This is a genomic window from Rhizobium leguminosarum (assembly GCF_004123835.1).
In the GTDB taxonomy this organism is placed as follows: domain Bacteria; phylum Pseudomonadota; class Alphaproteobacteria; order Rhizobiales; family Rhizobiaceae; genus Rhizobium; species Rhizobium leguminosarum_M.
Genome location: NZ_MZMU01000018.1, coordinates 343,109 through 447,310, shown reverse-complemented (window position 1 = coordinate 447,310; position 104,202 = coordinate 343,109). Strand labels below are relative to the sequence as shown.

Here is a 104,202-nt window from a genome sequence, read left to right as displayed (position 1 = left end):
ATATAGGTTTACGAGATGCAATTCAAATAGTTAGTCCCTAAAGGCATGCCACGCGCTCAAACGGGTGATTTGTCAGAGCTCGAAAAGATCTGATAGTAGCGCCGGCGGTTCGACTCCTTTCAAGGCGTGACAGTCGCGTCAGGCGCGGCATGACCACCCATGAGGCCGACATGAAAGCCCGGACGGTGGCGTTGATCGCTGCGGCGTCGCGGCCGGGAAGGCCGGCTGTTTCCGCTCGAACGCCCACGAGGACCAGCGAGCTGACGGACTGAAAGAACGGGATGACGAACGCCGTAGCGACGATGAACACCGGCACCGAGGGGAAGAGGAAGATAGCGCCATGGCGATCATGATCCTGCGCCGGTCGCCGATCAGGTCGGAGAGAATGCCGAGCGAGACGCTGATGGTGACCGCCGACACCGATGTCACGAAGACGAGAACCGAATAGGCCTGATCGCTCATGCCGAGTCCGCGGATTGCCGTTATGGACAGATAGGGCAGGGTCGAGCCATAGGCGGAACCCTGGACGAAGATCATGAAGGCCAGGAGCAGCAATTGCGGCCGGGCACTGATCTGGCGAAGGGAATGAAACATCGGAAATGCAATCTCAAAGCGGACCTCCGCCGCATCGCCGACGGAAGGGAATCGGCGCGATCTGCCGAGTAGGTTGCAATTCGGCAGTTATCCGCATTCCACTCAGGGTTACAAGTGAATTGAGTAAAAGCACTGCCTCGGCTATCCAGTTCGGATGGCACCGAAAAAGAAAAGTCAAAATGCCGCCTCGGAGCACCCGTTGTCGCTTCTCAAACAACTTGCGTCTAAGCCAGAAAAGCTGTTTTCAGGAGCATTTCGTCAGCAATATGGGGCCTTGTGCTTTCGCTACAACGACGATCGAGCGGTCGAGATCCTATTGGTAACATCCCGCGACACCGGACGCTGGATCATCCCGAAGGGATGGCCCATGAAGGGGAAAAAGCCCCATGAGGCCGCAGCCGTCGAGGCCTGGGAAGAAGCGGGTGTGCGCGGACGCGGACGAAAAAGGGCAGTCGGCAGATACACATATCTCAAATTGCTCGATGATGGGGATGTCGCTCCATGCATCGTTGATGTTTTTGAGATTGAGATTTCGAAGGTGAGCGGCAAATTCAAGGAGCGAGGTGAACGAACATTGGCATGGGTCATTCCGGGCGAGGCAGCAAGGCGCGTTCGTGAGATCGAGTTGAAGTCGCTTCTTGTGGAATTCAAACCGGTTGGAAAACAATGACATCTGATTTTAGCATACCGACCGGGCGCCGAATGAGGCCGTTCTCCGAGGCCGAAAACGCGGAGTTTCGCTCGGTCCGGTTTGTCCTTACCGATATGGATGAAACGCTGACACATCACGGAAGACTATCCGCCGCGCTCTGGCGGTCGGGACATTTTCTAGACCTTCGTAGTGATACGTCGGAAGTTAAAAGCCGGGATTTTCATCAAGTCGAGTCCAGAAAAATGGAGGATCGCGGTTCGAACCCCATCAAGACCGGCAATGCTCAACGACTGATCGCATAAAGTACCCTACTGTTCTGCACACTCGTCATCAGCGATTTTGCGCAGGAGGTACAACAAAGCGATGCGTTCTGCCGGATTGAGGCGTGAAACAGTCTCTTCGCTGATGAGATGTGCCCGGGGGTACATCTCCTCGAGCAGGGCCTCGCCCTTGGGCAGCAGCGAGATCACCACCTTGCGGCCGTCGGCCTCGTCTTTGGAAAGATCGATCAGTCCGCGGGCCTTCAGCCGCTCGACAATGCCACGGATGGTCGCCTGGTCGACGGAGGTCGCCTTGACGAGTTCGACCTGCGAACTCGGACCGAGGTCATGCAGCGCGCACAGCGTCACGAACTGCACCGATGTCAGGTCTGGATCGCTGGCATTGGTCTGGAAAATCGACAGATGACGCTGATAGGCCTTGCGCAGCAGATGTCCGACTTGCTCCGTGACATGGTAGCCATTCTGAGGCGCAGGGGCTTCAGGCAACTGTTCGGTATCTTTTGCGGTCATCGTCGGCGTGGTCCATCGGTTCGGCGTCTTTGGCGGGAATGCAGGACACACCACAGCAGGTTGCGCCGGTCAAGGCGTGTCGAGCCGCATCCGCTCCGCGCGATTTCACGCGGAGCGGCTTGGTAATCTCAGTTATTTGAAGTTGTGCTTCATTTCCTTAACGGCGATGTCGCCATCAAGAACCATCAGTTCATCGTCGAGGAACAGCGAGCAACCGCGCATCGGGATATCCAGATGGCAGGCGGTATCGTTCGGGCCGCCGAGCTCGTTGTTGGGGCCAGTGGAGAACATCACGTTGCCGTAGAAGGAGCGTGCTTCCATGCCCATGCCGCCCGGGAATTCGCCGGGCACCATTCGATGCCACTTGGCGTTCTGATTAAGGCCCCAGCCGACATGGCTCATGCCCATGCCACGCGGGTCGTTGAAACCTGCCATGTAGGATTTGACCAGCTCGGCATCGAGACCGCCGCGAATGTCGGTGATCCAACCGTTCTCGATCGTATAGATGATCGGGTCGCGCACGTAGATGTTCTGCGGCAGCAGAATATCGCCCGGAGCAACGACGATTGTACCGTCGACGCCATCGTCGTCACCGCCGGTAAAGACAAACCCGGACGGCCAATGATCCCAACGGCCCGGCTCGTCCGTGCACGCATATTCCGTAACGGCGGGATAGGTGTTGAGCTTGTAGGTGACATCTGTGCCTTGCGGAGAGGTGATCCGCATCACCTTCGCTTTGGACAGCAGGTCTCCGGCAAATTCGACGCGCTCGCGCAGTTCCTTTGTCGGCAGCATGCGTGCGAGAATCTCCGGCGGTTCGACGGCAGTCAGGATGCGCGTGCCGGCCGCCTGGATCGCCATCTGTTCCGGGCTGAAGAGCAGGAAGATGCAATCAATCAGCATGTCGGCGGCCTTCAGGGCCTCTACCGCTTCCGGCATGGCAGCCAGGCCTGTCTGGCCGACCGCCCATGCACCTGCCGGCGGCACCGGCGGCAAACGCATGTGATACATCTTGGCGCCAAGACGCATGCCCGCCGCCATGAAGGCGTCGGCGTAATCGAGGCGCTCGTTGCCCTGAGTAAGGACGATGAGTTTTTCGCCCTCGTGGACGCCCGACATCTTCAACTGATGCAGGCAAATTTCCGTGAAGCTGAATTGATCCATGCTCGTTCCCTTATCTTTGCTTGAATGCTTGGGTGTTTCGTCCAGTTACGGACAGTTGGACTTGACCTTGGCGATTTCGGCGATCGCCTCCTCCCTCGAAACGACATCGCCATATTTGCTGTCGATATCGAAAAGATTGGCATTGTGCGGATCCGGGTGCCGGTCGCCGACGCATTCGCGCACGACGATGCCACGGAATCCATGCTGGACCGCGTCGACGGCTGTGGCGCGGATGCAGCCGCTGGTCGAGCAGCCGGCCATGATCACGGTGTCGATGCCCTGCGCATGCAACTGCGAGGCAAGGCTGGTGCCGAAGAAAGCGCTGGCATACTGCTTGACGATAACGAGCTCGCCCTTGGCAGGCTCGACGCCGGCGCAGAACTCGGCCAGCACATTGCCTTCGACCATTCCCTTCATGACGGGTGATTTCTTCACCCACATGCCGCCGTCAGCGCAGTTTTCCGCAAGATAGAGGATGCGCGTATGGATGACCGGGATGCCGGCGTCGCGGGCGGCCTGGATGAGCGCCGGCGTCTGCGCGACCGCGTCAACCACGCCCGGGGCGTAGAGAGGCGCGCCCTCCGTGGTGTACCCCTTCAGGAAATCGATGACGAGCAGGGCAGGGCGCTGGCCGAAGCCGATGCGGTTGCCCCAGACGCCCTGATAATTGCTTTCCGCGCTCTGCATGATCGGTCTCTCTTCAGTATGCGCCGGACAGAAGTGCGCCGGCGCCCGGCACGACTGCTTCCAGACCGAGCTTCTTGAGCATGCAGTAAGTTGTCGCCACAGCGGCGGTCAGAACCGGCTTGCCGGTCATGGCCTCGACCTTGGCAATCACCGGCAGCGACGGCATCTGCACGCAGGCCGACAGCACGATGACATCGACGTTCGACAGATCAAGCGTCTGGACAATGGCCGGGAGATTTTCCGGGTCGTGGCGGGCGACATCGAGATTGTCGGGAATTTCAAGGGCCCGGCAATCCATGACCTCGAAGCCCTCTTCCCGGATGTAATTCACCACGAGTTCGGTCAGCGGTTTCATATAAGGTGCGACGACGGCGATCTTCTTTGCCTTCATCACCTTCAGGCCCTCGATTAACGCGCCGGCGCTGGTAACGACGGGAATGTTCGTGTCGTTTTCCTGAGTGCGGCCGGTGAGGCGCTTTTCCGACTGGCGGTGATAGCCGAGGCCCATCGCCATGATCGCAACCAGGCAGGCGTAGCCGAGAACATCGACGCGGGCGTCGGAAAGCTCGACGGCGCAACGGTCGGATTCGGCGTCCATCGCTGCCAATTCTTCCTTGACCACTTTCTTCATCCGCATGCGGCTGGAGTGGAAGGTGAAGCGCTCGGGGCGGATGGACTGGCGCGCCGTCAACATGGCGGGAATTTCAGTCTCCATCGTCGTGTTGGAGCTCGGAACGATCTGGCCGATACGGTAATATTTCTGCACGGATGGAATCCTCTGCGTTGCAAAAGCGGGTGCCAAACAAACGGCGGCGGATCGTCGACCCGTCGCCGTTTCAATAACGGGAGAGAAAATCTCCAAGCGCGGCAAAGAAGCCGTCGAAATCATCCCATGGGATCATGTGCCCGGCATCGGGCACGCGCACGATTTCCACCGCTGGATAAAGTGCCTGGATTTCGTCTTCGTCCACCGGCTCAATGACGCCGCCGCGACCGGCAACCATAAGCATGGCTGGCTGGTTGAGCTTCGGGAGATCGGAGAAGATGTCGTCCTTGTGGAAGTCCTCGAAGGCGGTGACGATGGCGGGCTCGTAGCAGGTGTGCAGCCATTCGGCGCGCAGCTTCAGCTGTTCGTCGGTCCATGTCGGGCAAAACGCCTTCATGCGTTCCGCATCGATGCCCTTCAGCGCCAGGCGGATGCTGTCGACATACCAGGGCAGCTTGCTCGGGTAGGCGCGACGTCCGGGGCCAGACACAGGCGGATCGATCAGCGCAAGCCGCGAGAACGCCTTCGGTGCCGAAACGGCGGCCCGGATTGCAATGCGTGCACCCATCGAGTGGCCAAGCAGTGCCGGAGCGGAAAGTCCGAGCGCTGAGGCGAAGCCGACGACGTCAGCGGCCATTGTGTCGAGCCCGTATTCGAGATCTGGACCGGTCGAAGACAGCCCCCGGCCGCGCACGTCGATCACGTAGACGTCGTAGCGTTCGGCGAGCCGCTCGGCGACAAACCCCCAGGTGATCGCCGGGCTGGTTATGCCGGGGATCAGGATGACGGCAGGGCCTTTTCCGCCGTAGCGCAGATAGTGTTGCCGAATGCCGTTGGCGAAGACGTTCGCCCCGTACAACGCGCCGCCGCTCATGCTGCGGTCTCGCTCTTCAGCGGCTCGGCATAGATGTCGTAGCCATAGACCCACGCGGGATCCTCCTGCTTGAGCAGGAAGGTGTTGGCGTTCGAAACGCTCTGGACACGCGTCGCGCGGTCGCGGCGGTTAGTCTCATACAGTCCGAAAGCGGTGCGGAAATCGTTGATGCCGGTTTCCTGCAGGCAACGGGTCAGCATGGCGGCGTCTTCGATCGCCATCGCGGCACCCTGCGCCATGTGCGGCTTCATCGGATGGCAGGCATCGCCGAGCAGCACTAGGCGGCCCTTGCTCCAAAGCGGGAGCGGGTTGCGGTTGAACAGCGGCCACTTCGTCACCCCATCGGTCCTTTCGATCAGCGCCTGGATGATCGGATGATAGCCCTCGAACGCAGCCGCCATCTCGTCGCGGCTGCTGTCGACGAAGGCCGAATCGAATTCCCAGGCCGGATGCGGAACGCCGGTGACATAGTAATATTCGTCGCGGCTGGCCGTCGTGTAGTAGACCATCATGTGACGGTCCGGACCCCACCACTTGACGCAATCCTCGAAGGTCAGGTCGTATTTCTTCAGCTTGTCGGACGAGATCAGGGCGCGATGGCCGACCCAGCCGCTGTAATTCGGCTTTTCTTCGCCGAGCAGCGTTTCGCGAACGCGCGAATTGATGCCGTCGGCGCCGATCACGATATCGGCGCGCACCGAGGTTCCATCTTCGAATTCGATCAGTACGTCGGTGCCGCTGTCGTCGAGGCGAGCCAGCTTCTTGCCGAAATGCAAGGTGCCCGGCTGCAGCGCATCGCACTGAATGGCCTGCAGGTCGCCACGGTGAACGGTGCAATAGGTCTGGCCGTAGCCCTCGAGCGGAACCCGCGCGGTGTATTCGCCGGTAATGCCGTCGCGGCTGAACCAATGGCTCGGCGTGCTGCTGATGCTGATGACCTTCTTGTCGACGCCGATGCGCTCGAAAATCTTCAGGACGTTCGGCCCCATATGGATGCCGGCGCCCAGGCGCGAGAAGCTCGGCGCTTGTTCATAGACGTTGACGTCAAAACCCGCGTGCTGGAGTAGCGCACCCGCGACGGCGCCGCCGAGGCCGGCGCCGATAATCGCGATCTTTTCTTTTCGGTTAGACATAGCGACCCTTCTTAGCTGTCTTTCGACGCATTGTTCCCACGATTGGAGGCTAGGCAAAAGTCTAGCGCATACACTCTAAATAGCAATAGCGAGGCTTTGATTTTCATCCAAATTAAGCAGAAATTCGCCTAGCAATTGAATATACTAGCAAAATCGCAATGGCAAAATCCGGCTTGTCATTCGTCACTATAAAGCGTATACGCTTCTTAATAAAATAAAAGGGGCAATAGATGCGAAGAGTCGGTGACTGTCGCATCGTTATGGTTTGTGGGCGTCCGCGCGATGTCTGCTGCGTAGCGGTTCGGCCAATGGAAAAAGGCGTGGTCTGTGTTTCGTTCTCCGGTGCGGAGGGCCTGCTTTGACACTGCCAGTTTGCTTCAGTTTGAATGTGAACGACGCCGTCGAGAGCGTCGAAGCAAGCCCGGAAACACCACTTCTTTATATCCTCAGAAACGATCTCTCCCTGAATGGTCCGAAATACGGTTGCGGGCTCGGCGAATGCGGTGCCTGCGCTGTACTTGTCGATGGTCGCGCCGTTCGCTCGTGCACGGTGCCGCTCGGTGCGGTCGGCAAGCGCCGTGTCACCACACTCGAGGGTCTCGGCACGCCCGAGCATCTGCATCCGGTCCAGGCGGCCTTTATCGACGAGGCCGCGGCTCAATGCGGATATTGCCTGAACGGCATGATCATCGCCACCGCAGCCCTGCTCAATCGCAACACCGATCCCGACGAGGACACGATTCGCGAGGCGCTGCGCCATCACCTCTGCCGTTGCGGAACGCATATGGAAATACTCGCCGCGGCCAGGCGGGCCGTCGCCTATGCCAAGGTCGAGCGAGCGCGCCGATCCATGCCGGACGGTGTCTCGCCAAAAGCCGCGAAGGAGGTCTCCCCGTGACCGATCACCGCCAAATGCCGAAATCGGCCTATATGTCGGCCGCCGACACGCTGCTGATCGTCAACGATGCACTGCTCGGCGATGCGGCCGAACTCTATATCGCGGTGGGCGCCGATAGCCGAGTGACCGCGTTCAACGGCCACGTCGATCTCGGGACAGGCATCCGAACTTCCCTGGCGCAAATCGTCGCCGAGGAACTCAGCGTGCCGTTCGAGCATGTGGACATGGTGCTTGGCACCACCTCCGCCGCACCCGACCAGGGCGCGACCATCGCCAGCGAAACGATCCAGATCACCGCGGTGCCGCTGCGGCAGGCCGCCGCCACCGCCCGCCATCATCTGCTGGCCAAGGCAGCCGAGAAGGTCGGCGTGCCGCTTGATCGGCTGAGGCTGGAAGACGGCATTATCCGTGCCGACGGCGGCGAGAACTGGCGGTTGAGCTTCGGCGATATCGTCGCCGGCAGCCATGCCAGGCTGTCGATCGACAAGAACGCGGCCCTGAAACCGGCCTCGGACTACAAGCTGGTCGGCTCGTCGCGTCCGCGCGTCGATATTCCCGAGAAGGCGACGGGGCGCTGGACCTACGTGCATGATGTCCGCGTGCCGGGCATGCTGCATGGCCGCGTCGTGCGGCCGCCCTATGCCGGTTTCGATCACGGCGACCATGTCGGAAACAGCCTGATTTCGATCGACGAGGCATCGGTCGCGCATATTCGCGGGCTTGTCGGCATCGTCGCCATCGGCGATTTCGTCGGCGTGGTCGCGACCCGCGAGGAAATCGCCATCGAGGCGGCGAAGAGCCTGAAGGTCGTGTGGCGCGCGCCGCCCGAGTGGCCGGATCTCAACGCGCCAGAAAAGGCGCTGCGCGCCAATCCGTCGACCGCGCGCAAGCTTGCCGATCTCGGCAATGTCGATATGGCCCTGGCCGGCAGCGCCCAGCCGATGAACCGCACCTATGTCTGGCCCTACCAGATGCACGGCTCGATCGGTCCGTCCTGCGCGGTGGCCGATTACAACGAAGGTGGGCTGACGGTCTGGTCGGGAACGCAGAACCCGTTCCCGATGCGGCGCGATCTGGCGCTGCTTCTCGACATGCCGGAAGAGCTGATCCGGGTCGAGCGGCTGGAAGCCGCCGGCTGCTATGGCCGCAATTGCGCCGATGACGTCACTGCGGATGCGGCCCTGCTGTCGCGCGCCGTCAAGGCGCCCGTCCGTGTCCAGCTGACGCGCGAACAGGAGCATGCCTGGGAGCCGAAGGGCGCCGCCCAGATCATGGACGTGCGCGGCGGTCTCGATCTGGAAGGCGGTCCGTCCGCCTATGATTTCGAAACCCGCTATCCCTCCAATCTGGCGCCGACCCTTCCCTTGATCCTCACCGGCAAGGTGCCGCCAGTCTCCGACGTCGTGCAGATGGGCGATCGCACCGCCATCCCGCCCTATGCCTACGGGAACCTTCGCGTCACCGTGCACGACATGCCGCCGATCGCGCGCGCCTCTTGGTTCCGCGGCGTGTCGGCGATGCCCAACACGTTTGCGCACGAATGCTATGTCGATGAACTGGCAGCCGCGGCCGGCGTCGATCCAGTCGAGTACAGGCTTCGCTACCTCCACGATCCGCGCGCCGTCGATCTAGTGCGTGCGCTGGCCGAACGGGCAAACTGGGTACCGCATACGACATGGGGCACGCTCGGCGGCGAGGGCGACCTGCTCTATGGGCGAGGGTTCGCCTATGCCGTCTACATCCATGGGCCGTTTCCGGGCAAAGCCGCCGCCTGGGCCGCCTGGGTCGCCGATGTCGCGGTCAATAAGAAGACTGGCGAGATCGCGGTCACCAAGGTGACGTGCGCGCAGGATTCCGGGATGATGATCAATCCGGATGGTGTCCGCCACCAGATCCACGGCAATATCATTCAATCCACCAGCCGGGTGCTGAAGGAAAAGGTCGAATTCTCGTCGACCGCCGTGCAGTCGAAGGAGTGGGGTGGCTATCCGCTGATCACCTTTCCCGAGGTGCCTGATATCGACGTGTTAATGGTGCCGCGGCAGGACGAACCCCCGCTCGGCGTCGGAGAGTCCGCCTCCGTTCCCAGCGCCTCGGCCATTGCCAACGCCGTCTACGATGCTACCGGTATTCGCTTCCGCGAGCTGCCGCTGACGCCGGAACTGGTGCTGGCCGCGCTGAACGGCAAGACGGACGAAACGCCGGCCGCCCCGGTCGCGAAGAAGCGGAACTGGTGGAACATCGGTCTGTCCGCCGTCGGTGCGGTCGCGGCTCTGTCCGGCATCGTCACGATGGCCTCGCCATGGCGCCCGGTGATCGGCACCATCCAGCGCCCGGACGCGAACGTCTACAGCGCCGCCACCATCGAGCGCGGCCGGCTGGCGGCTGCGGCCGGCGCCTGCAATGTCTGCCATGTCGGCAATGACGGCACACCCTTCGCCGGCGGACGGCGCTTCGACACGCCGTTCGGCGCCGTCTATGCCACCAACATCACCCCGGACGCGCAAAGCGGCATCGGCGCCTGGTCCTACCCGGCCTTCGAGCGGGCCATGCGCGAGGGCGTGAGCCGTGATGGCCATCACCTCTATCCCGCCCATCCCTACACCTCGTTTGCGGGCGCCGAGGATGCCGATCTTCAGGCGCTCTACGCCTACATGATGACGCAGGCGCCGGTCGCCGAAAAGGCGCCGGAGACAAAGCTCAAGTTTCCCTACAGCATCCGCGCGATGATGGCGGGCTGGAACGCGCTGTTCCTGAAAACGGAGCCGTTCAAATATGTCGAGACCCGCGATGCGCCGTGGAACAGGGGCGCCTATCTCGTCGAGACCCTGGGTCACTGTTCGGCCTGCCACACGGACCGCAATGTGCTCGGCGCGGAAAAGAGCGGCAGCGCCCGGCTTTCCGGCGGCTTTGCCGACGGCTGGGAGGCGCCGGCCCTGAATGCGTTCGCCAGGGGTCCGGTCGGCTGGACGGCCGATGCCTTCTACGACTACCTGCGCACCGGACACTCGCGCGATCATGGCAGTGCCGCCGGTCCGATGGCGCATGTCGTCGAGGTGATGCAGCCGCTGCCGGATAGCGATATCCGCGCCATGGCGACCTATCTCGCAAGCCTCAACGAGGCGCCCGCCGGGACCAAGGCACAGAGCGAGGCGGCCGTTGCCGCGAGTGAAGCGGCCAAGGCTTCTGCCGCGCGGATTTCGCCGAAGGGCGAGCGTATTTTCAATGGTGCCTGCGCGACTTGTCATACCGGCAATTCGATTTTGTCGTCGCTGGCCCTCAACAGCAACCTGCATGCCGCGACGCCTGATAATCTCATCCAGGCGATCCTGAACGGTGTCGAGGCGCCGGCGATCCTTGCGCAGACCACCGGCCGGGAAGCCCCCGAGGTGATGTCGATGCCCGCGTTCCGCCAGACACTGAACGAGAACCAGATCAAAGACCTCGCCGATTATCTGAGAGCGCGTTTCGCCCCCGACAAGCCGGCCTGGACGGAAACGACGAAAGCCATGCAACGGGTGACGGCAGCAAGCCACTAGGGAGCAGACGATTTGGACCAGATCCGAACCGGACAGGATATCGACCCCCGCGACTTGTTCGAGAACCCGACAGCCGCGTTTCGCCCGTCGGCTTACTGGTTCTGGCATTCGATCCCGACGCAGGAGGTTTGCCACGCTCAGCTCGGCGATTTCAAGCTGAAGGGGATCGGCACGATCCTGATCCAGGCCCGGCTTGCGATGTCGCGCGATGACTACCTGTCGCCGGCCTATCTCGAAGCCTATCGAGTCGCGGCCGGGATCGCCGGCAAGCTTGGGCTGAAGCTTGGGATCTACGACGATTACAACTGGATCAGCGGTCATGCCGGCGGCCGAACTGTCGCGGGCCGCGACGACTTGCGCGAGCGTCACCTGTTTTGGTCGTCATCAGGGCATGGGCGAGGGCAGATCAGCGGCATCCACCCGCCGTTCACCCGGACAATGGGCGCCGATATCGTCGAGTGGCAGTATGAGGGATGCGTGGTCGAATGGTGTGAGTGGACGGTCGAAGCGGCGTTGCTGCATTCGTCGGCCGGCATCGTCGGCCTCGATCAGATTGTCGATGTGACGGCGCGGACATCCATCGTCGACAGCGACGGTGTGTCCTGCACCTACGCGTTCGACGGCGCGGCCGGGGACGGCCAGATGCTGACGGTGTTCGTCAGCGCCCGGTCGACCACTTCGCGGCTGATCAATTACCTGCTGCCGGAGGCCGCGGAGCGGTTCATCGAGGTCGGGCTTGATCCGCTGGTCGAGGCGCTTGGCGATCTCGTGCCCGATCCCGTCGGCTTCGTGTTCTACGACCAACCGGCAGCGGGTTTTTACAAGTGGGATCAGATCTCGGGTTGCCTCGGCAACAGCCTGCTGTTCGCGCCAAGCCTGCCGGACGCCGTTTCGGGCGGCACGGGGGGACCTTTCGCCAAAACGCTGCTGGCATTGCTGCGTGATGTCGGGCCAGGGACCTTGCGGTTACGGGCGCGGTTCTATGCCGTCTATTCGGCGCTGATGAACGAGGCCTTTTCCGGCACTTTGCGCAGATGGGCCGAGGGCAGGGGGATTGTCCTCACCGGGCACGAGATCCTGCCGCATATCAGTTCGTGGTCGTTGAACGGCGGCTTCACCAGCATCGACCCCAGGGTGGCGCTTGCGGTGGATTTCTTCGGCATCGACGCTTTGAGGCATGAAACGGCAGTCGATTCCAACAACTTCGTTGCTCAGCTTGCGCCGAAGCTAGGCGATTCCGTTGCCCGATCGAATGGCCGCAGCCGCTGCGTCGTCGAAACATATGCCAGTGCCGAGCGAACGCCGGTGCGCGCTGCGGGGCAATGGGAGTTGACGCTGGAGACGGTCAGGGCGCAGGCAATCCGGCTCTATTGCCTCGGCACCCGGCAGTTTCTGTGGCACGGCGTATACCAAACTGACGGTCATGACGACGATCCAACGCCCTTTGCCAATCCGCGTTTCGATTTTGGGCCGGGCATCAATTTCGAGCCGTGGTGGAGCTATCATGATCTGTTCGCGCAGGAGACCGCGCGCATTTCTGCCTTCATCGAACTGGCCACCCCACGCACGCCGGTTGCGATCCTCTATCCGCTTCATACCGCCTTTGCAGAAGGCCCACGCCACAACCATGCCACCCACATCGGTGCATGGTGCGGAGGGCTTCTGGCTGAAGGCTGCGACTTCATGTTCGTCAGCGAAGCCGATCTCGCGACGGCAAGGATCGAGAACGGCCGCCTGCTGGCATCCGGGCTCTCCTTCGATGCTGTTGTCCTACCATCGGTCACGGTGTTCGAGACGGCAAAAACGTTGCGCGCGCTAGACGCCTTCAAGGCTGCTGGCGGAGTTGTCTGGTCGTCAGGAGATCGCTTGTCTACCATTTGCGATGGCGGCGATCCGCTGAGCCCGATAGCTTCCACGCACATCGATCACATGCCTGAGAGGCGAGATATCACTGCGCTCCTGTCGTTGCTGCCGTTATCAGGTCCGGCGGTGGTTTGCCATTCGCCGGATCGTCCTTGGCAATGGGTCGGGCATGAAGCCGATTGCTGGTGGCGGATTGTTCTCTTCAACGATGGCGCAACGCCGCTGGTGAGCGAGATTTCCTTCGGTGACGGCGTCGACTCCGAGATCTGGTCCGCCACGACCGGCAAGGTGGAGGAGGCCGCTGCCTTCAGCCGCCTGACGGTCAGGCTCGACCCGCAGGAAGTGCGCTGCATGCGGCTGCGCGAGACGGCGCAGGGGATAGCAAGAGAGGGCCGTCTCACGGCCCAGCCGCCGCTCGATGCCGCGCGCGCCGTATCGCTTGTCGTCGGCTGGAGTTTCGCGCCAGGCGCCGATGCGGCATTCGTGCCGATCTCGGTCGAGTGCGGATGGGAGACGCAGGGATTTGCCGATTTCTCAGGCACGGGTATCTACCGGCTGGCGCTTGAGATCGGCGACGAGGCGGAGTGGTTTCTCGAATTGCCAGAGGTCGCGACCGTGGTTGTCGCCCACCTCGATGGCCGGCAGATCGATCGGCGGGGCTGGCGGCCCTACCGTTTTGCTTTGGGGCGGCTGATCCCCGGTGTCCATTCGCTGGAACTTCGCGTCGCGAACACGGCGGCAAATCGCTACTACAACAATACACCCTATCTCGGCGAGAACCTCGACAAGAGCGGGTTGACCGCAGCTCCGACACTCATCCCGCTTAAAACCTGACCGGAAGCCCAGAATCATGCCACAACATTCGACAATTCCCCTGATGCGCGCCTGGAACAGCTGGTTCAGTCGGCCGGCCGAAATGGTCTTCCTGCCGCTCGGCGTGCGGATCACGCCGGTGCTGTACTCGACCCGCAGCAAGACGACTTCCGCGATCGAGCCGCGGCGCGACGCGGTTCGCCTTGGCCGTCACGCCATCGACGGCTCGCTGATCGAGCTGGAGACCGATCACAGCGGTACGACGGTCGCCTTTTCGACGACGAAGACCGATCCCTTCGCCATACGCGGCAGCTGGAACGGCAAGGTGTCGGCCGAGTGGGGGCTGCGCTTCTGGTTGACGCTGGCAATCTCGTCCGATGGCGGCGAAGTGGCGGTCCATGATATGGGCCGCAACATCACGCTGCTGAGGGTCGGCACGCGATTCGTGGCGGTCGCGACAGCCGAGGCGCCGGTGCACGTGACCGGTCACGACACGATCGACGCGCTGCGGGCGGATTTCGAGGAAAACGGTTACTTCTACACCGCCACCCGCAAGAACGAGGCACCGGTGATCGCCTTGCGTTTCAATCTCGAGATGATGCGCAAGGGGGCCTATGCTGCAGGCGTCGCAGACAGCGCGGAGCTTGCGATTGCCAAGGCGCAGGCCTGCCTTGCCGCCGGAGCATCCGCCGATATCGCTGGTGCGCAGACCGGCGTGTTCGATGGCGCACTCGACGCCGTCCGCGATGTGGTCGCATGGAACACCATTTGGGACGAAACCAACGCGCGTCCGTACACGGCGGTGACGCGGATTTGGAACCTCGGGAAATTTGCCGTCTGGTTCAACGACCAGATTTTTGCGGCGCTTCTCGCCGGAGTTTTCGACGCCGACCTGGCGCGCGAAAACATGGCAACGGCAATGGCGGGTGCGACGCCGCAGGGCAACATCGCTTGCATTGTCACCTCCAACGATGCATGGGTCGATCGCAGCCAACTGCCGTTTGGCGCGCTCGTTGTCTGGCAGCTCTACCAGCGCACCGGCGAACGTTCGATGATCCAAGCAAGCTACGATGCGCTGGTGCGCAATCGGCGTTGGTGGCAGGAAAATCGCGATCCCGACCGCTTCGGCCTGCTCTCGTGCGGAACATCGGATGTTGGCGAAGGCCTCTATAAGGGCACAGCCTTTGGCGCGCGCAATGAAACCGGCATGGACAACTCCGCGACCCATGACGAAGCGGTCTACGATCCCATCACCCGCACGCTGTCGACCTTCGATCTGGGTCTGAACTGCGCTGCGGCTCTCGACGCCGAAATGCTGTCGAAAATGGCAGCCGTGCTCGGCAAGCATGACGATGCGCACGAATTCGCCGCCCTTGCCGAGCGTAGCCGTACGCTCATCTCGCAAACGTTATGGGACGAAAGCCGTGGCATCTTCGCCAATCGGCAGCGCCGCGGTGGCTTCGTGCGGTCGCTATCCCCGACCAGCTTCTATCCGCTGCTTTGCGGTGCGGCGACGCCCGCGCAGGCGGCTCTGCTGCTCCATCATCTTGGCGACGAGAGCACCTTCGGCGGCGACTACGTGCTTCCGAATGCAACACGCGACGATCCTGCCTTCGCCGATAATATCTACTGGCGCGGACGCATCTGGCCGAACGTGAACTACATGGTCTGGCTCGGCCTGCGGCGCTACGGCTTTGTTGCCGAAGCCAGCAAGCTCGCCAGCCAGAGCTACGATCTGTTCATGAAGAACTGGCGCGACGATCGCATCGCCTCTGAAAACTACAATGCAGTGACCGGTGAGGCGATGGATCAGGGCGATACCGATCCGTTCTACATCTGGGCCGCGATGCTGCCGCTGATGGCTACCGGCGAGATTGTCGACTTTGATCCTTGGACCGGCTGGACGGTGCGCAACACCGGCCAGGATTTGGTGCTCGGGCCAGTGGTCTCGCCGTCTGGAGCGCTCGGGCTGACCGTCAAGTCCGGTATCCTAGTGATGACATTGAACGGTCACGCAGCGCTGAAGACAGATCTGCACACGACGCTGTCGCGCATCGTCTTCGCCAACGGGCGGGTGGCCTGCACGATTGCACCCGTCTCCGAGGCTGGTTACATCGAGTTGCCAGGCTTGGCATTGGGCGATGTTCTTGCCGCCCGTATCAACGGGCAGGACATCAACTATTTGTCGGGCGACGACGGAATACGCGTCATGATTGCTGGACACGCTGAGGATCGCTGGCTGGACGTCTATTTTTCATCGCCACGTGCTCACTAAAGCAAGGCAGTGCTTGACAGGCCTCGATTCCTCACTAATAGTTTGTATACAAATAAAAACAAAAGACTGATGCTAAAGTCAGAGGGTTGAACGAACAGTCTGCAGGAGATCCGCGGATTCATGCCGCCGCTCATTGAAGTGATGCGCTCTGCTTAGGGGTATGCCGCCGCGTCGCAGCGCGCACTTCACCTTGCTCAGAGGTCAGCATCCACGGACAGTGCTTATCTGCTTTTAGTATGCATACAAACGATAAACGCGCTTAGGCACGTTGTTTGTTGTTAAGCTAGCCGATCCGTTGAGGTCGATGACCACGGGTCACGATGGTCCATAACTGTGTATCTTCAAGAGGGGTCCCACAATGACTGAACTCACCAGACGCAACACAATGAAGTTGATGTCCGCAGCACTGATTGCTGGCGTCAGCATCTCCACCTTGCCGCGCAAAGCCTTTTCGGCCGGATCCATCACGGTCCTCAACTGGCAGGGCTACGGCACCGACGAAGCCTGGTCGCTGAAGGCTTTCACCGAAAAGACGGGCATCACAGTCGTTCACGACTACTACAGCTCGGAATCGGAAATGCTGACCAAGATGCGCACCAATCCGGGTGCTTATGATCTTGTTATCCTCAACGCTGCGCGTTGCGCCCAGGCGGTTGCCGAAGACCTGCTGCAGCCGATCGATTTCAGCAAGGTTCCAAACGCGTCAACAGTCGACGAGACCCTGCGCGCCAACCCGAACTTCAGCAAGGACGGCAAGGGCTATGCCGTTCCGTGGGTCTGGGGCATGACCTCGCTTGCCATCCGCGAGGGCATGACGGTTCCCGACAGCTACGCTGCCCTCGCCGATCCGGCCTATAAGGGCCGCGTTGCCATGGACGACGACGCCATCATCAACGTCGGTGTCGGCGCACTAATGAGCGGGCAGGACATCAACGATCCCAAGGATCTGGCTGCTGTTACGGCCGCGCTGAAGTCGATCAAGCCGAACGTCAAGTTGCTGTGGTCGACAGAAGACCAGTGGAACAAGTCGTTTGCCGCCAAGGAGTTCGACCTGTCGCTGTTCTGGTCGGGCGGTTCGGTTCGCTCCAAGCGCGTTTCCAAACTTCCGGTTCAGTTCGTAGTGCCTAAGGAAGGCGGCGTCGGTTGGGTCGATGGTCTCGGTGTTCCGACATCGGCTCCGAATCCAGAAGGTGCTCTTGCCTTCGTCAACTGGATGATCGATCCGACATTCTATGTCGAATGGGCAACCAAGATCGGGGCGCCCGCCTCGTCGAATTCGGCAGCCCTTTCAGCACTCCCCGCCGACGATCTCACCCGCCTGGTACACAAGACCGAATATTTGAAGACGACGTCCTTTGTCTCGGGCATTCCCGACGACCGGCGCGAAGCCTTCAACAATGTCTGGCAGGAAGTGAAAGCCTTCTATGCAGAATGATCGTCTGATATCAGCGTCAGAGCGCGGACCTTCGGGCCCGCGCAGCCGGCGCCCGCTCCCGCCATGGGTTTCGACGACGGCGCTGCTGCTGCCGACCTATGGGTGGCTGACACTTGCCGTCTTTCTGCCGCTGCTGACCATGTTCGTGTTCAGCTTCATGTCGGCGACACCGATGGGCAAGGCCCCGATCGTCTTTACGCTGAAGCAGTACCGCGCGTTCATCGATCAACCCTATCTGGTCGGGATCGGTATCACGTCGCTGCTGATCGGCTTCTGGACCACGCTGTTCTGCGCGGTGCTTGGTTTCCTGGCGGCCGTGGCACTGGTCCGCTCGACCTTCGGCAAGACGCGCGAGATGTTGTTGATCCTCATTCTCCTGCCATTCTGGACCAACGGTCTCGTGCGAGTATTTTCGTGGACCATGGTGCTGCGCGAAAACGGCTTTCTCGACAGTCTGCTGCATATGATTGCTCCGGACGCAGGTTCCATCGGCTTTCTCTACACGCGCTATGCCGTGGTGGTTGGTCTTGTTCACGGCTACCTGCCGTACATGATCCTGACCTGCTACATCGCGCTGGTGGCCATCGACGACGCGATCATTGAGGCTGCTTCAAGCCTCGGCGCGCGCTGGTGGACCATCCTGTTCAAGATTTTAGTGCCGCTTGCGGCTCCCGGGCTGATCTCCGGCGCCGTTTTGATCTTCATTCCAGTCATCGGTTCATTCATGGAACCGCGCATTTTGGGCGGTCGTGTCGGCGTGACCATGGGAACGGTGATCGAGGATCAGTTCACCCAGGCCTTCAACTGGCCTTTGGGCGCATCGTTGTCCTTTACGCTGCTGGCTGTCGTGCTCGCAATTTTCGCAACCTTCTCCGGTGTCCTGCGCCGCGGGACGGTCGCTTGAGGAAGGGATCATGAAAACGCTCGGTCCAATCTATCTCATCGCCATCCTCATCTTCCTCTACACGCCCATTCTCGTGATGATGGCGATGGGGTTCAACGCTTCGCCACTTTACGAGCTGCCATTCCATTTCTCGCTGCAATGGTACGACGCGCTCTGGGACAACAGCATCCTTCTGACGGCGGGTCTTAACAGCCTGGTGATCGCGAGTATCACCGCGGTTCTGGCGACGGCTTTGGGGACCATGGCGTCCGTCGCGCTGTCGCGCCGGACCTTTCGCGGCAGAAGTCTCCTGCAACTCATGCTGCTGCCGCCGATTGCCATTCCCTGGCTGATCACCGGCACAGCGATGCTGATCTTCTTCTATTGGACCGGTATCGGGCGCGGTATGCATGCCCTGTTGATCGGCCACGTCGCGCTTGCCATCCCCTACGTTGTTCTGGTCGTCGGCACGGGCTTCAAGACAATCCGCGCCGACCTCGAAGAAGCCGCGATGAGCCTTGGTTCGACACCGGTTCACGCCTTCTTCTCGGTGACGCTACCTCTGCTTTATCCGAGCATCCTTGGCGCCGCGCTCTTCGCCTTCGCCGTGTCGCTCGACCAGTTCGTGATTTCCTACTTCCTCGCAACGCCCGGCTACACCACGCTGCCGGTGCAGATCTACTCCTCGATCCGCAAGGGCTTTACCCCTGAAATCAATGCGATCTCGACGGTGCTTCTGCTCGGCTCGATGACGATCATCCTGATTTTTGCGCGCTTCGCCAAGCCCGGAGACACAAGTGACAAACGTTAAAGTCAATTCCGTCGCAAAGACCTACGGCACCACGCCGGTCCTGTCCGATATCACCACCGAGTTCCCCGAAGGCTCCTTCACCAGCCTTCTCGGCCCATCCGGTTCCGGCAAGACCACGCTGCTGCGCATCATCGCGGGCTTCATCAAGCCCGACCAGGGCGTCGTCACGATCGGCAACAACGATGTCACCGACATCCCGGTCTGGGGTCGTAACATCGGCATGATGTTCCAGTCCTACGCGCTGTTCCCGCACATGACGATTGCCCAAAACGTCGCCTTCGGTCTCGAACGCCGGGGCATCAAGGGCGCCGCCGCCCGCAAGGAAGTCGATCGCGCTCTCGAGATGGTGCATCTGCCTGGCTTTGCCGATCGCATGCCCAAGCAGCTGTCGGGTGGTCAGCAGCAGCGCGTCGCGCTGGCCCGCGCCATGGTCATCAAGCCGAGCGTGCTGCTCCTCGACGAGCCGCTGTCGGCGCTCGATCGCCGCCTTCGCCAGGAAATGCAGGTCGAACTGTTGCGCATCCAGCGCGAAAGCGGCCTGACGACGATCTTCGTCACCCACGACCAGGAGGAGGCGTTGACGCTGTCTGACAAGGTGGCGATCCTCGACAAGGGCCGTATTGTTCAGATCGGCGAGCCGGAAACCGTCTACGAACGGCCGCTGACGCGCTTTGCCGCCGAATTCCTCGGCGATTCCAACTTCCTCACCGGGACGGTGGAGAACGGCGCCGTGCGTCTCGCCGATGGAACGATGGTCAGGACCACAGGCACGTTGCCATCAAGCGGCTCGAACGTCACGCTCGCGGTGCGCCCGGAGAAGATGTCGATCGCATCGGGTCCGACGGATGGCAACAGCCTGACGGCGCGCATCACCACCGTCATCTACGCAGGCCCCGTGCTGTCCTATCTGTTGGAGACGGCAGACGGTCTGCCGCTGAAGCTGTTTGCACAAAACCGCGATGGCAAGGTCCTGAGCGATGGCGACACCATCACCCTAACTTGGGCCGCGGAACACACCGTCCCGGTGGCCGACTGATGATGGCACCCGCGCCACTCTCCAGGAATGCGCTGCATGTCGTCATCGACATGCAGCGCCTCTTCGCCGAGGAAACGGCGTGGCATACGCCAGCAATTGCCGGCATTCTTCCCAATGTGGTGGCGCTCAGCAAAGCGCAGCCCGCTGAGACTGTCTTTGCTCGCTTCATGGTGCCCCAAAGTGCCGAAAATGCCACGGGTCGCTGGAAGACCTACTATCGTCGCTGGTCATCGGTGACGCTGGATGAGCTCGATGTCGCCATGCTGGATCTGGTGGCGCCGCTTTCGGCGATCGCCGGTCCAGGGTCTATCGTGGACAAGGAGACCTACTCGGTCTTTGGCTCGCCCGGTTTTTTAGAGCGGCTGCAAGGATCGGCAACGGACACGCTGATTTTCTCGGGCGTCGAGACCGACGTCTGCGTCTACGCCAGCGTTCTCGATGCGGTCGACGCCGGCTACCGGGTCATTCTGGCCGAGGATGCGGTGGCAAGCGGCGATATGAAGGCACATGCCATGGTCATCGAGATCCTGGCGCCAAGGCTTTCGGAGCAGATTGAAATCCTAACGACAGAAGCCATTCTAAATTTACGACGAGAGTGAATTCGGCAGCGCCATTGCCGGTCATCACGAGGAACAGGCAGATTTGAGAGATCCGATGGACGTTCCGTTCAAAGAAAAAGACGGCCGACAAAAGACCGCAGCGACCGAGGCGCAGGGCCAGCAGGCACAGTATACGCTTGGCGAGCAGATCGGCTTCTACCTGCGCCAGGCCAACCAGCGGCACGTGGCGATCTTTGCGAGCCTGATGGCGGAAAAGCTGACCACCACCCAGTGGGCGGCGCTCGTCAGGCTGAAGGACCTGCAGCCCTGCTCGCAGGGCAACCTCGGCCGCGAGACCGCCATGGATATGGCGACCATCAAGGGCGTCGTCGACCGTCTGGTAAAACGTGGGCTGGTGCACACCGCACCCGACGCCACCGACGCGCGCCGGCTGGTGCTGACGCTGACGCCGGAAGGCGAGGCGACAGTGGCCCGCAACCTGTCGGTCGCACTGCAGATCTCGCAGGAAACGCTGAGCACTCTGACGCTTGCCGAGCGGATGATGCTGATGGAGCTCCTGCAGAAGATCTGTTGAGAAGAGACCACGCCTGTTTCTACAAATCGAGAGAATACCATGTTTCAGCCCAGCGAAGACGAAATCAAGTCGCTTGTCGGCCAGATGACGGTTGCCGAAAAGGTCGATCTTCTGAGCGGACGCGGGCTGTGGAAGACCGCATCGATCGAACGGCTCGGTATTCCATCGATTGTCATGACCGATGGTGCCCATGGCGTTCGCTACTCCACAACCCAGATCGACGCCGGCGACAACGACGAAGACAGCCTCCAGGCGTTTCTGGCGGTTGTCGGCCAACAGGCCGATGCATCTGGCGGCATGTTCGGCACGACACGTCCTGCAACCTGCTTTCCAAACGGCAATCTGCTTGGCTGTTCCTGGGACGTCGATCTGGCCTACCGCATGGGTGAAGCGCTGGCGGCGGAATGCCAGGATTTTGGCGTTCATCTCCTGCTTGGGCCAGGCATTAATATCCGACGCACGCCGCTTGCCGGCCGCGCCTATGAATACTACTCCGAGGACCCCCTCATCAACGGGGACATTGCCGCAGCCGTCATCTCGGGCCTACAGGACAATGGCGTCGGCGCCTCGTTGAAGCATTTTGCTTGCAACAATTCCGAGATTGAACGGACAACGACCAGCTCCGATGTCGACGAACGGGCTCTTCGCGAAATCTATCTGGCGGGCTTCGAACGGGTGATCGGAAAGAGCGCGCCGTGGACGGTGATGAGCGCTTATAACCGGCTGAACGGCATCCAGGCAGCAGAAAATCACTGGTTGCTCGGCACCGTGTTGCGCGAGGAATGGGGCTATGACGGGCTTGTCGTCTCCGATTGGCACGCGATTAAGGACCGTAGTGCGGCGATCGCTGCCGGGACTGATCTCGACATGCCGGAAAGCCGGCCACGCAAGGCCCGCCTGCGAGCGGCGATCGAGGCTGGTGATGTGGCGCCCGAGGTGATCGATGCCGCCTGCGCTAGGGTTCTGGCGTTCGTGCGCAAATGCAAGACGCAGGAGCGGCGCGACACGGTCGCCGATCTCGACCGGCACCACGCTCTGTCGCGCGAGATTGCAGCGGAATCGATAGTCTTGCTGCGCAACGAAGGCCGGACATTGCCGCTTGATCCGAATAGCACCGGCCGACTCCTCGTCGTTGGTGACGGCGCTACCATCCCCGTGATCCAAGGTTCCGGTTCGGCCACGACCAATCCCTATCGCGTCGACAGCCCCTTCGTTCAGATTGCCGCGCGGGCAGGGGCTGACTTCGAGGTGCAGCATCTGCCATTCTCCTCTGCCGCAGAGGTCAATATGCAGGCGTTGATCGAGGCGACCGTCGAGGCGGCGTCTTCTGCCGATTTCACAGTGGTGTTTGCGGAAAACGAGAAGAGCCGGCACGGCGAGGGCAACGACCGCGACACACTGAAGCTGGCCGCCAGCCACGACGCCCTCCTTCATGCGCTGGCTGCATCCGGTTGCAAGGTTATCGTGGTGCTCTCGATGCCGGATACCGTCGAAATGCCGTGGCTCGAGGATGTCGATGCCGTGCTCGCCGCGTTCTACGCCGGGCAGGGCGGCGGCGAAGCGATTGCCCGCGTTCTGTTTGGCGAGCAGAACCCCTGCGGCAAACTCTCTGCCAGCATGCCCGTGCGGATGCATGACATTCCCGGCTGGCACACCTATCCCGGTGAGCATGGGCGCCATCTATATAGCGAGGGTGTTTTCGTCGGCTATCGCTTCTACGATCTCAAGGCAATCGTTCCGGCGTTTCCCTTCGGGCACGGTCTCAGCTACACGACCTTCAGCTATGAGAATCTCTGGATTGACATACAGGAAGTCGCTCCGGGCGTGGCCTGTACCGCGAGCGTTACTATCCGCAACACCGGGTCTGTCGCGGCCAAAGAGATCGTTCAGCTCTACGTTCGTCCGGTAAAACCCGGCTTAAAACGGCCGATCCGGGAACTCAAAGCCTTCTGCAAACTGTATCTGGAGCCCGGCGAGGCGAACATGGTGCCCCTTACCCTCGTTGAGCGGGACTTCCAGTACTTCGACGCCGTCCGCTCCGCATGGGTGCTGGATGCGGAGGCTTTCGTCATAGAAGTGGGTGCATCATCACGTGATATCCTTCTGGAGGCCATTTTACCATGCCGGCCGGAACGTCCAGCACTGCCCGTGCTTTTGCCCAACTCTCCAGCGGCGCTGGTATTTGCCCATCCGAAGGCCGAGGCCGCTCTGGTTGACTTCTTTGTCGCCACGCTTTCGATCTCCAGTGCGGAAGCCACGGCGCTTCTCGCGAAGACAAAGGGCTCCTTCCTCGGCTTGTATGACACCCTGAGCTGGTACGTCGGCGATAGCGTCAGGGAGACGGATATCGCCCGGGTCTTCGCAAGCTTGAACGACACTTACGTGGAAGATTCGCTCGAATGACAACTGCATCACATCCAAACGATCCGCTATTGACGGCCGAGACATGGATAGATGAAAGTCGCGCCGTTGCCATCGCAACGGTCATCGAAACCTGGGGCTCGGCTCCACGTCCGGCTGGCAGCCATCTGGTCGTCGACGCAGACGGCAATTTCGAAGGCTCGGTTTCCGGCGGCTGTGTCGAAGGTGCGGTCGTCACGGCCGCGCTCGATGTGATTGCCGGTGGCACGGCACAGATGCTAGAGTTCGGCGTCACGGACGAGACCGCCTGGCGCCTTGGACTGTCCTGTGGCGGGCGTATCCGCGTTTATGTCGAAAGGCTCGACTGATGCAGCTTGCGAGCCTGCAACGCCTAAACGCTGCGCGCCGCAAACGGATCGCTGCGATTCTGCTGGCTGATCTTGACAGTCATACCGAACACATCGTTCTAGAGGGTGATCCGCTTGACGGGCCGATCGCAGATTTGATCGAAGACGCCTTTCGCTCCGGCCGCTCGATGGCGTTCGATGCAACCGAGGGCAGAGGGTTCCTGAACGTCTATTTACCTGCGCCGCGTATCGCCATTATCGGTGCCGTGCACATTGGCCAGTATCTGACGCAGATGGCAGGGCTTGCCGGTTTCGATGTGCGCATCATCGATCCGCGCACGGCCTTTGCGACTAGCGAACGCTTCCCTGGTGTGCCGCTCTCCACCGACTGGCCTGCCGATGCTTTTCTGCTCGATCCGCTCGACCGTTACACGGCCTTGGTTGCACTCACCCATGATCCGAGGATCGATGATCTTCCGCTAGCCGCGGCGTTGCGGACGGGCTGCTTCTACATCGGTGCGCTGGGTAGCAGAAAGACGCATGCTGCGAGGACCGACAGGCTTGCGTTGGAAGGTTTCACCCCCGATGCGCTTTCAGCCATTCATGCTCCGATCGGGCTCGATATCGGGGCTTCCAATCCGGCCGAGATCGCCGTGGCGATATTGGGCGAGGTCATTCAAGCACTTCGGTCGCGCCCTCTTTCGTTATCTGGGGATGGAGGACCATGAAATCCGGTCAGTTATCCATCGACGACGCTAACGGGCGTGTGCTTGCTCATCCGCTGAGGTTGCCCGAAGGCACTTTTTCGAAAGGCCATGTTCTGAAAGACTGCGACCTCGCGCGGCTGAAGCAGGCTGAGCTTCGCCACGTGACGGATGCGCGCATGAACACGGATGATGTGGGAGAAGACCAGGCCGCCTGGATGCTGGGACAATCCATCGCGACTGAAGATATAAAGCCAATAGTGGCGATCGTACTTCTGGCTGCCGGTATGGCGACGCGCATGGGCCCGAACGGCGGCCACAAACTGCTGGCCGAGTTTGACGGGATGCCGCTCGTCCGCCGTTCGGCGTTGGCTGCGAGCAATAGTCATGCCGAATCCGTCATTGTGGTCGTCGGCCATCGCCAGGACGACATCCGCAAGGCACTCTCCGATCTGCAATTGAACATCGTCGCAAATCGGGATTACGCGTCCGGGATGGCAAGCTCCCTGGTGATAGGCTTTGCCTCTGCCGAGGCGAATGGTGCCGACGGTGTCCTCGTCATGCTCGCGGACATGCCGGGTGTGACCAGCAGCGATCTCAACCGGTTGATTACGGCCTTTCAAGATGGCAAGGGTGCATCGATCGTTCGTGCCGTCTCGCAGGGCAAGCGCGGAAATCCCGTTATCCTGCCGCGGTCGCTGAACAATGCGGTTCTGCGGCTGAAGGGCGACATCGGCGCCCGCTATTTGATCAAAGCCTCCGGGCTGCCGGTGATTGAGGTCGAGATTGGCGACGCGGCGCAGATCGACGTCGACACGCCGGAGGCCATCATCGCGGCCGGGGGCATTCCTGCGGAAAGCTGACGCGACTCCATTTCGCATATATTCTCATCAGATCGTCGACGTATTCAAGGACGACCGCGAGCGCATCACATCCGAAAGCGACCGAGCCGGCTCGGCGCTTCGCATCCACGACCTTTTTCAGCAAAATCCGTTTATGACGGCCAATCAACTCGTTCAACAGACAGGCCTTTCCGCGCCCACCGTCAATGCGGCACTCACGGACCTGGAGCGTTTCGGCGTAGTTGAGGAGCGGCACGTATAAGGTACAAAAAACAGATCGGATGGCGCGGACATCCGGCCCCAGCCGCTTGGAGCGTGGCGTGGTCGTCGATCCTCAGAAGTAATAGCCGTCGAGTACGCCAAGTAGAGAGCCTCCTATCAGGGAAAATATCAGCGGCAAGATGATAAACAGGAACATCACGAGGAGCATAAAGCGCATCAGGCACCCGGCCGCTGCTGCCCTTGCAGTTGGCGCTTCGGGAACAGGATAGGTTGACCTTCGAGTGATACGACCGGCGCGGGAGAGGGCTCGAAGCATCTCCAGCATCTTTGCCGTGCGGATGTCGCCCGCTGAGGCGCCGTCGGTCTCCGGCTCAGGGCGGGCAGACCTCCGTCGCTCTTTCCGGCCCCATGGCCCGGGACTCGTATCCAGCGGTGGTGGTGGTTCCGCGCGGGGCGCTGCTTTGGGAAAAGGCACCGGTGGACGTGGGCGAACGGGAGGTGGGACCGACGGTGCCGCCGGACTCGGATCGCCAAACTTTGCGCCGCATTGCGGACATGCGGGTGCATCCAACCAATGCCCCGGATTATGGTTCGTACAGTAGAAGCGGACTTGTGCCTCGTGGCAGGCCTCGCACTCACCGGAAGTCGCTGTGGAGGTGCCGCAGCTTGGACAACGCAAGATGACGCCTGTCATGGTTGAGGCTCCTGGCTCGGGTGATTGTCGATGCTGTCGGCAGCCGGCGGAGGATAACAGGCACGGATCATTTCCGCGGGAATGTGCAACCGATACACGCTCGGCAGGGCTCCTTCGACATATTGCGCCATGGTGGGAACCCGCTCGTAGGGCCCGAATGCCTCGCGGCTCAACCGACGCGAAAGTGCGACGGTCGTGAGCAGCGGATTAGCCCCATAGGCGGGGAAGCTCGCATATCTCTCGTCCACGTGATCGTGGCCGCGTACCATGTGTGTGATGGGCCGTCCGAGACCAGCACTCAAAGAGCAAAAAGCAGCGAAGTCCTCGTAGCCGAACTGGCTCCCGCGGGAGAAACGGTTTGGCAGCTTCCTGCGGGCTTTCGGATGGGCCCTTGTCCACACAAAATCAGACAGGCACATCGGGTTGTTCCATTCCCCCGATTCAGCGAGGGCGGGATGCAAGTCAACCAGCGGAAAGCCTCCGTGGGCGGCAAGCAATCCGTCGGGAAAGAAGAGTGCGCGCGGAGCGTTCGTAAACAGGCGCACGGCAAGCTTACCGGCCCGCTCGATCCATTCGTGGGTGAGGTTAGCGTTGAGGAAGTCGGCAAAGTCCGATGGCGTCACGCTCGAGGCAAATCGTACGCCATCGTAAGACAGTGCTTCGTCGTGATTGCCGGCGATGACGCACACGCGGTCCGGCGCGTCTACGATCAGTTCAAATACGCGGAGAAGGATTTCGAGGCTAAAACCCTCGTCATCGAACAGATCGCCAAGAAACAGGATCCGAGGTGGGCCTTCTCCGGGCTGCAGGTCCGGCTGTCGCATTGCCACAAGTGCAGCCTCGAGCGCCAGAAGGTCACCATGCAAGTCGCCGATGATCCACAACGGGATTTCGGTATCGAAGTCAGAAATCTTTATGACCTTGTCGGTGGGATCGGTGCGGAATTTGTCGAACAGCATGCCTGGCCCGTCGGCCCGGTCAAGCAGATCCTCCATTCTTTCCACTGTCGACCGAATTTCGGAGCGGATGGAAGACGGGCTGGCGCGATTGAGGACAGCTTCCCAATCAAGGTCGTTCACATCCACGATTTCTAATGGAGCAAAGGCCGTCACCTTCGAAAGAGCCTGATCAGACGGTAGGCTTTCCGTCCCGGACGCAGGCTCTCCGTCCAATGGCGCGGCAACCGCCGGTGTAGGTTCGGAGCCCACAGCTGGTACATCTGCAGCGCGACTGGAAGGACCCGGCGCCCCTAGTTCATCTTTGGGCACATCTGTCATCACCGGATGCGCCTCTGCTATCGCCGGCTGCTCGCAGGGAGGATAGGGCTCGGGCACTTCACGTCCGCCGGCCGAGTTCATTTGTTGAGCGCCCGCACCGTAAGGGGCATCTTGACGATGCCTTTGGCCTGGCGGCCTACCGCAATTCGATCACCCTGCCTGAGCGGACGAGGAGCTGTCAGGGTCAGGCCGTTCACGAGTGTTTCGTTGGTCGCACCAGCCACGGGAGATACTACCCATTGCGGTGCGGGATTTCGTTCCAGGACACATTGGCGATTATCCCAGAACTCGCTTTCCGGCCCGAACTGCCGCAACAGGGGTTTTCCAAGTTCCGTCATCACCCCGATCTGGAGCGAACGTCCGTCCGCACCAAGCAGCTCGATCCTCTCGGAAATGATCAACTCTGCGGAAGCTGGAGGAGCGATGCCTTCTGTTGTCGATGGAGCAGCTTTCTGTTCGGAGACGGCAGAGCCTGCGCCCCGTCCACTCAAAATGGCCCGAACGTCCGCAGCCGTGGGTCTCGCCGCGGGATCTGGAGACAGGCATCGGTGGAGGACGGTACTGACCTCGGCATTGCTCGCCGGTGCCGGCATCAACCCGGCAAGTGCCGGAGGTTTGGCGGCATAGCTCTGCACAAGCTTTGCATAATCAGCCTGGTCCTCGGTCCAGTATGGATGATGGCCGGCGAGAAGTTCGTAAAGCATTAGGCCGCAGGTGAAAATATCCGAAGCCAGTCCCGGAATAGCGCCGCGCGTCATATGTTCGGGGGACCGATAGTTGTCAGTGCCAACATATCCCTGATGCCCGTGCCAGGGCGCGCGGCGGTCAGCCAACAGGGAGAAGTCCATATCGATCAGCTTAAGCTGGTAGCCGGAGCTGATCGACGGGTCAGTGATCAAATATGCGTTCGCCGGCTTGAGATCTGCGTGAACGACCTTGGATTCGTGCAGTGCCGCGATACCGGTCATGAACACCTTTGACCACGTGAGGTGACGTGCCCAAACCGTGGCATCACGAGTCGCGGCCAGCTTGGTGCGACGATGCTGCTCCCGCTCCTCATCGAGCATTTGCTGCAAGTCGGCACCATTCTCGACGAACTCGAATGCCTGAAAGTAGCAGGGCCCGCCCCAGATCTCTTCGAATGCATCGACTTGGCGCACCGCAAATTGAGCAGCGCGGCCATTCCGGACGCGTGCTCCGAGCTCGTTCTGATAAGCAATGAAAGCCCCATACCAGACAACAGTCGGAGCAGGGGACTTGTATTGCTTGAGAAAAACCTTCTCACCGGTAGAAGTCTCAGCTCCATAGGAAATGGCCATCATTCCCGGTCCGAAGACTTTCGTGACGCGATACTGCCGGATCCGGTCGCCGATTTTCAGCTTCTTGGCCATGGCTTTCGGGTAAGTCGGGCTAAAGCGCTACGGTCGCTGCCGACCGGGATACACTGGCGGCCAGCTGCTTCAGGGTGTTACGGAAGTTAACCGGGTCGGAGGTAAATTTCTGCAGCGCCTCCTGCGGGTTCAGCCCTTCGTATTCCACCACTTCCCATTCCGACTTGTCGATCTGGCTCAGCCTATCGTAGCCCTCGAAATTCGGGGCAAAGAGGCTGAGAATAATTCGGTTGGCCATGATAAGGTTAGCTACGTCCTGCAACGAGCCGCCCTTTGCCTCCGCAATGCTCATGGTCTCCTTGAATGAAGCATCGGTGAAGACGATGACAACACGCGCCGCATCGCTTCTATAGCGCCATTTCGCCGGATCCTCTGTCTGCGAACCCTTCGGCACAGCATCCATAGAGGCAAGCTTATAAAGGGCATCGAGAAGCGACTCCGGCTCGTCCCCACCGCCGTTTGCCTGTAGCGTGCCAAGCTGCGCCTTGAGCGCGCTGGCATCGCGGACGAAGTCATTGTCGACGATCCATGGCAGGCCTTCGGCTTGGGCGGCCTCAATGTCACGGTAGCCGACAACCTTGCCGCGCCAATCTTTGACAGGGGCAGCGTTGTTCGGGTCACCGTGGCTTAAGGAGTCAATAAAGGCTTCGATATTTCTCCGCAGCGCGTCGATGCAGGGGTCCATGCTGCCGCTAACGTCGACGAGGAAGACAATATCGGCCACGCCTTTGGTTTTTGGACGCTCCTGCAGGGTCTGGCCGTCGGCTGATAGCGCTGGCGCGCTGTCTACCGACGCTTCTACCGCCGGCTCATCCGGTGTGGACGAGATCGGCCCGGTTGAGTTTGGTGTCGCGGCGGGAGCCGGGCTCCCCGGGGTAGGAGGCGTCTGCTGGTCCGGTTGCTCCGTATCACTCATCGGTCAGCTCCCATGGTTCGGTATCGTTACGCGGCAGATCTGCCAGCGCCGTTACGACAACACGGCGGCGACATGAAAGTTCCTGCTGTCGTCGGATCGGAGAACAATCGGTCTCGGCGGTGTTATCTAAGGTCGAATTTTTTCAAAGATCGAAAGGAGGTCTGGCTGCAGTTATCGGGGATAGGGAACCGATCTCTCGCTTCGCTATGCGACCTGAATGGTCGCAGCGGATATTTCCGCCCCCCCTTCACCCGGTATTGTTGCAAAAGTTCCGGCACCGGTGGGCGGTCGTCTTCAGATCAAGGCTTCCTTCCTCGAAGACGATCGTGCGTTCAGGACGGTGAAAATCCAGAAGTTCAACGTCAAAGGGCAATGCAAAGGAATACTTTGGCTGTTGGCCTAGTGAAGTGAACACGCTCTTGAAATTTATGACGGACATCAAACGTATACACGTTAAAGGAGCATCGAACACGCCGCTACGGCGTGCTTGCTTATGCGCTGGCCGTTTGCCTGGTCATCGCGCTTTGTTCGTCTCGAGCCTGATCGGTCTCCCTATCGGCATCCCGTCGCGCTGGCCTTCATGGTATCGATGTTGCTGTTAATGACGGGCCTTTCGTGCTTCGTCATTGAGGTTCGACTGGCGCTCCGTTTGCTAGACAGCCGGGAGAAGAGCGCTGATACCGGTTACTGAGAATTCACACATACTCACCTTAATTTATCAGATCCAGCGAAGGTGTTTTTGGCAGCGCCAGTCCAACTAACAAGTTGTTGTTGGTGGTTCTGGCGAACCATTCCTGCATGACTTGCCACAACCAGAAGTGCGATAGCCTCCTTGTATGCGATGGCATGCGGCGTGACAGCCCCGGGGCACTTCGCGGACTGCTCATAAAGACTGGAAAGATCGCACCCGTGTCACTTCTTGATCGAACTTTCAATATCCGCCTCGCCTCACGCGATCGAGAAGGCGACGCCGTTCCGCCTGCGGCAGCTTCGGTAGGCTTTGGCCGTACGCACAATCTCCGATACAACTGACTGGAGTTTACGTGCCGCGAGACGCGATGCAATTCCAGCCTGCGTAGATGCCGGTCGGGATCAGGCAGCGCTTGCTCTTGAACGCGTCCCAGGCATTTCGACTCGCCGTGGAACATATGCGCGGCCCGACCGTTGCTCCGTTCGGTTTGAAGGGTTGTCTGAGATGCCAAATGAGCGTGCCAACCATGATGATGAGCTTCGCGACATTATCGATCACAAACTGACCGCACTCATCCGGGAAATGGAGGATGCGGATTGGAGCGCCAAGGACGTTGCTTGTGCGATCAACGATGTCCTCAAAAGCAAGTGGCTTGATCGGATAACGGCGCTACAAGACGCACGCGAAGCGGTTCCAAAAGGCTTCCTTTCAGACGGGAACGAAGGCTAGCGGTCGGTTTCCACGGCGTGAAAAAGGGATAAACTTTTATGGCTGCGACATTCCAGGTCATTGCCATCAGTTCGCTCGATCCGGATGGTAGCGACACCCGTAACGAGCCGATGCTCTTTACCCCGATGCGCTGAAGACTGCACGGCAACTGAAATCTGAAGGCAAAGCGTTTCGAGTGATCGCTGAAGGTGACCATACGGAACAACAGCTGCGGTCGTTCCTGGAGCTCGGCGCGCTCGTGTAGTTCCCAATGGGGCTCGGTGCTCGAACGGACTTTGGACACGTTCCTCGGTTGGCCCAGCTAGCTTTAGGAAACGATCGCAAGATATTGGTGGTCAAGGACGATTTGATGGACGATCTTCTTCAGGTCTGAAAGCTGGTTTTTTTGTCATTCGTTCGATCTGAAAAGCAGAAATGGGCCACGGCTCATGGCGTCGATAATTGCATCGAGCTCACCGATGATATCAGTCATCGTTGAACCGGTCGCACCGTAGCCCTTGCCCTCGATCACGATGACGGCCGGTTTCTATCGGGTACAGCGACATCGCGGTTCGCCGTATTGTTATCGGCATCGGTGAAGCGCAGCGCGTTTGGTAGGTGTCTCCAAAACCTCTTTGACCATCGCCTCTGCGCAGTCCCAAGAGCATGCTATTCCCGCATGCTTTTCGCGAAGCGCGCCGTTACGACTTCACTAAATGGCTGATCGGTATATCCGCTATCGAGGGGATGCGCGCTTCCTCTTGATAATCCCGCTCGATCATGACCCGCATGTATAGGTGGCGATCAACTGCACCATCAGACCAAGGTCCTAGCGTTGGAACGCCGTTCGCAGTGGGGCATTTGTACTATCAGATTCATTGGCAGGAGGAATCGATGCCGACAGAAATCTGGCAAAAACCTATCGAGATCGCCGTCGCGGGCGGCGATCACTTCAAAAGCATCCAAAACAGCCGCGAGGCCCTTGAGACCCTCATGACCTGCTGGCCCGAAAAAGGCGGGAGGTCGTTCGCCATTGCAAAACGCGCCTGCATGAAGTCGCTCAGCGGAGAAGCGGATGATGCCGCGGCACCGCGTGCCTTTCAGGAAGCGGCGATTGAAGCTGGTATCCTCCGCCCTTAGAAATCGCGCAACAATTGCGCTCACGAGTTGGCTAAGGCAATTGATTTTGATCTCGAACGTCCGACAAGAGCGCTGAACTTGGACAAAAGGTTCGTCTTGCGATAACGCGTCGCCCTGTCGGAACGAAGGAGGAGCTTAAGCCCAGATATCCACTGTTAGAGTACCAAAGCGGGCGGGATGCGGATCGTCGTCCCGCCGTCACCTAATTGCGCCCAAACTGAAAAGCCTGCGCCGGTGCGCGGACAGCCCAGAATCATGTTTAGCCTCAGTGGCTATTCTTATCGCTTTGCTCACCAGCCTTCACGTGCTGCTCATGCGAACCGCCTTGGGTGCCACGTGAATTGTCCTCGCCGCCCGTCGACGTCGATGACACAGATTTCGCGCCCTGGTTATTATGGCTTTGCTGACCGCTGCTATGGTGGAACAAACAGCAGCCCTGGAAGTTTGCAGCCGAACTGAAGGGAGTGATTTCGCTGGTCGGCTTCGTCAAGGGGACACTTCCCAGCCTCGAGACCCACCTTGGCCATGTCAACATGCTGATCGCCGAACAGTAAACCGGGGCAACATGTGTGACGTTGCAGGTAAAGTTGACGGCGGGACGGAGGGAATCGATTGGCGGAGCGCAATGCCGAAGAAATCGCAGCCCGCCGAGCACGCCGCGCTGAACGCCGGCAACGGCAGCGCGATGCCAATGTCGATCGGTCCGCCAAAATGCATCAGGCCCGGATTGGCGATTCGCAGGCCAACAACCCGACCGAGGATCGGCTGGCTGGCCGCATCCATATCGGGTGTTCGGGCTGGTATTATTGGCATTGGAAGGGGAAGTTCTATCCTGCGGATATTCCGTCGAACCAATATTTCCGGATCTATCAGGATCACTTCGAAACGGTAGAGCTCAACGCTCCATTTTATTCGTGGCCGACGATCGGAGCGGTGAAGACCTGGATCCGCCAGGCAGACCCAGGCTTCGTCTATACGATCAAGGTCTGCGAGCTGATAACCCATATCAAGCGGTTCGAGGACACGAAAAGTCTGATCGAGGATTTCGGCTATATCGCCGACCTACTCGGCCCGCAGATGGGCTGCTTTCTCTTCCAGCTGCCGCCGAGCGTGCGCTACACTTCGGAAATGCTGCAATCCATTTTATCGCAGCTCGACCCGCGCCACAGGAACGTTGTCGAATTTCGCCACAAGAGTTGGTGGACTGACGAGGTCTTCGATGCCTTTACAGCCGCTGGGGCGATCTTCTGCTCTTGCAGCGGCCCCCGGTTGCCGGATGAGCTTGTTCGGACTACCGATGACATTTACGTTCGGTTCCACGGGACTAAGCAATGGTATCGCCACGATTACAGCGATGCGGAACTGCTCGTGTGGGTCGAGCGCATTAGGCAAAGCTCGGCGAAGACCGTGTGGGTCTACTTCAACAACGATCGCGACGGACATTCGATCAAGAATGCCAGCCGGTTGTCGGAGCTAATGAAAATACCAGCCAGGTAGGGCGCCACCGCCGGGACCAGGCGGTTTGCTTGCCCGCACCGGCTTCTAATCGACCACAGGCAAGGGAACAGACTACTGAGAGTCGGGCTTGGTCACCTGGAACAAGGAGTATTCGACACGACATGATCGATATCGCACGATCATTTGCGCGAACAGGCAGGTGAGGCAAGGAGGGACCGCGGCCGGGCAGGGTGAGGTGAGGGGCAGCGCGGCGCCGCCTCATGCGGAACAGCTTGCCGGGGGCAGTCGGTCCCGGGTTCCGCTCGTTCCGAGCGGCACTTTGCTAACCCTCCTGCGGCTGCCCTTTTAACCGGTCAAGCCGTGCGCGAACTGGCGCCGGCGCGGACGCGCCTTCGCCTGGTATGCTCATAGTTCGAAGAGGCTTGCCCTCGGCCCGAAGGAAGAATCTGCGCGGTTCATGAAGGGACTCTCCTAATTGGACTTGGCGTTCGAAAAAGCCGATCTCAAGTTCTTCGCCCCATCATCCGCTAATTGACGTTGTCGATCATAACCGCGAGAGGCAAGCTTTCGCGTAACGGGCTCATCCGGCGGTGGAAAAGCCTATGGACCGCTGGCGCTTGATCCGAACAATGCGTGGGCATGGGCCAGATTTGGCTGGGTTGCAAGCTACAAAGGTGAGCCTGATCGCGCCAGGGAGCGGTTCGAGCGGACGTTGACGGTCAGTCCGGCTGACCCGCTTGCGTTCAACATGAGAATGGGGTTCGCCCTGTCATTGGCCATGGCAGGCTCGCTTTTCCGACGCCGTTGCCATTGCCAGGGAGGTAGTCAACAAACATCCAGAAGTGACGTGGCCATATCGAATGATGACTGCTTGGCCGGCAATGAGTGGTGATCTGACGACGGCTCGATAGGCCGCAAAGAAGCTGCTGGCATCCGAGCCGGACTTCACGATCCAGCGTTATCTGGCGCGGCCCGTATTTCAAGGTGTACCACAATGGGCAGATCGGACGGCTGAGGGATTGCGGCAAGCAGGATTGCCCAAACACTGACTGCGGTTCAGGGGCAAGATCGAACCGCCCATTGCAAGCTCACGCAGACGCTACGCACTGGGTTCACCTCGAGGCGCCTGGCTCAGCGCGAGGATGAGGACGATGTCTGCGCCGAGTCGGTTCTTCCTACCGGATCTGTGAAATCGTTTTGCATGTCTAACCTGCCATCCGTGCCGGCTATTGCTGCAGCTCCAAATCATGGATGGCCCGCCTTGTTCCCAGTGGTCGTCGGGGCTTCTATCGCGCAGAGGTGTTTGCCGTTTCACTTCCCGTTCTCTATTTTTGGCCGTGGCTGAGGAAATGCACCGCATCCTCGCCGCCGAGGGTATTGAGGTTTTGCCCGGCGCTCAGCCCGCGCAGGTGCAGGGCCTGTCCGGCGACGCAGTCACGGTCACGATGCGTACGGCTGCCGGCGATCGGAATATCGAAGGTTGATGGCGGTCGGCCGGGTGGCCAACACCGCCGGGATTGGATTGGAGAAACCGGCGTGGAGTTCGACGCGCGCGGGTTCATCCGCGTTAACGAGCGGTTGGAGACCACAGCAGCTAGCCGCCAGACGCAGAAATCACCCTATGCGCAGCTCCAAACCAGTAGCCAATAATTCAGATTTTATTAAACATGTAAGCGGATCCTAAAACGAGGGCAACACTCCCCTGTCGAGCCGCGTTAGGCGATCACATACATTGGGAATTGAACTCATGGCCGTTATCCTCGTCGTCGAAGACGAGCCGTTAATCCGCTTCCTCCTGTTAGACGAACTCGTGGATGCGGGTCATACAGTCATCGAAGCCGCCAGCGCTTTGGAAGCGGTCGCAGCGCTTGGGAGATGCGATCATTTGGACGGCATGATTACCGATGTCGACATTTCCGGGGGCTTGAGTGGACTTGACCTGATGCGGTTGGTGACATCCACGAGACCCGCGACGAGCGTATGGGTCGTATCGGGCCGCGACGTCCGCTCACAGATCGATCCCGGTGTCTTTTTCTTGCCCAAGCCATACGACTACCGCGAGTTGGTTTATCTTGTCTCCGAACGCGCTCACGCAAAACACATGCTCGCGACAGACCAGCAGCGAACCGGCTGAAAGTCTTGAAGGGAGTTCCTTGGGCCACGCTACGGACTACTTCTAACTGTGCTAGAGCCGTCTCCAGGCCGGCTTCCTCGTAGGGTTTACCGAGAAGTACAGCGTCAAAGACCAGCTCGTAGCGGTCGACCTGCGGAATGCCGCATCCGCACGCTGAACGTTTCAAACATATCACAAAGCGGCCTATCGCCGTGGTGAACTGGACCAACGAGGAAGGGGCCCGTTTTTCGCCGCCGATGTTTGGACGTTCATCTAAACGATTGGTTTTACTGCAGATCAGCTCCGGCGAAGATCGATGCGGCTCGTGACCACCGCCTTGCCAGTCTTTGGATCGGTATCGACTGTCGTAAGACGCATGCCCGAGGCCCCGACCTTCTCGATCGTCATCTGTGCTTTCCGATCGCCGTTAACTTCCTTCGCCCAGGTGATTCCGAGGTTGATGGTGTCGCCAGCGCGTTGTCCGCCGAGGCCAGCGGTCCCCGTGCCCGCGCCGACATAGGATCCAGAGTACCTATTGCCGGTCGCCTTGAGGTCCGCGCTGATCACGCGGGAGAAGATGGCGAGGCTGGTGCACTTTCCGTCCAGCGACAGAGACGCGGCAGTCGTATCCGACGTGAAGCGACAGGTCACGTTGATGGTTGGCGCATTAACGCGCACCTTGACGGTGCCTTTTCCATTCCAGCTTCCAGCAAGTGATTTGAGGAACGGGGCCTCGTCGGCGTGAGCAATGCTGCCCGAAAAGAGGGCGAGCGAAGCGATCGCAATCGATAGGGACTGCGCGATATACGGGTTCATGTTGTCGTCTTTCAGACCGCGCGCCGCCGTCTGGCGGCGTGGCAGATCGATGAGGAAGCTATACTGGTGAACAACGGCGCTGCGGCTTTGTTCCATGCGCGTGCAATCGTTCTGCAGCACGGACTGTGGCGCATGCGTTAAAGCAAGGGGCTTTTGACGCCGCGCGTATCATACCGATCAAAGTCTTCGGCTATCTCATTCGCATTCTGTGCGCCAAGCTGGACGAATTCCTTGCCGTCGGTCGCCGCCTGCGGCACGCCCACTACCGAGCCATGCTAGAGATGTTTGGAACCGGCCCTAATTTTTTGCTGCGGTCGGGGTCGCCGCCTTTGGAGGATAGGATGTTCGTGAAGTTGACCGACGGCACGATAACGCGCTGGATCAATATGGACGCCGTGATCCAGATGCGACCCGATGAAGACAAACATCAGACGGAACTATTCTTGCTCGGAGAACACGCTGGGCCGGTTTTTGTCGATGAGTCCCCCGAAGAAATTCGATCCCTGATGGACATCGAACTCGAACGGCTATCCCAAGCGGCAAACTGGAGCTCCGGGGGACTGGGGGGACCGAATGGCCGCAGACGATGAGCCGTTTACCGTTGGTGGCCGCTGGTCAACATCTATCGGACGAACTCTGAAGAGATCGGCAAGAAGCTACTCAAGGAAGATTCACTAATACATGGAGCCCGAAGCATCAGAACGACTGGTGCTATTGAGCATACTTCCTTTTCCCAGGTGCCCCATGTCTGACCCTGAGGATGGATCGTCGCTTGGCGTCGATAATACTTTCACCGCGCACTGGAACTATTGTCACACAAAATAGGTTACTTGGCCCGGAGCGGATCGCGTAGAGGAGTCTCCTGTCTCCAGGCACACCCCTGCAATCTTCGCGATCCGCCCTCTCCCGCCTTTTAGGAATATCTAGTTTGTTCAGAAGCGTACAGGAACGTTTCCGACGATCTACGGTTAGGCCACAAGGATCGCACAGGCGCCCCATACTGGGGTTGTCCGCTTCCCTTCCTTCCTGTGCGGTCCGTCCTTTCCAAAAACTCGCCCCTTTTCGGCGGGGCTCCTTTTTGATCCCGCGCCCAGCGATCAGTTGATCTTAAGCCAATGCCGCAGGATTGAGACAACCCCGCTGATCTTACTTCACGCGGCAGTCAAAGGCGCCGGTTGACCCGCAATCCGGCAAGCGGGCCTAGGTCGTCACCCCCTGCATTCGTTATGCTATTTGGTTTGGCCTCGCGGGCCATCTGATTTGGTATCTTGTTTGGCTTCGGATATTTCGCTTCGATCTTTTCGACGGCGTCTTCGCCGTCCCGAACCGAAATTTCATCCTCCGCCAGGCGATCGTCGTCGATGACAACGGTTTGGAGGAAACCCTGCCTGCTTTACGCAGCTCGATGGCTACCCATCTCCTCTCGGCGGCATACTGCTTATCATCGGCACTGATGAGAATGGCGAGATCGTCAATGTGGCGAATGTAATCGACGAGGTTGCCGGACGGCTCACCATCGTCAGGCCGGTGTTTCATCCGGTCTTCGAAGCTTTGAACGGTCCCCGCATCTTTGGCACACGCTTGAGCGCTATGGAGGTGCGCCTCGAGCATCGGCGGCCAACCGTTATCGATGAGGCGACCCACTGAGTTCATCGCATAATTCAGCTGGGGGCTTTCTGTTTGCGACCCTTGCCGCGGATCCAGCACGATACCTGGCTTCGACGGTGGTTGCCGAGCGGATGGCAATCACCCTCGTCATGACCTGCGGGGCTTCATCAATGCCTTCTGTGCGACCGGTTGCGGGTGTCCCGGCTCCGTCAGGGGAGGGTAGGCATATCGCCTGCGGAGACACGCCAAATCCACGGCGTCATCTCCGGGCGGCCTTCGATCATCTCCGCCAGCGCAGCCTCGTACTCGTCATCAGCGCCTGTCGGCACGATAAACATCGCGACCGGCGCAGGTCGTTGTTCAGGCAGTGTCACGGATACGATCGGCTGCTCTCGCGACAGATTGAAACGCAGGCCTTTGACGCTCTTGCGTCTCAAACCTGACAGACTCTCCAGGAGGCGCTGCTCATGAACGCTTTCGAACGGAATCCAGTTCTCATTGACGACCATCATCGCAATTTCCTCGATCGCGGCGATTCCCGCCCGGGAAATTCCAAATGTCGCAATCAGGATCAAATGGAGTTCATCGTTCGACCGCCACAACTCGAGTTCCGTCTCATATCTGGCGCTCAGTCGCTTCCACGCCCCTTGCTCGACCACAAAAGGGAAGGGCAGGTGGCGGACGATAATTTTCTGCCCATCTCGCGTGGGAGCGAACTCTTTGACCTCAGCCACGGCGATCATCAGCCGCCGCGGTCCTGAAGCGGATGCCTGGGCGCCGGCGAGTGCTGCAACCCGGCGGGATGCTATTTTCTCCCGGTCTTCCTGATAAAACACCTCCGGCACGAACAAGATGTCATAGAGTAGGTTGCCGCGGACCGTCATCTGCCGCGCGGCATTGAGCAGGCCGCTGCGAACCCGGCCCCATCCGCGCTTTCCCGCCCATAACGACGTCCATTCCGTCAGTTCCCCGACATCCCACAGATAATGAAGCATCGCCTTCAGCGACAGCTTCTTCGGTTCGCTGCGGACGCTCTCGGAGGATTCCGTCGGCGATGCCGCCACCGTTCGATTGCTCCGTTTCGATAGCGAAAAGTCAAGTTTCAAGACTGCCGAGCCCGTGGCAGCATCGATCCGAATGGCGTTTCCAATGAGAGGGCCGAGGCCCGACAACTCGTAGGGCGGCTCGTAGGACGGGCAGAACGCGTGATGATCACGTCCGGAAAGCGGCATTCGCTTGACCAGAAATTGACCGTCGACCCGAGCGATGTACATCGGAACCGGTGGTTCCTTGCACCGACAAAGTGGCCTGAGCTTCTGTTCATAAGCACATTCGAGCTGCGACTGAAACTCTGGAGAGGTCTCGTCCAACGGCTCTTTGCCGATCAAAAATTGTCGCACATCGTCCCTCGCTTCGGTCACCGAAGGCTGATCAAGCCGGATAGGACGTAGCACAAACTCGCTGGATAATACTAGCGTAAATTAAGCAGTATAATAGGCTGGCTGCGGCGCTTCGCATCGGCAGGAAGCGAATGGGCTTCCGTTTCTGCCTACTGAAACCTGGAACTATCCGACATGATAATTGGAGGTCAGGAACCTGTCGGTTGGAGGAGGAATCGGCGGTAGGCTTGGCGGAAGAGCGAGAGAGCGGCCGGGAAGGCTTGGCCTGACAGCGCGTGGAGAGCGCCTGGGCAGGTCAGTTCGTTCTCACTCTTGCTAGGATTTTCTGTGATGTTATCCGCCTCCGAGCTGGCGGACCGTCTCGCGCGCGATGCCGAGGCGGTCTGCCGCCACTACCTCTCCGCCGGCCGTCGGGCCGGCAATTACTGGATTGTTGGCGATGTCGCCAACAGTAAGGGCCGGTCGCTCTACGTACATCTCTCCGGCCCGCGTGTGGGTAGATGGACGGACGCTGCTACCGGCCAGTATGGCGACCTGCTCGATCTCGTGCGGGAAACCTGCGGGCTGGTCGACTTCCGCGACGTTGCCGATGAAGCATGGCATTTCCTGAGCCTTCCCCAATGCGAACCGGCGTCGTCCCGCAGGGGCGGCGCCCCCGACTATCCGCCGGTCGAGAAATCGGCGGCGGAACGCGCGAGACGCCTGTTCGCCATGACGCAGCCGTTGGCTGGCACCCTTGCAGATGCCTATCTGCGCCAGCGGAGCATCCTTCGGGCATCGACGCATGCGGTGCTCGGCTTCCATCCGTCCTGCTACTATCGGGATCTGGGGACCTGCCGAACGACCAGCTATCCAGCCCTGATCGCGGCCGTCACCGATCCTCATGGGCAGATCACAGGCGTGCACCGCACTTGGCTGGATCCTGGCGGCGAGGGAAAGGCCAAGGTCGAGGACCCCCGCCGCGCGCTTGGGGGTCTTCTCGGCAACGCCGTGCGCCTTCATTTTCCGATCAACGGACCCGTGCCGATCATGGTGGCAGGCGAAGGCCTCGAAACCATACTTTCGCTATCTCACGTGATGCCCGGCTTGCCTATGGCGGCCGCACTCACCGCCAACCACCTCGCGGCTTTCTCACCGCCGGCCGGGTGTCTGCGCCTCTACATCGCCGGCGACGCCGATGCCGCCGGTCGGCACGGGATCGAGAGGTTGAGCCGACGTGCGCAGGCGCTCGGGATCCTGCCGCTGGTGCTTGCCCCGGAGCTCGGCGACTTCAACGAGGATCTGCGCTGGCTCGGCCCGGACCGGCTGACGGCCAACCTGCGGGCGCAGCTCGTTCCGGAGGATGCTATGGCCCATCTGCCCATGTGAGGCTGGCAGAGACAGTGGGCAGTGGTGGCGTTCGTCACAACTGGCAAGGTCGTTCCATGAGGCACTTCCTCCAGGTGGGCGCGCGCCCGCGGGCCTGCGGAGAGGCGACCCTTACCACGCGGCGGCCGGGCCTTCAGCGGGTCAGTCAGGTTTCTTCCCCGCGCCGGCGGAGCCGGCGCTCCTCGCGGGTCAAGAAACCTTCTTGTCCCCGCCCGGCGCTACGCTGGGCCGCAGCACTTCGTGCCGCGGTTCCGGCCCGTCTCCGCGTGAACAGGTTCGCCGTCAGGCCGCGAGAGGCGCGGCCCAACCGACGGAGACCATCATGAGCTTGCCCCTTCCCATCAACGACGCCTTCGAGCCCCATCACGCCTCGTCCCCGACCGACCGCTTCATCTACGAAATGCAGATCTACGGCCATCGCCCTTTCCAGGACGAGCCAGATCCGCGGCCGCTCCCGGAGGAGCCGGTCGTTCAGTCGGCGCTGACCGCGATCTTCGACGCCCTGTTCGAGATGCTCGGCGATACGCGGCTGGAGCCCGATCTCGAAGACCTGCTCTGGTCGACGGTCAACCTCTTCCACCGGGCCGGCGAGCGCATCCAGCGCGAGCTTCAGCGGAACGAGGATGCGCAACGTACCGGACAGCGAGAGCAGGACGGCTCGGAGGTCAAGAGCGTCGAGCTTGAGCGGCTGATCGCCGAAGGCACCACTTTTCTAGAACGCCGCAACGCCTTCGAGTTCATGCGCGACTATGCGGCCGACCTTTTCGAGGCGCAGATCGGATCGGCCTGGCGGCCGCGCAGCGGCTCCAAGGTCAGCCATGCCAACATGACCGCAGCGATGATTGACTCCAGAGACTTCCTTTCCGCCCGCCGCCGCGCCGAGACCGAGGTGCTAATCCCGGCAGGGACCAAGATCGCCTTCTCCGGCGGCATGGACTACAACGATCACCAACTCATCTGGGCGAAGCTCGACCAGGCACACCTGAAGCATCCAGATATGATCCTGCTCCACGGCGGCTCGCCGAAAGGCGCCGAGCGCGTCGCCGCTTGCTGGGCCGAGGCCCGTAAGGTGACGCAGATCACCTTCAAGCCGAACTGGACGAAGCACGCCAAGGCCGCTCCCTTCCGCCGCAACGACGAGATGCTCTCGGTCATGCCGACCGGCGTCATCGTGTTTCCCGGCTCCGGCATCACAGGTAATCTCGCCGATAAGGCACGCCGACTCGGCATCCCGGTTTGGCAGGCGGCGGAGGACGGCGCGTGAGCGCCGTTTTCTCCGTGCGGGGAAAAGCCCGATGGCAATGAGATCGCGTCGCAGGTTACGGCGACGCAATCCGGGTTCGTTCATGTCGTTGGTGGGTGCAACCGCGTATCGAGGGCAAACGCCTCCTGGAACTTCAGCGCATAGGCGCCCGTCGCGCTTCTAGCCAGAAAAATTAGGTTCCAGCTATGCGGCGAGACCGCGCTCGGAATTGCGATGAACCGGTGACGTCGCAGCAGATCATCTCCGAAGGCTTGTTGTCCCGCGCCCGGAATGCCGGGGCGCAGCCAGTTGGGATTGGGCACGCTTCCCGGATCGACAACATGGACATCGCCAGTATCGGCAATGACAGCTGCCGTCATCATATGCGCCACGGTATCGAGCGCCCGGAACCCCTTGTGGACTGCAACTTCAAGGATCGCCGTCGCGGGATCGAGCGAGCAGTAGACCGCACGAACCCCCTTGCTGTTCCAACGGCCGCCAACCCGATAGGCGCCTTCCCCGCTATCCCATGTCGGCGCATGAACAGCCTGATCGAGCCGCCACGCGACCAACTCGGTCCCGCCGAGCGCGATTGGCAAAAGGGTCATGCATAGACGCCGTATTCCAGGCGGTCGAGATGATCCTCGACAAGCTCGACGCCGGCGGGCGTCCCCAGAAGATCGATCGGGCGGCGCTGGTCAAGCCCGATCGCAGGACGCTCCAGCCATTGTTCGGCTTCTGCCTGCGATCCGAAGATATCCGTTGCCTTTGCGAGGATCTCGGCGAATTTCCACGCGCGGCCGCTCTGTTCCTGGCTGAGCGGCTTGGAAGGCGTGTCCTTCCGCCGCTGCCAGGTGCGCAAGCTCATGCCCACGGCCTTTTCGAGGGACTCATTCTTGCCGATAACGACGAGCGTGCCGACAAGATGATCCAACGCGGAAGCAGGCAGGCCGTGCAGAAGAAGCTCATGGGCGTCGAGAGCATTGGTCAGTCGACGCGACAGAATGCGCGAGCCGCCGAGCAATGCTTCGATTTTTTGCAGTTCACCCCCGACTGCTGCTGAAGAAGGTGCTTTTGTTGCGACGGCCATGATCTTTCTCCTGCGTCATCTGTCGTTCACTATATGTCATGCGTCGCGATCAACTTCAAGGATCGAGTGGCGCATTCGACGTATTCGCCGGCGAGCCAGCTCCACGAAGCCCGCGGAGCAGTCTTCGCGCCTGGAAGCGTGACCGATCCCTTGCGCGGCGACTGCCGCGCTGTTCCGACCGTTTGCGTGGAAGGGCGCGGCTGTTTTCGCGAGTGACATTCCGTGTCGAGCGGTCATATCGGATCAACCGGAATATCGCAGCGTCCGGTCGGCGAATTCATCCTACCCGGAGGAAACAGAAAGCTGGCATTTCGACGAATTTGTGTACACAATTGCGCCGAACATGGAGCCTTTGAATGTCTGAACCTCGACCATCTCCCCGCCGGGTGGGCGTGCGGGAGTTTCGCGGCAATCTTACATCCTTCCTGAAGCAGGTTCAGGACGGGCAGAGGTTCGTTCTGACGTCTCATCACAAAATCATTGCCGAAATCGGCCCTCCGTCGGCCGCCGTCATCGTGCGCAAGCCCGGCGCTTTGCGCGGCAGGATCAAAGTTTCTGACGATTTCGACAGCCAGCCCGCAGTCGTCCTGAAAGCGCTGGAAGACGGAAGGTGAAGCTTCAAATTCGCAAGTAGCATCTGGGCAGTAGATTTGCGGTACTCGCCCCAAGCCCAAGCAGAATGGAAGCACATCCGGCGTGTTCGCCGGACCGGGCTCTATTTCGCCGGTGCGCCGGCTCCACGAAGCCCGCGGTGCAGTCTTCGCGCCTGAAGGCGTGACGATCCCTTGCGGGGCGATGACCAAGCTGTTCTGGCGAACGATCATGTCTTCACCGCCGGCATCGTAGCTTCGGTCGGTCTATAGCCCTTCCGATGTTTCCGGCGTGCAAGATCGAGAAAATGCGCCACGGCTTCCTGTTCGGTCCCGAACACGTCAGTCCTCTCGCCGCCACGCCTGCCGATCCGTCCCCAGTTACGCACGACCGCGGTTTCGCCAAACAAGGTCGGCTGGATCCCAAGCATGTAATAGCGCGCCATATTCCGGCTGGCATCAATTCGCTGGAAATGCAGGTGGAACGACATTCGGCTCATGTCGGGAATCATTTCTGCGGGGACCGGCCCTGTCCAACGAGAGTTTTGAATCCTTTGCGGCAGATGGATTCCGTTTTGTGATGTGTTGGCGCGTCATGGGCACTGCAAAGAATCCTCGATGAAGCCGGTCCCGATCGGTCGAGGTGGCCTGGGCGCCGAGGGTTGGGTGTCCGGCGGAATACTGTCGGATCCGTCAACCGGCCCTGCCGAGTGTGTAGCCAAGGATCACGTATTCGATCTCGGAGTGAACAACTCCATCCGGCATTGCCGCACGACCTGCCGCGCCGATGCGATCACCGTGTCGGTCCCGCCGAGCGGCAACGTATGATGGGCAGCGGGCGGGCGCCTTCTCGTTTGCGGCGGTCAGGAGCGGCGAGGGCTTTGCGCAGAATGGCGGTGAGGCATTCCAAGAGCTTGGCCCTCTCGCGCAGCGCCGGATCGGGCTGCCATGATGGTTTGTCCCGCCCTTCGGTCGCACGAGACCATTTCCGTTCTGCATGTCGCCTTTCTAAGGGACCGGCCGCCATCAGCGTCAACCCGCAAGGGGTTCCCCTGCGCTGCGCTGCGGTGACGCCTGCGGCTCGGCCCCTTCCTCGGGCGCCATCGGGAATGGTCCCGAGCAACCGAAGGAGACAATACCATGGCCACCACGATCGCAACCCTGACGCAGAAGACCGACGGCAGCCTCGAAGGCATCTTCGCCACCATCCGGGTCAATGCCCCGATCGCCATCGTCCCGAACGCCCACAAGGCGAGCGAGGAAGCGCCCGACTACCGCATCATCCATCGCAAGACCGGCTTCGAGATCGGCGCGGGTTGGAACCGCATCGCCCGCCAGACTGGCGAGGAATACCTTTCGGTGAAGCTGGAGGCTCCGGAGATCGGCGTGATTTTCGGCAACCTCGCACAAGCCCCCGGCGGCGAGCCGAACCGCAAGGTCATCCTCTGGAACAACCCGAACTGAATGATGGGGGCCGGCTCTGAGCGATCGGGGCCGGCTTTCGCGGTAACACATCTGAGGCGGCCGGCTTGCCCGCCGCCTGTTTTCTGGTGCCAAACGAAACGTGGATTGTCTGCTCAGACCATCAAGTCTGCCGTGAGGACCGTGCCGCCTCAAGGTCGCGCGGCCCCTCCAATTTTGCCTCCGCTGCGGTTCCCTCCGCTCCGACAAAATCGTGTATGGCGCAGGTTACGCTCTCGAGTACCACGATCATTGATGCCCGCATGCCCGGCCTCTGACGGGTTCACGTCGGCGCAAGCAATCGGAACAAGCGCTGTTCTAAACGGATCAGCAGCCGGGACAGGCAAGCGGAGGAGAAAACCAACGGCAAGGCCTATGTATGTCGATACCCAACCTGTGACGCCCGTAGCGGTTCGCAGCCGGTAGTTCCCGTCTCCGTCCACGTCGGCTAAGCGGTGTTCGGAGATAATTGAATTGAGGCCCGTGTGAATTAATCTGTGGGATCGAAATGCGGGTCGATAGCTCCGGGTCTTCAAATCATGCCGGAACGAGGTTAGATCAGCCTCTGTAACCGTTCGAACCGTGATTGCCATGATGCGCTTTCGTGGAAGCCAGGATATCAGCAAATAGTTACACCGACCTTGGAAAGCTTCGAAACCTGCCGGTGAACCGCCGACATCAATTTCCCTTCCCCTATCCTCCCAACCATCAGAAAATTTTCTCATGACCAATCCCATCAGCGTCCATTCGATGCCCGGAACGTGCTTTTTCGATCTGGCTCCTGCTGCGGGCGGCGAGCCCTATCGCATATTCCTTTCCATTCCGGCGGAGAGACCGCCGGCGGGAGGATGGCCGCTTCTCGTGATGACCGACGGTAACGCCACTTTCCCCTTCGCGGTCGCCAGCTTGGTTACGCAGGCACCTTACCCTACGGGAACGAATGTCGGTTGGGGAGTGATCGCGGCGATCGGTTACCCGCCCGACGAGCCCTATGATCCGCTTCGCCGGTCCTGGGACCTGGGGCCTCCGCCGGTCAAATCCTATCCGCCGTTCGTCGAGGGCGGTCCCCCGGTCGTTATCGGAGGGACCGGTAAGCTGCTGGATTTCATCGAGAACGAGCTTATACCGCGGATTGCAGAGATGGTGATCCTGGATCCGATGCGCCGATCGCTTTTCGGACATTCCTTCGGCGGCCTCTTTACTCTCTATGCCCTGTTCGAGCGTCCGGGCCTGTTTGCCAATTGGATTGCGGCCAGCCCAACCATCTATTGGGAAAACAGTGAAATCCTCAATAATGAGGCGCAGCGTCAAAACGCACCGGGCAATGCACCCTTCCTGCATTTGTCCGCCGGAGAATACGAAGGCGATGCGCTGGCACCCTTCCAGTACCGGAACGAGGATGCCACTGCACGTCTGGAGAAGAGGAAGATGGAGCGGACCGTCCTCCTGGCGCGGGAAATGGCGGAGCGATTAAACGGCACTGCCGACGGATTGCGCTCCGAATTCGAGCTTTATGCCGGTGAGACCCACATGTCCGTTCTTGCGGCGGCCGTGAATCGCGCGGTAGGCATCGCGTTCGCACTCCAGGGTTTGGCCGACGGGTGACACTTTCCGCAAGGCCACATCGGGTTCAGGATTGCGTCGTCTTTCGTATTGCCTGCGTCATGGGCGAACCCTCAGCTGACACCGCGCTTGCGCATCATCAGCATCAAGAACGGCGCTCCGATGAGTGCGGAAACAAGGCCGGCCGGGATCTGGTAGGGCGATACGATCGTGCGGCCGACGAAATCAGCCGCGACCATGAGCCCCCCTCCGATCAGCGCGGCACCAACCATTTGCGGCAGCGCGCGTGCCAATCCCGCCTCGCGCGCAAGGTGAGGTCCCATGAGGCCGATGAATGACAATGGGCCAACCGTGAGCGTCGCGGCAGCCGTCAACAATCCTGCGAGGCCAAAAAGCGCAAATCGCGATTTCGCCAAGGGTATACCGACCGCCGCCGAAGGCGACGGCCCAAGAGGAAGGATGTCAAGCCAGCGGCGAGCGGCGAGGGAGACGGCAATCAGCACGGCGCCGAGCGCCACCTCCATTGCAGCGGTCGAACCCTCGATAAGATAGGTGGACCCGCTCATCCATCGCATCAGCAGAACTGCTCTCGGATCTCCCGTCGAGCTCAACACGCCGACGACGGCATCGACCATCGCGCTTAAGGCAATGCCCGCAAGCAGGACTCGTTCAGGCGCGAACGCCGATCGCCGGGAGCTGACGAAGATGACAAAAAGAACGCTGATCGCACCGGCCACGGCAAATGCAAATTGCCCGGAAAACCCTGGAGCGACGGCAAACAGGGCAATTGCAACACCGAAGGTCGCGCCGGCGCTGATTCCCAGAACTTCGGGACTTGCCATTTCGTTTCCGGTCAGCCGCTGAAGGATCGAGCCCGCGACCGCAAGCATGGCGCCCGATGTCAGGGCGGCGAGGATTTTAGGCATCCTGATAGCAAGGACATCGTACGAAAATTCGCCGGATGTAAAAGCCCAGCCGCCATTGACGTCGCGTCCGAGAAAAGCGCTGACCAACAACAGGACGAGCAGGCCGGCGGCCGCGATGACGACCGGTCGGGTTCCATCCCATCGACGTGGCCGTCTGAACGCCGGCGATTGTAATCTATGACGGATCCTCAGCCGGGGCAGGAGCGCGAGAAGCAGCGGCGAGCCGAAGATGGCTGTCACCGCCCCCGTCGGCAAGAAATCACCCAGTCCGCCGGCGACGAGTTGCAGGATGGAGTCGGCGAAGAACAGCAGTCCGGCGCCGATCAGGGGAGACCAGAGGATGAGTTGCGCGGGACGCCGTGCTCCGGACAATCGTGCAATCGTCGGCGCGACCAGTCCGATGAAACCAATCACCCCAACGGCGCTCGTGACAAATGCAGCAAGCGCGACGGCAAGGGCGATGACAATGAAACGCAGACGGACCAATCTGACGCCGAGTGCCGTGGAACTGCTCTCGCCAAGATCGAGCAGCGAAAGCGGTCTCATCACGAAAGCGCAGCTGATGGCGATGACAGCCAACTTCCAAAGAAGCGATAAGGGAATGACCCAGCTTTGCTGTGCCAGCGAGCCGGCGCCCCAGATGAACAGGCTCGAGAGATAGCGCTGGTTCAAATAGGTCAGGATGGCGGCGAGGCCGCCGCACCAAAGACTGAGAACCAGCCCCGACAGAACAAGCGAATAAGGCGAAAAACCGCGGCGCGCGCCCAGGCTGACGACGATCACAGCAGCGGCCGCACTGCCGATCAGAGCGACAAGATCGCGGCCGGCGCCAAGCAGGTCGGGGAGAAACAGCGATGTTACCACCAGCGCCAGGTTTGCTCCGGCCGACACGCCGAGGGTGGTAGGATCGGCGAGCGGGTTTCGCAAAACTTGCTGAAACAGCGCACCGGACAAGGCAAGCGCGGCTCCGGCAATCAGCGCCGTCGCAAGACGGGGAAGCGTCGAATAGTAGAACACCATTCGCGTGACATCGTAATCCGGTCGAGCCATTTCTGACAGCGCAGGAGCGGCAAGAAACCACGATGCCACGCCTCCACCGCACATCAGGAGGAGGAAGACAATTGCTGGCCCGATATTGTCGCGGCGGGAAACCATCAAGCTTCCTTTTCCAGAAGATCCGTCAAGAGACCCGCGAAGCGCATGGCCTCGTTCACCATCCCGAACATCAGGGCTGGCGGCAGAATCGACAGATGGCCTGGACGTGCAAACGAAAGCCTGTTCCACAACGGGCTCTGAGCGAGTTTCGGAAGAACGTCCGGAGGAATGGGGTCAAAGGCGATCAGACGCGCGTCCGGATCGGTGACCTTGGAGAGATCTTCAATCCCGATCGTTTCAAAGCCCCAATAATTCGACTCTCTCGTCCAAGCGTTCCGGACACCGATGCGCTCGAGCACATTGTGGAACAGTCCGGGACTCGAATAGATGCGGGCATGGCGGGCATCCATGAAATTCACAAGGGCGACCGGCGGCAGGTTCTTGCCCACCAGGCGACTGCGGCATTGCGCAAAAAAGGCGTCGGCTCGCGCGAGAAACTGCTCTGCTTCATTCTCACGACCAAGCTCAACAGCCAATTTCCGCGTCGCCGCGATGGCAGCGGGAAGTATAGATCCAATGCCCGGCGTAAAGACTTCCAGCCGAACGACTTTCGCCACCGACTGCAGCTTGGGCAACAGCTCATCCAGGTAGGGTGTGGTCAAGATAATGTCGGGCTTCAGCGTGACGAGAATTTCAAAATTGACCTCGAACGCACTGCCGATATCGACGACGGATTTCGGCATCGGCGGCTCGACAACCCATCTGTCCCAATCGGCGAGGTCCGAAATCCCGACCGGAGGCAATCCGAGAGATAAAAGAGTGGACGCAAGACCATAGTCGAGGCTGACGATCCTTAGGTCCATCGACTGTGCAAACAGCGGAGCTGGAATGAGCGAGGTCGCCGCGAATTGCAAAAAGGAGCGCCGCGAAACCTCCATTGAACGCCCAGCCTCAGCAAACATAGGCGAGCGGATAGGGCAGGTTGGGCGCGGAGATCACATCCATGTCGATCCCATAGATTTCTTGCAGCCTGTTCGGCGCGAGGATCGCGCTCGGCGTTCCGCTGGCAACCACGCGACCGCGTTTCAATGCATGGATCCGATCGCAGAAGCGAGCCGCCATGTTGATGTCGTGGAGAACGATGACGACACTCCTTCCACCTTCATGCGCCAAGCGTCGCACAAGTGAGAGCACCTCGATCTGATGCGCAACGTCGAGTGCCGCAGTCGGTTCGTCGAGCAACAGGCAGCGAGCATCCTGAGCGATCAGCATTGCAATCCAGGCACGTTGCCGCTCACCGCCCGATAGTGTTCCCACGATACGGTTAGCGAACGTTTCGATATGCGTGGCTCGAAGGGCGTCCTCGACTTTCTCTTCATCGTTCTTGGTGAAGCGGCCGAGCGCTCCGTGCCAGGGATAACGACCACATCCCACAAGCTCGCGGACCGTCATTTCCGATCCGGTCGTGACATCCTGGGGCAGATATGCGACCGAACGCGCAAAGGCGCGTTCGCTATACATCCTCAGATCCTGGTTCCCGTAAGAGATCGATCCAGTGCTCGGCGTAAGTTGGCGAGCTAACATTTTGAGAAGACTTGATTTTCCGGAGCCGTTGTGGCCAACCAGCGCGACAACTTCTCCTGCCGGAAATTTAAGACTGACGTCGCAGAGAATTTCGTTCCGCTCTATCAAAAGACCTATATTTTCGGCGACAAAAGTTTCAGCCGTTCGAGGCGGATCTTGCATCGGGAGTATAGCCACGTGACATCCTTTAACCGGGTGATAGGTCGGTACTAAAGATGAGAGCGGCAATCAACTATTTTCGTTAGTCCTCCGCCTAAGTCCTCGTCATCCTCTCGCAAGCGGCCAACCTTTCGGCCAACGACGCTGGCTTCTGTGCCACCCTGCGTTAAAAGCGATTGAGGAAATGAGGAAGCAAGAATCCTCTCCGGCGTGCATCTTTCTGAAGAAATTTCGTGACTATCATTATTTATCAGTCGGTTGCAAGATTCCTCGCGAGGCGTCCGCAAGAGAGTAGGCAACTCCAGATTGCGCAATGTGGCATAAGCTGAATTATGGAACCGCGCTATCGGCTGTTAGCCGAACTTCGACGACAGATGGTCAGCTCTACCTAAGCACCGACGACTCGTCACCACTTTTGCGGCCTTCCTGGAGGCGAAGGGCCCTCCCGCCCTTCGGATCAGTTTGAAGATCGGCCGTTCAGCCCCACTTCATTTCTCCCTTGGCAACCTTGGAGCCGATGTCGAGCGCAACGCCCATGCCGAGACCGGGGAAGCGGGCTTCCATGGCGGCCTTCAGCGCGGTGGAATCGGCGGCCTTGGCGAGTTCTTCCTCGAAAGCGAGCAGATAGCTCTTCGTGTGTTCGACGGCGGACAGGTCGGCTGCCGCTTCCGGCATCATGTGGCCGGGAACGACGATCGTCGGCTTGCGGGCGCTGATCTTGTCGAGGGTGGCCACCCAAGCGGCACGCTGCTCCGGAGCCTGGGTGTCGGCCGTCCACACATGAACGCCGGAGAAAATCATGACGCCCCCGAAAACAGCGTTCAGCGATGGCACGACCAGGTACCGGCGATTGCCTAACCCTGCTTCGGCGGCGACAATCTCGACGGTTTCACCATCGACTGTGAGGCTTGGAGCGTCGAAGGCTTCCGGCATGACGATGTCTGCAAGGGTCTGCGGGCCGTTCTCCTTGAGCTGCGGCCCCCAAACGGCAAGCTTTTTCTCGACGCTGCCCTTGATCGCAGCAATCGTGTCGGAGGCGGCCAGCACTTTTGTTCCGGGAAAGGCTTCGAAGACCGGCTTCATGCCGAAGTAATAGTCCGGATCGGACTGGCTGACATAAATCGCGGTCAGCGTCTTGCCCGTGGCCTTGATGGCTTCCGCCAGCGCACGGCCGTCGGGATAGCTGAACCCGCCATCGATCAGCAACGCTTCGCTGTGGCCGGTCAGCAGCACCGGAGCGCGAAAGAAGCCATTCTGACCGGCGGGGAAGTGCTTCCAGGCCAGCTTTGATCCGGTCGCGTTACCGAAACCGGCAGGCGCAAAAACGGCAACGGCGCCGGCTGCGAGCGTGGTTTTCATGATTTCTCTCCTTGAATACATGGTTGTCTCCGATGATCGTCAGTTTCGATTTTCTGCTGCTGCGAGTGTTGCCCCTGCGGCGGGGTTTGTCGGTAGGTTCATGGAACGGTTGCTGAAAATGAACGATCACGCCGCATGAAGCTCGGCAGCAAGCCGGTCAAAGCCGCCGAATAGGGCATCACTGCGCAGCATGCGGCGCTTATCGCCGTTGCCAATGAAAAGCGCGGGGACACCATCCATCCGGAATGCAGCCATGAGTTGGCGGGACTTCCCGATCCTGTTGCGATAGATATTGAGCAGAGCCTCGTCCGGAGCCCGGACACGAGCGGCGGCATCGGAAAACCCGGCCTGATCGAGAACGTCGGCCACGACAGCGATCTCCGAGGTGTTGTGGCCGTCAACGTAGCGAGCGTTTTGAAGTGCCGTCAGGGCATCGCGTTCCCTGTCGAGTTGCGTCACCCCGACGGCTATGATCCCAAGCGTCGCAGGGGCGGAGTCGAACATACTGTCTGCGCCCCCGAGAACCTGATCGCGGTAGAGCTGGCTGAAGACCTGTCCCGTGAGCTGGTTGATCCGCTGGTCATTATGCCAGGCATAGGCTGCGAAGCGTTCATCCAGCGGACGGGCGCCTTCGCCCGCGAAGAGCCCGGTGGGCGCAAGCTCGACGGTGAGATTGTCGAGCTTGGCCATTTTGTCGAGCGCGGGCGCCGCACCATAGCACCAGCCGCAAAGCGGATCGTAGAGATAGGTAAGATGCATATCGGACCATCCTTGAAGCGATGGACAACAGATAGTGCACTTCTATTGAGTGATAAATATTGTTAAATGTGACAGAATGTATGTCAAAAACTTACAATCAAATGGAAGAAGGCTATGGAGGCTGTCAACCTCAATCGGCTGGCCTATTTTGCAGCCGTCGTCGATACCGGCTCGTTCACGAAAGCTGCCGAGCGCCTCGCGATCACGAAGACGGTCGTCAGCCAGCAGGTTGCGCGGCTGGAAGCTGAGTTGAAAACCAGCTTGCTTCTCCGGACAACACGACGCGTCGAGCCGACTGAGGCCGGCAAGCTTCTCTACGCGCGCTGCGTCATGATCTTCCGCGAAGCCGGGGACGCGGTCGATGAAATCACCCGCGCAAATGCCGAGCCGACAGGCATGCTACGCATTGCTGCGCCCAATGATTATGGTGCGAGCACGATCGCTCCGATTGCTGCGGCCTTTATCCGTAAGTACCCCGCTTGCAGGGTCGAGCTTCTGCTCGCCGATACGAAGATGGATCTGCTCGCCAATCAGATCGACCTGTCGATCCGCGTTGGATGGCTTGATGACTCCAGTCACCAAGCGAGACGGATCGGTTCGTTCCGGCAGTTTCTTGTGGCGTCCCCCAGCTTCTTCGCCACGCTCAGTTTGAATAGTCCAGAGGATGCGGCGGGCCAGCCGTTTATCGCCAACCTGGCCCTCAAGGAACCGGTGGTTTGGAGGTTTATCCAGGGCGATTTCGACCGGCGGACCGTGCGGATGCAACAGAGCCTCATGAGCAATTCGACGCCTGCGGTTCTCGCGGCCACGCTTGCGGGGGCAGGCATATCCGTCCTGCCGGATTTTCTGGCTGGAGAGCATATAGAGGCTGGCCGACTGATAAGATTGTTGCCGGACTGGACCCTGCCTGCCGGAGGAATTTATGTCGTCTATCCGGCAGCTCGGTTTCGTCAGCCCAAGGTCACGGCTTTTGTCGCAATGCTGACTGGTAGTTGCTAGCGCGGCCTGAGTTACTTCCCCTACGTCGCCTCGCCAACGCGCAGGTATACGGTGGCAGGAATTGGTATGTCGCCGCAGGGTTTTGCAAAGGAAATTCCGACGCCATATTCTCTCTTTGACGATGACCCCTTCCCCAAGTTCGTTCAGGCGCTATGGTGTGGGAAACCAAGAGCGAACATCCTGATGACGGAACAAGATAGCAGCCACCTCCTGGAGCGGATGACGATTGTCGGTGATCTTGAGGTCGCCTCCTTTGTTCCCTGGATCCGGCGCCACGCTGCCAAGCTTGGGCTCTCGCACACCATATCTCATACGAGTCCCATCCGGATCGAACTTGAGGTTGCTGGGCCGGAAGAGCTGATCGACATGATGGAGATGGGATGCTCTCTCGGGCCTATCGACGTATGGGTCGAGAGGATAGAACGCACAGCGCTCAGCGCCAAAAGATCTAGTGCCGGGCTGTAGGATATTTCCTCCGTGCATATTATTTACTCAATGTTGCCAATGCGAAATAATTATGCAAACCTGATGGGGTTGCGGCCGAATTGCCTCGACGCCGACGCTGGACTTGATCGGCAAGCATTTGGTTTTGTTTGGGAATTCTAGTCATGCCTTCCGATACGACGGGCTTTTGGACGCCAGTCGCCCTGTCCCGGGATTTGCCGGCCGGAACCGTCATGCCGGCTTGGACGGCGGCCGGATCGATTGCCCTGTGGCGCAGCGCTTCGGGGCGCATATCGGCATCGGCGGATCGCTGTCCGCATCGCGGCATGCGCCTGTCTCACGGCTTCGTGCGCGGCGAGGCGCTCTCCTGCATCTATCACGGCTGGAGCTATGGCCAGGGGGGAAACTGTCTCCGCATCCCCGCCCATCCGGGGCTGACGCCACCGGAAACCATCCGCGTCGCCACCCATGATGTCGAGGAAGCGGACAGCGTGATCTGGGTGGCCGTGGGCGCCCCCGCATCGAAGCCGCCGGGGCTCGACGGCCTCATTCCCCTGCGCTCCCTGACGGCATTCGCCGGCATCGCCGCGATCGAGGCGGCAGCCGGCGGCAAGGCGAGCCCTGATGGTCTTGTCGAGATCGAGGCACCCACCGGGAGCATCTGTCTGCTATTATCCGCCCGAGAAGACGGACAGACGTTGATCCATGTACTGCTAAAGGGTGATACCGGCCTTGCCGCGAGTATCGACGCTTCATGGGTCGCCGAAAGCCTGCGGCGCCGGGCTGAGGGTCTTCAGAAAAAGGAGATCGCGCAATGACCATGCAGGCGATGATCGACGAATGGTATCCGGTCGGGCTTTTCAGCCAGCTCGACAAGGCCGGCCGTAAGACGGCGCTGATGGGCGAGCCGATCGACGTGGCGCGCGACGCCGATGGCAATGCGAAGGTGACGGGCGGCGATGGCCGCGTTCTGCCGGTGCGTGTCCGTTACGGTCATGTCTGGTCCTCCCTCGGCCAGCCGAAGAAAGAACTTTTCCCCATTCCTGAAGCGGACCAGCCCGGCCGCCGCTTCGTCGATGTCGGCGTGGTGCGGGTGCGCTGCTCGCCGCTGCGTGCCGTTGAGAATTTCCTCGACATCGCCCATTTCCCCTTCGTCCACACCGACATTCTCGGCGCAGAGCCGCACACCGAGGTCCAGAACTACAAGGTCGAGATCCGAGAGGAAGAAGACGAGGTCTGGGCAACGCAGGTGAAATTCTATCAGCCGCAGGCCGCCAAGTCGGCAAGCGGCGGGATCACGACGGAATACATGTACCGCGTGCCGGCGCCCACCTGCTCCGTGCTTTACAAGACCTGCCCGCCGCGCCCGAGCGAGTGGGATGTCATCACACTCTTCGTGCAGCCGCTGGCCGAGGACCTCTGCGACGTCTGGCCGTGGATGGCGCTCTTCGATGACGAGACCGCGATGACCGACCTCATTCATTTCCAGCAGACGATCTTTCTGCAAGACCGTTCGATCCTCGAAAACCAGATCCCGCGGCTGCTGCCGCTCGACCCCGGCATGGAAATTCCGACGCGGGCCGATCTGACATCGATCGCCTACCGGCGCTGGCTGAAGCGCCATAATTATACCTACGGCGCACAGCTGGTGGCGCAATGAAGCTCTACGACTATATTCTCTCGCCGAGTTGCTACAAGGTGCGCCTGATGGCGGCGCTGACCGGCGTGAAGCTTGACCTTCGCCCGGTGGATTTCCATCCCGGCGCCGAGCATCGTGGCGCCGAGCTGCTTGCACTCAATCCGGCAGGCTCCATTCCGATCCTGGAGGATGGCGACCTGATCCTGACCGAGTCGTCGGCGATCCTTGTCTATCTCGCTGCCACGGCGGCACCCGAGTGGCTCGGTGACGGCAAGGCCGAGGAAGCGGCGCGGGTGCAGCAATGGCTGTCGTTCTCCGGCCGGCTGACGGCAAGCCTTGGGGCAGCGCGGCTCCATGAAATGCTGCTGCGTCCCGGCGACATCGATGCGCTGCAGGCCCAGGGCATCGCCGCCCTTCGCGAGCTTGAAGCCGGGCTTGTCGAGCAGGGTCTTCGCGGCATGCGTTTCCTCGCCGCCGACCGGCCGACAATTGCCGACATCGCCTGCTTTCCCTATGTGGCGCTGGCGCCTGATGGCGGCGTCACGCTGGATGCTTATCCTGCGATCCGGCTCTGGTCCCGCGCGCTGCGCGCCCTCGACAGGTTTATCGAAATGCCCGGCATTCATCGGCTGCACGAGTTGAAGCCCGAACCCCAGATCGAACCGGGCGAGGCGTGAGATGGCTGGATATCTGCTGAAGAACTGCGCTGCCGTGATCGTCGACGAGGGCAAAGGGCCGGTCGTCCATCGCAATGTCGATGTCCTGACCAACGGTCCGGCGATTGTGGCGATCGGTGAAAATCTGGGGGCGGACGCGCTGCCTGCCGGCACGACCGTTCAGGATGCTGCCGGCTGGTTCGTCTATCCGGGCCTCGTCAACACCCATCATCACTTCTTCCAGTGCTTCGTGCGCAACCGTGCCGATCTCGACTGGACGAAGCTCTCGGTGATCGAGTGGCTGGACCGCATCTACCCGATCTTCTCGCAGCTCAACGAGGAGTGCTTTTACCACTCCGCCGTCACGGCGATGGCTGAGATGATCAAGCATGGCTGCACCACGGCCTTGGATCACCAATATAATTTCCCCCGGCACGCCGGAAAGCGGTTGATCGACCGCCAGTTCGAAGCCGCCGAACTGCTCGGCATGCGTTTCCATGCCGGCCGCGGCGGCAACACCCTGCCGAAGTCGGAAGGCTCGACCATTCCCGACGAAATGCTGGAAACGACCGACGAGTTCATCGCCGACTGCGCCCGGCTGATCGACACCTATCACGATACCAGCGCCTTCAGCATGCGCCAGGTGGTGGTGGCACCATGCCAGCCGGTCAATTGCTACCGCGAGACTTTCCTGGAATCGGTGGCGTTGGCGCGCGATCGCGGCGTCATGATGCATACCCATGTCGGCGAAGGCGAGAGCCCGGTCATTGAGGCGCGCCACGGCATGCGCACGGTCGACTATCTGGAAGAACTCGGCTTTGCCGGGCCTGATACCTTCTATGCCCATTGCTGGGAGCTCAACCACGACGAACTCGGGAAGATGGCCGCCAGCGGCACCGGTGTCGCGCATTGCCCGGAACCGGTCTATCTGGTCGGCGCTGAGGTCACCGACATTCCCGCCATGGCCGCCTTCGGCCTGCGTGTCGGCCTCGGCTGCGACGGCGCTGCCTCCAACGACAATTCCAACCTGATGCACTGTCTGCATTCCGCCTACATGCTGCAGTGCCTCGTCTCCTCCAGCCGCGCCCATCCCGTGCCGCCGCCGGTCGATTTCCTCGGCTACGGCACGTCAGGGGGGGCCAGCCTGCTCGGCCGGCATGATATCGGCCGGTTGGCGCCCGGCATGGCCGCTGACCTGTTTGCGATCGACACCCGCCGCATGGATTATGTCGGCACGCGCCACGATCCGCTGAGCCTGATTGCCCGCGTCGGCATCGGCATGGCGACCGATATGACGATGATCAATGGCCGCATCGTCTGGCAGAAGGGCGAATTTCCCGGGCTCGACGAGGCCAAGCTGGCTGCCGATGCCGAGGCCGCACTATCCACCGTGGAATTTTAAAAAACCAAAAGAGGGAACTGAGACCATGACCAAACTGACCCGCAGAAATCTGATGACGGCCGCTGCCGCCACTGGCCTTGCCGGCGCGCTCGGCAGCCGGCTTGCTTTTGCCGCCGACGAGCCCCTCGGCATTACGCTGGTAATCCCCTCGCCCGTCGGCGACGTTGGCTGGGGGCATGCGCTTGCCGCCGGCCTTGAGCCGATCAAGGCCGCTTACGGCGACAAGGTGAAGGTCACTGTGCTCGAGAATATCGCGGAAGGCCCGGACGCCGACCGCATCATGAACAAGACGGTCGCCGACGGAAACAAGTTCCTGGTCGCCGGCTCTTTCGGCTATCAGAACGGCGCCTTGCAGATCGCCCGCCGCGATCCAAGCGTCACGGTCCTGCACGCCTCCGGCTTCCAGGTCGCGCCGAACTTCTCGCCCTTTGCCGCCAAGTATTTCCAGGGTACCTATCTGCTCGGCATGGCTGCGGCAGCACTTTCCAAGACCGGCAAGCTCGGCTCTGTCTCCGCCTTTGCCATCCCCGAGCTCATTACCTCGATCAACGCCTTTACGCTCGGCGCCCAGGCCGTCAAACCCGATATCGAGGTCTCGGTGGTCTGGGTGAACTCATGGTTCGATCCGGCCAAGGAGCAGGAAGCCGCCAAGGCCCTGATCGCGCAGAAGTGCGACGTGATCTTCTCCAACGCCCAGGACACGCCGTCCGTCATCTCTGCCTGTGAGGAAGCCGGCGTCTACGCCTTCAACCTCAATTCCTCGATGAAGAAATATGCGCCCAAAACCTATCTCGGCTGCATCGCGACGGACTGGTCGCCGTTCTTCAAGGCTTCGGTCGATGCCCATCTCGCCGGCACATTCAAGGGCGCCAATGCGTTCCTCGGCGTTGCCGACAAGGTCGTCGAAGTGGTCGACTGGAATCCTGATATTCCGGCGGACGTGATGACCAAGATCAAGGAGATCGAGGCAAAGATTGCCGATGGCAGCTTCTCGCCCTTCACCGGGCCGATCACCAAGGCCGACGGCAGCGAAGCTGTCGCATCGGGTGCGACCATGGCCGACCCCGAGATCATCGCCATGAATTGGCACGTCAAGGGCGTGTCCACGCCGCTGCCGAAATAAGTCATGACCACCTCGCTTCTGTCGCTGCGCGGCATTTCGAAGAGCTACGGCCAGATCCATGCCAATCAGGCCATCGATCTGGACGTGGCGTCGCAATCGATTCATGCGATCCTCGGCGAAAACGGGGCGGGAAAATCGACGCTGATGAAGCTGATCTACGGCGTCGAGCAACCGGACGACGGGGACGTCGTCTGGGAAGGAAAACCTTTGCGCCTCGCCTCCCCCGCCGAGGCGAGGCGCAACGGCATCGGCATGGTCTTCCAGCATTTCTCGCTGTTCGAGACTCTGACCGTCCTGGAGAATATTCGGCTGGTCGTGCCGGGCCGCAAGGCTGAGCTCAAGGAACGCATTCGGACGCTTGGACGGGAATTCGGCCTCGAAGTCGACCCGCTTGCCCATGTGCATGCGCTGTCCGTCGGCGAGCGGCAACGGGTGGAGATCATCCGAAGCCTGATGACCAATCCGAAGCTGCTGATCCTCGACGAGCCCACCTCCGTCCTGCCGCCGCAACTGGTGGAGAAGCTCTTCGATACGCTGCGCCGGCTGCGCGAGGGCGGCGTTTCCATTCTGTTGATCTCCCACAAGCTGGAGGAAATCCGGGCGATCTGCGATCGGGCAACGATCCTGCGCGGCGGACGGGTGACCGGGGATGTCGACCCGCGTGAACATGATGCCCATAACCTTGCCCGCATGATGATCGGCCGCGAGATGCCCGCACCCATTTCGGCACTGCCGCTGTCTGGCGGGGAAAAGCGGCTGGAGATCATCGGTTTGGACTATCAGCCCGACGATCCCTTTGCTGTGCCGCTCTCCGGCATCAGCCTTGCGGTGCGTGCCGGCGAAATCCTCGGGATCGCCGGTATTTCGGGCAACGGCCAAAGCGAGCTTGCCGCGTTGATGTCAGGTGAGACGGTGCTGGGGCGCGATCAACGCGACCGGATCTACATGATGGGGATGGATGTCGGCAGGCTCGATGCTGCCGCTCGACGGACGCTCGGATTTGCCTTCGTTCCGGAAGACCGGCTAGGACGCGGCGCCGTACCCGAAATGTCGCTTGCCCTCAACAGCCTGCTGACCGCTCATCCGCTCAAACTTTTGCGCCACGGTCTCGTCGACAGGGCGCGGGCGTTGGCGTTCACCAAGGATTGCATCCGTCAGTATGATGTGCGCACGCCCGGCCCGGATGCGGAAGCCGGCACCCTGTCCGGCGGCAATCTGCAGAAGTTCATTGTCGGCCGTGAAATCATGCTGTCTCCCAAATTACTTTTCCTGGCGCAGCCGACCTGGGGCGTCGATATCGGCGCTGCATCCGCCATCCGCAGCCGTCTGGTCGCGTTGCGCAATCAGGGCATGGCGATCCTCGTCATTTCCGAGGAGCTGGAAGAACTGTTCGAGCTCTGCGATTCCATCCAGGTGCTGCATCACGGCCGGCTCAGCCCGCCGCTCGCAACGCGGGACACGAAGCCCGAGGAGATCGGCCGATACATGATCGGGGCACCAGCCTCGCCTGAGAAAGTCCAGTAATGCGCGCTTGGTCCCTTGCTTTCGTTCCCACCTTGGTCCGCCGGGAGCGCGCCTCGCTTGCCGCGGCCCTGTGCGCGCCTGTCATAGCGCTGGGGGGAGCGATCGCACTTAATCTCGGCCTCTACGTTTTGATGGGCCGCGACCCTGTCGCGGTTGTCTATGCGATGCTTTTCGAGCCTTTCCTCTCCTGGGCGTCATTTTCGGAAGTGCTTTTGAAGGCAGGTCCGCTCCTTCTCATCGCCCAAGGACTGGCGATCGGCTTTCGCGCCAAGGTCTTCAACATCGGCGCCGAAGGCCAGTTCATTCTTGGCGCGATCTTCGCCTCTGCCATTCCGGTCTGGTTTCCCCAGGCAACAGGCCAATGGATCTGGCCGACGATGCTGCTGCTCGGCGCAATCGGTGGCGCTCTCTGGGCTTCTCTCACCGCTTTCTGGCGCGTGCGCCTCAACGCCAACGAGATCCTCGTTTCGCTGATGCTGAGCCTCGTTGCGGCGCAGCTGCTGAACTATCTGCTGCTCGGCCCCTGGAAGGATCCGAATGGCTTCAACTTCCCCCAGTCGGTGATGTTTCAGTATGATGCGATGGTGCCGACCCTGATCGCCGGTACCCGCGTCAATGTCTCATTCCTCATCGCGCTCGCTTTGTCGGTTGCGGCCTGGGTCTTCATGCAGAGGAGCTTCATCGGTTACAAGCTGCAGGTCGGCGGTCTGGCGCCGCGGGCTGCCGGCTATGCCGGCTTCAAGGAAGGTTGGGCGATCTGGCTTTCGCTGCTGATCGGCGGTTTTGCAGCCGGTCTTGCCGGTGCCGCCGAAGTCGCCGGCCCGCTCGGCCAGCTGCAGCGTTCGGTCGCGAGCGGCTATGGCTATGCAGCCATCATCGTCGCCTATCTCGGCGGTCTGCATCCGATCGGCATCGTGATCTCGGCGCTGGTCATGGCGGTCATCTATATCGGTGGCGACAATGCCATGGTCTCTGCCAACCTGCCGATCGCCGCCGTCCGCGTCTTCCAGGGCAGTCTGCTGCTCGCTTACCTGATCGCCGTCGCTTTCGTGCGCTATCGCCTTGAATGGCGCCGCGCCGCCCATCGGAGCCCATCATGAACGCCATCGAGTTCATTCTTGCCGGCATGCTCGCGGCTGCGACACCGTTTCTTCTGGCAGCCCTCGGCGAACTGGTGGCCGAGCGCGCCGGCGTCCTCAACCTCGGCGTCGAGGGATTGATGGCCTTCGGTGCCGTGCTCGCCTTCATTATCGTCTACCAGGGCGGCGGACATCTCCTGGGCTTCGTCGTCGCCGGACTCGGCAGCGCTGTCCTTTCCCTGCTCTTCGCCTTCGTCACGCTCGGATTCCGGGCAAACCAGGTGGCAGCGGGCCTTGCCATCGGCATTCTCGGTCAGGGCCTTTCCGCACTTTTCGGCAAGAGCTATGAAAGCCTCACGGTCAGAGGACTTCCGAAGCTTGCCCTTCCCGGGCTTTCGGACCTGCCGGTTGTCGGCAGCCTTTTCGTCCAGGACATCGTCGTGTGGATTTCACTCGCCGCGACCCTCGCTCTGTGGGTCATATTTGCCTACACCAAGCTTGGTCTTATCGTCCGCGCCGTCGGCGAGAACCCGAAGGCCGCTCACGCCATCGGCTATTCGGTGATATTGGTCCGTATCCTCGCCATCGCCTTCGGCGGCGTGATGGCCGGCTTCGCAGGCGCCTATGCGTCGGTGGTCTATACGCCACTCTGGGCCGACGGGATGATCGCCGGGCGCGGCTGGATCGCCATCGCCCTCGTCGTCTTCGGCACCTGGCTCACCGGCCGTATCTTCCTCGGCGCCTGCCTCTTCGGCGCGGTCTCGCTGATGGGGCTTGCAGCCCAGGCAACTGGGCTGGACGTTCCCTCGCAACTGCTCTCGAGCCTGCCATATCTCGTCACGATCATCGTGCTCGGCATCATCTCCGCTGACCGCCGCGTGCTCAAACTGAACGGCGTCGCTTCGCTCGGCGAACCATTCGAGCGATAGTCTCGGCTTTGCGGTGCCAGCGCGGCGACCGAGCCGCGCGCGTGCGCTGCACAAATAGTTGCTCTCGCGACTGCGACCACAGCAGCAATCGCACAAAAGGTCGGCACAAAGTAAGCATGCCCAAATTATAGGCAGTTATAGATTCTCGCATTTCTCCTTTTGCTTCATGCCGTTACCACCTCCTCTCGAAATTGGCACGCTGCTTGCAGGTCCTGAGAAGCATCGGTCAATGGCGACCGGCGCAGATAGGCGCGGCATAAGCGCCTACAATAGACACCGACGTCGCAAGGTCTTTGCTCCGGGATTCTCCCATCCCCTGGACGCAATTTCCGGCGGCGTTTTTTTGTGTCCAAATTCAGCCAGCAGAGGGAACCTGCGCATGACAAAGAATTTGCAGACTGGGATTTCGACAACCGGCATTACCCGCCGCAGCATGCTCAAGACGACCGCAGCGGCTGCCCTCATCGGCGCCGTCAAGGCTGCCTTTCCGTCCGGCGCCTTCGCAGCCGGAGCAGGCCCTGAGGTGAAAGGTGCCAAGCTCGGCTTTATCGCTCTCACCGATTCCGCACCGTTGATCATCGCCAAGGAAAAGGGCTTTTTCGACAAGCATGGCCTTCCGGAAACGGATGTGGCCAAACAGGCATCCTGGGGTGCGACCCGCGATAATCTCGTGCTGGGCGGTGCAGCAAACGGCATCGACGGTGCCCATATCCTCTCGCCGCTCCCCTATCTCATGCATACCGGCAAGGTGACGCAGAACAATAAGCCGGTGCCGATGGCTATCCTCGCCCGGCTCAACCTCGACAGCCAGGGTATTTCCGTCGCCAAGGAATATGCCGACACCGGCGTGCAGCTGGATTCCTCCAAGCTGAAGGCGGCATTCGAGAAAAAGAAGGCGGAGGGCAAGGAGATCAAGGCCGCCATGACCTTCCCGGGCGGCACCCATGACCTCTGGATCCGCTACTGGCTCGCCGCCGGCGGCATCGATCCGAACAAGGACGTTTCGACCATCGTCGTGCCGCCGCCGCAGATGGTTGCCAACATGAAGGTCGGCAACATGGACGTCTTCTGTGTGGGCGAACCGTGGAACGAGCAACTCGTCAACCAGGGCATCGGCTTTACCGCCGCCACCACCGGCGAGCTCTGGAAGGGTCATCCTGAAAAGGCGCTCGGACTGCGCGCCGAGTGGATCGAACAGAATCCCAATGCTGCCAAGGCCCTGCTGATGGCCGTCATGGAGGCACAGCAGTGGTGCGAAAGCATGGACAACAAGGCGGAGATGGCTGACATTCTCGGCAAGCGCCAATGGTTCAACGTTCCGACGAAGGACGTGCTCGGCCGCCTCAAGGGCGATATCAATTATGGCAATGGCCGCGAGGCCAAAGCCACCGACCTCTATATGAAGTTCTGGAAAGACGGCGCCTCCTACCCGTTCAAGAGCCACGATACCTGGTTCATGACGGAAAATATCCGCTGGGGAAATCTGCCTGCGAGTACCGACATCAAGGCACTGGTCAACCAGGTGAACCGCGAAGATATCTGGCGCGAGGCCGCCAAGGATCTCGGCGTCGCGGCGGCCGATATTCCCGCATCGTCTTCTCGCGGCAAGGAGACTTTCTTCGACGGCAAGGTCTTCGACCCGGAAAATCCTTCCGCCTATCTCGACAGCCTTTCGATCAAGGCTGTCTCCTGACCGCTCCGGCGCGCGACGGGCGCGCCGGCCTTTCATTCACGTGAGGAGCACGTTGATGTCCGCCCTGGCAAATAAAGAAAATCCCTCCATGGCCGCCTCTGCCAAGCCGGCGGCAAAGGTTCTGGCATTTTCCGGCAAGCACGGATCGCGGATCGATTTTCGTCGAGCGGCACTGGCCGCACTTCGTAATGTCGTTCCGCCGGTCGTCGTGCTGGCACTCATCCTGCTCGTCTGGCAGGTGCTCTGTTCATCGGCGAATGCGTCTTTGCCCTCGCCGCATCGGGTCTGGCAGGATAGTTATGACCTGATCGCCTATCCGTTTTTCAACTACGGCTCCCAGGACATCGGGCTCGGCTGGCGCGTGCTCATTTCGCTGCAGCGCGTTCTCTATGGCTTTGGCCTTGCCGCGGTCACCGGCGTCATCATCGGTGCGATTATCGGCCAGTCGGTCTGGGCGATGCGTGGCCTCGATCCGATCTTCCAGGTGCTGCGTACGGTTCCGCCGCTCGCCTGGCTGCCGCTGTCGCTAGCAGCCTTCCAGGATTCCAATCCCTCGGCGATCTTCGTGATCTTCATCACTTCGATCTGGCCGGTGATCATCAACACCGCCGTCGGCGTGCGCAATATCCCGCAGGACTACCGCAATGTCGCCGAGGTGCTGCGCCTCAACCAGTTCGAGTTTTTCTGGAAGATCATGCTGCCTTCGGCAGCGCCTTACATCTTCACCGGCCTCAGGATCGGCGTCGGCCTCTCCTGGCTCGCCATCGTCGCGGCCGAAATGCTGACGGGCGGCGTCGGCATCGGCTTCTTCATCTGGGACGCATGGAACTCGTCGCGCCTTCCGGACATCATCGTCGCGCTCGCCTATATCGGCATCGTCGGCTTCGCCCTCGACAAGCTGGTGGCAGCACTCGGCAAACTTATCACCCGCGGCGCCATGGCCAACTGAGGAACGCACCTATGAACGCCTATCTGAAGCTTGATCATATCGACAAACATTTCGATCGGGGCGGCGTGCGCGCCGAGGTGCTGAAGGACATCAACCTGACGATTTCCGAGGGCGAATTCGTCTCGATCATCGGCCATTCCGGCTGTGGCAAGTCTACCCTGCTCAACCTCATTGCCGGCCTGACCCCGGTTTCGGCAGGCGCCGTGCTCCTTGAAAACCGCGAGGTCAATGGACCCGGTCCGGAGCGCGCCGTCGTCTTCCAGAACCACTCGCTGCTGCCCTGGCTGACGGTCTACGAGAACGTCAATCTCGCCGTCTCAAAACTCTTCAACCGAACGAAGACCAAGGCCGAGCGGCATGAGTGGGTCATGGCCAACCTCGACCTCGTGCAGATGGCGCATGCGAGAGATAAGCGGCCTTCGGAAATTTCAGGCGGCATGAAACAGCGCGTCGGCATCGCCCGCGCGCTTGCAATGGAGCCGAAGATCCTGCTGCTCGACGAACCCTTCGGCGCGCTCGATGCGCTGACCCGCGCCCATCTTCAGGATGCGGTGATGGAAATCCATGCGCGGCTTGGCAATACGATGGTGATGATCACCCATGATGTCGATGAGGCGGTGCTTCTGTCCGATCGCATCGTGATGATGACCAACGGCCCGGCAGCCCGCATCGGCGAAGTGCTCGATGTGACGATGCCCCGTCCCCGCAATCGCATCGAACTCGCCTCCGACCGGACATATCTCAAATGCCGTGAAGCCGTGCTGAAGTTTCTCTATGAACGCCACCGCTTCATCGAAGCGGCGGAGTAGGAACCGCCAAACAAAGGCCGACCGAAAAGTGGTTCGGCACTGACGTGACGCCGAGGTGAACGGCGATCCGTTAAACGGCAAGCCCGGCGAGAAACGTCGCCGGGCGAGCGCGGGCTGCCCCAGCGCTCTATCCAACCTCGCTCAAAAATTCTTCGGTGTCCATGAGTTCGAGCTGTACGGAGAACCGATCGTGCAGAAGCTCCAGTGACGCGTCATGCGTATCGTCGGCGCCGCTGCAAACGGCGTCCTTGAGCACGATGACACGATAGGCGAGATCGATCGCGCCGAGCGTCGTGGCAAGCACGCAGACATCCGTTTCACCGCCTGATATGACAAGCGTATCGACCCGCTCCGACTGAAGGATCGGATGCAGGCGGCCGTCGATCCAGGGGGAATAGGTGCGTTTGTCGAAGTGCCTTGCCGGCGGAACCAGCGATGCCAGCGATGAAGCGAGATCGACGAAGCCGCGCGGAAGATGTTCGCCCGTCATCATCCACCATTTCCGGTAATAATCCCGCCATTTCCCAGGCATGTCGTCCGCACGTTCGGGTGGCAGGAAGCGGGTAAAGATCGTTCGCGACGGATGTCGCCCGGCCAGCTCTTCGATCTGGGGAGAGATCCGTACCATCCAGGGAACGTGCCATGGCGTGTCTTCGGCAAACATCCGCTGCATGTCGACGCAAAGGTGCCGCCACTCGCCCACCTCGCCCATCACATCCTCCACTCGGTCTTTGGGCGTCAACCGCCGCGTGAGGCGAAAGTTCCTAGAACAGGATGATTTTAGGCCGGGTCGGCCTAAAATCTGAATCCTGTTCTACATTATATAGTTAGAGCATGATGTCGTCCGAAAACCGCTCACACTTTTCGGCATCATGCTCTAGAGGAAGATCAAAAGCCCTCTCAGGCAACGGCGCCTGAAGAGGTCGAGAGTAAACCGGCGGCGCCCTCAGCTTTCCGGAAACTGTCAAGGTCGCGAAGAGGAACGGGTTTGGAGAAGAAGTAGCCTTGGAGGTCGGTGCAGCCAAGAGCGGCCAGAAAGTCGCGCTGGTATTCGGTTTCGACCCCTTCCGCCGTCGTCGAGATACCGAGGTTGCGGCTGAGCGCGACGATGGCGCCAATGATTGCCGCCCCGTTGGCTTTTGTGCCGAGCTGTGAGACGAACGAACGATCGATCTTGATGCGGTCGATATCGAAGCGCACCAGATGGCTGAGGCATGAAAAGCCGGTTCCGAAATCATCGAGCGAAACCTGAACACCCCGGCTGCGCAGCGACTTCAGCACCGTATAAACGTCCGTGTTGTCCTCGATGAGCGAGGACTCGGTGAGCTCGAGCTCGAGCCGGGACGGCTGCAGGCCGCTCTCCTCAAGCACGGCGAAGACTTCCTCGGCAAAATTCGGTCTCCTCAACTGGGCGGGAGACACGTTGACCGCAACAAAAGTGTCTTCCGGCCATTTGCAGGCGGCTCTGCAGGCTTCGCGCAAGACCCAGAAACCGAGAGCGTCGATGAGGCCGCCCTCCTCGGCGACAGGGATGAAGCTGGCAGGCGTCAATAGTCCGCGCTGACTGTGACGCCAACGCACGAGAGCCTCCGCGCCCGACGCCGAGTATTCGCCGCCCTCGGCGCGATGTACCGTTTGGTAATAGACCTCGAGCGATCCGAAATCCGGCCTGTTCGCAATCGGATCGGATTGCGAACCGTCAGCGGATGAGGCCGTGCCTTTGGCCAGAACTTCCCGCAATTCGTTCTTGAGAATGTCGCGCGCATTCCTGCCGCCGTCCATGGACGGTGAATAGAGACGCCACTGGCCTCTGCCGCCCATCTTTGCCTCGTACAGCGCGACGTCGGCGTAGCGCATGATGTCATCGGCATTCCGGCCGGCGTCCGGCACGACGGTCACGCCGATCGAGCCGCCGACGCGCGCGACCGCTTCGCCCCTCAAAAGCGGGAAGGGCTTGCCAAGTTCGGCAACGATCGCTTCGCATATTGCCGGCAAAACGCAGTCATGATCTTTGATGTCCCGGAGAAGCAGGGCAAATTCGTCCCCTCCGAGCCGGGCAAGTGTATCGCCCGGACGGAGCAGGGAGCGGATCCGCTCCGCAGCCATCCTGATGAGTTCATCGCCGGCGGCGTGGCCGAACGTGTCGTTCACCGCTTTGAAGCGGTCGAGGTCGAGAAGCGCGACTGCCGAGCGTTCGGTCGAATTCTGCGTCTCGGCCAGGCACTCGTCGAACCTCATCGCGAACAAGGCGCGGTTGGGAAGATCGGTCAGCACATCATGCAAGGCAAGCTGTCTTGCATGCAGCTCGCTTCTCTTCAACTCGCCGAGACTGCTTCGCAGGCGCACCAGCAAGACCGAGAACAGGATCGCGATCACCAAGGCAGCAATTGAAAGCGCCGGCATCAATCGGCCGATCACCCTCGAACCTGGAAGATCGGGCCGCCATACGATGAAGCCGATCGGTTCGCCGTTTGCCGTGGCGTCAATCTGGAACGCAACCTCATTTTCGTCTGCATCGGCCGTTCGCGCGAAGCGCGCGCCATTGAGGCCCTGTTCCCGGCTCAATTCGTCCAGCGCCGCACCATCGATAAAGCGCACGACGATCAGGAATTGCCGCATCGGCTGCTGCTGCCTCTCAGTGGCCTCGTTGATGGCGACGACGCCGACGATGGTCGGCCGACCTTCGAGCCGCATCAGATTGGCCAGCGCCCGGTTGGAGCGGGCGGCACTCGCAAGGCGGCTTTCCATCGAGGACGGCGTTCGTTCGTTGGAAACCGTGCCGTGTCTCACCCCAAGCCGGGCATCCTGAAGGAGAGGCAAGAAGAGAGGCTTCATCCAGCGATAACGCTTTTCCGTTTGAGCATCCGCCAGCATGAGCAGTTGCGCCTTCTCGTCGACGACAAAGGCCTGATCGTAGCCGAAGGCGGACATTGCAGTCTGGCTGATCGCACTCCCGGCCGCCGCCGTCAGAACGGCATCGAGGCTGGAGGACCCTCCGGTCGACCGGGCGGCAGGATAAACACGTGTGAGGTAGCCGTTGCCGAACTGGCCGATAACATGGGCGACTTGATCGACCTGTTCCCGCAAGCGGGCATTCACAAGCTGGCGCTGTCGATCAAGGGCGGCAGCATCGCTTTCGGTTCCTGCCCAGAGCGCCGAGAGTACGACAAGCCCGATTGCTCCAAGCCCGCTGACGGCGATGAGAAACAGAATTCTTCCCGAAGCGATCCAGGATTTCTGAAACGTGTTGGAGCTGGAAGGAGGAACGATGTGCAAGCCTAGACCCCTGAACACCACGACACGGGCGCATTCGTCAACGCTAACAAAGAAGCGTTCACGTAGAATTAAAAGCTGCAGCCCACTATGGCGCGAGATCGACTATGGCCTAAGGAGCCCCCGACGATGTTGCGCATATCCATTCAGACTATATTGCGCGGAGCGCTGATGACGGGCGGTATCTTTCTGGCGGCGACCGCGCCGCTCGAGGTGGCTGCGCAAGATCGCACACCGATGAGAATTGCCGTCGAAGGCGCATTTCCACCCTTCAACTATCTCGATGCGAATAACAAGCTTCAGGGCTTCGACATCGATATTGCCAATGCGCTGTGCGAGGTCGGCAAGTTCGAATGCCAATTCATCATCGAGAAGTGGGACGACATAATTCCCAATCTCGTTGCCGAAAAATACGATGCGATCATCTCATCCATGTCCATGAGCCTTGAGCGGCGTCAAAAGGTTGCCTTCACTGAAAAATACTACAACAGCCCGTCGGTGTTCATCGTACGGAAAGATTCGTCGATCAACGACATCAGCCCCGCGGCCCTCAGCGACAAAAAACTTGGGGTGACATCGTCGACAGCACAGGAATCCTTTGCCAACCATCTTTATCCGGAGATGAAAAAGACCGTTTTTCGGTCTTCGCCCGAATTGTACAAGGGTCTGGCGGATGGGAACGTCGACATTATCCTCGAGGATAAACTCGCCATCTACGACTGGATTGCCAACACCAAAGCAGGAAGCTGCTGCGAGTTCAAAGGGCCGGATCTGGTCGACATCACATACTTCGGTGAGGGCGCCGGCATCGCGCTGCGGCTGGATGACAAGGAGCGTCTGACGCGCCTGAACGAAGCCCTGAAGAGCATCAAGGCGGACGGGACCTACGACATGATCAACGCAAAATATTTCCCGTTCAGCATCCAGTAGTTCGCCGGCCAATTTTCGAGAATGGGGGATGGCCGGGTTTTCGCCCGGCCATTCTATCAAGTCCTGTCTTACGCAATCCCGGACGCAAAACCGCTGCGCACTTTTGCTGGAATTGCTCTAGGTCGCATCCCTATGCGGCTTTCGCCACCTCTCCGTGCGGATCGAGGACATATTTCGTCGCCGCTCCCTGGTCGAAGCTCTCATATCCATTGGCGGCATCGTCGAGCGGGATGACCTTGGCGTTGACGATATCGGCAATTGGCAGCCGGTCGTGGAGGATCGCCTGCATGAGCTGGCGATTGTATTTAATCACCGGAGTCTGGCCGGTGTGGAAGGACTGTGCCTTGGCCCATCCGAGGCCGAAACGAAGCGAAAGATTGCCGTGTTTGGCGGCGTTGTCGACGGCGCCCGGATCTTCGGTGACGTAGAGGCCGGGAATACCGATCGAACCTGCGGCACGGGTAATCTCCATCATCTGATTGAGCACGATCGCCGGCTGTTCTCCGCCCGAGTGGCCGCGTGCCTCGAAGCCGACCGCATCGATGGCGCTGTCCACCTCGTTGCTGCCGACGACCTGCGCGATCATATCGCCAAGACGGTCGCTCTTCGACAGGTCGATCGGTTCGAAACCGACCTTTGCCGCATGCGCCAGACGGTCCTTGTTGAAATCGCCGATCATCACGACCGCAGCGCCGAGAATGCGAGCCGAAGCCGCAGCCGCAAGGCCGACCGGGCCGGCACCGGCGACATAGACGGTCGAGCCGACCCCAACGCCTGCACGCACCGCGCCATGGAAGCCGGTGGGCAAAATGTCGGAGAGCATGGTGAGATCGCGGATCTTCGCCATTGCCCTATCCCGATCGGGGATTTTCAGCAGGTTGAAATCTGCGTAGGGAATGGTGACGTAGCGCGCCTGTCCGCCAATCCAGCCGCCCATGTCGACATAACCGTAAGCACCGCCGGCACGGGCCGGGTTTACCGTCAGGCAGACACCGGTATCCTGAGACTTGCAGCAGCGGCAACGGCCGCAGGCGACATTGAAAGGCACCGAGACAATATCGCCGATTTCGAGCATCTCGACGTCGATGCCTTTCTCGATGATCTCGCCAGTGATTTCATGACCGAGGATCAGACCCGGCATCGCCGTCGTGCGGCCGCGGACCATATGTTGATCGGAGCCGCAGATATTGGTCGATATCACCTTCAGGATGACGCCGTGTTCGATGCGGCGGCCGTCGGGCGCTTCCAGCTTCGGATCGTCGATGTCGCGCACTTCGACCTTGCCAGGACGGAGATAGACGACGCCTCTATTTTTGCTCATGGATTCCTCCCACGTGTTTGAAATGCCTCGATCCGCAACCAATGCAGCCGACGGCAAGCTTTCCTCCGGCCTGCCTCCTCTGCAGTCCGGCATGTCAATACCGCCGCATCCGGCGATACTCGAATTCTGCAAATAGGCGGGGACGGATTGAATGGAAGGGAGGAGCGAACGCTGAAGCTTTAGCCTGTCGTGTTCGTGATCGCCTGCCGCAATCTGTCGATCTGCTGCACAAAGAGCTGGTTTCCGGGCTCCAGAACCTCCTTTCGGTCGATCTAGGTGTCTTTCCGAATTATCATCCGGCGATGTCCTTGAGGATCTCGGTTCCTCTGCCGCTCACACCTTCAGCAAACCACGCCGTGCGCAAAACAGCGCTCATGAAAACGACAGGGCGCAACTCAAAGACGACAGTCGGGAAAGACAGGACAATCTGCCTGCGCCGCGATGACGCTGTTTAGGAACGCTGCCGCTGCCCGCGCTTGAAGTCCATAACCGTGTGCCAGAACACGGCGCCGAGAATGATCGTGCCGCCGAAAAAGGTGGCGACGGGCGGCTGCTCGGAAAACAACAGCCAGACCCAGAAGGGCGTGAGCACGATTTCCATCGTGCCGATCAGCGCCGCCTCGGCCGGAGGCATCCGCTTCGCCCCGGCAAGGAAGAGCACGAGCGCCAGGGAGAAATTGGTCGCACCGAAGGCGGCGAGAACGATCCAGTTGTGCAGGTCGAGCGAGCCGACCGAACCGAACGGGGCAAAGATAGCAAGCGTCAGGAAGGCGCTGACGACGGTTGGCGGCAGGCTCGGCACGCCGGGATTGATGCGCGGAATGATGATGACGAGCGCGAAGGACGCGGTCATGCCGAGCGCCAGCAGATCGCCGAGACCGGTCCCGCCACCGATCGACGAGGCGACGATGACCGCAACGCCGAAGAGCGAGATGCCGCCGGCAATCAGCGTCCGCCTGGAGACCCTCTCCCTGAGGATGACCCAGCCGAGCAACGCTGCGATGAAAGGCGCGGTCGCATAGATCATCGTCACATTGGCGACGGTGGTCATGTATAGCGCCCCGATGAAGCATACCTGACTGAAGGTCTGGCATGCGATCATCGCAAGACCGGACGGATGGAAGACGGATCGCCATTGCTGCCGTGAGATGCCCCCTTCGAGGAAAAGGCAGGGGATCAGCAGAAACAGGCCGCCGAACAACGACCGCCAGGCGATCGCCGTCCATACGTCAGTCGTCAGGAGCCGCGAATAGACGCCGCTCGCGCTCCAGGCAAGTGTCGCGGCAACGATGAGAAGCGCACCCTTCTCATGCTCGCTGCTCGCGAGGCGTCTGGCCGGATTTTCAATTGTCACGCAGATATTCTCAAAGAAGGAAGTCGAACGCCGTTCTTTTCTGCGCCAAGAATTGACATCAGACAAACGAATAGTAGAGATAGCTGTCATCGATTTTTTCTATGGATAACCCATGCACGAACCGATTGAGAGCGACCTGCTCAGAACCTTCCTGGTCGTTACCGAGACCTCCAATTTCTCCGCGGCTGCCCAGCGCATCGGGCGGACGCAATCGGCTGTCAGCACCCAGATCAAGCGACTCGAACAGACGATCGGCGAAACCCTGTTCGAGCGGGGCGCCCGAGGCGTGCTGCTGACGCGCCAGGGTATACAGCTCGTACCCTATGCCCGAAGGATCATCGATCTGTTGAGCGAGGCCGCCGCGACGATCCGCAGCAAGCCGCTGGATGGGCCGGTGCGCATCGGAATTCCCGAGGAATACAGCCAGACGGTGCTGCCGGCGGCCCTTGCGGCTTTCGCCGTACGCCACCCGGCCGTCGAGGTCACCGTGTCCTGCGACTATACGGTCCGCAACCTCGCCGCCCTCGAGCGGGACGAACTCGATCTGGCCGTCGTTTTCGACTGGAGCGATCAAACGAAAGGCGAGGTTCTCTGCATCGATCCGACCGTCTGGGTCACATCGATGGTGCACCGGCTGCACGACATCAATCCCCTGCCGATTGCGACCTATCGCAACTCCACCTGGTCGCGCGATTATGCGCTCCGGTCGCTGGAGCAGATCGGCCGCAACTATCGGATCGCATTCATCGCCGATACCGGCTCGGGGCTGAAGAATGCCGTGACCGCAGGCCTTGCCGTCACCACGCTGTGCCGCAGCAACATTCCGCCCGGCTGCCGGGAACTGACTGCCGAAGACGGCTTCCCACCAGTCGATTCCTCGAAAGTCGTGCTCCGGCGCAACCCCTACCGATCCAGTGAGGCAGTTCGCGAACTCGCCGATATGTTACGAGACGCCTTCCAGCCTACGTCGGTGTGATGCGGCGGCGAAGACGGCGCCGGGTCTCCGACGGGCTCTCGGAAAAACTCGCCCGGTAGCTTCTCGCAAAGGCCGAGGCCGAGTTGAAGCCGGTCGCCGCCGCGATGTCGGTAAAGGAGGCCGTCGTCTCGATCACCTTGCGGCGCGCGGCGTTCAGGCGCAGCGCGAGATAGTGCACATGCGGCGCCGCGCCGATGCTCTGCCGGAAGAGATCCTGCAGATGCCTTGCGCTGATGCCCACCCTGCGGGCGAGCCGCGCCAGGACCAGAGGTTGCTCGATATGCTCCTCCATCAGCCGCACCGCCTGCGTCACGCGGGGATCGTGCATGCCCAGCCCGGCTGAGGCGGCGGAAAGCTGCTCATCCGCATGGAAGGACGGCTGCTCGTAACGGAACAACCGGCTGACCTCCAACGCCAGCGAATAACCCTGCCGCTGCCTGATCACCTCAAGCATCAGGTCCACTGTGGGTAGCGAACCTGATGTCGTCAACCGTTTGCCGTCGATGACGAAACGATCCTTGACGGCCCGCACCTCGGGATAGGCCAGCGCAAAATCCTCGTAGTCCTCCCAGTGAACGGTCGCCGGCAACCCGTCGAGCAGGCTTGCTTCCGCCAGCAGCCATGTGCCGGATTCGATGCCGGCAATCACCGTGCGATAGCGGGCGGCATGGGAGAGCTGCATCTTCAGCGCCGGCGTCGCACTTCGGCGCCAGTTGTAGCTGGCAAGGACGAACAGCGGCGTATCCTCGGTCGTCGCCTTGAAAGCGCCTTGGGCGGGCACGGCAATATTGCTGGTGGTCGGGACCGGTGCTCCGTCCGGCGTCAGCAGCCGCCAGCGATAGAGCTCGCTGCCGGAAATGCGGTTGGCGCCGCGCAACGGCTCGATGACCGAAGCAATGAGGATCAAGTTCGCGTCCGGCAGGACGAGAAGGTCGATATCGAGCCGTTCCGTCGATCGCTGTAGCAAGATCACCTCCGTTAAGTTCCGATAATGTATCGATTGCTTCCGAAATTGCAACGCATTGCCATCCATCCTGTCGCGTAATGCGGATAAGACGAGGGAGAACAAAAACATGCCTCTTGCGATGAACCGCGATGTTTTCATCACCTGCGCCGTCACCGGCGCCGGCGATACGGTTTCCAGATCCAGCCACGTGCCGATCACTCCCAAGCAGATCGCCGATTCCGCCATCGACGCGGCAAAGGCTGGTGCGGCGGTCGTTCACTGCCACGTCCGCGATCCGGAAACGGGTGCCGCCAGCCGCCGCAACGACCTCTACAGGGAAGTCACCGACCGCATCCGCTCGGCCGATGTCGATGTCGTCCTCAATCTCACCGCCGGCATGGGCGGGGACCTGATCTTCGGGGATGTCGAAAGCCCCCTTCCCCTCAATTCTAAGGGCACGGATATGGCGGGCGCCACCGAGCGCGTCAGCCATGTCGCCGAGTGCCTGCCTGAGATCTGCACGCTCGACTGCGGCACGATGAACTTCAACCTCGGCGACTATGTCATGACCAACACGCCGGCCATGCTGCGGGCGATGGCGAAGAAGATGACGGATCTCGGCGTCCGCCCCGAGATCGAGGCCTTCGACACCGGCCACCTCTGGTTTGCCAAGCAACTTGCCGAGGAAGGCCTGATCGAAGACCCGGTGCTGATCCAGCTCTGCATGGGCATTCCGTGGGGCGCGCCCGACGATCTCAACACCCTCATGGCGATGGTCAACAACGTGCCTGAGAGCTGGACCTTTTCGGCCTTTTCGATCGGCCGCAACGCCATGGCCTATCCGGCGGCAGCCGTTCTGGCCGGCGGCAACGTGCGCGTCGGCCTGGAGGACAACCTCTTCGTCGGCAAGGGCCAGCTCGCCACCAATGCTCAGCTCGTCGAAAAGGCCGTGCAGGTGGTCGAGGGCATGGGCGCCAGGATCATCGGCCCGGAAGACGTTCGCAAGAAACTCAAACTGACGAAGCGCTGAGGACGGCATGACAGGGATCAACAAGGCGGCGTGTATCGGCGGCGGCGTCATCGGCGGCGGATGGATCGCGCGTTTTCTGCTGGCCGGCGTCGACGTGAACGTGTTCGATCCGCATCCGGAAGCAAGCCGCATCGTCGGCGAAGTGCTCGCAAACGCCGAAAAAGCCTATGCCATGCTGACCGGCGCACCCCTGCCGCCGCGCGGCAGGCTGACCTTCTGCACGACGCTCGCGGAAGCCGTCGCCGGCGCCGACTGGATTCAGGAAAGCGTGCCGGAAAGGCTCGACCTCAAGCGCGGCGTCCTGACTGAGATCGATGCCGTGGCGCGCCCGGACGCCCTGATCGGCTCTTCCACGTCGGGCCTGCTGCCGACCGATCTGCAGCGCGACATGAAGCATCCCGAACGCCTCTTCGTCGCGCATCCCTATAATCCCGTCTATCTCTTGCCGCTCGTCGAAATCGTCGGCGGCGAGAAGACCTCGGCGGCGACCATCCGGGCGGCGATGGAAAGGCTGGCGCCGATCGGCATGAAGGGCGTCCACATCGCCAAGGAGATCGAGGCCTTCGTCGGCGACCGGCTGCTCGAAGCGCTCTGGCGCGAGGCCTTGTGGCTGATCCACGACGATATCTGCACCGTCGGGACGCTTGATGACGTCATCCGCTACTCCTTCGGCCTGCGCTGGGCGCAGATGGGCCTGTTTCAGACCTACCGCATTGCCGGCGGCGAGGCCGGCATGCGCCACTTCCTCGCCCAGTTCGGCCCCTGCCTCGCCTGGCCCTGGACCAAGCTCACCGACGTCGTCGATCTCGACGATGCGCTGATCGAAAAGATCGGCCGGCAATCCGATGAACAGGCGGCTGGCCTGTCGATCCGCGAGCTCGAACGCATCCGCGACGAAAACCTTGTCGGCATCCTCCAGGCCCTCAAGGGCGGCGATGGCGGCAAGGGCTGGGGCGCCGGCAAGCTGCTGAAGGACTTCGAGCAATCGCTCTGGGCGCAAGGTGGCAGGGCGACCGCATCTTTCGATCCGTCGAAGCCGCTCAAGCTCGTCGAGACGAAGGTTGGCCCCGCCTGGGTCGACTATAACGGCCATATGACCGAACACCGCTACCTGCAGGTTTTCGGCGATACATCAGACGCATTGCTGCGCCTCATCGGCGTCGATCTCGCCTATGTCGAGGCGGGGCAAAGCTACTACACGGTGGAAACTCACATCCGCCATCTCGGCGAGGCGAAGCTCGGCCAGGCGATCCATTCGACCTGCCAAATCCTCTCCGTCGACGAGAAGCGGCTGCATGTCTTCCACACCCTGTACGACACGGTGACGGGCGAGGCTCTCGCAACCGCCGAGCACATGTTGCTGCATGTCGACAGCAAGGCCGGCAAGGCCACACCGGCGCCGGCTGGCATCATCGACAAGGTCAAGGCGATTGCGGAAGCCCATGCGAATTTGGCCGCGCCTGACGGTGTCGGCCGTCACGTCGGCGAGAGGCGGTAGGAGGATCGGCATGAATTTCGGACTGAGCGAAGAACAGGAAATGATCGTCGAGACGGTCCGCGCCTTCGTCGAGACCGAAATCTATCCGCATGAAAACGAGGTCGAACGCAGCGGCATCGTCCCGCCGGAGCTCGGAGACGAGATCCGGCGCAAATGCATCGACCTCGGCTTCTACGCCTGCAATTTCCCGGAAGAGGTCGGCGGCGCCGGCCTCGACCATGTCACCTTCACGCTGGTCGAGCGGGAGCTCGGGCGCGGTTCCCTGGGGCTGACGGTTTTCTTCGGCCGGCCTTCAGGCATCCTGATGGCCTGCGAGGGCGAGCAGCGCGAGCGCTATCTCCTGCCCGCGGTGCGCGGCGAGAAGATCGATGCGCTCGCCATCACCGAGCCGGACGCCGGTTCCGATATGCGCGGTATGAAATGCGCTGCCCGCCGCGACGGTGGCGACTTCATCCTCAACGGCACGAAACATTTCATCTCCCATGCGGATGTCGCCGATTTCGTCATCGTCTTTGCCGCGACGGGCGAGGAGGAAACGCCGAAAGGTATCAAGAAGAAGATCACCGCCTTCCTGGTGGATCGCGGCACGTCGGGCTTCGAGATCCTCAAAGGCTATGATTCCGTTTCGCATCGCGGCTACCACAACTCAACGCTCAGCTTCGAAAATTGCCGACTTCCGGAAGCCCAAGTGCTGGGCGAGGTGCATCGCGGCTTCGATATCGCCAATCAATGGCTCTACGGCACACGGTTGACGGTTGCCGCCACCTGCGTCGGCCGGGCACGACGTGTCTTCGACATGACGCTGCCCTATGCCGCCGGGCGCAAGCAGTTCGGCAAGCCGATCGGCGCCAATCAAGGCGTGTCGTTCAAACTCGCCGATATGATCACCGAGATCGACGCGGCCGACTGGCTGACGCTCGCCGCCGCCTGGCGGCTCGATGCCGGGCTCTCCGCAGACCGGCAAATCGCCTCGGCCAAGCTTTACTCCTCCGAAATGCTGGCCAGGGTCACCGATGAGGCGATCCAGATCTTCGGCGGCATGGGCCTGATGGACGACCTGCCGCTCGCCCGCTTCTGGCGGGATGCGCGCGTCGAGCGCATCTGGGACGGTACCTCTGAAATCCAGCGGCATATCATCAGCCGCGATCTGCTTCGACCTTTGGGAGCGTGAGCCGATGATGCCCCGCTCGCTCGACCGCCTGCTCAGACCGCAAACGATCGCCGTCTTCGGCGGCCGCGAGGCGCGCAGGGTGATCGAGCAGTGCGATCGCATGGGTTTTGCCGGCGAGATCTGGCCTGTCCATCCCAAACTCGACGAGGTGCTCGGGCGGTCCTGCTATCGCTCCGTATCCGATTTGCCTTCGGCGCCTGACGCCGCCTTCGTCGGCGTCAACAGGACGTTGACCGTCGAGATCGTCCGCAGCCTTTCTGAGGCCGGTGCCGGCGGTGCGGTCTGTTATGCGTCGGGTTTCAGCGAGGCGACGGGTGAACTCGGCGACGGCGCCGAGCTGCAGCAGGCCCTGCTGGACGCAGCCGGCGACATGCCGATCCTCGGGCCGAATTGCTACGGGCTGATCAACGGTCTCGACGGTGCGCTGCTCTGGCCCGATCAGCATGGCATACAGCGTATCGAACGTGGCGTCGCGATCCTCACGCAATCCTCCAATATCGCCATCAACCTGACCATGCAGACCCGCGGCGTGCCGATCGCCTATGTGGTCACGGCCGGCAACCAGGCGCAGACATCGCTTGCCGATGTCGCCTGCGCACTGATCGACGATCCGCGCGTCACGGCGGTCGGCCTTCATGTCGAAGGTTTCGGCGATCTCTCGGCACTCGAACGCCTGGCCACCATGGCCCGGCGGTCGAGGAAGCCGGTCGTCGTGCTGAAGGTCGGCAGGTCCGAGCAGGCAAAACGCGCGGCGGTGTCGCATACCGCCTCGCTTGCCGGCAGCGATGCCGTCGCGGATGCCGTGCTCGCCCGCCTCGGTCTTGGCCGTGTCCAGACCTTGCCGGCGCTGCTCGAAACCTTGAAGCTGCTGCATGTCGCCGGCCCGCTCGCAAGCCATTCGATCTCGTCGATGAGCTGTTCCGGGGGCGAGGCCTCGCTGATGGCGGATGCCGCCGTCGGTCGCAATGTGGAATTCCCCGCGCTGCAGCCGCAACAAATGCCCCGTCTGCGGCGGGTCCTCGGCGAGATGGTGACGCTTTCCAATCCGCTCGATTACCACACCTTCGTCTGGGGTGATCTCGCACGCCAGACCGAAGCCTTCAGTGCCATGTTCGAGGGCGGTTATGCTCTCAATCTCGTCGTCCTCGACTTCCCCCGCGGTGACCGCTGCGATGCGTCCGAATGGGCGATGACGGCAGACGCGGTCATGACGGCCGCCGCCGCAACAGGTGCGCTGGCCGGCCTTCTGGCGACCCTCCCGGAAAACATGCCGGAGCCCATCGCCGATCGGCTGATGGCAAATGGCATCATTGCCTTCTGCGGTATCGACGAAACCATCACGGCAGCGGAAGTCGCCGCCGGCATCGGCCAGGCGTGGGATCGCCCGCCTCCCCTGCCGCTGCTCGATGTGTCCTCTATCGATGGCGAGATTGAGACGCTGACGGAGGCCGATGCGAAGGCGGAGCTGGCCGCCTTCGGCCTTCCGGTTCCGCAAGGGCTGTTGGCCTCCTCTCCCGGTCAAGCAGCCGAGCAGGCCCAGCGGCTCGGTTTTCCCGTCGTGCTGAAAGCGCTCGGCATTGCCCACAAGACCGAGGCTGGGGCCGTCGCACTCAACCTGGAGGACACTAAGGCAGTGTCGAATGCGGCGGCGGCCATGCCGCCGAATGCCGGTTATCTGGTCGAGAAAATGATTGATCCGCCGGTCGCCGAACTCATTGTCGGCGCCATCCGCGACCCTGTCTTCGGATTGTCGCTCACGCTTGGAGCGGGCGGAATCTTCGTTGAATTGCTTGAAGATTCCATCATCTTGCCCCTTCCGGCGACGAAAACCGATATTCACGCGGCAATTTCGCGTCTCAAACTTGCAAAATTGATCTATGGCTATCGTGGGCGGCCGAGAGGCGATCTCGAGGCCGCTGTCGGCGCTGTCTCAGCAACGGCAGATTATGTCGTAAAGAACGCGGCATCCCTGGAGGAACTGGACATTAATCCATTGATGGTTCTTCCCGAAAGGCGTGGCGTTGCCGTAGTCGATGCTCTGATACGGCGGAGGAGGTAGCATAGGTTGAGCGACCACATTCGCACACGACAAGACGACGGAGTGCTCGAAGTCGTCATCGACCGGCCGAAGGCGAATGCCATCGACCTTGCGACCAGTCGCGCCCTGGGGTTGATCTTCCGAGATTTCCGCGACGATCCGGCATTGCGTGTCGCCATCGTCTCGGGCGCCGGCGAGAAGTTTTTCTGTGCCGGCTGGGACCTCAAGGCGGCTGCATCAGGCGATGCGGTCGACGGAGATTACGGCGTGGGTGGTTTCGGCGGGCTGCAGGAACTGCGCGACCTCAACAAGCCCATCATTTGTGCGGTCAACGGCATCTGTTGCGGCGGCGGTCTGGAGATCGCGCTGTCGACCGACCTGATCCTCGCCGCCGAGCATGCGACCTTCGCCCTGCCGGAAATCCGCTCGGGCACGGTTGCCGATGCGGCTTCCATCAAGCTGCCGAAACGTATCCCCTACCACATCGCCATGGACATGCTTTTGACCGGTCGCTGGCTCGACGTTCACGAGGCGCATCGCTGGGGTTTCGTCAACGAGGTCCTGCCGGCCGACAGGCTGATGGAGAGAGCATGGGAGCTTGCCCGGCTACTCGAGAGCGGGCCGCCGCTCGTCTATGCGGCCATCAAGGAAATCGTGCGCGAAGCGGAGGGTTCGACGTTCCAGACTGCCATGAACAAGATCACCAAACGGCAGTTTGCGACGGTCGACAGGCTCTATTCGAGCGAGGACCAATTGGAAGGCGCACGGGCCTTCGCCGAGAAGCGAAGCCCCATTTGGAAAGGAAAATAACCAGGCGGCAGCAACCGCATTATTTTCCCGCATGATGCGGGCACCGGAGGTGGAGAGGAAACCGCCTGCGGACCTGCCCGGAAGTTCTGTCAACGCACCATAAAGAAGGAACTGGGGAATGAACGACTACACCAAATATCTCGCAAGCCGTGTCACCGTGGGCGGGCTCAGCCGCCGCGAATTCATGGGACGCGCCATGGCGGCGGGCATCACACTTGCCGTCGCCGACAAGCTCTTCACCGAAAGTGCTCAAGCTGCCGAACCGAAGCGCGGTGGCCACCTGAAGCTCGGCCTTGAAGGCGGTGCGGCCACCGATTCCAAGGACCCGGCAAAATTCCTGTCGCAGGTCATGTTCTGCATTGGCCGCTGCTGGGGCGACATGCTGGTCGAGTCCGATCCGCTGACGGGTGCCGCCGTGCCGTCGCTTGCCGAATCCTGGGAGCCGTCGAAGGACGCGGCGACCTGGACCTTCAAGATCCGCAAGGGCGTCAAGTTCCACGATGGCAAGGAACTGACGATCGATGACGTCGTCGCGACGCTAAAGCGCCACACCGACGCGAAGTCGGAATCCGGCGCGCTCGGCGTTCTCGGTTCGATCAAGGAGATCAAGGCTGACGGCGGCAATCTCGTGCTGACGCTCAGCGAAGGCAATGCCGACATGCCGCTGCTGCTGTCGGACTACCATCTGGTCATCCAGCCGAACGGCGGCGTCGACGATCCGCTCGCCTCGATCGGCACCGGCCCCTACAAGATGACGAGCTTCGAGCCCGGCGTCCGCGCCACCTTCGAAAAGAACAAGGACGACTGGCGCACCGACCGTGGCTATGTCGATTCGATCGAAATCATCGGCATGAACGACGCGACCGCCCGCATCGCCGCACTTTCGTCCGGCCAGGTGCACTACATCAACCGCGTCGACCCGAAGACCGTCAACCTGCTGAAGCGCGCCCCGAACGTCGAGATCCTCTCGACCACCGGTCGCGGCCACTACATCTTCATCATGCATTGCGACAAGGCGCCGTTCGACAATAACGACCTGCGCCTCGCGCTCAAATACGCCATGGATCGCGAGACCATGGTGCAGAAGATCCTCGGCGGTTACGGCAAGGTCGGCAACGACTTCCCGATCAACAGCACGTATGCGCTGTTCCCCGAGGGCATCGAGCAGCGCGTCTACGATCCCGACAAGGCTGCTTTCCACTACAAGAAATCAGGCCATAGCGGCTCGGTCCTGTTGCGCACTTCCGAAGTCGCCTTCCCCGGCGGTGTCGATGCGGCGGTCCTCTATCAGGAAAGCTGCAAGAAGGCCGGGATCGAGATCGAGGTCAAGCGCGAACCGGGCGACGGCTACTGGACCAACGTCTGGAACGTCCAGCCCTTCTCGACCTCCTATTGGGGCGGCCGTCCGACGCAGGACCAGATGTATTCCACTGCCTATCTCTCGACGGCGGAATGGAACGACACCAAGTTCAAGCGTCCTGACTTCGACAAGCTGCTGCTGCAGGCCCGCTCCGAACTGGATGAAGCCAAGCGTAAGGACATGTATCGCACCATGGCGATGACGGTGCGCGATGAGGGCGGTGTGATCCTGCCGATGTTCAACGACTTCGTGAACGCCTCCACCAAGCAGGTGAAGGGTTATGTCCACGACATCGGCAACGACATGTCGAACGGTTACGTCGCGACCCGCGTCTGGCTGGACGCCTGATGGCAAGGGGGCGTTTGCCCCTCCGATCTCTAACGAAGCCCGGACCGTGGGATGAAACCCCGCGGTCCTCCCGACGTTTTAGCGCGCGAGGTCCTCGCCATGACCAATCCTGCCCCAAGCAATATCTTGCCCGGCCTCAGGTTGCGGCAGCGTTTTCCGCTGCTTGCTCTCATCCTCGAGCGCTTCGTGCTCAGCCTCGTCCTGCTCTTTGCCGTTTCCATCCTGATCTTCGGCGGTCTGGAAGCCCTTCCCGGCGATTTTGCCACCACCTATCTCGGCCAGTCGGCGACACCGCAGGCCGTTGCCAATATTCGCCAGGACCTCGGGCTGAACCGCCCGATCACGACGCGTTACGTCGAATGGCTCGGCAATGCCGTCCAGGGTGACTTCGGCACTTCCTGGGCCAGCAAGAATTCGGTCAGCGAGCAGATCGGCAAGCGCCTCGGCAATTCGCTCTTCCTGGCGGGTTTCGCAGCGGTGATATCGGTGCCGCTTGCCGTTGGGCTCGGCATGCTGTCGGTGCATTTCCGCAATCGCCTGCCGGATAAGATCATCAACGTGATCTCGCTCGCGGCGATCTCGCTGCCGGAATTCTTCATCGGCTACCTGCTGATCCTGTTCTTCGCCGTGAAGTTCGGCATGGCGACCTTTCCGGCGACCGTTTATGACAGCATGGGCTTCGTCGAGCGGTTGAAGGCGATCGCGCTGCCGACGGCGACCCTCGTGCTCGTCGTACTCGCGCACATGATGCGCATGACGCGGGCCGCAATCCTCTCCGTCATGTCCTCGGCCTATATGGAGACCGCTGAGCTGAAGGGCCTTAGCGCCTTCCGGGCGATCGTCAAGCACGCCGCCCCCAATGCGCTCGCGCCGATCATCAATGTCGTCGCATTGAATCTCGCCTATCTCGTCGTCGGCGTCGTCGTTGTCGAAGTGGTCTTCGTCTATCCCGGCATGGGGCAATATATGGTCGATGCGGTCACCGTGCGCGACATGCCCGTCGTGCAGGCCTGCGGCCTGATCTTTGCCGCCGTCTACATCTTCCTCAACATGATGGCCGATATCCTCGCGATTATCGCCAATCCCAGGCTGAGGCATCCAAGATGAGATTGAGAGATATCCCCATCACCGCCTGGATCGGCATGCTTGGCATCGCCATTGCCTTCATCTTTGCGATCTTCGCACCCTGGCTCGCGCCCTATGGCGAGACGCAGGTCGTCGGCGACGTCTGGCAGATGCCTGATGATCAATATATCTTCGGCCTCGACAATCTCGGCCGCGACATTCTCTCACGCCTGATCTATGGCGCGCGCACGACGCTGCTGGTCTCATCCGCCGCCACCGTCATCTCCTTCTCGCTTGGCGTTATCCTGAGCTTCACCGCGGCCGTCTCGCGCGGCCTCATCGACACCGTCCTCTCACGCTTCAACGATCTGATGATGTCGATCCCGACTCTGATCTTCGCGCTCGTGGTTCTTGCGGTGCTGCCGCAAAACATCGTCGTGCTGATCCTCGTCATGGCGATCCTCGATTCCACCCGCGTCTACCGCCTCGGCCGCGCCGTAGCGCTTGATGTCGCGGTTATGGAATTCGTCGAGGCGGCGACGCTGCGCGGCGAAGGCAAGCTTTGGATCATCTTCCGCGAAATCCTGCCGAACACGCTCTCGCCGCTGCTGGCAGAGTTCGGACTGCGGTTCGCCTTCTCGATCCTGTTCCTGTCGACGCTTTCCTTCCTCGGCCTCGGCATTCAGCCGCCCGCGGCCGATTGGGGCGGCATGGTCAAGGACAACAAGGACGGCATCATCTTCGGCATCTCGGCAGCGCTGGTGCCGGGCACGGCGATCGCTGTGCTGGCCGTCTGCGTCAATCTCGTGGTCGACTGGCTCCTGAAACGCACATCCAGCCTCAAGGGAGGGCGCGGCGATGCCTGAGCTTCTTTCCGTTCGCAATCTGAAGATCGAAGCAACCAGTTATCCGCCGGGCGAACCGCCGAAGCGTGTCACGATCGTCGACGGCGTTTCCTTCGACCTTCAGAAGGGCAAGGTTCTCGGCCTGATCGGGGAATCCGGCGCCGGCAAGTCGACGATCGGCCTTTCCGCACTCGCCTATGGCCGAGGCGGCGCTGATATCACCGGCGGTGAAGTTTTGCTCGATGGCGCCAATATCCTGGCGCTCGGCAAGAACGGCATCCGTCAAATCCGCGGCGCGCGGGTCTGCTACGTCGCGCAATCGGCGGCCGCCGCCTTCAATCCTGCGCATCGGCTCGGCGATCAGGTGATCGAGGCGTCCGTCAAACATGGACTGATGAGCAAGGACGAGGCGCGCAAACGTGCGCTTTATCTGTTCGGGGTTCTCGGCCTGCCCAATCCCGAAGCCTTCGGCGAGCGTTTTCCCCATCAGGTCTCCGGCGGCCAGTTGCAGCGCGCGATGACGGCGATGGCGCTCTGCTCCAACCCCGAACTCATCGTCTTCGACGAGCCGACCACAGCGCTCGACGTCACCACGCAGATCGACGTCTTGGCGGCGATCAAGCATGCCATCGAGGAGACGCACACGGCTGCCCTCTACATCACCCACGACCTTGCCGTCGTCGCCCAGATCTCGGACGACATCATGGTCCTGCGCTACGGCAAACAAGTGGAATATGGCAGCGTCCAGCAAATCATCGAGGCGCCACGGGAAGACTATACGCGCGCCCTCGTCAATGTCAGGCAAGCCTACCGCGAGGAGGCCGCCGACCAGTCTGCGGCACTTCTCAAAGTGGAGAATGTCAGCGCCGAATATTCCAACGGCTTCAAGGTGCTGCACGATGTCTCGCTGCATGTGCCGAAGGGGCAGACGCTCGCGGTCGTCGGCGAATCCGGTTCGGGCAAATCGACCCTGGCGCGCGTCATCACCGGCCTTTTGCCGCCGAGCAGCGGACGCGTCGTCTTTGACGGCAAGCCGCTGATGCCAGGCCTCAAGAACCGGCCGAACGACGACCTGAGGCGCATCCAGCTAATCTACCAGATGGCCGATACGGCCATGAACCCACGACAGACGGTGCGCGACATCATCGGCCGGCCGCTGACCTTCTACTATGGCCTGAGGGGGGCGCAGAAGACGGCAAGGGTGAAGGAACTGCTCGAGCAGATCGAAATGGGCAAGGGCTTCGTCGATCGCTACCCGGCCGAACTATCAGGCGGCCAGAAGCAGCGCGTGGCGATTGCCAGAGCGCTTGCCGCCAAGCCCGAGCTCATTCTCTGTGACGAGCCGACCTCGGCGCTCGATCCGCTGGTGGCGGAGGGCATCCTCAAGCTGCTGCTGCGCCTGCAGGCAGAAGAACAGCTGTCCTACATCTTCATCACCCACGACATCGCGATCGTCCGGGCGATCGCCGACAGCGTGGCGGTGATGCATCGCGGCAAGCTGGTGCGGTTCGGTCCGAAATCGAAGGCGCTGTCGCCGCCCTTTGACGACTACACCGATCTGCTGTTGAAATCCGTGCCGGAAATGGAAATCGGCTGGCTGGAACGCGTGCTCGCCACGCGACGCATGGAGAGCGCCGGCAACTGAATGTGCATAAGGAATGAACATGACCTCGCGCGGCTTCACCACCATCGAGAATGAATGGATTACGCTGAAGGATGGGACGCGACTTGCCGCGCGCATCTGGATGCCTGATCGCGCGGAGGAAGATCCCGTTCCGGCCGTCTTCGAATTCCTGCCCTATCGCAAGCGAGACGGAACCAGCCTCAGGGACGAGTCGACCTATCCGGTGTTTGCGGCGGCAGGCATTGCCGGCGTGCGCGTCGATATCCGCGGATCCGGAGAGTCCGATGGTATCATCGACGGCGAATACACCGAATGCGAACTTGCCGATGCCTGCGAGCTTATTGCCTGGATTGCCGCGCAGCCATGGTCGAACGGCTCGGTCGGTATGATGGGCATCTCCTGGGGCGGCTTCAACTGCCTTCAGGTCGCAGCGCTGCGCCCGCCGGCGCTCAAGGCCGTCATATCAATCGCCTCGACGGTCGACCGCTACAATGACGACATCCACTACAAGAACGGTTGCCATCTCTCTGCCCAACTCTCATGGGCGGCGACGATGCTCGGCTACCAGTCACGACCGCCCGACCCGGCACTTGTCGGCGAGCGCTGGAAGGAGATGTGGCTGGAACGTCTGGCAGGCGAACCCTTCTTCATGGAGGAGTGGCTGACCCACCAGCGGCGCGATGATTTCTGGCGTCATGGCTCGATCTCAGAAGATTTTTCGAGCGTCGAGATCCCCGCGCTGGTGATCGCGGGCTGGGCGGACGGCTACCGCAATACGCCTCTGATGGCGGTCGAAGGCCTGGGCGGGAAAGCCAAGGCGCTGATCGGCCCCTGGGTTCACAAATATCCGCACTTTGCCTGGCCGAAGCCCCGCACGGATTTCCATGGCGAAGCAATCGCCTGGTGGAACAAATGGCTGCGTGGCGAGGACAATGGCATCGACAGGCTGCCGCAGGCCCGCGCCTATATTCTCGATGCGATCCGCCCTGCCCCGCGACGCGACAGCGATCCGGGCTTCTGGGTCGCTAAGGATGCTTGGTCGCCACCGCAGATGCAGTGCTTCTACGTGGAGCAGTTCGGCAAATTGACGGAAGGCATGCCGATCCCGCAGGCGCCCGAGCATTCCGTCTATCTCAGCTCTCCCCTCGACACCGGTACGGCGTCCGGCGAATATTTCACACTGAAGCCCGACGCTGAAATGGCAGGCGATCAACGCTCGGACGATGCCGGTTCGCTGGTCTTCGATACGATGCCGCTTGCCGATGATTGCGACTATCTCGGCCGACCCGTGCTCGTACTTTCGCTGCGTTCTCGGGCCACGACCGGAAATCTCTGCGCCCGGCTCGTCGATATCCATCCGGATGGCACGGCAACGCGTGTCGCCTTCGGCGTCATCAATCTCACCCACCGGGACGGCAACGCAGATCCGAAGCCCCTGCTCCCTGGGGAGACGGTGTCGATCCGCCTCGTGCTCGATGCCTGCGGCTATCGCTTCCGCAAAGGGCATCGCATCCGCCTTTCCCTCTCCACGTCATACTGGCCGATGATCCTTCCACCGCCTGATAACGAAGGAATCGACATCGATGTCGCGTCGCTCGGCCTGGCGCTGCCGATGTTCGGCGACCACCAGAGGATCGACATCAAGGAACCGGCCAATCCCGATCCCCTGCCGAAATACATCGAGCATGTCGGCGCCGCAACGAAGCGGCAGGTCGTCCGCGATCTCTCGGCCAACCGAACGGAATATCATATCCACGAGGACACCGGACTCACCGAACACCCGCAGACCGGCCTGTCGACGCGGCAATTGCGGGAGGAAGTCTGGTCGATTTCACGGGATGATCCGCTGTCGATGATAGGCATGTCAACCTGGACCTGCGACATGCGCCGCCCAGGCTGGTTCGTGCGGACGGTGTCGACCGCTAGGATTGCCTGCACCAGGGCCGAGTGGATCATCAGTGCTGTCGTCACGGCCTTCGAGGACGATGTGCAGATCTTCGAGAAGGTCTTTGCGGAAAAGCGGATTGCGCGCGACCTGATGTGATCGTCAGGCCGCCGCAAAGCGCCTGATCGCCTCGCAGACGGCGCGGAAGCCGTCCCGTGCGCCATCGCTCATGTGACGGGCGCGCAGCCAGGCATGCACCATCTGCGGCTCCTCCCGGAACCAGACGTCGACGCCCTCCGCGGTGAGCCGGGCGGCATAGTGCCGGCCGTCATCCCGCAGCGGATCGAAATGCGCGACCGTGATGAATGCTGGCGGCAGCCCGGCAAGTGAAGCTGCATGCAGCGGCTCGGCGATCTCATTGCCTGCCGGCGCCTGCAGGATCTCGCGGTAATAAGCGACATCCGCCGTCGTCAATCCTGGAGCCGCAGCCATTTCGACATAGGAGCCTGCAGCAAGGTCACCGCCCAGCGCCGGATAGATCAGGACCTGGCCGACGACGCCGGACAGGCCCTCGTCGCGCGCCCGCAATGCAAGGCCCGCTGCAAGATTGGCCCCGGCGCTGTCGCCGATCAGCACGACCTTGCTGTTGGCGGAAAGCAGATGCTTCAACACGGTAAAGCCGTCATCCGTCTGTGCCGGCCAGCGATATTCAGGGGCCAGCCGGTAATCGACCGAAACGAGTTCCGCACCGGCAAAATCCGCGATCTCGGCGCAGATGGCATGATGGCTCTCGAGCGAACCGACAACGAAGCCGCCGCCATGAAGATAGAGAAGAATGGTGCGCGTGCTGATTTTCCGCGGACGGTAGCGCCGGATCGGTATGCGCTGGAGCATGCCGTCCGCAAAGATCATCTCCGGGGGCAGCGGGCGGTCGAAACGCGCGCAAAGAGCGTCGTACCAATGTCGCTGCTGTTCGATCGATGCTTGAACGGCGTCTGGCGGATAGAAGGAATCGCAAATCGCCAGAAACTGCAGGATGCCCCTTTCAGTGGGGACAGGCGGTTGAGCGGACATGCAGGTCCTTTCGCGATTTGGGACATGACAGATCATGTCCCTGGCCGACTCTATCTTCATCATGCGCCTTTGTGACGGAGCCGATCTGTCTGGCCGCGACCCATGAATGTCGCGGCTTTCAAAATTCCCAATAATTTTTTCATCGTGGACCCAAGGAAAGCCATCCGAGAAACGTCTCAATCTCGAATTAGCATCTTGCTGTTCGGTTTGGGGTAGGTGCGGAATTGGATGCGGAGCTCATAGAACGAGCGCAGGGCGGCGACCGGGAGGCTTTCGGGCAACTGGTCTCGCGCCACTATGATTTCGTCCATGCGACGGCGTGGCGGTGGTCTGGCAGTTCCACGGATGCCGACGACATCGCCCAGGAGGTCTGCGTCAAGCTCGGCGCGGCCATCCGCAGCTTTCGCGGCGCCAGCCGCTTCAGGACATGGCTCTATACTCTGACGCTCAACGCCGCCCGTGACCATAGACGCAAGCTTGCACGAGAGGCGCAGACATTCCGCGCTTACGCCGCCGAACCACAGCAGGATGCGCCGGCCGGAAATGATGACGAGATATCGAGCGAATTATGGGCAGCCGTGCGCGCCTTGCCGGAAAGGCAATGCGACGCCGTGCTGCTCGTTTACGGCGAAGGTCTCAGCCATTCGGCTGCTGCCGATGTCATGGGCTGTTCGGAGGCGACGGTGTCCTGGCAGGTCCATGAGGCGCGCAAGAGGCTGAAGGCCGTGCTCGGCAAGGAAGAGGTATGACCGTGGACAAGGAACTCGAAAAGCTCTCCCGCCTCACACCGCCGGCACCCGATCCGGAGGCGCGCGCGCGTGCGCTTGCTGCGGCGATGCAGGCCTTCGACGCCGCCGGAAATAATGCGGCGGCGCCCCAAGGAAATGCGAAAGGCTGGCGTCAAAGCTCCATCATCAACTGGATATGGAGCCCTGCCATGAACAAGAAATTCCTCGCCGGTTCAGCCCTTGCGACGCTGCTCGTTATTCCCGCCGCCGGTTATCTCGCGATCGAGCTGACCCGCAAGGGATTGCCGATCGTCGATCAGACTGAGATCGCCGGCAATCTTTCGAAAAGTGAGGCGTCGAAACAACCGGCTGCAACCGCCGGTCAGCCGGTTACGGTCGCGCCGCAAGCACCGGGCGGGAACAACAGCCTGGCTGAGCATTCTGTTGCCGTCGCGCAAGCCCCGCAGGACAAGGAGGCACCGGCACTCGCGAAACCCGATTCGTCGCAGACATCCGAATTCGATGCCAGCGACGCCGCCGCCCCCACGAACAAGCCGGAGGGTTCTGCCGCGGCACTCGGGGCGGCCAAACGCGCTGTGCCGGCCGCTCCCGGCATCGTCCCCCAGCGGCAGTTTGCCGAACCGATGGCTGCCATCGCCCCTTCGCCTACTCCGCCTGCAGAGGGGCATGTCCAGATTCAGCTCGATTCCAATCGCGAGCGATTTGCCAATGCTGCGGCAAATCCGATCAAGAGCGTGGCGACGGATCCGGTCTCGACCTTCTCCGCCGATGTCGACAGCGCGTCCTATGCCTTCGTCCGCCGCTCGTTGACCGGCGGGGCGATGCCCGATCCGCAATCGGTTCGCGTTGAGGAGATGATCAATTATTTTCCCTATGACTGGCCGGGTCCTGATAGTGCCGACCAGCCTTTCAAGGCGACCGTGACGGTGATGCCGACGCCGTGGAACCACGACACGGAATTGATGCATGTGGCGATCAAGGGCTATGACATCGCGCCGGCGACCACGCCGCACGCCAATCTGGTCTTCCTGATCGACGTGTCGGGCTCGATGGACGAGCCGGACAAGCTGCCGCTTCTGAAGAGCGCCTTCCGTCTCCTCGTCAACAGGCTGAAGGCCGACGATACCGTCTCGATCGTCACCTATGCCGGCAATGCCGGCACCGTGCTGTCCCCGACACGCGTGGCGGAGAAATCGAAGATCCTGTCGGCAATCGACAGCCTGGAGCCCGGCGGCTCGACCGGCGGCGCCGAAGGCATCGAGGCAGCCTACGATCTTGCCAAGCAGGGCTTCGTCAAGGACGGCATCAATCGGGTGATGCTGGCGACGGACGGCGACTTCAATGTCGGTCCCTCGAGCGACGAGGATTTGAAGCGCATCATCGAAGAAAGGCGCAAGGACGGCATCTTCCTCACCGTTCTCGGCTTCGGGCGGGGCAATCTCAACGATTCCCTGATGCAGACACTCGCACAGAACGGCAACGGCAGCGCCGCCTATATCGACACCCTGGCCGAGGCACAGAAGACGCTGGTCGAAGAGGCCGGATCGACGCTGTTTCCGATCGCGAGCGACGTCAAATTCCAGGTCGAATTCAACCCGGAACGGATCGCCGAATACCGGCTGATCGGCTACGAAACGCGGGCGCTGAAGCGCGAGGATTTCAACAATGACCGTGTCGATGCCGGCGATATCGGCTCCGGTCATAGCGTCACGGCGATTTACGAAATTACGCCGAAGGGAAGTCCCGCGGTGATGAATGACGACCTGCGGTATGGCGCAGCTGAGAAGGTGCCGGCTGAGGCCTCCGACAACGCCCATCAAGGCGAGCTTGCCTTCGTCAAGATGCGCTACAAGCGGCCGGGCGAGGACAAGAGCGCCCTCATCACCTCGCCTGTCAACGATGGCAACGCGGTCGCCACCGTCGATGCCGCGCCGCAGGATGTCCGCTTCTCGGTGGCCGTCGCCGCCTTCGGTCAGAAACTGAGCCGCATCGCCGCCCTCGATTCCTATTCCTACCGGGCGATTGCCGATCTCGCCGCGGCATCACGAGGGACTGACACCTTCGGCTACAGGTCGGACTTCCTCGGCCTCGTTCGTTTGGCGGACGGCCTCAGTCAACGCTGAGGCAGGAGGCACAAAATGAGAGGCCGTCCTAAAAAGGGCGGCCTCGGCTCAACGGTTACCCCAGTCTCGACCCGTTGGCGGTGAGATAAACAGCGTAGAGAGACGTGCTCGCGGTGATAAAGAGACGGTTCAGTTTCTCGCCGCCGAAAGTGACGTTGGAGACGCCCTCAGGAATATGGATCTTGCCGATCAAAGTACCATCCGGATCGTAAGCGTGCACACCGTCACCGGCGCTCGTCCATATCCTGCCTTTCCGGTCCACGCGAAAACCATCGAACAGGCCTGAGGTACATTCCGCGAAAACGTCGAGATCGGTCAGCCTTCCCTCATTCGAGACTGCGAGCTTTCTGATATGACGCGGACCGCCGGGCAGGTGCGTTGCGCCGGTGTCGGCAATATAGAGCACCGTCTCATCCGGGGAAAAGGCCAGTCCGTTCGGCTTGACGAAATCGGATGTGACCTGATCGGTCGTGCCTGTTGCCGGATCATGCCGATAGACATGGCATCCGCCGATTTCCGCCTCGCCGTAGTCGCCCTCGTAATCGTGAAGGATGCCGTAGCTCGGGTCGGTGAACCAGACGGTCCCATCGGACTTGACGGTGACATCATTTGGAGAATTGAGCCGCTTGCCTGCAATTCGATCGGCCAGAACGGTGATCCTACCGTCGAATTCGGTTCGTGTGACTCGGCGCGTCAGATGCTCGCAGGTGATCAGCCGGCCCTGATTGTCGACAGTGTTGCCGTTCGAGTTGTTGCTGGGCGAGCGGAATACCGACGTATGTCCGCTGGTATCGTCGTAGCGCATCATCCGGTTGTTGGGAATGTCCGAGAAAACCAGATACCGCCCGGCGGCAAACCAGGCCGGCCCCTCCAGCCAGCGGCCACCCGTCCAAAGCCGCTCGACGCGGGCGTGACCGACGAAGCAGCTTTCAAAGCGCGGGTCGAGAACCTCAAACCCTGTACCGTCAATTTGCCCGAACATGATGCTCCTCCACTTCCCTGAAATTGTTATCGATATCATCCTGTCGTGTTTTGAGGGGTTCGTATAGGTACCGACCTGCCGACCTTTGGGGAAATCTGCCAGGAATCTTGGTTTTCAGACTTCGGAACGGTGCATTCCTGCAATAATATCGATTGTGCGATGATAGCGATAACTTTATCGTGTCTTGAATTGCCCAACTCGGAAGCTTTGTGAAAGCGGAGACCAGTGAAAAACGAGGATGAGCCGAAAGACAAGCGTCTCAAGCCGGGAGACGCTCAAAAGCTGACGATGGCGGAGGTCGCCAAATATGTCGGCGTATCCGCCATGACCGTTTCGCGTGCCTTTCGCCAGGATGCAAGTGTTTCCGAGGAGACCCGAAAGCGCATCATGGAGGCCGTCGACGCGCTCGGCTATGTGCTCGATCTCTCTGCCGGCAGTCTTTCGTCGCGGCGGAGCGGCTTCATCGCCGCCTTGGTGCCCTCCATCAACAATTCGAATTTTTCCGACACCGCGCGCGGCATGACCGATGCGCTGCAGAATACCGGCCTTCAGCTTCTTCTCGGCTATACCGACTATTCGGCGGAGAAAGAGGAAGAGCTGATCGAGGCGATGCTGCGCCGCCGCCCCGAAGGCATCATCCTGACCGGTGGTTCGCACACGGCGCGCGCGCGGCGCATGCTCGCAAAAGCCGGCATTCCCGTTGTCGAGACCTGGGAGCTTCCGGAAGATCCGATCAATCAGGTCGTCGGCTTTTCCAACAGCGAGGCGATGGCCTTGCTGGTGCGGACGCTTGCCAGCCAGGGATATCGGAAGTTTGGTTATATCGGCGGAACGACGGCGCGCGATACGCGCGGCAGCCAGCGGCGAAGTGGTTTCCAGAAGACTGTCGAAGAACTGGGCCTCGGACCTGGGCGGATGATTTCCTTCGGCGTCCCGCCCATCACCATGGAGCAGGGTGGCCAGGCAATCGTCAGTCTGCTGGAGCGCTGGCCGGACACGGAAGTGGTTCTCTGCGTCTCCGACCTTTCCGCCTTTGGCGCCATCATGGAATGCACGCGCCGGGGAATGAAGGTTCCAAGGGACATCGCCATTGCCGGTTTCGGCGACTACGAGATCTCGTCCATCTGTCATCCGCGCATCACGACCATCAATGTGGATTGTTATGGCATCGGTCGCCAGGCGGCAGCCCGCCTGCTGGATGCCCTCCATGCCGGCGGGTCGACCGGCGATGAGATCACATTGACGAGCTATAAGGTTGTCTTGCGCGAAAGCACGGAGCGCGCTGGCGTGCCGACTGCTTGAGACTAAAGCGCCGCGCGTCTTTTCAGATGCGCGGCGCTGTAACACTTTGAATGGCTGCAGGGATCATGCAGTCGGTCAGAAAGCGATCTGCACTTTCATGGACTTGCTGCGATCGCCGGCCAATTCGAAGGCGGCGACGGCCTCATCGATTCCAAAGACACCTGTTAGTAGCGGCTTCAGATCGACGCGACGCGCGTTGATCAGTTCGACGGCGAGCGCAAATTCCTCGTGAAAACGGAATGTCCCGCGCATTTCGATTTCTTTCGCAACGATCATGTTCTGCGGGATAGAGACATCGCCGCCAAGGCCGAGCTGCACGAGAACGGCGCGGGGCCTGAGCGTCTCCAGGCCCGCCCGCACCGCCCGCTCATTGCCTGACGCCTCGAACATGACGTCGAAATATCCCTTTTCGGCGCTATAAGCTGCAAGATCGGAAGCATGCGTGGCAACGTTGATCGTTCGATCGGCGCCGCTGGTGCGGGCAATCGCCAGAACGCTGTCGGTCACGTCGGTCGCGACGATCTCGCGGGCGCCGAGAACGCGCGCCGCAACGATCGCCAGCATCCCGATGGGGCCGCACCCGGTGACCAGCACGCGTTTGCCCAGCAGCGATCCGGCGCGGTTTGCCGCATGCAGCGTCACGGCAAAGGGTTCGGCAAAGGCGGCCTCGTGGATGGAAATGCCATCGGCGACCTTGTGGCATTGCCAACGCTCCGCCACCAGCCGCTGGCGAAAGCCGCCCTGAATATGCGGCATCGGCATGGCGCTGCCGTAAAACCGCATGTTGAGGCAGTGGTTCTGCTGTCCCTTCAGGCAATATTGGCAATGGTTGCACGGCCGGCTCGGCGAAACCGCAACGCGGTCTCCGACGGCAAGGTCGGCGACGCCGGCGCCCAGCGCCTTGACCGTGCCGGCGATCTCATGGCCGAGGATCATCGGTTCGCGCAGGCGCACGGTGCCGAAACCGCCATGATTGTAATAATGCAGATCGGAACCGCAGATGCCGCCGGCTTCGATGGCAATCTCCACCTGCCCGGCGCCCGCAACCTCCGGCTCGCGCTCTTCGATCCTCAGATCCTTGGCAGCATGAATGACGATGGCTTTCATATCAGGACCCTCACACGACGGGAGTTGGAAGCGGGCTACCTGCAAAATGTGCAGCGAGATTGTCTCTGACCAGTTGGCCCATGGCCTTGCGGGTCTCGACAGTGCCAGAGCCGTGATGGGGCTGCAACACGACATTCTCAAGCGTCAGGAAACGTGCATCGATCCGGGGCTCGTTCAGGAACACATCAAGGCCCGCAGCCTGAATGGTGCGCTCTTGAAGGGCCGCGATCAGCGCCTCTTCGTCGACGGTGGTTCCGCGCGAAGCATTGATCAGAATGCCGTTCGGACCGAGCGCTTTAAGCACTTCAGCATTGATGATCTTCATGGTCGCCTCCCCGCCGGGGACGATGACGATCAGAAAGTCGGCCCAACCCGCAAGCGCGATCAGGTCGGGCTCGTAGGCGTAGGCAACATCCGTGTGGTCATGGCGGGCGAAATAGGAGATGTCGCAGCCGAACGCGGCAGCCCTTCTGGCGATGGCCTTGCCGATCCGCCCCATGCCGGCGATCCCCACCTTCTTGCCCGAGACGCGCGTCACCAACGGCATGGCGACGCTGCCCCACTGGCCGGAGCGGACGAAAACATCAGCCTGCGGGACCTGCCTCGCCGTGGCAAGCAGCAGTCCGATGGCGATATCGGCGACATCTTCGGTCAGCACATCTGGCGTGTTCGTGACGCGAATGCCGTTGGCGCGGGCATAGGACAAGTCGATTGCGTCAGTGCCGACGCCGTAACAGGAGACGATTTCCAGTTTCGGGAATTGCGCCATCAACTCTGCGGACGCTCCGAGTTCGCCGCGGGTCGCTATGGCGCGGATATCCTTGCCGACTCTCGCGATCAGCTCCTGCCGGTCTGCCGCTTCCCAGAGGCGATGGACGCGGTAGGTCGCCTCCAGATCCACCATGTCCCATTCCGGATAAGCTCCGGCCATCAAGATTTCTACCTCAGGCATTCCGTCTCCATCCCGCACTTTGACAGTTGATTATGTTATCGATAACATATAATTCGGAAGAGGGATGTCAAGTGAGTTTCACCGTCAGCGGCAGTTGAAGCCGTCGACTGCGGCGAGACCGGAGGAGTGATTTACATGAAGAACTTGTTTGATCTTACCGGACGGCGTGCCCTGATCACCGGCTCGAGCCAGGGGATCGGTTATGCCCTGGCCGAAGGCCTGGCGCAGTATGGCGCCGAGGTCATCATCAATGGCCGCACGCCCGAAAGCGTCAAGCGCGCGGTCGAGAGCCTCAAGGATCAAGGCCTGTCTGCCCATGCGGCGATCTTCGACGTGACCAGCAAGGATGCCGCCAAGCAAGGCATAGAAGCGATCGAAGCTGATATCGGGCCGCTCGACATCCTGATCAACAATGCCGGCATGCAGTTTCGCACGCCGCTGGAAGATTTTCCGGCGGACAAATGGGAGCTGCTGCTGACCACCAATATTTCGAGCGTGTTCTACGTCGGCCAGGCAGCGGCCAAACCCATGATCGCCCGCGGACAGGGTAAGATCATCAACATCGCCTCCGTTCAAAGCGAACTGGCGCGCCCCGGCATTGCTCCCTACACGGCGACCAAGGGCGCGGTACGCAATCTGACCCGCGGCATGTGCGCCGACTGGGCCAAGTACGGTCTGCAGATCAACGCGATTGCGCCGGGCTATTTCAAGACGCCGCTCAACCAGGCGCTCGTCGACAATCCCGAGTTCTCGTCCTGGCTCGAGAAGCGGACGCCGGCCGGACGCTGGGGCAATGTCGAGGAGCTGGTGGGTGCCGCCGTTTTCCTGTCAGGCCGCGGCTCGTCCTTCATCAACGGCCACACGCTTTATGTCGATGGCGGCATCACGACCTGCCTCTGATAGAGATGAGACCATGGACTTCGAGAAAAAGGCACCGCCTCTGGCCGTTGTCGTCATGGGTGTCAGCGGCTGCGGCAAATCCTCGGTTGGAGAACGTGTCGCCGCTCAAAACGGCATGGTGTTTCTGGAGGGCGACCAGCTCCACCCCGCTGGAAATGTCGAGAAAATGGCGCAGGGCATACCGCTGACTGACGACGACCGCCTGCCTTGGCTCGACCGGATCGGCGAGGAAATAAAGACCGCGCAAGAAACATCGCAGGGATTGGTGGTTTCCCGTTCGGCTCTCAAGAGAAGCAATCGGGACAGGTTGAGGCAGGCGGCAGACGGGCGGCTGGTCTTTGTTTTCCTGGAGGGATCCCGCGATCTGCTGCTGTCGCGCATGCAGGCTCGTCAGGGCCATTTCATGCCCGCGACTTTGCTCGACAGCCAGCTGCAAACACTGGAGCCGCCGACCGGTGAAGCTAATGTCGTGACGGTGGCGATCGATAATGCGTTGGATGATATCGTGGCACTGGCTTGCAAGGGACTGAGTGGCATGGCCGTCAAGGGAGGAGATTATCATGCAGGATGACTACAGAGCAGATGTCGCCGTCATCGGCGCCGGCATCATGGGAACGGCGATCGTCACCCGATTGATCGAAACCGGGCATAAGGTCTCCGTCTTCGACCTGGATACCGAAAAAGTCGCGGCTTTGGAGGCCAAGGGCGCGCGTGCGGCCGGCTCCGTGGAGGATGCGGTCTCGCGGTCGGCGTTTTGTGTGCTGAGCCTCAATCACGCAAATATTGTCCGCGCTGTCGTCTTCGGCGAAAAGGGTGTTGCGGCGGCTGCAAATGCCGACAAGGTGCTGATCGACATGTCGTCGATCGACCCCGCCGAGACGGCTGACATGGCGATGCGGCTGCGTCGAGAAACCGGAATGGCATGGGTGGATTGCCCGCTCTCCGGCGGCGTGCCCGGCGCGCTGAGCGGACGCCTGACGATTATGGCCGGCGGCAGCCCTGAGGATTTCGAACGGGCGCGCGTGGTGATGCGGCATCTTGCCGCCAATTACACGCTGATGGGTGCATCGGGCGCCGGGCAGACGACGAAGCTGATCAATCAGCTGTTTTGCGCCGTGCTGTTTCAGGCCGTCGCCGAGGCGGTCAAGCTCGCTGAAGCCGGCGGCGTCGATCCGGCCGCCATTCCGGCCGCCCTTGCCGGCGGCAGGGCGGACAACAGGATAATGCAGGAATTCATGGCAAAATTCGCTGCCCGGGATTTCTCGCCGACAGGCAGAATCGACAATATGTTGAAGGACCTGGATTCGCTTCAGGCCTTTGCGCTGAAGACCAAGACGCCATTGCCGATGACCGGCTCTGTGGTCGAGATTCACCGACTGCTCTGCGCTGCCGGGCTTGGAGCAAGAGACTCGGCTGAGATGATGCGTCTTCTCGACGGATTTCAGGCCGGCTGACGTCAATTTCCCGGGAAATTTGGGATCCTCATCTTTCCGCTTGACCATCGATAAATGTTATCGATAACATACAGCCAATGACAACCGCAGCTTTGGGAGGAGCCACAGTGGAAGCCAAGAGACTGCTGGAGTTCCAGTCGATCACCAAGAGCTTCGGCGGCACGCAAGCGCTGCGCGACGTCTCGATCGATCTGCGCGAGGGCGAAATTCTCGCGCTGCTGGGGGAAAACGGCGCCGGCAAATCGACGCTCATCAAGACGCTTGCGGGCATCTACAAGCCCGATAGCGGCGACATCCTTTTTCGCGGCCAGAGCTACCATCATCGTCCCCCGAAGCCGAACGAGCGGCAACCGGTTGCGTTCATCCACCAGGATCTCGGTTTGATCGAGTGGATGACCGTCGGCGAGAACATGGGCCTGTCGCAGGGTTTCTCGATGCGTCGCGGCCTGATCGATTGGAACAGGACGCAGGCACGCGCCAAGGAAGCCTTGAAGCTGGTCGGCTGCGATTTTGATCCCACCACCCGGGTCTCGGCGCTGTCGCGCACCGAAAAGTCGCTTGTCGCCATTGCCCGTGCACTTGCCGTCGAAGCCGATGTCCTGGTGCTCGACGAGCCGACGGCGAGCCTTCCCGCGGATGAAGTCGATCGGCTGTTCAATGCGATCCGCCCCTTAAAGGATCGCGGCGTCGGCATGATCTACGTTTCCCACAGGCTCGACGAGATTTTCCGGATTGCCGATCGGGTCGCCGTTCTGCGCGACGGATGCATGGTGGGACAGAAGCCCGTCAGCGAGACCACCCCCGACGAGCTGGTGACGATGATCATCGGCCGCAGCGGTGACAGCCTCTTTTCCAAGACGGCGATCACGCCCGGCAAGGCGATCGTGGAGGTTCGCGATCTCGTTTGCGCCGGCACAGGCCCGATATCGTTCGATATCCGCGAGGGCGAGCTTCTGGGCCTGGCTGGATTGCGTGGCGCCGGTCAGGAACGGATCGGCCGCGCCCTGTTTGGTTGCGAGCCCTTCAACGGCTCGGTTCTGCTGCATGACGAGGCCCCCGACCTTTCCAGCCCACGACGGGCAATGGCGTCGGGCATCGGCTTGATTGCCCGTGACCGGACGGAGGAATCCGTGGCGCTCTCGCTGTCCATTCGGGAAAATACCTACCTTAATCCGGGAGCCGTCGGGCGTGGGCTTTTGTCCTTCCTGTCGCCGCGCGGCGAGGCCGACCTTGCCCATAAGATCGGCCATTCCGTCGGCCTGCGGCCCAACGACCCGGATCTGCCGGTGGAGGCCCTGTCGGGCGGCAATCAGCAGAAAGTGGTCGTCGGCCGCTGGCTGGCGACCGGCCGCAAGCTGCTGGTCGCAGAAGATCCGACCGCCGGCGTCGATATCGGAGCGCGTGCGGAGATCTACCGTCTGATCACCCAGGCGCTCGAGGCCGGTCTCGCGGTTGTCGTGGTGTCGACGGACTTCGAGGAAATCGCCCATATCTGCCACCGCGCGCTGGTTTTCTCGCGCGGGAAAATCGTCAGCGAACTGACTGGAAGCGCTCTGACGACGGAGGCGGTCATCACAGCCGCATCCGCATCGGAAGCCGCTTGAGCCATCGGGAGAACAGCCATGCAATCCATTGAATCCACGGCGCTGGAGCCGACCAAGAGCGAAATGGCCGGCCTGTCCACAGGACAGAAGATCGGACGCCTGATCCCGGTTTACGGGCTGGTGATCCTGACCGTCGGTCTGATCGTGATCTTCTCGATCCTTCTGCCCGATACGTTCCCGACCGTGTTGAACGTCCGCTCGATCGTGTCCGACAAGGCTATCATCGCGCTTCTGTCGCTGGCTGCGATGATCCCGATGGCATCGGGTCGCATCGATCTGACCGTCGGCTATGGCATCGTGCTCTGGCACATTCTCGCCATCAGCCTGCAGACGGCTTACGGCCTGCCCTGGCCTGTCGCGGTCGTCATCGTTCTCGCGCTTGGCGTTCTGACCGGCTTCATCAACGGTCTGCTGGTCGAGGTCGCCAAAATCGACAGCTTCATCGCGACGCTCGGCACCGGAACGGTTCTATACGCGCTTGCCCTCTGGCACACCGGCGGGCGGCAGGTGGTCGGCGTCCTGCCTGATGGTTTCTATGCGCTGAACGGCACCATGCTGTTCGGCCTGCCCATCACCGGCTTCTACGTGCTCCTGATCGCCATCTGCATGTGGATCGTGCTCGAATACCTGCCGATCGGCCGCTATCTCTACGCCATCGGCGCCAATCCGAAGGCGGCCGCACTCAATGGCATTCCGGTCCGCAAATTCGTGATCGGTGCATTCGTCACTTCGGGACTGCTCGCGGCGCTGACCGGGGTCCTTCTCGCCTCGAAGCTGCGCATCGGCCAGGCGAGCGTCGGCCTCGAATATCTGCTGCCGGCGCTTGTCGGCGCGTTTCTCGGATCGACGACGATCAAGCCCGGACGGGTGAACGTCTGGGGCACCTTGATCGGCGTCATCATCCTGGCGGTCGGAATATCAGGAATTCAGCAATTCGGCGGATCGTTCTTCGTCGAACCGCTGTTCAACGGCGTCACCCTGCTGATTGCCATCGGCATAGCAGGTTACGCCCAGCGCAAGCGCGGAGCTGTGAGGAGGATCACACCCGCATCCAAATGAGGATGCCGGCTCATCCCGGCATTTCACAACAAACAAAATGGAGGAGTGAACATGAAGCGCAGAATGTTATTGCAGGCAACGGTCGCAACCGTCGCCGTTATGCTGAGCATGCCGGCATTGGCCGATTCGATGGCCGACGCCAAGGCCGTGGTCGAAAAATATGCTTCCAAGGTGAGCGCCTGGGATGGCCCGACGAGCGGCCCGAAGGGTGCTGCCGGAAAGAACATCGTCATTCTTGCTGGCGATATGAAAAACGGCGGCATCCTCGGCGTGGTCAATGGCGTTCAGGAAGCAGCAGGTGCACTGGGCTGGACGGTGAAGGCGCTTGACGGCGCCGGTTCGATCGGCGGGCGGACCGCGGCGTTCGGACAGGCCATGGCGCTGAAGCCGGATGGCATCATCATCAACGGTTTTGACGCGGTCGAGCAGAAGCCGGCGATGGAAGCAGCCAAGGCTGCCGGCATTCCGATGGTTTCCTGGCACGCCGCTTCGGCTGTCGGTCCGGTTCCCGAAGTCGGTGTCTTCGCAAACGTCACCACCGACGCGATGGAAGTATCGAAGTCCGCGGCGGATTGGGCCTTCGCCGATGCCGACGGCAAGCCGGGCGTCATCATCTTCACCGATTCCACCTATGCGATCGCGATCGCCAAGGCCGATCGCATGAAGAAGGAGATCGAGGATCTCGGCGGCACGGTGCTCGAATATGTCGACACGCCGATCGCCGAAACCTCTCAGCGCATGCCGCAGCTCACCACCTCGCTTCTGCAGAAGTATGGCGCGAAGTGGACGCATTCTCTGGCGATCAACGACCTCTATTACGACTTCATGGGACCTTCGCTCGCCTCGGCCGGCATTGCCGGCGACGGAAAACCGGTGAACGTCGCCGCCGGCGACGGTTCGGAGAGCGCCTATCAGCGTATCCGCGCCAAGCAGTTCCAGGCCGTCACGGTCGCCGAGCCGCTCAACCTCCAGGGCTGGCAGCTCGTTGACGAACTGAACCGCGCCTTTGCGGGCGCTCCATGGTCCGGCTATGTGTCGCCGCTGCATGTGGTGACCAGCCAGAACGTCGAGTTTGACGGTGGACCGAAGAACAGCTTCGATCCCGATAACGGCTATCGCGACCAATACAAGAAAATCTGGGGCAAATAACCCTCCCAATCGGGGCGTATCGACCGATACGCCCCGATCTTACGACAACACACCACCATTGATCCAGCTCCGGTGAGTTTTGGAAAAGAGACCCTATGATCATTCGTTATGCTTTGTTTGAAGGCGAAATCCATCCCGGTAAAGAAGGGGAATTCCGCGAATTCGTGCGGCAGCGGCTCGTCCCTCTCTGGACGAAATTTCCGGGCGCCGAGGAAATCCGGGTGCTGGATGGAATGGAGCGCGACGAAGGCGCCCCGATCTATGCCATGGCGCTCGCCATTCGTTATCCCGATATGGATGCGGTGAACGCGGCACTTCTCTCCGATGTGCGGTCGCAGAGCCGCGAGGTCACCGGCGAACTCCTGCAGCTCTTTACCGGCAAGGTGCACCATCACGTATTCGCGGCCAACGAATATGCACCGCATATTGCCTGACATCAGGCGATCCCGACGTCCGCGACGGCTTGGCGTCTGAAGGGCGGTCGCTGCGGTCCGCTGCCCGGCCCTAAACAAAAGTAGGGGTTTGAACAAAGACCCGGAAAGCGCCCGCGGACGAACGTCCCAGGCGCTTTTTTCATGCCTGCTAAACGCGACCATCCTGTGAAGGCGCCGGATGCGATCGTTTCGGTTACCCGACTTTTGAGGACAATTTTCCCTCAGCGCCACTTTCATTAAACTAAATAGTCTATCGATTTAGTAGATTATGTTCCATCTTACCGTGCATCGCTCCTGCAAACAACAATCCGAAACGGGAAGATCGACGATGACATTGGCAAAGACATTCAAAATTGCGTT

The 104,202-nt window shown here is 60.9% G+C and carries 94 protein-coding genes and 3 pseudogenes (1 of these 97 running past the window's edge); 67 read left to right on the top strand and 30 right to left on the bottom strand.

Annotated elements, in window-relative coordinates:
- Nucleotides 1–138: 138 nt before the first annotated feature.
- Nucleotides 139–594 (bottom strand): hypothetical protein, encoded by a 456-nt coding sequence (locus tag B5P46_RS26885; protein WP_129421379.1) that lies wholly within the window; start codon nucleotides 592–594, stop codon nucleotides 139–141.
- A 154-nt stretch (nucleotides 595–748) separates the two neighbouring features.
- Between B5P46_RS26885 and B5P46_RS26880 the strand changes: the two genes are divergently transcribed.
- Entirely contained in the window at nucleotides 749–1,264 is a 516-nt protein-coding gene (locus tag B5P46_RS26880; protein ID WP_129421378.1) for an NUDIX hydrolase, read from the top strand.
- Nucleotides 1,265–1,554: 290 nt separating this feature from the next.
- Here the strand turns inward: B5P46_RS26880 and B5P46_RS26870 are convergent, their stop codons facing one another.
- The 6 genes from B5P46_RS26870 to B5P46_RS26845 all read right to left on the bottom strand — a co-directional run bounded on the left by B5P46_RS26870 (nucleotide 1,555) and on the right by B5P46_RS26845 (nucleotide 6,661).
- A complete protein-coding gene (locus tag B5P46_RS26870) occupies nucleotides 1,555–2,037 on the bottom strand; it encodes a MarR family winged helix-turn-helix transcriptional regulator (RefSeq protein ID WP_129421377.1) in 483 nt (160 codons plus the stop codon).
- Nucleotides 2,038–2,169: 132 nt separating this feature from the next.
- Nucleotides 2,170–3,201 carry a leucyl aminopeptidase gene (locus B5P46_RS26865; protein WP_129421376.1) on the bottom strand — a complete coding sequence of 344 codons (1,032 nt, stop codon included), beginning with the start codon at nucleotides 3,199–3,201 and terminating at the stop codon, nucleotides 2,170–2,172.
- Between the two features lie 45 nt (nucleotides 3,202–3,246).
- Complete coding sequence (locus B5P46_RS26860; protein ID WP_129421375.1) at nucleotides 3,247–3,888, bottom strand: N-carbamoylsarcosine amidohydrolase; 642 nt, start codon at nucleotides 3,886–3,888, stop codon at nucleotides 3,247–3,249.
- Between the two features lie 13 nt (nucleotides 3,889–3,901).
- Entirely contained in the window at nucleotides 3,902–4,654 is a 753-nt protein-coding gene (locus B5P46_RS26855; RefSeq protein WP_129421374.1) for a maleate cis-trans isomerase family protein, read from the bottom strand.
- A gap of 70 nt (nucleotides 4,655–4,724) precedes the next feature.
- A complete protein-coding gene (locus B5P46_RS26850; RefSeq protein ID WP_129421373.1) occupies nucleotides 4,725–5,528 on the bottom strand; it encodes an alpha/beta fold hydrolase in 804 nt (267 codons plus the stop codon).
- Nucleotides 5,525–6,661, bottom strand: coding sequence for an FAD-dependent monooxygenase (locus B5P46_RS26845; protein WP_129421372.1), 1,137 nt, complete (start codon nucleotides 6,659–6,661; stop codon nucleotides 5,525–5,527). Before B5P46_RS26845 ends, B5P46_RS26850 begins: the two co-directional genes overlap by 4 nt.
- 358 nt (nucleotides 6,662–7,019) lie before the next feature.
- Between B5P46_RS26845 and B5P46_RS26840 the strand changes: the two genes are divergently transcribed.
- From B5P46_RS26840 to B5P46_RS35440, 15 genes and pseudogenes are all read left to right on the top strand, one after another.
- On the top strand, nucleotides 7,020–7,559 hold the full coding sequence (locus tag B5P46_RS26840) for a (2Fe-2S)-binding protein (protein WP_245456294.1): 540 nt from the start codon (nucleotides 7,020–7,022) through the stop codon (nucleotides 7,557–7,559).
- Nucleotides 7,556–11,098, top strand: a complete 3,543-nt coding sequence (locus tag B5P46_RS26835) for a molybdopterin cofactor-binding domain-containing protein (protein ID WP_129421371.1) — start codon at nucleotides 7,556–7,558, stop codon at nucleotides 11,096–11,098. Before B5P46_RS26840 ends, B5P46_RS26835 begins: the two co-directional genes overlap by 4 nt.
- 12 nt (nucleotides 11,099–11,110) lie before the next feature.
- A complete protein-coding gene (locus B5P46_RS26830; protein ID WP_129421370.1) occupies nucleotides 11,111–13,795 on the top strand; it encodes a carbohydrate-binding protein in 2,685 nt (894 codons plus the stop codon).
- A gap of 16 nt (nucleotides 13,796–13,811) precedes the next feature.
- A complete protein-coding gene (locus B5P46_RS26825; RefSeq protein ID WP_129421369.1) occupies nucleotides 13,812–16,049 on the top strand; it encodes an MGH1-like glycoside hydrolase domain-containing protein in 2,238 nt (745 codons plus the stop codon).
- Between the two features lie 358 nt (nucleotides 16,050–16,407).
- Nucleotides 16,408–17,484, top strand: coding sequence for an ABC transporter substrate-binding protein (locus B5P46_RS26820; protein ID WP_129421368.1), 1,077 nt, complete (start codon nucleotides 16,408–16,410; stop codon nucleotides 17,482–17,484).
- On the top strand, nucleotides 17,474–18,388 hold the full coding sequence (locus B5P46_RS26815) for an ABC transporter permease (protein WP_082933958.1): 915 nt from the start codon (nucleotides 17,474–17,476) through the stop codon (nucleotides 18,386–18,388). The genes B5P46_RS26820 and B5P46_RS26815 overlap by 11 nt, the downstream gene beginning before the upstream one ends.
- Nucleotides 18,389–18,398: 10 nt before the next feature.
- Nucleotides 18,399–19,178 (top strand): ABC transporter permease, encoded by a 780-nt coding sequence (locus B5P46_RS26810; RefSeq protein ID WP_003554934.1) that lies wholly within the window; start codon nucleotides 18,399–18,401, stop codon nucleotides 19,176–19,178.
- Nucleotides 19,165–20,214 (top strand): ABC transporter ATP-binding protein, encoded by a 1,050-nt coding sequence (locus B5P46_RS26805; RefSeq protein ID WP_129421367.1) that lies wholly within the window; start codon nucleotides 19,165–19,167, stop codon nucleotides 20,212–20,214. Before B5P46_RS26810 ends, B5P46_RS26805 begins: the two co-directional genes overlap by 14 nt.
- Nucleotides 20,214–20,813: a cysteine hydrolase family protein gene (locus B5P46_RS26800; protein WP_129421366.1), complete on the top strand. Its 600-nt coding sequence runs from the start codon at nucleotides 20,214–20,216 to the stop codon at nucleotides 20,811–20,813. Before B5P46_RS26805 ends, B5P46_RS26800 begins: the two co-directional genes overlap by 1 nt.
- Before the next feature lie 55 nt (nucleotides 20,814–20,868).
- Complete coding sequence (locus tag B5P46_RS26795) at nucleotides 20,869–21,348, top strand: MarR family winged helix-turn-helix transcriptional regulator (protein ID WP_129421365.1); 480 nt, start codon at nucleotides 20,869–20,871, stop codon at nucleotides 21,346–21,348.
- A 39-nt stretch (nucleotides 21,349–21,387) separates the two neighbouring features.
- Nucleotides 21,388–23,751 carry a beta-glucosidase family protein gene (locus B5P46_RS26790; protein ID WP_129421364.1) on the top strand — a complete coding sequence of 788 codons (2,364 nt, stop codon included), beginning with the start codon at nucleotides 21,388–21,390 and terminating at the stop codon, nucleotides 23,749–23,751.
- Nucleotides 23,748–24,077, top strand: coding sequence for an XdhC family protein (locus B5P46_RS26785; protein ID WP_129421363.1), 330 nt, complete (start codon nucleotides 23,748–23,750; stop codon nucleotides 24,075–24,077). Before B5P46_RS26790 ends, B5P46_RS26785 begins: the two co-directional genes overlap by 4 nt.
- A complete protein-coding gene (locus B5P46_RS26780) occupies nucleotides 24,077–24,784 on the top strand; it encodes an XdhC family protein (protein WP_129421362.1) in 708 nt (235 codons plus the stop codon). The genes B5P46_RS26785 and B5P46_RS26780 overlap by 1 nt, the downstream gene beginning before the upstream one ends.
- Nucleotides 24,781–25,623, top strand: coding sequence for an NTP transferase domain-containing protein (locus B5P46_RS26775; protein WP_245456293.1), 843 nt, complete (start codon nucleotides 24,781–24,783; stop codon nucleotides 25,621–25,623). The genes B5P46_RS26780 and B5P46_RS26775 overlap by 4 nt, the downstream gene beginning before the upstream one ends.
- A 28-nt stretch (nucleotides 25,624–25,651) precedes the next feature.
- Nucleotides 25,652–25,852: pseudogene (locus B5P46_RS35440) on the top strand (winged helix-turn-helix domain-containing protein); the annotation flags it as partial.
- Nucleotides 25,853–26,514: 662 nt separating this feature from the next.
- Here the strand turns inward: B5P46_RS35440 and B5P46_RS26765 are convergent.
- The 3 genes from B5P46_RS26765 to B5P46_RS26755 all read right to left on the bottom strand — a co-directional run bounded on the left by B5P46_RS26765 (nucleotide 26,515) and on the right by B5P46_RS26755 (nucleotide 30,102).
- A complete protein-coding gene (locus tag B5P46_RS26765; RefSeq protein ID WP_164986556.1) occupies nucleotides 26,515–27,597 on the bottom strand; it encodes a metallophosphoesterase in 1,083 nt (360 codons plus the stop codon).
- A 275-nt stretch (nucleotides 27,598–27,872) separates the two neighbouring features.
- Complete coding sequence (locus B5P46_RS26760) at nucleotides 27,873–29,186, bottom strand: protein kinase domain-containing protein (RefSeq protein ID WP_129421360.1); 1,314 nt, start codon at nucleotides 29,184–29,186, stop codon at nucleotides 27,873–27,875.
- Between the two features lie 19 nt (nucleotides 29,187–29,205).
- Nucleotides 29,206–30,102 (bottom strand): vWA domain-containing protein, encoded by an 897-nt coding sequence (locus B5P46_RS26755; RefSeq protein WP_129421359.1) that lies wholly within the window; start codon nucleotides 30,100–30,102, stop codon nucleotides 29,206–29,208.
- A gap of 217 nt (nucleotides 30,103–30,319) precedes the next feature.
- Between B5P46_RS26755 and B5P46_RS35165 the strand changes: the two genes are divergently transcribed.
- The 3 genes from B5P46_RS35165 (at nucleotide 30,320) to B5P46_RS26735 (ending at nucleotide 32,641) form a co-directional block, all read left to right on the top strand.
- Nucleotides 30,320–30,505 carry a hypothetical protein gene (locus tag B5P46_RS35165; protein ID WP_245456291.1) on the top strand — a complete coding sequence of 62 codons (186 nt, stop codon included), beginning with the start codon at nucleotides 30,320–30,322 and terminating at the stop codon, nucleotides 30,503–30,505.
- A 792-nt stretch (nucleotides 30,506–31,297) separates the two neighbouring features.
- Complete coding sequence (locus tag B5P46_RS26745) at nucleotides 31,298–31,522, top strand: hypothetical protein (RefSeq protein WP_129421358.1); 225 nt, start codon at nucleotides 31,298–31,300, stop codon at nucleotides 31,520–31,522.
- Between the two features lie 873 nt (nucleotides 31,523–32,395).
- Nucleotides 32,396–32,641, top strand: coding sequence for a DUF982 domain-containing protein (locus B5P46_RS26735; protein ID WP_129421357.1), 246 nt, complete (start codon nucleotides 32,396–32,398; stop codon nucleotides 32,639–32,641).
- Between the two features lie 265 nt (nucleotides 32,642–32,906).
- Here the strand turns inward: B5P46_RS26735 and B5P46_RS26730 are convergent, their stop codons facing one another.
- The gene (locus B5P46_RS26730; RefSeq protein ID WP_432431489.1) at nucleotides 32,907–33,110 is read right to left on the bottom strand and encodes a hypothetical protein; all 204 of its coding nucleotides are present in this window, start codon (nucleotides 33,108–33,110) and stop codon (nucleotides 32,907–32,909) included.
- Nucleotides 33,111–33,253: 143 nt separating this feature from the next.
- Between B5P46_RS26730 and B5P46_RS26725 the strand changes: the two genes are divergently transcribed.
- The 4 genes and pseudogenes from B5P46_RS26725 to B5P46_RS26715 all read left to right on the top strand — a co-directional run bounded on the left by B5P46_RS26725 (nucleotide 33,254) and on the right by B5P46_RS26715 (nucleotide 36,233).
- Nucleotides 33,254–34,138, top strand: coding sequence for a DUF72 domain-containing protein (locus B5P46_RS26725; protein WP_129421355.1), 885 nt, complete (start codon nucleotides 33,254–33,256; stop codon nucleotides 34,136–34,138).
- 565 nt (nucleotides 34,139–34,703) lie between these two features.
- Nucleotides 34,704–35,148 (top strand): annotated as a pseudogene (locus tag B5P46_RS35435) (tetratricopeptide repeat protein); the annotation flags it as partial.
- A 300-nt stretch (nucleotides 35,149–35,448) separates the two neighbouring features.
- The gene (locus B5P46_RS35305) at nucleotides 35,449–35,583 is read left to right on the top strand and encodes a hypothetical protein (protein WP_281023654.1); all 135 of its coding nucleotides are present in this window, start codon (nucleotides 35,449–35,451) and stop codon (nucleotides 35,581–35,583) included.
- 263 nt (nucleotides 35,584–35,846) lie between these two features.
- On the top strand, nucleotides 35,847–36,233 hold the full coding sequence (locus tag B5P46_RS26715; RefSeq protein ID WP_129421354.1) for a response regulator: 387 nt from the start codon (nucleotides 35,847–35,849) through the stop codon (nucleotides 36,231–36,233).
- Between the two features lie 276 nt (nucleotides 36,234–36,509).
- On the opposite strand, the gene B5P46_RS26705 is transcribed toward B5P46_RS26715, so the two are convergent.
- Nucleotides 36,510–37,028 carry a hypothetical protein gene (locus B5P46_RS26705; protein WP_129421398.1) on the bottom strand — a complete coding sequence of 173 codons (519 nt, stop codon included), beginning with the start codon at nucleotides 37,026–37,028 and terminating at the stop codon, nucleotides 36,510–36,512.
- 125 nt (nucleotides 37,029–37,153) lie between these two features.
- On the opposite strand from B5P46_RS26705, the gene B5P46_RS35160 reads away from it, so the two are divergent.
- The 3 genes and pseudogenes from B5P46_RS35160 (at nucleotide 37,154) to B5P46_RS34610 (ending at nucleotide 38,675) form a co-directional block, all read left to right on the top strand.
- Nucleotides 37,154–37,618: a hypothetical protein gene (locus B5P46_RS35160; RefSeq protein WP_245456290.1), complete on the top strand. Its 465-nt coding sequence runs from the start codon at nucleotides 37,154–37,156 to the stop codon at nucleotides 37,616–37,618.
- Between the two features lie 18 nt (nucleotides 37,619–37,636).
- A pseudogene (locus B5P46_RS35155) lies at nucleotides 37,637–37,746 on the top strand (thermonuclease family protein); the annotation flags it as partial.
- Between the two features lie 758 nt (nucleotides 37,747–38,504).
- Nucleotides 38,505–38,675 (top strand): hypothetical protein, encoded by a 171-nt coding sequence (locus B5P46_RS34610; RefSeq protein ID WP_164986555.1) that lies wholly within the window; start codon nucleotides 38,505–38,507, stop codon nucleotides 38,673–38,675.
- 170 nt (nucleotides 38,676–38,845) lie between these two features.
- On the opposite strand, the gene B5P46_RS26690 is transcribed toward B5P46_RS34610, so the two are convergent.
- A complete protein-coding gene (locus B5P46_RS26690; protein WP_129421396.1) occupies nucleotides 38,846–40,036 on the bottom strand; it encodes a DUF1173 domain-containing protein in 1,191 nt (396 codons plus the stop codon).
- 330 nt (nucleotides 40,037–40,366) lie between these two features.
- Between B5P46_RS26690 and B5P46_RS26685 the strand changes: the two genes are divergently transcribed.
- Together B5P46_RS26685 and B5P46_RS26675 are read left to right on the top strand one after the other, a co-directional pair.
- Nucleotides 40,367–41,404 (top strand): DUF7146 domain-containing protein, encoded by a 1,038-nt coding sequence (locus tag B5P46_RS26685; RefSeq protein WP_129421353.1) that lies wholly within the window; start codon nucleotides 40,367–40,369, stop codon nucleotides 41,402–41,404.
- Between the two features lie 322 nt (nucleotides 41,405–41,726).
- On the top strand, nucleotides 41,727–42,668 hold the full coding sequence (locus B5P46_RS26675; protein WP_129421352.1) for a DUF2493 domain-containing protein: 942 nt from the start codon (nucleotides 41,727–41,729) through the stop codon (nucleotides 42,666–42,668).
- 80 nt (nucleotides 42,669–42,748) lie between these two features.
- Here B5P46_RS26675 and B5P46_RS26670 read toward each other — a convergent pair whose 3' ends face one another.
- Nucleotides 42,749–43,255, bottom strand: coding sequence for an RES family NAD+ phosphorylase (locus tag B5P46_RS26670; RefSeq protein WP_129421351.1), 507 nt, complete (start codon nucleotides 43,253–43,255; stop codon nucleotides 42,749–42,751).
- The gene (gene parS / locus B5P46_RS26665) at nucleotides 43,252–43,737 is read right to left on the bottom strand and encodes a type II RES/Xre toxin-antitoxin system antitoxin (RefSeq protein WP_129421350.1); all 486 of its coding nucleotides are present in this window, start codon (nucleotides 43,735–43,737) and stop codon (nucleotides 43,252–43,254) included. The genes B5P46_RS26670 and parS overlap by 4 nt, the downstream gene beginning before the upstream one ends.
- 356 nt (nucleotides 43,738–44,093) lie before the next feature.
- Between parS and B5P46_RS26660 the strand changes: the two genes are divergently transcribed.
- Nucleotides 44,094–44,351 carry an antitoxin of toxin-antitoxin stability system gene (locus B5P46_RS26660; protein ID WP_129421349.1) on the top strand — a complete coding sequence of 86 codons (258 nt, stop codon included), beginning with the start codon at nucleotides 44,094–44,096 and terminating at the stop codon, nucleotides 44,349–44,351.
- A 206-nt stretch (nucleotides 44,352–44,557) separates the two neighbouring features.
- Here B5P46_RS26660 and B5P46_RS26655 read toward each other — a convergent pair whose 3' ends face one another.
- Nucleotides 44,558–44,839 (bottom strand): WGR domain-containing protein, encoded by a 282-nt coding sequence (locus B5P46_RS26655; protein ID WP_129421348.1) that lies wholly within the window; start codon nucleotides 44,837–44,839, stop codon nucleotides 44,558–44,560.
- Between the two features lie 628 nt (nucleotides 44,840–45,467).
- On the opposite strand from B5P46_RS26655, the gene B5P46_RS26650 reads away from it, so the two are divergent.
- Nucleotides 45,468–45,791 (top strand): DUF736 domain-containing protein, encoded by a 324-nt coding sequence (locus B5P46_RS26650; protein WP_129421347.1) that lies wholly within the window; start codon nucleotides 45,468–45,470, stop codon nucleotides 45,789–45,791.
- A gap of 720 nt (nucleotides 45,792–46,511) precedes the next feature.
- A complete protein-coding gene (locus B5P46_RS26645) occupies nucleotides 46,512–47,393 on the top strand; it encodes an alpha/beta hydrolase (protein ID WP_129421346.1) in 882 nt (293 codons plus the stop codon).
- A gap of 71 nt (nucleotides 47,394–47,464) precedes the next feature.
- On the opposite strand, the gene fhuB is transcribed toward B5P46_RS26645, so the two are convergent.
- The 5 genes from fhuB to B5P46_RS26620 all read right to left on the bottom strand — a co-directional run bounded on the left by fhuB (nucleotide 47,465) and on the right by B5P46_RS26620 (nucleotide 53,233).
- Nucleotides 47,465–49,432, bottom strand: a complete 1,968-nt coding sequence (gene fhuB / locus B5P46_RS26640) for a Fe(3+)-hydroxamate ABC transporter permease FhuB (RefSeq protein WP_129421395.1) — start codon at nucleotides 49,430–49,432, stop codon at nucleotides 47,465–47,467.
- Nucleotides 49,432–50,310 (bottom strand): iron-siderophore ABC transporter substrate-binding protein, encoded by an 879-nt coding sequence (locus B5P46_RS26635; RefSeq protein ID WP_129421345.1) that lies wholly within the window; start codon nucleotides 50,308–50,310, stop codon nucleotides 49,432–49,434. Before B5P46_RS26635 ends, fhuB begins: the two co-directional genes overlap by 1 nt.
- Before the next feature lie 13 nt (nucleotides 50,311–50,323).
- A complete protein-coding gene (locus B5P46_RS26630; protein WP_129421394.1) occupies nucleotides 50,324–51,118 on the bottom strand; it encodes an ABC transporter ATP-binding protein in 795 nt (264 codons plus the stop codon).
- A 474-nt stretch (nucleotides 51,119–51,592) separates the two neighbouring features.
- Nucleotides 51,593–52,495, bottom strand: coding sequence for an MBL fold metallo-hydrolase (locus B5P46_RS26625; protein WP_164986554.1), 903 nt, complete (start codon nucleotides 52,493–52,495; stop codon nucleotides 51,593–51,595).
- Between the two features lie 105 nt (nucleotides 52,496–52,600).
- Entirely contained in the window at nucleotides 52,601–53,233 is a 633-nt protein-coding gene (locus B5P46_RS26620; RefSeq protein WP_129421343.1) for a DsbA family protein, read from the bottom strand.
- A 114-nt stretch (nucleotides 53,234–53,347) separates the two neighbouring features.
- Between B5P46_RS26620 and B5P46_RS26615 the strand changes: the two genes are divergently transcribed.
- From B5P46_RS26615 to B5P46_RS26555, 13 genes are all read left to right on the top strand, one after another.
- Nucleotides 53,348–54,232: a LysR family transcriptional regulator gene (locus B5P46_RS26615; protein ID WP_129421342.1), complete on the top strand. Its 885-nt coding sequence runs from the start codon at nucleotides 53,348–53,350 to the stop codon at nucleotides 54,230–54,232.
- Between the two features lie 183 nt (nucleotides 54,233–54,415).
- Nucleotides 54,416–54,697 carry an acylphosphatase gene (locus B5P46_RS26610; RefSeq protein WP_129421393.1) on the top strand — a complete coding sequence of 94 codons (282 nt, stop codon included), beginning with the start codon at nucleotides 54,416–54,418 and terminating at the stop codon, nucleotides 54,695–54,697.
- Nucleotides 54,698–54,840: 143 nt separating this feature from the next.
- The gene (locus tag B5P46_RS26605) at nucleotides 54,841–55,494 is read left to right on the top strand and encodes a Rieske 2Fe-2S domain-containing protein (RefSeq protein WP_129421341.1); all 654 of its coding nucleotides are present in this window, start codon (nucleotides 54,841–54,843) and stop codon (nucleotides 55,492–55,494) included.
- A complete protein-coding gene (locus B5P46_RS26600) occupies nucleotides 55,491–56,336 on the top strand; it encodes an aromatic ring-hydroxylating oxygenase subunit alpha (protein ID WP_129421340.1) in 846 nt (281 codons plus the stop codon). Before B5P46_RS26605 ends, B5P46_RS26600 begins: the two co-directional genes overlap by 4 nt.
- Nucleotides 56,333–56,992, top strand: a complete 660-nt coding sequence (locus B5P46_RS26595) for a glutathione S-transferase family protein (RefSeq protein WP_129421339.1) — start codon at nucleotides 56,333–56,335, stop codon at nucleotides 56,990–56,992. Before B5P46_RS26600 ends, B5P46_RS26595 begins: the two co-directional genes overlap by 4 nt.
- Before the next feature lies 1 nt (nucleotide 56,993).
- Nucleotides 56,994–58,373: an amidohydrolase gene (locus B5P46_RS26590; protein ID WP_129421338.1), complete on the top strand. Its 1,380-nt coding sequence runs from the start codon at nucleotides 56,994–56,996 to the stop codon at nucleotides 58,371–58,373.
- A 25-nt stretch (nucleotides 58,374–58,398) separates the two neighbouring features.
- A complete protein-coding gene (locus tag B5P46_RS26585; RefSeq protein ID WP_129421337.1) occupies nucleotides 58,399–59,496 on the top strand; it encodes a BMP family ABC transporter substrate-binding protein in 1,098 nt (365 codons plus the stop codon).
- 3 nt (nucleotides 59,497–59,499) lie between these two features.
- Nucleotides 59,500–61,020 carry an ABC transporter ATP-binding protein gene (locus tag B5P46_RS26580; RefSeq protein ID WP_129421336.1) on the top strand — a complete coding sequence of 507 codons (1,521 nt, stop codon included), beginning with the start codon at nucleotides 59,500–59,502 and terminating at the stop codon, nucleotides 61,018–61,020.
- Nucleotides 61,020–62,120 carry an ABC transporter permease gene (locus tag B5P46_RS26575; protein ID WP_129421335.1) on the top strand — a complete coding sequence of 367 codons (1,101 nt, stop codon included), beginning with the start codon at nucleotides 61,020–61,022 and terminating at the stop codon, nucleotides 62,118–62,120. Before B5P46_RS26580 ends, B5P46_RS26575 begins: the two co-directional genes overlap by 1 nt.
- Nucleotides 62,117–63,028, top strand: a complete 912-nt coding sequence (locus B5P46_RS26570; protein ID WP_129421334.1) for an ABC transporter permease — start codon at nucleotides 62,117–62,119, stop codon at nucleotides 63,026–63,028. The genes B5P46_RS26575 and B5P46_RS26570 overlap by 4 nt, the downstream gene beginning before the upstream one ends.
- A 379-nt stretch (nucleotides 63,029–63,407) precedes the next feature.
- On the top strand, nucleotides 63,408–64,721 hold the full coding sequence (locus B5P46_RS26565) for a CmpA/NrtA family ABC transporter substrate-binding protein (protein WP_129421333.1): 1,314 nt from the start codon (nucleotides 63,408–63,410) through the stop codon (nucleotides 64,719–64,721).
- Nucleotides 64,722–64,776: 55 nt separating this feature from the next.
- Complete coding sequence (gene ntrB, locus B5P46_RS26560) at nucleotides 64,777–65,670, top strand: nitrate ABC transporter permease (protein WP_129421332.1); 894 nt, start codon at nucleotides 64,777–64,779, stop codon at nucleotides 65,668–65,670.
- Between the two features lie 11 nt (nucleotides 65,671–65,681).
- Nucleotides 65,682–66,479 (top strand): ABC transporter ATP-binding protein, encoded by a 798-nt coding sequence (locus B5P46_RS26555; RefSeq protein WP_129421331.1) that lies wholly within the window; start codon nucleotides 65,682–65,684, stop codon nucleotides 66,477–66,479.
- A gap of 127 nt (nucleotides 66,480–66,606) precedes the next feature.
- On the opposite strand, the gene B5P46_RS26550 is transcribed toward B5P46_RS26555, so the two are convergent.
- Together B5P46_RS26550 and B5P46_RS26545 are read right to left on the bottom strand one after the other, a co-directional pair.
- Nucleotides 66,607–67,191 carry a cysteine hydrolase family protein gene (locus B5P46_RS26550; RefSeq protein WP_129421330.1) on the bottom strand — a complete coding sequence of 195 codons (585 nt, stop codon included), beginning with the start codon at nucleotides 67,189–67,191 and terminating at the stop codon, nucleotides 66,607–66,609.
- Nucleotides 67,192–67,379: 188 nt separating this feature from the next.
- Nucleotides 67,380–69,776, bottom strand: coding sequence for a putative bifunctional diguanylate cyclase/phosphodiesterase (locus tag B5P46_RS26545; protein WP_129421329.1), 2,397 nt, complete (start codon nucleotides 69,774–69,776; stop codon nucleotides 67,380–67,382).
- A gap of 105 nt (nucleotides 69,777–69,881) precedes the next feature.
- On the opposite strand from B5P46_RS26545, the gene B5P46_RS26540 reads away from it, so the two are divergent.
- Complete coding sequence (locus B5P46_RS26540) at nucleotides 69,882–70,682, top strand: transporter substrate-binding domain-containing protein (protein WP_129421328.1); 801 nt, start codon at nucleotides 69,882–69,884, stop codon at nucleotides 70,680–70,682.
- 130 nt (nucleotides 70,683–70,812) lie between these two features.
- Here B5P46_RS26540 and fdhA read toward each other — a convergent pair whose 3' ends face one another.
- Both fdhA and B5P46_RS26530 read right to left on the bottom strand, forming a co-directional pair.
- Nucleotides 70,813–72,003, bottom strand: coding sequence for a formaldehyde dehydrogenase, glutathione-independent (fdhA, locus tag B5P46_RS26535; protein ID WP_129421327.1), 1,191 nt, complete (start codon nucleotides 72,001–72,003; stop codon nucleotides 70,813–70,815).
- 451 nt (nucleotides 72,004–72,454) lie between these two features.
- Nucleotides 72,455–73,357, bottom strand: coding sequence for a DMT family transporter (locus B5P46_RS26530; protein WP_129421326.1), 903 nt, complete (start codon nucleotides 73,355–73,357; stop codon nucleotides 72,455–72,457).
- 112 nt (nucleotides 73,358–73,469) lie between these two features.
- On the opposite strand from B5P46_RS26530, the gene B5P46_RS26525 reads away from it, so the two are divergent.
- Nucleotides 73,470–74,333, top strand: a complete 864-nt coding sequence (locus B5P46_RS26525; RefSeq protein WP_129421325.1) for a LysR substrate-binding domain-containing protein — start codon at nucleotides 73,470–73,472, stop codon at nucleotides 74,331–74,333.
- Here the strand turns inward: B5P46_RS26525 and B5P46_RS26520 are convergent.
- Nucleotides 74,320–75,366: a GlxA family transcriptional regulator gene (locus B5P46_RS26520; RefSeq protein ID WP_129421392.1), complete on the bottom strand. Its 1,047-nt coding sequence runs from the start codon at nucleotides 75,364–75,366 to the stop codon at nucleotides 74,320–74,322. The genes B5P46_RS26525 and B5P46_RS26520 overlap by 14 nt on opposite strands.
- Nucleotides 75,367–75,406: 40 nt before the next feature.
- Here B5P46_RS26520 and B5P46_RS26515 point away from each other — a divergent pair, with 40 nt between their 5' ends.
- The 10 genes from B5P46_RS26515 to B5P46_RS26470 all read left to right on the top strand — a co-directional run bounded on the left by B5P46_RS26515 (nucleotide 75,407) and on the right by B5P46_RS26470 (nucleotide 89,112).
- Entirely contained in the window at nucleotides 75,407–76,309 is a 903-nt protein-coding gene (locus B5P46_RS26515) for a 3-keto-5-aminohexanoate cleavage protein (RefSeq protein WP_129421324.1), read from the top strand.
- A 7-nt stretch (nucleotides 76,310–76,316) separates the two neighbouring features.
- Nucleotides 76,317–77,807 (top strand): carnitine 3-dehydrogenase, encoded by a 1,491-nt coding sequence (locus tag B5P46_RS26510; RefSeq protein WP_129421323.1) that lies wholly within the window; start codon nucleotides 76,317–76,319, stop codon nucleotides 77,805–77,807.
- 10 nt (nucleotides 77,808–77,817) lie between these two features.
- Nucleotides 77,818–78,978, top strand: coding sequence for an acyl-CoA dehydrogenase family protein (locus B5P46_RS26505; RefSeq protein ID WP_129421322.1), 1,161 nt, complete (start codon nucleotides 77,818–77,820; stop codon nucleotides 78,976–78,978).
- Nucleotides 78,979–78,982: 4 nt separating this feature from the next.
- The gene (locus tag B5P46_RS26500) at nucleotides 78,983–81,037 is read left to right on the top strand and encodes an acetate--CoA ligase family protein (protein ID WP_129421321.1); all 2,055 of its coding nucleotides are present in this window, start codon (nucleotides 78,983–78,985) and stop codon (nucleotides 81,035–81,037) included.
- A gap of 6 nt (nucleotides 81,038–81,043) precedes the next feature.
- Nucleotides 81,044–81,826, top strand: coding sequence for a carnitinyl-CoA dehydratase (locus B5P46_RS26495; RefSeq protein WP_129421320.1), 783 nt, complete (start codon nucleotides 81,044–81,046; stop codon nucleotides 81,824–81,826).
- Between the two features lie 118 nt (nucleotides 81,827–81,944).
- The gene (locus tag B5P46_RS26490) at nucleotides 81,945–83,534 is read left to right on the top strand and encodes an ABC transporter substrate-binding protein (RefSeq protein ID WP_129421319.1); all 1,590 of its coding nucleotides are present in this window, start codon (nucleotides 81,945–81,947) and stop codon (nucleotides 83,532–83,534) included.
- Between the two features lie 99 nt (nucleotides 83,535–83,633).
- Nucleotides 83,634–84,641 carry an ABC transporter permease gene (locus tag B5P46_RS26485; RefSeq protein ID WP_129421318.1) on the top strand — a complete coding sequence of 336 codons (1,008 nt, stop codon included), beginning with the start codon at nucleotides 83,634–83,636 and terminating at the stop codon, nucleotides 84,639–84,641.
- Nucleotides 84,638–85,465, top strand: coding sequence for an ABC transporter permease (locus B5P46_RS26480; RefSeq protein WP_129421317.1), 828 nt, complete (start codon nucleotides 84,638–84,640; stop codon nucleotides 85,463–85,465). Before B5P46_RS26485 ends, B5P46_RS26480 begins: the two co-directional genes overlap by 4 nt.
- Complete coding sequence (locus tag B5P46_RS26475) at nucleotides 85,458–87,089, top strand: ABC transporter ATP-binding protein (RefSeq protein WP_129421316.1); 1,632 nt, start codon at nucleotides 85,458–85,460, stop codon at nucleotides 87,087–87,089. The genes B5P46_RS26480 and B5P46_RS26475 overlap by 8 nt, the downstream gene beginning before the upstream one ends.
- Before the next feature lie 19 nt (nucleotides 87,090–87,108).
- Complete coding sequence (locus tag B5P46_RS26470) at nucleotides 87,109–89,112, top strand: CocE/NonD family hydrolase (RefSeq protein ID WP_129421315.1); 2,004 nt, start codon at nucleotides 87,109–87,111, stop codon at nucleotides 89,110–89,112.
- A 3-nt stretch (nucleotides 89,113–89,115) separates the two neighbouring features.
- On the opposite strand, the gene B5P46_RS26465 is transcribed toward B5P46_RS26470, so the two are convergent.
- The gene (locus tag B5P46_RS26465; protein ID WP_129421314.1) at nucleotides 89,116–90,027 is read right to left on the bottom strand and encodes an alpha/beta hydrolase; all 912 of its coding nucleotides are present in this window, start codon (nucleotides 90,025–90,027) and stop codon (nucleotides 89,116–89,118) included.
- A 224-nt stretch (nucleotides 90,028–90,251) separates the two neighbouring features.
- Between B5P46_RS26465 and B5P46_RS26460 the strand changes: the two genes are divergently transcribed.
- Together B5P46_RS26460 and B5P46_RS26455 are read left to right on the top strand one after the other, a co-directional pair.
- On the top strand, nucleotides 90,252–90,776 hold the full coding sequence (locus tag B5P46_RS26460; protein WP_129421313.1) for an RNA polymerase sigma factor: 525 nt from the start codon (nucleotides 90,252–90,254) through the stop codon (nucleotides 90,774–90,776).
- Entirely contained in the window at nucleotides 90,773–92,899 is a 2,127-nt protein-coding gene (locus B5P46_RS26455) for a VWA domain-containing protein (protein WP_129421312.1), read from the top strand. The genes B5P46_RS26460 and B5P46_RS26455 overlap by 4 nt, the downstream gene beginning before the upstream one ends.
- Before the next feature lie 55 nt (nucleotides 92,900–92,954).
- Here B5P46_RS26455 and B5P46_RS26450 read toward each other — a convergent pair whose 3' ends face one another.
- Nucleotides 92,955–93,881, bottom strand: a complete 927-nt coding sequence (locus tag B5P46_RS26450) for an SMP-30/gluconolactonase/LRE family protein (protein ID WP_129421311.1) — start codon at nucleotides 93,879–93,881, stop codon at nucleotides 92,955–92,957.
- A 225-nt stretch (nucleotides 93,882–94,106) separates the two neighbouring features.
- Here B5P46_RS26450 and B5P46_RS26445 point away from each other — a divergent pair, with 225 nt between their 5' ends.
- Complete coding sequence (locus tag B5P46_RS26445; RefSeq protein WP_129421310.1) at nucleotides 94,107–95,183, top strand: LacI family DNA-binding transcriptional regulator; 1,077 nt, start codon at nucleotides 94,107–94,109, stop codon at nucleotides 95,181–95,183.
- 75 nt (nucleotides 95,184–95,258) lie between these two features.
- Here B5P46_RS26445 and B5P46_RS26440 read toward each other — a convergent pair whose 3' ends face one another.
- The gene (locus tag B5P46_RS26440) at nucleotides 95,259–96,290 is read right to left on the bottom strand and encodes an L-idonate 5-dehydrogenase (protein ID WP_129421309.1); all 1,032 of its coding nucleotides are present in this window, start codon (nucleotides 96,288–96,290) and stop codon (nucleotides 95,259–95,261) included.
- Nucleotides 96,291–96,300: 10 nt separating this feature from the next.
- On the bottom strand, nucleotides 96,301–97,242 hold the full coding sequence (locus B5P46_RS26435) for a 2-hydroxyacid dehydrogenase (protein ID WP_129421308.1): 942 nt from the start codon (nucleotides 97,240–97,242) through the stop codon (nucleotides 96,301–96,303).
- Nucleotides 97,243–97,377: 135 nt separating this feature from the next.
- On the opposite strand from B5P46_RS26435, the gene B5P46_RS26430 reads away from it, so the two are divergent.
- The 8 genes from B5P46_RS26430 to B5P46_RS26395 all read left to right on the top strand — a co-directional run.
- On the top strand, nucleotides 97,378–98,142 hold the full coding sequence (locus tag B5P46_RS26430; protein WP_129421307.1) for an SDR family oxidoreductase: 765 nt from the start codon (nucleotides 97,378–97,380) through the stop codon (nucleotides 98,140–98,142).
- 13 nt (nucleotides 98,143–98,155) lie between these two features.
- Complete coding sequence (locus tag B5P46_RS26425) at nucleotides 98,156–98,713, top strand: gluconokinase (protein WP_129421306.1); 558 nt, start codon at nucleotides 98,156–98,158, stop codon at nucleotides 98,711–98,713.
- Entirely contained in the window at nucleotides 98,703–99,596 is an 894-nt protein-coding gene (locus tag B5P46_RS26420; protein ID WP_129421305.1) for an NAD(P)-dependent oxidoreductase, read from the top strand. The genes B5P46_RS26425 and B5P46_RS26420 overlap by 11 nt, the downstream gene beginning before the upstream one ends.
- Before the next feature lie 107 nt (nucleotides 99,597–99,703).
- Nucleotides 99,704–101,200, top strand: a complete 1,497-nt coding sequence (locus B5P46_RS26415; RefSeq protein ID WP_129421304.1) for a sugar ABC transporter ATP-binding protein — start codon at nucleotides 99,704–99,706, stop codon at nucleotides 101,198–101,200.
- An 18-nt stretch (nucleotides 101,201–101,218) separates the two neighbouring features.
- Nucleotides 101,219–102,259 carry an ABC transporter permease gene (locus tag B5P46_RS26410; RefSeq protein WP_064654490.1) on the top strand — a complete coding sequence of 347 codons (1,041 nt, stop codon included), beginning with the start codon at nucleotides 101,219–101,221 and terminating at the stop codon, nucleotides 102,257–102,259.
- Nucleotides 102,260–102,310: 51 nt separating this feature from the next.
- Entirely contained in the window at nucleotides 102,311–103,408 is a 1,098-nt protein-coding gene (locus B5P46_RS26405; RefSeq protein WP_129421303.1) for an ABC transporter substrate-binding protein, read from the top strand.
- Nucleotides 103,409–103,503: 95 nt separating this feature from the next.
- Complete coding sequence (locus tag B5P46_RS26400) at nucleotides 103,504–103,842, top strand: hypothetical protein (protein ID WP_029873593.1); 339 nt, start codon at nucleotides 103,504–103,506, stop codon at nucleotides 103,840–103,842.
- Nucleotides 103,843–104,170: 328 nt separating this feature from the next.
- On the top strand, nucleotides 104,171–104,202 hold the 5' end (the start) of the coding sequence (locus B5P46_RS26395; RefSeq protein ID WP_129421302.1) for an ABC transporter substrate-binding protein. The gene runs 994 nt beyond the window's last position; only the first 32 of its 1,026 coding nucleotides appear in the window; the start codon lies at nucleotides 104,171–104,173; its stop codon lies beyond the right edge, outside the window.

Coding starts and splice junctions, on each gene's coding strand:
- B5P46_RS26540 (WP_129421328.1), top strand. CDS start 69,882: ATGTTGCGCATATCCATTCAGACTATATTGCGCGGAGCGCTGATGACG.
- B5P46_RS26780 (WP_129421362.1), top strand. CDS start 24,077: ATGCAGCTTGCGAGCCTGCAACGCCTAAACGCTGCGCGCCGCAAACGG.
- B5P46_RS26675 (WP_129421352.1), top strand. CDS start 41,727: ATGAGCTTGCCCCTTCCCATCAACGACGCCTTCGAGCCCCATCACGCC.
- B5P46_RS26600 (WP_129421340.1), top strand. CDS start 55,491: ATGACCATGCAGGCGATGATCGACGAATGGTATCCGGTCGGGCTTTTC.
- B5P46_RS26465 (WP_129421314.1), bottom strand. CDS start 90,027: ATGTCCGCTCAACCGCCTGTCCCCACTGAAAGGGGCATCCTGCAGTTT.
- B5P46_RS26475 (WP_129421316.1), top strand. CDS start 85,458: ATGCCTGAGCTTCTTTCCGTTCGCAATCTGAAGATCGAAGCAACCAGT.
- fdhA (WP_129421327.1), bottom strand. CDS start 72,003: ATGAGCAAAAATAGAGGCGTCGTCTATCTCCGTCCTGGCAAGGTCGAA.
- B5P46_RS26715 (WP_129421354.1), top strand. CDS start 35,847: ATGGCCGTTATCCTCGTCGTCGAAGACGAGCCGTTAATCCGCTTCCTC.
- ntrB (WP_129421332.1), top strand. CDS start 64,777: ATGTCCGCCCTGGCAAATAAAGAAAATCCCTCCATGGCCGCCTCTGCC.
- B5P46_RS26510 (WP_129421323.1), top strand. CDS start 76,317: ATGACAGGGATCAACAAGGCGGCGTGTATCGGCGGCGGCGTCATCGGC.
- B5P46_RS26755 (WP_129421359.1), bottom strand. CDS start 30,102: ATGAGTGATACGGAGCAACCGGACCAGCAGACGCCTCCTACCCCGGGG.
- B5P46_RS26620 (WP_129421343.1), bottom strand. CDS start 53,233: ATGCATCTTACCTATCTCTACGATCCGCTTTGCGGCTGGTGCTATGGT.
- B5P46_RS26430 (WP_129421307.1), top strand. CDS start 97,378: ATGAAGAACTTGTTTGATCTTACCGGACGGCGTGCCCTGATCACCGGC.
- B5P46_RS26760 (WP_129421360.1), bottom strand. CDS start 29,186: ATGGCCAAGAAGCTGAAAATCGGCGACCGGATCCGGCAGTATCGCGTC.
- B5P46_RS26810 (WP_003554934.1), top strand. CDS start 18,399: ATGAAAACGCTCGGTCCAATCTATCTCATCGCCATCCTCATCTTCCTC.
- B5P46_RS26595 (WP_129421339.1), top strand. CDS start 56,333: ATGAAGCTCTACGACTATATTCTCTCGCCGAGTTGCTACAAGGTGCGC.
- B5P46_RS26550 (WP_129421330.1), bottom strand. CDS start 67,191: ATGGGCGAGGTGGGCGAGTGGCGGCACCTTTGCGTCGACATGCAGCGG.
- B5P46_RS26845 (WP_129421372.1), bottom strand. CDS start 6,661: ATGTCTAACCGAAAAGAAAAGATCGCGATTATCGGCGCCGGCCTCGGC.
- B5P46_RS35165 (WP_245456291.1), top strand. CDS start 30,320: ATGGTCGCAGCGGATATTTCCGCCCCCCCTTCACCCGGTATTGTTGCA.
- B5P46_RS26490 (WP_129421319.1), top strand. CDS start 81,945: ATGAACGACTACACCAAATATCTCGCAAGCCGTGTCACCGTGGGCGGG.
- B5P46_RS26480 (WP_129421317.1), top strand. CDS start 84,638: ATGAGATTGAGAGATATCCCCATCACCGCCTGGATCGGCATGCTTGGC.
- B5P46_RS26795 (WP_129421365.1), top strand. CDS start 20,869: ATGGACGTTCCGTTCAAAGAAAAAGACGGCCGACAAAAGACCGCAGCG.
- B5P46_RS26645 (WP_129421346.1), top strand. CDS start 46,512: ATGACCAATCCCATCAGCGTCCATTCGATGCCCGGAACGTGCTTTTTC.
- B5P46_RS26580 (WP_129421336.1), top strand. CDS start 59,500: ATGACCACCTCGCTTCTGTCGCTGCGCGGCATTTCGAAGAGCTACGGC.
- B5P46_RS26625 (WP_164986554.1), bottom strand. CDS start 52,495: ATGTATTCAAGGAGAGAAATCATGAAAACCACGCTCGCAGCCGGCGCC.
- B5P46_RS26635 (WP_129421345.1), bottom strand. CDS start 50,310: ATGGAGGTTTCGCGGCGCTCCTTTTTGCAATTCGCGGCGACCTCGCTC.
- B5P46_RS26515 (WP_129421324.1), top strand. CDS start 75,407: ATGCCTCTTGCGATGAACCGCGATGTTTTCATCACCTGCGCCGTCACC.
- B5P46_RS26885 (WP_129421379.1), bottom strand. CDS start 594: ATGTTTCATTCCCTTCGCCAGATCAGTGCCCGGCCGCAATTGCTGCTC.
- B5P46_RS26745 (WP_129421358.1), top strand. CDS start 31,298: ATGCCAAATGAGCGTGCCAACCATGATGATGAGCTTCGCGACATTATC.
- B5P46_RS26525 (WP_129421325.1), top strand. CDS start 73,470: ATGCACGAACCGATTGAGAGCGACCTGCTCAGAACCTTCCTGGTCGTT.
- B5P46_RS26800 (WP_129421366.1), top strand. CDS start 20,214: ATGATGGCACCCGCGCCACTCTCCAGGAATGCGCTGCATGTCGTCATC.
- B5P46_RS26570 (WP_129421334.1), top strand. CDS start 62,117: ATGAACGCCATCGAGTTCATTCTTGCCGGCATGCTCGCGGCTGCGACA.
- fhuB (WP_129421395.1), bottom strand. CDS start 49,432: ATGGTTTCCCGCCGCGACAATATCGGGCCAGCAATTGTCTTCCTCCTC.
- B5P46_RS35305 (WP_281023654.1), top strand. CDS start 35,449: ATGCACCGCATCCTCGCCGCCGAGGGTATTGAGGTTTTGCCCGGCGCT.
- B5P46_RS26485 (WP_129421318.1), top strand. CDS start 83,634: ATGACCAATCCTGCCCCAAGCAATATCTTGCCCGGCCTCAGGTTGCGG.
- B5P46_RS26865 (WP_129421376.1), bottom strand. CDS start 3,201: ATGGATCAATTCAGCTTCACGGAAATTTGCCTGCATCAGTTGAAGATG.
- B5P46_RS26685 (WP_129421353.1), top strand. CDS start 40,367: ATGTTATCCGCCTCCGAGCTGGCGGACCGTCTCGCGCGCGATGCCGAG.
- B5P46_RS26650 (WP_129421347.1), top strand. CDS start 45,468: ATGGCCACCACGATCGCAACCCTGACGCAGAAGACCGACGGCAGCCTC.
- B5P46_RS26455 (WP_129421312.1), top strand. CDS start 90,773: ATGACCGTGGACAAGGAACTCGAAAAGCTCTCCCGCCTCACACCGCCG.
- B5P46_RS26555 (WP_129421331.1), top strand. CDS start 65,682: ATGAACGCCTATCTGAAGCTTGATCATATCGACAAACATTTCGATCGG.
- B5P46_RS26565 (WP_129421333.1), top strand. CDS start 63,408: ATGACAAAGAATTTGCAGACTGGGATTTCGACAACCGGCATTACCCGC.
- B5P46_RS26400 (WP_029873593.1), top strand. CDS start 103,504: ATGATCATTCGTTATGCTTTGTTTGAAGGCGAAATCCATCCCGGTAAA.
- B5P46_RS26630 (WP_129421394.1), bottom strand. CDS start 51,118: ATGCAAGATCCGCCTCGAACGGCTGAAACTTTTGTCGCCGAAAATATA.
- B5P46_RS26585 (WP_129421337.1), top strand. CDS start 58,399: ATGACCAAACTGACCCGCAGAAATCTGATGACGGCCGCTGCCGCCACT.
- B5P46_RS26660 (WP_129421349.1), top strand. CDS start 44,094: ATGTCTGAACCTCGACCATCTCCCCGCCGGGTGGGCGTGCGGGAGTTT.
- B5P46_RS26450 (WP_129421311.1), bottom strand. CDS start 93,881: ATGTTCGGGCAAATTGACGGTACAGGGTTTGAGGTTCTCGACCCGCGC.
- B5P46_RS26670 (WP_129421351.1), bottom strand. CDS start 43,255: ATGACCCTTTTGCCAATCGCGCTCGGCGGGACCGAGTTGGTCGCGTGG.
- parS (WP_129421350.1), bottom strand. CDS start 43,737: ATGGCCGTCGCAACAAAAGCACCTTCTTCAGCAGCAGTCGGGGGTGAA.
- B5P46_RS26870 (WP_129421377.1), bottom strand. CDS start 2,037: ATGACCGCAAAAGATACCGAACAGTTGCCTGAAGCCCCTGCGCCTCAG.
- B5P46_RS26435 (WP_129421308.1), bottom strand. CDS start 97,242: ATGCCTGAGGTAGAAATCTTGATGGCCGGAGCTTATCCGGAATGGGAC.
- B5P46_RS26860 (WP_129421375.1), bottom strand. CDS start 3,888: ATGCAGAGCGCGGAAAGCAATTATCAGGGCGTCTGGGGCAACCGCATC.
- B5P46_RS26815 (WP_082933958.1), top strand. CDS start 17,474: ATGCAGAATGATCGTCTGATATCAGCGTCAGAGCGCGGACCTTCGGGC.
- B5P46_RS26825 (WP_129421369.1), top strand. CDS start 13,812: ATGCCACAACATTCGACAATTCCCCTGATGCGCGCCTGGAACAGCTGG.
- B5P46_RS26610 (WP_129421393.1), top strand. CDS start 54,416: ATGACGGAACAAGATAGCAGCCACCTCCTGGAGCGGATGACGATTGTC.
- B5P46_RS26440 (WP_129421309.1), bottom strand. CDS start 96,290: ATGAAAGCCATCGTCATTCATGCTGCCAAGGATCTGAGGATCGAAGAG.
- B5P46_RS26505 (WP_129421322.1), top strand. CDS start 77,818: ATGAATTTCGGACTGAGCGAAGAACAGGAAATGATCGTCGAGACGGTC.
- B5P46_RS26470 (WP_129421315.1), top strand. CDS start 87,109: ATGACCTCGCGCGGCTTCACCACCATCGAGAATGAATGGATTACGCTG.
- B5P46_RS26790 (WP_129421364.1), top strand. CDS start 21,388: ATGTTTCAGCCCAGCGAAGACGAAATCAAGTCGCTTGTCGGCCAGATG.
- B5P46_RS26775 (WP_245456293.1), top strand. CDS start 24,781: ATGAAATCCGGTCAGTTATCCATCGACGACGCTAACGGGCGTGTGCTT.
- B5P46_RS26785 (WP_129421363.1), top strand. CDS start 23,748: ATGACAACTGCATCACATCCAAACGATCCGCTATTGACGGCCGAGACA.
- B5P46_RS26880 (WP_129421378.1), top strand. CDS start 749: ATGGCACCGAAAAAGAAAAGTCAAAATGCCGCCTCGGAGCACCCGTTG.
- B5P46_RS26820 (WP_129421368.1), top strand. CDS start 16,408: ATGACTGAACTCACCAGACGCAACACAATGAAGTTGATGTCCGCAGCA.
- B5P46_RS26590 (WP_129421338.1), top strand. CDS start 56,994: ATGGCTGGATATCTGCTGAAGAACTGCGCTGCCGTGATCGTCGACGAG.
- B5P46_RS26655 (WP_129421348.1), bottom strand. CDS start 44,839: ATGATTCCCGACATGAGCCGAATGTCGTTCCACCTGCATTTCCAGCGA.
- B5P46_RS26605 (WP_129421341.1), top strand. CDS start 54,841: ATGCCTTCCGATACGACGGGCTTTTGGACGCCAGTCGCCCTGTCCCGG.
- B5P46_RS26705 (WP_129421398.1), bottom strand. CDS start 37,028: ATGAACCCGTATATCGCGCAGTCCCTATCGATTGCGATCGCTTCGCTC.
- B5P46_RS26850 (WP_129421373.1), bottom strand. CDS start 5,528: ATGAGCGGCGGCGCGTTGTACGGGGCGAACGTCTTCGCCAACGGCATT.
- B5P46_RS26500 (WP_129421321.1), top strand. CDS start 78,983: ATGATGCCCCGCTCGCTCGACCGCCTGCTCAGACCGCAAACGATCGCC.
- B5P46_RS26575 (WP_129421335.1), top strand. CDS start 61,020: ATGCGCGCTTGGTCCCTTGCTTTCGTTCCCACCTTGGTCCGCCGGGAG.
- B5P46_RS26520 (WP_129421392.1), bottom strand. CDS start 75,366: ATGGATGGCAATGCGTTGCAATTTCGGAAGCAATCGATACATTATCGG.
- B5P46_RS26425 (WP_129421306.1), top strand. CDS start 98,156: ATGGACTTCGAGAAAAAGGCACCGCCTCTGGCCGTTGTCGTCATGGGT.
- B5P46_RS26735 (WP_129421357.1), top strand. CDS start 32,396: ATGCCGACAGAAATCTGGCAAAAACCTATCGAGATCGCCGTCGCGGGC.
- B5P46_RS26410 (WP_064654490.1), top strand. CDS start 101,219: ATGCAATCCATTGAATCCACGGCGCTGGAGCCGACCAAGAGCGAAATG.
- B5P46_RS26405 (WP_129421303.1), top strand. CDS start 102,311: ATGAAGCGCAGAATGTTATTGCAGGCAACGGTCGCAACCGTCGCCGTT.
- B5P46_RS26615 (WP_129421342.1), top strand. CDS start 53,348: ATGGAGGCTGTCAACCTCAATCGGCTGGCCTATTTTGCAGCCGTCGTC.
- B5P46_RS26420 (WP_129421305.1), top strand. CDS start 98,703: ATGCAGGATGACTACAGAGCAGATGTCGCCGTCATCGGCGCCGGCATC.